The following is a 115,343-nucleotide window of genomic DNA, read 5'->3' as shown; positions in this document are numbered from 1 at the left end:
TGCGCTAAAAGCCGCCCGGCAGTATCGTCGGGCGAGTCTTTACCTGCACTGCGCAGACATCACTTCAGCGACGCACCGCCGCATATCACCAGTTCCTGCCCGGTGATGGCGGCCGCATCTGGTGATAAGACAAAATTCACCAGCGCGGCCACTTCCTGCGGCGTAATTAAGCGGCCAATCGGTGGCACATTCGGCGGCGAGCTTTCCCGCCCCGGCGAGCTGAGCATCGGCGTCTGTGTTGCTCCCGGTGCAACAACATTGGCGGTGATGCCGCGCGGTGCCAGTTCCGCCGCCCAGCTTCTGACCATCCCCACCAGCGCCGCTTTGGTGGCAACATACTGCGAGCGGCCCGCCGCGCCGCGCGAGGTGCGGCTGCCAATCACCACAATTCGGCCACCTTGCGACATCTGGGACACAAAATGGTTAACCAGCGTTTCTGCCGCCTGCACATGCAGCCGCCACAGACGCTCGCTGGTCATCGGATCGAGTTCACCAAGCGGTGCGGCGGCCATCATGCCTGCTGCATGAACCAGCGCCTGCGGCGTCGGCAGAGTGGCGATCACCTGGCGCAACGCCTCGCTGTTGCTGAGATCAACCTGCACACTGCGAAACGCCGGGTTAGCTCGCGTCACCGGCGAGCGGGATAAACCGGTAACCTGCCAGCCTTGTGCCAGCAGCTTATCGACAACGGCCTCACCAATACCCGAACTGGCACCGGTCACTACGGCATGTGCCATCTCAGACCTCCAGCCGCGCGCGCGGCACTTTGAATACCGCTTTGCGCACCGTCATGGGCGCATCGACAGCGCACAGCGCCTGGTGCGGTTCGCCGGGTAAAAAGACGGCGAAATCCCCGGCGCGCAACGTCACGCTAACCGGTAAGCGCGCGTGTGTGGTGATGTAGAGATCCGGTTTGCGCTGCTCATCCTCTTCCCGCGCGGCGTAGTGCGTTCCGGCGTTGATTTGCTCCTCACCTGCCAGCACCACCTGAATATCGGCCCACAGGGCGTGATATTCCGTGTGACGCTGCGCCTGTGGTTGTGTGTACGCCGGGCCTATGGTGCAAAACCAGTCGGCGTTTTCTGGCTGCCAGCGCCCGTCGTCCCGTTCCTGTAACGCCGCCAGCGAACAGTGCGGTAAGGCAAGGATCGCGCGAAGCGGAAAGGGTAACCCTGCCAGCGGCAGGGCGTTAAGGTTGCCCACAATCATCGGTTACTCCTTTACCCAGTCCGGTGCGATGCGCACATATTTAATCGCCTGGCGAAAATAGGTGTAGGCGATATGCAGGTTGCCGTCCGCGCCCTGTTTGATGCTCGGATAGGAGAACTCGCGGTTGAGTTTTTCCTGCGAGTTATTGGTCATGCAGTAGCCGTCGCCCTCATCCAGGTGGCGCTGCCACGGCCAGCTTTTACCGCCATCCGGCGAGATTGCCACCGTCATCGGTGCGCGCGGTGCGCCCCAGAACGCGCTGCGCCCGCTGGTCACCGTTGGCTCTTTACGCCCGTCACCGTCGTCAATTTCATCGTACAGCGAAGCGCGGCGTTCGCTGGCTCCGGCGGCGCTCATGTGATTGAACACCAGCGCCAGCGCGCCGTCGGCAAGCGTTGTTACCTGAATCGAGGAGTTGTTGTTTGGCAATGTCGTCGGTTCCGGTACCGACCAGCTTTCGCCACCGTCTGTCGACTGGCTGTAGTAAATGTTGTCCGCCCAGCGGCTGCGAAACAGTGCCACCAGTTGCCCGCCTGGCAGCGCGGTGATGTTCATATGCACGCAGCCGAGACTTTCCGGTACGTCAACATCGCGCCAGCTTTTGCCCTGATCGGATGAGATTTTGACCGCGCTAATGTCGTCATTGCCGACCCATTTTTCCCCCGGTTGGGTGCGGCAATAAAACACCGGTAACAGCCAGTTGCCGTTGTCCAGCACGGTGATTGGCTGGCGGATAAAGGTGCCAGGTTTGTCGAGCAAGGTTTTAATGTCACCCCAGCTCGCACCAAAATCATGCGACTGGCGATAGCGCACAATCGCCGTGTCCTGGTTGCCGGAGATCTGCGCGGTCCACAGCAGCCACAGCACGTTGTCCGGGGCGAGGAACAGCACCGGGTTTTGCTCGGAACGGGTCGGATCGTCCGAGAGTTTTACCGCCTCGCTCCAGACGGAGGCACCGGGTGCCAGCCGCGAACTCCATACCGAAATATCCGCCACGCCTTCCTGCGAACCGCCAAACCAGACGCACATCAGCGTGCCATCCGGCAGCGGCAGAATATTGGCCGCGTGGTTTTGCGGGCAGGGTGACGGCAGCATTGCCGTCACAACCTGAGCGTCTTGTGCTTGCGGGCGTAACACACCATCGCGATTTACCGTTACGGACATATCAAACTCCATTGTTGCGAACAGGGGTGGGCGCGTTATTTACCGCTTTTTGTACCGCTTTATTCGGGATTAAGCGGTCCAGCACCATCACCACGGCCGGTGTCACCAGCGCGATGTACATGTTGTTAATACCAAACGGGTCGCCGAGCAGATACCACACTGAGGTCACCACACAGGCGGCAATCAAGCCGGCATTGGCACCGCGCGCGCTTTTGAAGAACGGGGCATAGAAGGCGATCACCGCGACTACAGAGATAGAGAGGCGGATGGCACGGGTAAAGAAGGAGAGTTTCAGCACTTCCGGCACCAGCAGCACGAAAATCAGCGGCAGGAAACCAATCAGCAGCGACAACCAGCGAGTGGCTTTAAACTCTTGTTCCGGCGTGGGTTTACGGTACGGCACGTAGAAATCTTTCACCACCAGCGAGGCGATGGCCAGCGCAACGGTACTGACGCTGACAAAGATCGACGCAACGAGTGACGTTGTCACTAAACCGGCCACCCACGGGTTCATGTCCTGTAAGAAAATTGGCATCGCGTACAGGCTGTTGATCTCCGGGTGCAGGTATTTCGCCGCCACGCCAATCACCGCAATGGCCAGCGCAATCGGCAAACAGAAGAAGAAGGCGACCCAGGTGGAACGCTTCGCTGATTTCACATCTTTGGTCGAACAAATCGCCTGAATCACGAACTGAGTACAGAAGATGGAACCAATAGTGCCAATCAGCCAGGCAAAAATGGTGCTCGCACCGAAGTTGCCGTCCCAGGTCCAGTAGTATTTCGGCATATTTTCGATCATCGGTGTGAAACCGCCGGTTTTCGACAGGGCAAAACCCATGATCGCCAGAATGCCGAAATATTTTAGCGCGCTGTGCAGCAGCGTTACCCACGCCACGCCTTTCATGCCGCCAAAGGCGAAATAGAAGGTACTGACAACTGCGGTGATAAACGCCGCCACCGGCAGGTTCACTTTCAGTACCGTCGAGATGGCCGCCGCGCCGCTCACGTAGTTGCCAACGTTAACCAGCAGCAGGGCGTAAATCATGATAATTGAGATAATATTTTTGGTGCTGTTGCCATATTTTTCGGCGATCGCGCCAGAGATGGTGATTTTCCCGGTGTTATAGATGCGTTTGACCAGCAGCAGGCCAAATAGCGGGAAACCAATTGCCGCGCCGATAACCGACCACGACGCAGCAAAACCGTCTTCGAAAGCGGCCTGTGCGGTACCAATGGTGGATTTCGCGCCAATGTATTCGGACATCAACAAAATCCCGACGATAAAGGCGGGCATCGCGCGCGAGCCTTCCATAAAATCGCCGGTGTTCTTGCTTCGTAAGCGAAACGTCAGCCAGGTGGTGAACAGAATATACGCCACCACAATGCCAACGATTATCAGGGTATCTTGAGCAGTAAAGGTGTTCATCTTTGCCTCTCTTCAGGGCGAGTGAATCCTGAGCGCCGCAGGCGCCCGGTTTTCTTATGACGAATAATCCCGCTATCAGTGAAGGTACTGGGTCACTATCTGGCGGATCTGTTGATGTTGTTGTTCGCTAAACGTGACAGCGTAACGGCTATCACCAACGTCGTATCCCATGATGTGTAATGCTTTTTTCACCGCAGCCGGAGAGAACGCGACGCGGTAGAGATCGGTGCGCAGCCCGGTAACGTTCTCCTGTGCCGCACGGGAACCGTCGATATCCCCGGCCTGGAAGCGCGACCAGATAGCGTTGATCGCCTGCGGCGCGACGTTTGCCAGACCGGAAATACAGGCTGAGCAGCCGTCGACAAATCCCTGATGGATTAGCGAATCCGGGCCGTTCAGTACGTCAAAATTTTCGCAATCCTTCACCGCTTGCAAAAAACCGCTCAGGCTTTCATAGCTGCCTGCGCTGTCTTTGATGCCGATGATGTTCGGGTGTGCCGCCAGCGTGCGGGCGGTTTGCGGTTCAATGGTGTTACCAGTGCGCGCCGGGATGTTGTAGAGAAAGACCGGAACGCTTAACGCATCCGCCACGGCGGTGTAGTGGGCAATCAACTCATCTTGTTTCAGCGGCACAAAATAGGGCGTGATAACCGATACCGCATCAACACCCAGTTTTTCAATCTGCTTACCCAGACGAATGGTGTCGCGCGTGGAGATTTCGCCGATATGCGCCACCACGGGCATACGCCCGGCAACTTCATCGACGCAGGTCGCGGTGACGGCCACTTTTTCCTGCTCATTCAGCACGAAGAATTCGCCGTTGGTGCCACCGCAAAAAATGCCGTTTCCGGCTGCCAACTGGCGGTTGATCTGCTGTTTGAGCGTCTGCGGGTTAACGTCCCCGTCAACGTCAAAAGGCGTCACGATGGCGGTCAGCACGCCATTAATCTGCTTACTCATGACTCACTCCCTCGAATTGGGGTTAAAACAGCGTCTGATAAATGGCCTGCACGTCCTGGTGGCTGACGGTGCATGGGGCGTTGTTCATCAGGCGCTTCACATTTAGCGCGGCGTCGCTCAGTGCCGGGACATCCTCGCGCGGCACGCCGAGCGCCTCGAGGTTGTCGGGCAGATTCAGGCGTTTGACCAGCGCGGCAAACCACGCCACCAGCGCGTGCGATTTTGCTTCCGCACTGAGCGTGGTGTCGGCGTCAGGTACCAGATCCCACACCTGGGCAAATTTCTCTACCGCGTGCGGGCGTACCACTTTCATGCATGGCGCGAGCAGAATGGCGTTCGCCACACCGTGCGGCAGGTGGTATTTGCCACCGAGCGGATACGAAAGCGCATGCACCAGATGGGTTCCGGCATGGGTGATCGCCGCGCCGCCGTAATAAGAGGCCCACAGCATCTCAAGCCGGGCGGTCAGGTTGTGCGGTTCATTGACCGCCGTTTCGATATTGCGCAGCAATTTGCCTAAACCGATCAGCGCCACGTTGTCACTCACCGGGTTGGCGATGGTGGCGGTGAAGCACTCAATCAAATGGCACAGGGCATCAATGCCGGTAGAAGAAGCGATATGCGCGGGCATGCTGGTGGTCAGCTCCGGCAGCAACGCCACGTAATCCGGTAGCATCACTGGTGAAATAATGCCGATTTTGGTGTCCTGCTCTGGGATGGCGAGAATGGCGTTGGGTGTGGCTTCCGAGCCGGTACCGGCGGTGGCGGGGATCAGCAGCGAAGCAACGCGGTCAGTCGGTTTTTCTCCCGTCAGCAGCGCGTCCAGCCCCGGTGATGCCGGGTGGCATAACACCGACAGCAGTTTGGCGACATCCAGCACGCTGCCGCCGCCAATGCCCACCACCAGATCCACGGCGGTGTCGTGCAGGTTCTGCAGGATATTCGCCACATCATGCTGGCTGGGTTCGGGCGGAACATTATCAATGACTTGCACGCGGCGACCGTTTGTCTCCAGCAATGTACGGATCTGCTGGGTGGCAGCCAGTTTGATAATGTTGCCGTCGCTGACCAGTAACACTTTCTCTTTACCCGCAAGCAGTGGCGCAATCGCCGGGATCGCCCCCGCGCCGCTTATCAGGGTGCTGTTAATCGTTACCACAACCTTCTCCTGTCTCTGTTATGGTGATTGAACTCAATCATCTTTTATTCATCACCGTCACTACATGGCCTAAATTTATAATTTATTCGCAAACTGAATAAGTTGATCTTGCTCACATATAATCAATCATGATTGAATATAATCATATCCAGTGCATAATGACCCGGAGAAGGGATGAACGAACAACGCGTGGACAAACAGGTGGTGATGCTGGCCGATGATTTTACCGGCGCGAATGATGCGGGTGTCAGCCTGGCGCAAACCGGGATGCAGGTGGATGTCGCGTTAACGACACCATTTGTAAGTTCGGCGCAGGCGATCATTTTTAACAGCGACAGCCGGGCGCTGAGCGTGAGCGAGGCAATGGCGTGCGTCACGGCATTCACCAACGAAATAACCGCACGCTACAACCCCGACTGGCTGGTGAAAAAGATCGACTCCACGTTGCGCGGCAATGTCGGCGCGGAAGTCGAGGCGATGAGGCAAGCCTGCAACGCGGCGGCGGTAATCATTGCCCCGGCGTTTCCGGCAGCCGGGCGCATCACCCGTAATGGTCAGTGCTATGTCAATGGCGAACTGCTCACGCAAACCGAGTTTGCCAGCGATCCGAAAACGCCGGTGACCAGCGCCGATATTGGCGCACTACTGGCAGCCCACAGCAATGCAGCGTGTCGCTATGTGCAACCTGCACAACTGGCAAAAGCACTCGCACAGGCCACGCCAGATAAGCCGTTACTGCTGGTGGTCGATGCGCAGAGTGATGAAGATCTTGATGCGATCATCGCTCAGGCGGCAAACGCTGCCACAACGCCGCTGCTGGTCGGCTCTGCCGGATTATGCGACGCGCTGGCGCGCAGGCTGGCGGCCGAAAAGCCGCATGCGGTGCTGGCGGTGGTAGGCTCAATGAGTGAAATCGCTCAACAGCAGGTGGCGCGCGTCGCGCAGCAACCGAACGTGGAACATCTGCTGATTGATGTCGACACGGTGTTTAGCGCCGCACAACCTGCGTATCGCCAGACAATTGTTGCCGTGCTGGCACAGGGGAAACACTGCATTGTGCACACCTGCGTGGATGAGCAGGCGCGCCATCAGATAACCGCACTTTGTGCGCGGCTGGGCGTAAGCCGCAGCGAACTGGGAGAGCGTATCTGCACATTTCTGGCGCAACTCACCTGTGAGGTTTTGCGTGAGGTGACGCCCGCAGCGCTTTATCTCTCCGGCGGGGATGTGGCGGTGGCGGTCGCAAAGGCGTTAGGGGCGTCAAGTTTTCGTATCCAGGGACGCGCCGCAGGGTGCGTACCGTGGGGTTATTTTTCAGGTTGCGAATGGCAACGACCGGTGATGACCAAAGCGGGTGGCTTTGGTGACGAAACTACCTTGCTTAAGGTTCTGCATTTTATCGAGGAGAAATCGAGTGACTAATATCATTGCTGTAACGATGGGCGACCCGGCGGGTATTGGCCCGGAAATTATTATTAAATCGCTGGTCGAGGGAGAGTTATCCGGTGCGCCGGTAGTGGTGGTGGGCTGTGCGCAAACCTTGCAACGTATTCTGGCGCTCAATATCACGCCGCATGCCGAACTGAAAGTGGTTGAGCAGGTGGCGGACGCGCGTTTTGCCCCCGGCATCATTAACGTCATTGACGAACCACTGACCGATCCCGCCGGGTTGCAACCGGGCGTTGTGCAGGCGCAGGCGGGGGATCTGGCCTACCGCTGTGTGAAACGCGCGACCGAACTGGCGATGAAAGGCGAAGTGAAAGCCATCGCCACCGCGCCGTTGAATAAAGAGGCGCTGCATTTAGCCGGGCACCATTATCCGGGGCATACCGAACTGCTGGCGCACCTGACCGACAGCAAAGATTACGCCATGGTGCTGTATACCGATAAGCTGAAAGTCATCCATATCACCACTCATATCGCGCTGCGAAAATTTCTCGACACCCTTAATCAGGATCGGGTGAAAACGGTGATTCGCGTTGCGGATACGTTCCTGCGTCGCGTTGGCTATGACAACCCGCGTATTGCGGTGGCGGGGGTTAACCCGCACGCCGGGGAAAATGGTCTGTTTGGCGATGAAGAGATCAAGATTGTCGGCCCGGCGGTACAAGCGATGAAAGCTGAAGGGTTGAACGTTAGTGGGCCGTGCCCGCCTGATACGGTGTTTATGCAGTGCCATGAAGGGATGTATGACATAGTGGTGGCGATGTACCACGACCAGGGACATATTCCGTTAAAATTGCTGGGCTTTTACGATGGCGTTAATATCACCGCGGGTTTGCCGTTTATTCGCACCTCTGCGGATCACGGCACCGCATTTGATATTGCCTGGCGCGGAAAAGCGAAAGCGGAAAGCATGGCGGTATCCATTCAGTTAGCGATGCAAATTACACGGGAATAATATGAAGGGATATAACCGGTTAGAGCAGATTATGGACTACCTGAAAGGGCATAATCTGGTGACGGTAGATCAACTAGTGGCCGCCACGGACGCTTCTCCGGCGACCATTCGCCGCGACCTGATTAAGCTCGATCAGGAAGGGGTGATCAGCCGTACGCACGGCGGCGTCACGCTGAACCGGTTTATCCCCTCGCAGCCCACCACCAGCGAGAAAATGCAGCGCAACCTGGCGGAGAAACATGCCATCGCCTGTGCGGCGGCAGCGCTGGTGAAAGCGGGCGACGCCATTGTGCTTGATGCCGGCACGACAATGATTGAGCTGGCGCGCCAGCTGACGCACTTGCCGCTGCGGGTGATCACCAGCGATCTGCACATTGCGCTGTTTCTTTCGGAATTCAAACAGATAGAAGTGACGATCATCGGCGGGCGCATTGATGATTCCAGCCAGTCCTGCATTGGTGAGCACGGGCGTAAATTGCTGCAAAATATCTGGCCGGATCTGGCATTTGTCAGCTGTAACGGCTGGGATTTGCAGCGCGGCATCACCGCGCCGACCGAGGAGAAAGCGGCGCTGAAACACGATTTGATCGTCAATGCAAAACGCCGGGTGTTGCTGGCAGACAGCAGTAAATACGGTGCGTGGTCGCTGTTTAACGTGGCGAATCTCGATTCGCTGACCGATATCATCACCGATACGCAGCTTAGCCCCGAGATCCGCCAGCAGCTTGCCACTTTGCCAGGCCGGTTAACCTTTGCCGGTTAACGGTGTCAGTTAGGGCAAGCGGGCAATATTCGCTTTAATAACATCTGCGGAGTGGTTGAATTTTGCCACTTCGTCACCTTCCAGTTGCAGTTCAATAATCTGTTGAACGCCGTTTTGCGCCAGCACGGCCGGTACGCCAATCGCCACGTCGCTGACGCCATATTCGCCGTCCAGTATGCAGGAGATCGCCAGCGCGCGGTGGCTGCCGGTGAAGATATTGCGGCAGATCTCGGCGATGGTGCCGGCAATGCCGTACTCCGTACAACCTTTACGGGCGTAAATCTCAAAACCGTGGCGGCGCACTTTGTCAGCCAGCGCGTCGACATCCAGCCGCTGGCCGGTTTTGCGCCGGTAAACATCGGCAATTGGCGAACCGTAAACCGACGAGTGCGACCACACCGGAAACTGGGTGTCGCCATGCTCGCCAAGGATAAAGGCATCGATACTTTGCGCGCCAATATCCAGCGCCTGGGCCAGCGCGCGCCGTAAGCGGGTGGTATCCAGCCAGACGCCGGTGCCAATCACCTGGTTGCGCGGAAGCCCGGAAAGTTTCCACACCTGCCAGGTAATGATGTCGCACGGGTTGGTTGCCACCAGGAAAATGCCATTAAAGCCGTTTGCCATCATAGCCGGCACAATATTTTTAACGATCCGCGCGGTGTTGGTCAGCTCATCAAGACGTGTTTGTCCCGGTTTTAACGCGCCGCCGGAAACGGTGATCACCGCAATATCCACATCAGCGCACTCTTCAACCGGGCGGGTGGAAATGGTCATCATACCGGGCATATACGCGGCGGCATCCGCCAGATCCTGGGCGTGGCCTTCTACACGTTGCTGGTCTAAATCCACCAGAATTAACTCTTCACAAATGTTCTGGTTCAGCAGGGCATAAGCAGCAGATGCGCCGACATTGCCTGTGCCGATAATCATCACTTTCCGGGCTTTGGTGTTCATGAATATTCCATTTTCTGCATCGTATGTTGCGTAAGGTACAACCTCTGTTCTCAGGAGCGCAATCTCAGCAGGCGTAGCTATAGGTTATTCATATGACGGTGGTAGCAAATTCTTGTTTATTTTTAACAGGCTAATAACAAGGAGCCCGCCATGTACCGCATTGTTGATGCCACCGCCACGCACCCGGATCTGATTGCGCTGATTGCTGCCCTGGACGCCTACCAGAGCGCACTTTACCCGGCAGAGAGTAACCATCTGCTTGATCTCGCGGCATTACCCGCCGAAACGCTGATTTTGCGCAAAATTGTGTATCACGATGAGGCCGTCGGTTGCGGCGCGGTAGTGCTCAACCACGACGGCAGCGGCGAGATGAAGCGGGTGTTTATCGATCCCCGCCATCGCGGCCAGCGACTGGGGGAAAAATTGCTGGCGGCGCTGGAGCAAGCGGCCGCCGGGAAATCATGTCACATCCTACGGCTGGAAACCGGCATTGAACAGCATGCCGCAGTGAAACTGTATCAGCGCTGCGGGTATCAAATTTGTGAGGCTTTCGCACCGTACAGCGCCGATCCGCTGAGTATTTTTATGCACAAGGCGCTGGTTGAGGAGCCACATTCAGCAGGGCAATAAACGCCTCCAGATGGCGGGTTTTCGCGCCGCGCCGCCACACCAGCCAGGTGGTGAGCCAGCGCCAGTTCTCCGCCAGCGGCCAGGCTTCCACCTGGTGATGACCGGGCATGCTTTCCAGCATACTGCGCGGGATCAGCGCCAGACCCGCCCCGGCAATGACGCACGCCAGCATGCCGTGATAAGACTCCATTTCATGAATTTTACCGGGCGTGGCGCGATCGGCGTGAAACCAGCTTTCAAAATGGCGGCGGTAGGAGCAGTTGGCGCGGAACGCATAAATGCTGGCGCCGTTTACCTGAGCCGCATGGGTAATCACCTCATGACCGACAGGCGCGACGATCATCATCTCTTCGCGGTAAACCGGAATGCCTTCCAGGCCGGGATGCATAATCGGGCCGTCAACAAACGCCGCGCTGAGCCGCCCCTCAAGCACACCATCGATCATGGTGCCGGAAGGGCCGGTGGCGAGATCGAACTGAATGCGCGGATAGCGCTGGTTGTACTGCGCCAGCGTCGCCGGAATGCGCACCGCGGCGGTGCTTTCCAGCGCACCGAGCGAAAACAGTCCTTGTGGTTCGTCACCGGCGACCACCATCCGCGCTTCATCGACCAGCGCGAGGATCTGCTGGCTGTAGCGCAAAAAACTGTGCCCGGCGGGAGAGAGGCGCAGGCGCTGGTTTTCGCGGATAAATAGATCCACGCCGAGATCGGACTCCAGCTGGCGAATGCGCGTCGTCAGGTTTGACGGCACGCGGTGCACCTTCTGCGCCGCCTGGGTAATGCTGCCGGTCTGCGCAACGGCGTTAAACATCTCAAGCTGGGTTAAGTCCATGCCATTCTCTCTTCGTGAACACTGTGGTTAATATTATTCAGTTTTCAGGAATAGCAAATTGCGCCATCCTTACGCAAGTCCTGAACACATTTAGCGGAGTATTTATGTCCATTTCCTCAACTACGCATGCCCTTTCCATCAACCCAGCCACCAGTGAAACCCTGCGCGCAACGCCGTGGGCCAGCCGCGAAGAGGTTGATACGGCAATTGAACTGGCGGCCAGCGGTTATCGTCAGTGGCGGTTGTTGCCGGTCAGCGAACGCGCGCAAACCTTACGTCGCCTCGGCGACGCGCTGCGCAAACGCGGGGAAGAGATGGCGCAGATGATCCGTCAGGAGATGGGCAAACCAATTTTGCAGGCGCGCGCGGAAGTGAACAAATCTGCCGCGCTGTGTGACTGGTACGCGGATCATGGTCCGGCGATGCTTGGCAGCGAACCGACACAGGTCGAACAGCAGCGGGCAACCATTGAGTACCGCCCGCTGGGACCGATTCTGGCGGTGATGCCATGGAACTTCCCGCTCTGGCAGGTGCTGCGCGGTGCGGTGCCGATCCTGCTGGCGGGCAACAGCTACCTGCTCAAACATGCGCCAAATGTGCTGGGTTGCGCGGCGTTAATCGGCGAGATCTTCGCTGAGGCCGGCGTCCCGCAAGGCGTTTTTGGCTGGGTGAATGCCACCAATGACGGCGTGAGCCAGGCAATTAACGATCCGCGCATTGCCGCCATTACTGTCACCGGCAGCGTGCGTGCGGGAGCGGCTATTGGCGCGCAGGCCGGGGCGGCGCTGAAAAAATGCGTCCTTGAGCTGGGTGGTTCCGATCCCTTTATTGTGCTCAACGATGCGGATCTTGATCTGGCGGTAAAAGCCGCTGTCGCAGGGCGTTACCAGAATACCGGGCAGGTCTGTGCCGCCGCCAAGCGTTTTATTGTTGAAGAGGGCATTGCCCAGGCCTTTACCGAGAAATTTGTTGCCGCTGCCGCCGCGTTAAAACAGGGCTCACCGGACGTTGAAGAGAATTATCTCGGGCCAATGGCGCGCTTTGATCTGCGCGACGAGTTGCATGCGCAGGTCGAAGCCAGCATCAACGAGGGCGCAACGTTGCTGCTCGGCGGTGAGAAAACGGCGGGCGAGGGGAATTACTACCCGGCCACCGTGCTAAGCGATGTGACACCAGAGATGACCGCGTTTCGCCAGGAGCTGTTTGGCCCGGTCGCGGCTATCACTACCGCACGTGATGCACAGCATGCGCTGGCGTTGGCAAACAACAGTGATTTCGGCTTGTCTGCTACCGTCTTTACCGCCGATCCTGCGCAGGCGCAACGTTTTGCCGAACAGCTTGAGTGCGGCGGTGTATTTATCAACGGCTACAGCGCCAGCGATGCCCGGGTGGCCTTTGGCGGCGTGAAAAAGAGTGGTTTTGGCCGCGAGCTTTCGCACTTCGGCCTGCATGAGTTTTGCAATATCCAGACGGTGTGGAAAGATCGTCTGTAAGCGAAACGCGCCCCGGCGGGGCGCGTCACTGCTGGCTGTCATGGACCTGTCATGATCCTTTTGTAGACTCACGGCAACTTTGTGGTTATAGAAGAATATCATGAACTTAAAGCAAATTTTCCGCCGTATTTTGCGGCGTGTTTCTCCACGACAGTTTGGTTTGCTCGCCGGGATTTTCTGCATTATTGGCTTGTTTTCGGCCCTGCAAATCGCCTCCTCGTTTGTCCTTTCCGCGTCACTACGTAACGCCCAGCATAATGAACAACTCAACCAGCAAGCGCACCTGCAACAGGTACGGGTCGATGAAGCGCGCATTGCGCTCCTGACGGCAAGCGATCTGCTCAACCGGGCGGGCGTCTATTTTATGCAAGATAAAGAGACTGGCTCGGAAGGGAGCTGGCACAGCCTGATGGATGAAACCCATAAAGCGCTGGAAACCTCGCAAAAAGCCTGGCAAGCGTGGCTGGCGCTCAATCCGCCTAAAGATGAGGCGCTGATCAACAGCTATCAGCTTTTCTACGGTGCGCTAAAAGAGCAGGCCGATGGGTTAGTGAAAACCCAGTCGATTGACGCCTTCTTCGCCGTGCCGGCGCAGGCGTTCCAGGCAGATTTCAATGACAACTATGCCCGTTTCCAGCAGGCCAGCGAAGCGCACGCCGAACAGGGACGCCAGGCGTTGATGGCGAACCTTGCGCAATTGCAGCATGTGTATGTGCTGGTGCCTGCGCTGCTGGTGGTGATTGCGGTACTGGTCTGGTTTGCCATGTCGCGCTGGGTAATTACCCCGCTGCGCAGCCTGATAGCACATATTAATATTCTGGCGGCAGGCGATCTGGGTACGCCGCTTCCGCCGGTGAAACGTTTTAACCGTGAAGTTGACCAGCTCGGCCTCAGCATCGGCACCATGCAGCAGGGGTTGCAGCAACTGGTGATGCAAGTCAGCGACGCCACCTCGTCGATGGTCGATACCATTCGCCGCCTCGCTGAGGACAACCAGTCGCTGTATCAGCAGTCGGCGAAACAGGCGCAGGAACTGACGGATGTGACCGAGCATATCGCCACGCTGGAATCCCATGTTGAAGGCAATACCGGTTTTGCTGAGCAGGCGCGCAAACAGGCCGATGAGGCGCGGGAAGTGGCCGCCGGTGGCGATCGAATGATGGATACGGTGAATCAATCGATGCGCGAGATTGTCGAGCGTTCGGCGGAGATGCGCAACATTGTGGCGATGATTGATGGTGTCGCTTTCCAGACCAATATTCTGGCGCTGAACGCGGCAATTGAAGCGGCGCATGCGGGCAATCACGGTCGCGGTTTCGCGGTGGTGGCGAAAGAAGTGGGGCTACTGGCGCGCAAGAGCAGCCACTCCACGCAAACCATTCAGCAACTGATCAACCACTCCTTGCAGGGCATCAACGACGGTACCCAGGCGGTAAGTCGCCTTGAGGATAACCTGCAACAGGTCACCGGGTTGGTCGGGCATTTAAGCGGTGTCCTGAGTGAAATTTCTGCCGCCACGCTCAGCCAGGGCGACAGCATTCACAAAATGACGCGCCGCCTGCACTCGCTTAACAATGTTGCCCGTCGCACCGGGGAACTGGTCTCAACGGCCACCGAAGCGTCGGAAAAATTGCACAACGATTCTCATCAATTGATGCAAGCGGTTGCGCGTTTTCGACTTCCTGCCTGACGCAACACATTCGCCTCTGTTATACTCGCAGGCCATTTTTGGCCTGTGGGCAAGGAGTCAGAGTGGCAACGGTGATGGATAACGACGTACTGGAAGCGGTGCTCACTGAAGTACGCCCGCTGTTGGGGCGTGGCAAGGTTGCGGATTATATTCCGGCGCTGGCGTCGGTGAGCGGCAACAAGTTGGGTATCGCCATCAGCACCGTGCAGGGTGAACACTTCCAGGCGGGCGATGCCGACGAGCGTTTCTCCATTCAGTCAATTTCAAAAGTACTGAGTCTGGTGGTGGCGATGAACCACTACGCGGAAGAGGAGATCTGGCAGCGGGTGGGTAAAGATCCCTCCGGTCAGCCGTTTAACTCGCTGTTACAACTTGAAATTGAGCAGGGCAAGCCGCGTAATCCCTTTATTAACGCCGGGGCGCTGGTGGTGTGCGATATGCTGCAAAGCCGCCTTAGCGCACCGCGCCAGCGCATGCTGGAAATTGTGCGTAAACTCTGCGCCGCGCCGGATATCGCTTACGACAGCCTGGTCGCGCGTTCTGAATTCGAGCACTCCGCCCGCAATATGGCCATCGCCTGGCTGATGAAGTCCTTCGGTAATTTTCACAACGATGTCGCCACCGTATTACAGAACTACTTCCACTATTGCGCACTCAAAATGAGCTGTGCCGAATTGTCGCGCACCTTTTTATTTCTCGCCGATGGCGGACACAGCGTGCAGCAGGCCACGCCGGTGGTGACGCCGATGCAGGCGCGCCAGATTAACGCCCTGATGGCGACCAGTGGCATGTACCAGAACGCTGGAGAGTTTGCCTGGCGCGTCGGGTTACCGGCGAAATCCGGCGTCGGCGGTGGCATTGTGGCGATTGTGCCTCATGAGATGGCGATTGCGGTCTGGAGCCCGGAGCTGGATGAAGCGGGCAACTCACTGGCTGGTGTTGCAGTGCTGGAAGCGTTAACGCGAAAACTGGGGAGATCGGTCTATTGATGAATGATTTCGCGCCGTTGTTTGCCCGGCTGGGACAGTCAACATTTCGTTCGCGTTTTCGCCTTGGTGTGAAAGAGCGCCAGTACTGTCTGGATAAAGGTGCGGAGGTGATTGCTTCCCATGCGGCGGATTTTGTCGCAAAACGCCTTGCGCCAGCGCAACCACAAAATGATGGCAAACAGACGCCAATGCGCGGCCACCCGGTGTTTATCGCTCAGCATGCCACGGCTACCTGCTGCCGTGGATGCCTGGAAAAGTGGCACCACATCCCGCATGGTCAGGCGCTAACGGAATCGCAACAACAATACATTGTTGCGGTGATTTACCAGTGGCTGGTCATACAGATGAATACGCCGCGCTGAAAAGCGTCGGGTAATTCTGCTCCGCTGGTGCTGCGGGTCGATAGTCATGTTCGTGATATGGATTGAGAGTTGATGCGCGCATTTTTTTCATCCCCTTTCCGCCCTTTTCGGGAAGAGACGCCGTACACCAATGCGGTCATGGTGTTTGTCCTGACAACGCTGTTTTATCTGCTGGGTGCGATGATGCGCCTGGTTGAAGAGCTTTCCCTCTTCTGGCCGCTCAATGCGGTGATGGCCGCTGTTTTCGCGCGTTATGCTTGCTTGCAGCGCTGGCATTACTACCTGATTAGCTATGTTGCCATGCTGGCGTATGACGCCATCACCACCACCTGGGGCATGGCGTCGCTGATTATCAACTTCTCGAATATGGTGTTTATCATCACCATGGCGCAGCTTATCGGGCTTGAACGTAACCAGATGACCAAAGCGCCGGAGCCGGTTAATGCGCTGAAACTCTTTGGCTACTGTCTGCTTGCCGCGCTGCTGTGCGCGTTTTTTGGCGCGCTGGGTTCCGTGGGGATCAATGGTCAGGGGTTTGGCCTGCTGCTGGCCGACTGGTTTGGCGAGCAGTTCTCAACGGGTGTGCTGATCCTGCCTTGTATGCTGACCATGAGCTGGCCGCGTAAACCGCTGAACGTCGAGATGCGCGATTTTATGCCGGTGCTCGCCGTCGGCGTATCGATTGTCGCGTCGGTCGCGATTGGCGGTGCAGGCAGCCTGGCGTTTCCGCTTCCGGCGCTGATCTGGTGTGCGGTGCGTTACTCACTGCCGCTGACATGCCTGGTGACGCTACTGACCGGCGGGCTGGAGATAATTCTTGTCGCCAGCGGGCATATCAATATTTTCGTCAGTTCACCGCTGCAGATCCCGCATATGTTCTCCGCGCGCCTGGGGATTGCCACCATGGCCATTTGCCCGGTCATTGTCTCAGTCAGCGTTGAGGCGATAAACCGTCTGATGCGCCAGGTTTCCCTGCGCGCCGATTTCGATTTCCTGACCCGCGTTTACTCGCGCTCGGGTTTGTATGAGGCGTTAAACCGCGACGCAAAACGCTTTACCAACAAACACATCACCGTGATGTTGCTGGATATTGATTACTTCAAAAGTGTCAATGACAACTATGGTCACGAATGTGGCGACCGGGTGCTGACCGCCTTTGCGCGAAAAGTGCAGCGGGCGCTGGATACGCGCGGTGTGCTCGCCCGCATGGGTGGGGAAGAGTTCGCTGTCGTGGCGATAACACAAAATGCCAGCGACGGTAAACACCTGGCGGAAACGCTGCGCGAAACGGTGGCACTGTATCCGTTCAAATGGCAGCAGCAAACGCTGCATTTAACCGCCAGTATTGGTATCAGCCATGGTCAAGCCGATGCCGGGCAATTAACGGCAATGTTCAACGCGCTCCTGGCGGTGGCGGATGAAAATCTCTACCACTCGAAAAAACGCGGGCGTAACTGTACAACAGATGCTGAACATAACGTACCGGAAATAGTGGGAAGTGCCCTCGGCGGATAATTCCCCGTGCGTGTCGCAGCTGGTGATGACGATAGCGGCAATTAATATCGATAACTTATTAAATTGCTTGCTACTAATTTTTATCGTCAATACTATTATTGCGTATACGTAGCGGAATCATCGCGTTATGAGCGGATCGGATAATTTGAATAAACACGAGCGGATCCCAGGCAAGCGTTTTGCCAGGCGGATGTATCTGATGCGTATTCTGGGAACGCTACTCTGCTTTTTCCCCATTCTTTCCGTCCTTCTTGAACTGCATCGCCCCGCGTGGAGCGTAGTGTTGCTGTGCGCTAATGCCTTTATATGGCCTACCCTCGCGTTTTTGCGCGCGCGCAACGCGCAGATGCCGCTGCAAATTGAACATCAAAATCTGGTCCTTGACGCTGGCGCAGGCGGGTTCTGGATTGCGTTAATGGCGGTCAACCCGCTGCCGTCGGTGGTGATTGCCACCATTTTGCTCTCTGACCGCTTATCGGCGGGCGGGTTTGGGTTGATGCGTAAAGCGGCACTGGCCCTGCTTGCGGCGTTCTTACTTACCTGGCTGGCGCTCGGTTTACCCCTGGAGTTGCAGGTGACACAGCGAACGATGTTCGCCACGTTGCCGCTCATTGGCATTTATATCCTGGCGCTCAGCGCACTCACCGACAGCATTGCCGTCAGGTTGCGAATAAAAAGCCGCGAGCTTGAGCGTATCGCGATGATGGATCCGTTGCTTGATATCGCCAATCGCCGCCTGCTGGAAAAACGGATTCAGTATGAGCTGGAAAAACTGCACGTGACGCCGCGCCACTCCTCGTTGATGTTTATCGATATTGATAACTTTAAAGAGGTGAATGACCGCTTTGGTCATAAAATTGGCGATGCATTATTGGTCACCGTGTCGAAAATTTTGCATATCACCACCCGCACAACGGACACGCCCGCGCGCCTCGGTGGCGATGAGTTTGTGATTTTATTGCCCGATACGCCAGCAGAGGAGGCGTACGCGGTGGCAACCCGGATCATGGATGCGGCTGCGGTAATGACAGTGATGCAGGAGCATGCGTTCAAATGTACGTTGAGCATCGGTATTGCCAGCGCGCTACCGGAAATGCGCAGTGTTACCGACTGGTTAAAAGCCGCAGACGACGCGCTTTATCAGGCTAAACGACTGGGAAAAAACCAGATCTACTCACACTGACAAACGTGCTGAATAAGCTACGCTTTATGCTGTATGCCGTGAAATTAACGTCACTTTTTATCGTGTTGCGCATTAACAGCCTGAGAATGGAAACGGCCCCTTATGAAAATACCTGCTATTCCCGCAGATGAGGAACAACGACTGGCGTCGCTGCGCGACTCCGGGCTTCTGGAAACCGGCGTAACCGAGCGTCTTGACCGGCTTACCCGGCTGGCTAAGCGTATGTTCGATGTCCGTGCGGCGTTGATCACGCTGGTTGATGAAGAGATGCTTTTCTTCAAATCCACGTCGGGTGCCGTGCGTGAACCGCTGCCGCGTAAGATCACCTTTTGTGGTCATACCATCTTGCATACCGAACCGTTGATTATTCCGGATACCCACGGCGATGATCGTTTTGCCGACAATCCGCTGGTGACCGGGGAGATGAATATCCGTTTCTATGCCGGGTATCCATTACGTTTGCCGGACGGCGCGGTGGTGGGCGCATTCTGCCTGGTGGATAGCACCGCGCGGCAGTTCACGGACGCAGAACGGGACTACCTGAAAGATTTTGCCATGATCGTTGAAGATGAGTTCGCGGTGATGAGCGCGGCGACCACGGACGAACTGACCGGTTTATTTAACCGCCGCGGTTTTGAAAGCCTGGCGAAGTTCGCCATAGTGGGCGCGCGTCGGCGCGCGGAACCGTTAACGCTGGCGTGGATCGATCTCGACAATTTCAAAACGATTAACGACACCTGGGGCCATGGCGAAGGTGACGAAGCGCTGAAAGCGATGGCCACGGTTATGAGCGCCAGCCTGCGCGAAGCGGATCTGCGGGTGCGCTACGGCGGCGACGAATTCGCGATCCTCTTTTCCGATACCGATGAGCAGGGCGCATGGATTGCGATGCAGCATCTGGTAGAACAGGTTGAGGCGTGGAATCAGAGCTCCGGTAAGCCGTGGAAGCTGGCGTTTTCCTGGGGGATCAGTGAGTTTGATCACGATGGCTGCGGTGAACTGAAGCCGTGGATGAAGGCGGCAGATCAACAGATGTATGCCATGAAAGAGCGCAACCATCGCGGCCGCTGAATCATCACAAAAACCTATGTTTGCTGGGCTTGTGTTAATAAGTTGTAAAGCTGATAGTGGTTGTTTTTAAGGAACAAAAATGACCACTTATCATATCCATTCGCTGGCGGGCGAAGCGCTCGCGTCACAAATTCATTCCCTTTGCGAAGTGCTGGAAAACTGCGTTTCCGGCGGCGCTTCTGTCAGCTTCATGCATCCGCTTTCGCGTGAGAAATCCCTGCAATTCTGGTCTGGCGTCGCCGCAAGTGCCGCGCGAGGGGAACGCATTGTGCTGGTGGCGCAAGATGACGCCGGTAAGATTGTTGGCACCGTGCAGGTGGTGCTGGAACAACCTGAAAACCAGCCGCATCGCGCCGATGTGTCAAAATTACTGGTACATGAAAAAGCCCGCCGTCAGGGGCTGGCGCGTCGCCTGATGGATGCGCTGGAAAGTGAGGCGCTGGCGCACGGTAAAACCGTGCTGGTGCTCGATACCTCCACCGGCAGCGGAGCGGAACATTTCTACCAGCAATGCGGCTGGCAGCGGGTGGGTGAGATCCCGCGCTTTGCGCTGATGCCGGACGGAAATGTGACGGCGACGACAATTTTTTACAAGCTCTTATAATTCGCGCCAATAAGACATCCCATTTTGATCAAAACAGGGTTTCATGGTCTAAAAGTCTGGTAAGTTATTACACCAATCCCCCCAGGTTGTATGACTAATCAAAAAAGGAACCCACTGTGAACACATTAAACCGTCGCAACTTTCCCGGCGCTGAATATCCTGAACGTATTATTCAGTTCGGCGAAGGGAATTTTTTGCGCGCTTTTGTCGACTGGCAAATCGATCTGCTGAATGAGCACACCGACCTGAACGCCGGTGTGGTGGTTGTTCGCCCTATTCAAAGTGATTTCCCGCCGTCCCTGAGCACTCAGGATGGCCTGTATACCACCATTATTCGCGGTCTGAATGAGCAGGGCGAAGCGGTGAGCGACGCGCGCCTGATCCGCTCTGTAAACCGTGAAATCAGCGTCTATTCCCAGTACGACGAGTTCCTGAAACTTGCCCATAACCCGGATATCCGTTTTGTTTTTTCAAACACCACTGAAGCGGGCATCAGTTACCATGCGGGCGATAAATTTGACGATGCCCCGGCCGTTAGCTACCCGGCCAAACTGACGCGCCTGCTGTTCGAACGTTTCACGCACTTCGCTGGCGCGGCAGATAAAGGCTGGGTGATCATTCCTTGTGAACTGATTGATTACAACGGCGACGCGTTGCGCGAGCTGGTGCTGCGTTATGCGCAGGAGTGGGCGCTGGGCGCGGAGTTTACTCAGTGGCTGGATAACGCCAACGCCTTCTGCTCCACGTTGGTTGACCGGATCGTTACCGGTTACCCGCGTGATGAAGTGGCGAAACTGGAAGCGGAGCTGGGCTACCAGGATTCGTTCCTTGATACCGCTGAGCACTTCTACCTGTTTGTGATTCAGGGGCCGAAATCGCTGGCGGCTGAGCTGCGCCTGGATAAATTCCCGCTTAACGTACTGATTGTTGACGATATTAAACCGTATAAAGAGCGTAAAGTGGCGATCCTCAACGGTGCGCACACTGCACTGGTACCGGTGGCGTATCAGGCGGGTCTGGATACTGTAGGTGAAGCTATGAACGACAGCGAAATCTGTGCGTTTGTAGAAAAAGCGATTTACGAAGAGATTATTCCGGTGCTGGATCTGCCGCGCGATGAGCTGGAATCTTTCGCCAGTGCAGTGACCGGGCGTTTCCGTAACCCGTACATCAAACACCAGTTGCTGTCGATTGCCCTGAACGGCATGACAAAATTCCGTACCCGCATTCTGCCGCAATTGCTGGCAGGGCAAAAAGCCCACGGCAAACTGCCTGCGCGCCTGACTTTTGCGCTGGCGGCGTTGATTGCGTTCTATCGCGGTGAACGCGACGGGCAGGCGTATCCGGTGCAGGATGACGCGCACTGGATCGAGCGCTACCGGCAGCTTTGGAGCCAGCATGGCGATCGCCAGATCAGCACCAGCGAACTGGTAAAAGCGGTGCTCTCCGTAAGCGATCACTGGGAACAGGATCTGACTAAAGTGGCGGGTCTGGTAGAGCTGGTTTCGCTGGATCTGGACGCTATTCTGCTGCGTGGCATGCGTGATGCGGTTAAACCGCTGTGCTAATCGCACAATATTAAGTGAATATCCAACCCGGCTCCGGCCGGGTTTTTCTTTTTTTACCGCATTTACCGAATGGCTGGTGGGCAACCGCTGAGCGACAAGCGGAGTAACAACGCGGGAAACGGTGCTTATCCTTTATTAGTTACAACATACTATTAAATAGTTGTATAACAGGTTTCAGCAACTTCTGCGCCATCAATCGTCCAGTAGAGCGATTTTTTGTCACAATTTATTATCAAACTTGCAACTGTGATTGCGATCACGTTTAATAATGCCGCTCTCCCTAATGCACACAATTCAAGATGATCGTTCGACCTCAACAACACTGGCTTCCCCGTCTTTTTGTCTGGCACGGTTCCGTACTGCCAAAAATCACCTCGCGTTTACTGATGAATTTCCTGCTCTCCATCGCGGTGATCTGGATGCTGCCGTGGTACACCTCGCTGGGTATCAAGCTGACCGTCGCGCCGTTCAGCATTCTCGGTGTCGCTATCGCTATCTTTTTAGGTTTTCGTAACAACGCCTGTTTTGCCCGCTACAGCGAAGCAAGGGTGTTGTGGGGACAGTTGATGATCGCTTCGCGTTCGCTGCTGCGTGAAGTGAAAACCACGCTGCCAGATGATGAGGGATTACGGCACTTTATTCAGTTGCAAATCGCCTTCGCGCACTCTTTGCGCATGACGTTGCGCCGCAAGCCACAAGGCGACGTGCTGGCGAAATACCTGACGCCAGACGATCTGCATAACGTGCTGAACGCGCATTCACCAGCCAACCGCATTCTGTTATTAATGGGCGAATGGCTAGGTGAACGCCGAGCGCAGGGCGCGCTTTCGGATGTTTTATTCAGCAGTATCAACCAGCGGCTGCACGACATGTCCGCCGTGCTTTCTGGCTGCGAACGCATTTTTACCACGCCGTTGCCGTTTGCCTATTCGTTGATCCTGCATCGCACCGTGTACCTGTTTTGCATCATGCTGCCGTTCGCGCTGGTGGTGGATTTGCACTTTATGACCCCGTTTATCTCGGTACTGATTTCCTACACCTTTATTTCGCTGGATACGCTGGCAGAAGAGCTGGAAGACCCGTTTGGCGAAGAGGATAACGATCTGCCGCTGGACGCTATCAGCAACGCCATCGAGATTGATTTACTGCAAATGGTGGATACCGATGTGCTTCCGCACAAAATGACACCAGGCAAAAATTATCAATTAACCTAAACTTTGCTGTGGAGAGTCATCGATCTTTCGATTTTTTCAGTCTGATAGCGAAACCCACAACAGAGAGGGACGTGCGATGGAAAAGTCCGACAGAACTATCTCATTAGCGTTGACCCTGCTGGTCAGCTTCTCGCTTCTCGCCACGGCGTGGGATCTCTCCTTCGTCAGTAGCTTGCCTTAATATCATTGACCGCCAGCAGCGCCCGTGTTTCCTCAGCCGGGCGCTGCAATAGCGCCAGTGCTTCTTCCGCTGATCTCACATTGGTATAACCGATAATCACGCCGTAGCGTTTGGCGGAGGTGTTATACCAGCGCGAAAGCGGGCTAACCTGCAATTGAAACCGCTGCCAGATGTCCGCTAGCGCGGTATCCTGCGTGCTGGTGCGTAAAAACGCGGCGATATGCATGCCACCATCGCTCACTTCCACGGTAAAAAGCCCCGGATAAATGTGCTCCAGCGCGTCCAGCACATACTTTCTGCGCTGCGAATAGAGCGTACGCATCTTTTTTAAATGCTTATAAAAATGACCTTCGCCGAGAAACGCCGCGAGGATTTTCTGCGTCAGCACCGGCTGACCGCTTTCGGTAAGTTCGGCCGTTTCACGAAATGCGGCAAGTGTCGCGCGCGGCATGACAATATAGCTAATGCGCAGCGCAGGCATCACCGTCTTGCTGAAAGTGCCCATATAGATAACCCGATCATCAGTATCAAGGCTTTTCAGCGACGGAAGCACTTTGCGGGTGTAGTGGAATTCGCCGTCGTAATCATCTTCGATAATCCAGCTGTTATGCTGGCTTGCCCAGGTCAGCAATTGCTGCTTGCGCGGGAGCGAAAGGGTCACCGCCAGTGGGCTATGATGTGACGGTGTCACAAAAACCAGCTGCGCATCACGGTGATACTGCTGCAAATAGTCGACATTCAGGCCCTGGCTGTCCACCGGGACAAAGTGCAGATTATTGGCGGCACGTTTCAGCGCCTGGGTACCAAAATAGTAACCGGGATCTTCAAACAGCACTTTATCGCGTGTCGTGGTAAGCGCATTGAGGATCAACCGCAGGTTGTTGCTGTACCCACTAGTGATGAAAATCTGATCGGCCGTGCAGGATAAACCGCGCGACACATTCACATAATGGGCAATCGCTTCGCGCAGCGGCGTGTAACCCAGCAGCGGCGGGTTGGTCATCTCCATTGGCGACATCGAACGCACCGCTTTGCCGCACAACAGCAGCCACTTTTTGTAGGGGAAGGCGTCGAGAGACGGAATGCCGGGGCGCAAAAAACCGGGGCGATCGCGCAGCACGTCCGCAATGCCCGCTGGCGCGTCTGCTGCCTGCGGCGCAATGTCCGGGATGGATGGCTCGCTCAGCACCAGATCCGGGTTGACCCGCGTGCCGCGCGCGCCCTGGCTTACCAGATAGCCTTCACCGACCAGAATCGCCCAGGCCGTTTCCACGGTTTTGCGCGCGACACCCAATTCGCTGGCCAGCACACGCACCGAAGGCACTTTATCACCCGGTTTTAGCAACCCGCTGGCAATGCTGTGCCGATACTGTTCGTAAATGGCTTTATAACCCGGCTTCATGTCCTACCTCTATTTACTGTTTTTGCATCTTTTTACTATGGCATAAAAGCGTACTATAGCGGTTGTTGAATCCATAAACGAGGCTAAAGACGATGAGCAATCGCGTAAATCTGTTCCAGACCGTTCCGGCATTAATCAAAACCCTCGGCGATGCCAGCCAGGCGTCGCACGCCAGCAGTCTGGATATTGGTATTAAAAATCTGGTCGATATCCGCGCTTCGCAGCTCAACGGCTGCGCATTCTGCCTGGATATGCATGTGAAACAGGCGAAACTGCACGGTGAGCGCGAGCTGCGCATCTACCACGTCGCTATCTGGCGTGAATCGCCACTGTTTACCGCCAAAGAGAAAGCCGCGCTGGCGCTGTGTGAAGCGTTGACCAAACTCGACGCGCATGGCGTGCCTGATGAGCTGTACCGTGAGGCGCGGGAGCATTTCAGCGAAGTGGAGCTTTCCGAACTGGCGTTTTCCATTGCCATCATTAATAGCTGGAACCGCCTGATGGTACTGTCGCAAACCTTACCTGGCGCGCTGGATAAAGCCTACGGACTCGATCGCGCGCACCTCGAGTAATTAACGCGACTCCCGGATAAAGGCAATAAATGCCTGCAACCCCACAGGGATGTGGCGGTGTCCAGGATAGTACAAACACAGTCCTTTAAACGGCTGTGTCCACTCATCCAGCACGCTCACCAGCGTTCCGTTACGCAACTCTTCTTCAATGTAAAACCCCGGCAGAAAACCCACGCCCAGTCCTGCGCGCACGGCGGCAATCGAGGTAAACAGATCGGTGGTCGACAGCCGTGGCGGAACGGCAACCGACAATCGCTCACCGTCGCGCGACAGCTCCCAGCGGTAATTTCCGCCGCTGGACATACGCATGCAAATGCCCTGGTGCTGGCGTAAATCGTCTGGCGTCTGCGGCGTACCGTGCTCGGCAAACCACTTAGATGTTGCCACCACGCGCATGCGAATATCCGGCGTGAGCGGCACGGCAATCATATCCTGTGGGACAGACTCCGCCAGACGGATCCCGGCATCATAACCGTCGGCAACTATGTCGATCATCTTCGCTTCGCTGGCTACTTCCATGCGTATCTGCGGGTAGCGCGCCAGAAAACGCACCAGCAGATCATCTAAGAACAGTTGCCCGACGGCTTGCGGGACATTCAGGCGCAATGTGCCGGAAGGTTCTTCCGCCACGCTGTGGATCTCTTCATGCGCGTGCTGGATTTCGCGCAGCGCCGGGCCAATACGCGCAACAAATCGCTGCCCGGCTTCGGTCAGCGCCACGCTGCGGGTGGTGCGGTGAAACAGCCGAATCGCCAGGCGGCTCTCCAGCCCGGCAATAGCGTTACTCACCGCGGTTGGCGACATTCCCAGTTCCTGCGCGGCGGCGCGAAAACTGCCCCGGCGCATGACGGCCATCACCACTTCCAGCTCAATCAAACCTGAACGATGCATAGATTATCCCGAATTTCGCAATAACCTTTGCAGCATAGCGTGGATTATCAGCGCGATAAAGCCGTGCCACACTGGCTTTATTGTGAAGAGGAGGTGGTTATGCATGCGATTGAACAGATTTCAATAAATGGCGAATGGCTCACGCCGCAGGGTACAGAGCGTTTCGACCTGTTTAACCCGGCAACCGGCGAAGGCACCGGTCAGGTGCGGCTCGCTAATGAAGCCGATGCGCTTAACGCCATTGCGGCGGCAAAAGCGGCGTTTCCCGGCTGGTCGCAAACCAGCCGCGATGAACGCATTGCCGCTCTGATGCGTATGCGCGATGCGCTGGAAGCCTGCCAGCCCGCGTTGTTGCAGGCGATTGTCGAGGAATATGGCGCGCCGGCATCGCGCGCCAGCTGGATGGCGCATTATCCGGTTTCGGTTATCGAGGCGGCGATCAACGCGCTGAAAGCGTTTGAGTTCGAATCCGTGGTTGGTCAGGCGCGCGTGGTGATGACACCGCTCGGCGTCGCCGGATTGATCACGCCGTGGAACAGCGATGCCGGGTTTATCTGCGGCAAACTGGCGGCGGCACTTGCCGCAGGCTGCACGGCGGTGGTTAAACCGAGCGAGATGAGTGCGCTGCAAACCCACATTGTCACGCAGGCACTGCACCAGGCGCAGTTGCCGCCGGGTGTGTTCAATATTGTGACCGGGCGCGGCGAGGTGGTTGGTGAGACGCTCAGCCGTCATCCGGACGTGGCGAAAATCTCTTTTACCGGCTCGACGGCAACGGGAAAAGCCATTTTGCGTAACGCAGCAGAAACCTTTAAACGCGTCACGCTGGAACTGGGTGGCAAGTCGCCGACCATTATTCTGGAGGATGCTGATTTAGCCGACGCCGTGCCACTGGCGATTCAGGCCGGGTTTATGAACAGCGGCCAGGCCTGTGTCGCGGGAACGCGAATTCTGGTGCCTGCCTCACGCAAAGCCGAGTGCGAAGCGGCGCTGGCGCAGGCTGTCGCGGCGGTAAGATCGGGCGATCCGCACGATCCCACCACGGAAGTTGGCCCGATGGTCAGCGAAAAACAGTGGCAACGCGTGCAGTCCTATATTCGTCTTGGTCAGCAGGAAGGCGCGCGCCTGTTAGCGGGTGGAGAAGGGCGCGCAGCCGGATGCGAGCGCGGGTGGTCGGTACGGCCGACACTGTTTAGCGAGGTCAAAAACAGCATGCGTATTGCGCGCGAAGAGATTTTTGGCCCGGTGTTATCGGTGATCGCCTATCGGGATGAGGCCGAGGCGATCGCTATTGCTAACGACACCGATTATGGCTTAAGTGCGCTGGTGCTGGGCCGCGATCCCGCACGCGCACGTCGCGTTGCCGGGCAAATCACCGCCGGGCGGGTGTTGATCAATACGCTGGCGCACGAAGCTGCCGCGCCATTTGGCGGGTTTAAACATTCAGGGATCGGGCGTGAAATGGGGCGCTGGGGACTGGCGGCGTTTATGGAGCCGAAAAGCATCGTCATGTAGCAGGAAAACGCCGTGCCACCCAAAGCGAGTGGCACGGCTACGATCAACGCGCCAGTTGGAAGAAGCGCACGGAGTCGCGCAGTATCTCGCTCTGTTCGGTCATTGACTGGGCGGCAACCGCCGCTTGTTCCACCAGCGTGGCGTTCTGCTGGGTCACCTGGTCCATCTGATCAATCGCGACGCTAATCTCTTTGATCCCCTGATGTTGCTCGGTAGAGGCGGCGGAGATCTCAGCAACAATATCCGTCACTTTGTTTACGGAGGTCACAATCTCTTCCATCGCGCGGCTGGCGGTATCGGCGTAGCGGGAACCGTCAGTTATCTTCTCAACGGTGCCTTCAATCAGCTGTTTGATCTCTTTCGCCGCATCGGCACTTTTCTGCGCCAGGTTGCGCACTTCACCTGCCACTACGGCAAAACCTTTACCCTGTTCACCGGCACGTGCAGCCTCAACGGCAGCGTTCAGCGCCAGGATATTGGTCTGGAAGGCGATGCCTTCAATCACCGAAATGATGTCGACAATTTTCTGCGAGCTATCAGAGATTTCATGCATGCGTTTCAGCATGTCATGCACCTCTTTACCGCCTTTGACCGCCGTTTGTGACGTCTGGCGCGCCAGATCGCTCGCTTTGCGGGCGTTTTCGGCGTTACTCTTCACGTTTTCGGTAATTTGCTGCATGTTCGACGACGTTTGCACCAATGATGCTGCTTGTTCTTCGGTACGCTGTGACAAATCGTTGTTGCCTTCGGCAATTTCGCCTGCGGCGTGGGAAATCGATTCGCTGCCGTCAATAATACCGGTGATAATTTCCGCCAGTTTACTGTTCATTAAATGAATAGTCGCCAGCAGGCTTTCGCTGTCGCCATCGCGCAGCGCAACCTGGGTGCCCAGTTTGCCGTCAGCGACTGCCTTCATAATCGACATCGCATAGGCCGGTTCACCGCCAAGCTGGCGGGAGAGATTACGCGAAATAAACAGCGCAATCACGCCGGTGGCGATCAGCGCCAGCAGCAGTAAGCCGCTCAGCAAATAAAGCGCCTGGCGATAACCCGCCTGAGAATCTTCCCCGGCTTTATCACCAATCGCGACTTCCATATCCACCAGCGTCGCCAGATCTTTCATTAACTGGGTACGATATTTTGCGGATACCGCGCCGCTGATTTTGGCCGCTTCCGCAGCATCGCCGCGATTCATGGCGTCGATCACTTTGGCGTTAACGTCGACAAAGTTTTTAAAGTTATCCACCACGGTAGTGAACAGCGCGCGCATCTCTTGCGGCTCATTGGCCGAGATTTTTGCGTACTGCTGCTGAGCATTCAGAAAGGTTGCCTGGTTTTGCAGCAATTCGCCGCGGTGTTGATCCAGCGACGCAGGCGTGGTGGAGGCAATATACTGCACCTGTTGCAAACGCATTTCTGCTAAGACGCCTCGCATTTCAAGAGTATAGCGAACGCCTGGCATTCTGCTTTCGCGGAATTGGTCAATATTTTTATTGGTGCTGTTAAGTTGATAAATAGAAACAATGCCCAGCAGCAACATCATGACGATCAAGATGGAGAAGCCGATAAGCAGTTTGGTTAATACGGTGGCCTGCGCTATTTTTTTCATAATCCACAACTATGTAAAGAAAGGTAATATTAATAACGGCAATATTTTAGGAAAGATTGATCTATTTATCTGATCTCAATCACATATTGCTATGATTTTTGTGCAATAGCACACATCGGATTTTTAATTTAGATTAAGGCAGGAGAGGTTGTTAAAAAGGTGAGTGAATAATACTTCAGTAAAGTGAAATATTGTTTCAAACAGTATCTTTGTGCTGGGGTTTATTTTCTGCACACGGTGTTCAGTGCGCAGAAAAATTAATGGGAAATAGTAATCGGCAGTTCATCTGCCCATTTTGCTGCCTGGTTCATCAGCTCTGAAATCGCCGAGTTGGGTAAGCCAATTTCATGTGCCACATCGCTGGCTTCATCCCACATCCGCTGCTCGTACAGGCGCGCCAGCCGCACGTAGGGGTAGAGTTCACCGCTATTGGTCTCAAGCGCTTTGGCAACTTCCGACGAGACAGCGATTTGCGCCATCAATTCTTCCAGCGGTAGACCGAGGATCACATCCAGCAGCGAAAAGAGACCCGCCATAAAGGCGTCGTTAGAAATATTATTGGACGAAGTGCGCGCCGCTGCCAGTTCGCAGAACTTGGCGCGGATCAGGCTCAGGTAATAGATTTCGGTGTTGGTGACATCCTCGAAGGAGGTCAGACACGCCACCAGTACAAAACGGCGCATTTCGCTGATGCCAAGGTAGACCACGATGTCACGCAGTGATTGATTGCGAAAACCGCTAATGCCGCGCGTGTTATATAAAATGTTTTGCGCATAACGCATAATTTTAAAAGAGAGTGAAACATCGCGTTTCAGCAAATCTTCTATTTTGTTTAAATTGGGTGATTCAACGTTAACTTCCTGCATAAGCTTCAGGGCAAACGCACGATTTTGCGCCAGTTTATTTCGTTTAGTGACCACAGGTTTGCTGAAAAAATAGCCCTGAAAAAGATGAAAACCCAATTTTTTAAAAGTCTCAAACTCTTCGTAAGTTTCCACTTTCTCAGCCAGAAAAACCGCATGGCGTAATAATTCCCGATTGGCGAGGATATAGTCGCTAATTTTTTCGCGCGGGCTTCGCCTTATGTCAAATTTAATCACGTTGACATAGGGCATAAAGGCTTCCCACTGGTTTCCGGGTTCGAAATCATCCAGCGCAATGCGAAATCCCAGCGTGTGCATTCGTTTGACGGTTTCCAGCAGTTTGAGATCCGGTTCGGCGTTTTCCAGAATTTCAATCACCACGCGGTTTACTGGCAGCGTTTCCGCGAGGCCTTCCACCAGCAACTGGTAGGGAAAATTGACGTAAACCGTACTGTTGTCGCTCTTACGGCCCACCGGTGCACTGAGGAACTGCTCTTCGATTAACTGCGTGGTGGCCTGTTCCGCAGACATATCGGGGAAGCGGTTATCCATGCTGTTCCGAAAGAGGAGTTCGTAACCGACGGTGTTCAATTGCTTATCAAAAATCGCCTGTCTGGCCACAAAAGAATACATTCGCCACCTCGCACACCGTGTACTTTTGTATAATTTTTCCAAATATATAAGCAACATTAACACCCTGGCTACCGGAACCGTGTGACTGCGGCAAAATATTTGACTTTTATGGTGAAAGAATAGGATAGCAAAGCGGTAAGTGTACAGGCGCCGCGAGTTTTGGCGCGGTATTAAAGCCTGATTATCCGCTATATCAGGCTGGTTACGTTACGAGGGGTCAAAACAGAGCGGGCGTTCGCAGCAGGCATCACAACTCGGCGAGCGGCACACCACTTCGCCTTCGCTATGCAGACAACGCTGGCGGTAGAAAAATTTTTTCCAGCGCATATTGTTGCTGTTCATCTCAACAAGCGGGGCGAAGCAATCGCTCATCAGCTCCCGTAACTCTGCGCGAGAGCTGAGTCCCAGGTCCTGCCACAGGTGATTAAAAGCCAGTGAGACACTGGCAATAATGTGCTGCATCGGTGCGGCATCGGCCGACATATGGCACGCCAGCCACTGTGCCAGCTCTGCGTGCTCTGCGGTGCGCGTGGCGTTAAGTTCGCTCATCAGCTTTTGCCGCAGACGGCAGTCCGCCGGCATTTCTGGCGCAGGCGGGGCGAAACGCGCCTGCAAGTTTTCCCAGTCGCTCACGCTTAAGCCCATTCTTTCCGGGTAGCAACCTTCACCGTGCAGGTAAAGCCACAACAAACGTCGTAGCCAGTCATCAACGGGCATCATGCCACCCCCTTGTTTTGCCCCTTTGTCGGCACCGTTTGCCACCAGCGTAACAGCGATGAAGCGACTGGTTGCCAGGCATCATCGACGCAGGGCTGAATACCACGCGATTGCAATTTTTGCCACGGTTCGTAGCCGATACGGGCGCAGAAAACCGCTTTCACATCGGCCAGCAAGTCGAGCACGGCGTCCATTCGCGCGTCGCTTTCCTGCGGTTCACAACTCTCCGTACCCTGGCAATATTTCGGTGTGAACCGCTCGTTGACCAGCACCGCGCCCGCAGCAGATAAACTGTAAATACGAAAGCGAGCCGCATGGCCAAAATGGCAGTCGATCAGCTCGCCATGCGTCGACGCTACCGCCACCAGACAGGCTTCCTCGTCATCGGATTCGCCTTTGGTGACGAGACTGGCGTGAAGCTGCGCGCGGCGAAACAGCGTCGGCAACCACGGCTGCGGCGTGGGTTCTACAGAGGCCAGGGCAAATTGCTGGCTGCGATCTTCGCCGAGCATGCCAATCGCATCAGCACGGCACTGCTGGCAGTGCGTCATTTGCGGCATCACTTCGCCACAGCTTTCGCGCACACGTACGACCATCTCTGCATCGGGTTCCGCCTGGCCGTTAAGACCGAACACCGTGCCGTGCTCCGGGCGGGCTATCAGCGGCATAATGTTATGGATAAACGCGCCAGCCCCGCGCAGTACGCGGCTGACATCGGCCAGCGCGAAGTCGTTAATACCGGGGATCAACACCGAGTTGATTTTCACCAGCACGCCTTGCGCCGTCAGGCGACGAACGCCCTCCAGTTGGCGGGCTATCAATATTTCACCCGCTTCGCGTCCGCTGTACCGTTCACCCTCGAGCCACAGCCAGGCGTAGATCTGCGCGGCAATCTCCGGGTCAAGTGTATTGATGGTCACCGTCACGTGATCGACGCCGAGACTGACCAGCCGATCAACAGCGTCCGGTAGCATTAAGCCGTTGGTGGAGAGGCACAATTTCATATCCGGCAACTGTTCACGCACCATCTCAAGGGTGGTGAAGGTCCGTACGATATTCGCCAGTGGGTCGCCCGGCCCGGCAATGCCAACCACCGAAAGTTGCGGGATAGACGTCGCAACTTGTCGTACTTTCGCCACCGCCTGTTCGGGGGTTAAAAGCGAGGATGAGACACCTGGCCGGGATTCGTTACTGCAATCGAATTTGCGATTGCAGTAGTTACATTGCAGGTTACAGGCAGGCGCTACCGGTAAATGCATCCGTGCAAAGCGGTGATGACCGCTTTTTGAGTAGCACGGGTGCAGCGCCACTTTACCGGCGATGGCAGCAGAAAGCGGCTCAGACGGCGTTGACTGACACCGTGAACCGCTTGCGGTGGATGAACAGGACATCATGGAAAGTACCTCCGTTTACGGAATTATTCCTGGTTGTTGCAAATCCTGTTCCTGATTCAACTTTTTGAAAAATAGAGATATTTGTTTTGTGGGGTTGTCGGTTTTGTGGCATTTGGCTGACAATGTACCGAATGCCACAACCGCTGTTTATAGCCTTGGCAGGGTAATATCCATGGTTTGAATGCGATAGGCGACCTGGCGCGGCGTCATTCCTAACAAGCGCGCGGCTTTGGCTTGTACCCATCCCGCTTTTTCCAGCGCGGCAATCAGCCGCTGGCGCTCGTCGAGGGTGTTATCGAGCCAGTTATCGTCGTGCGTGACGCTGATAACCGGCGGTTTGGCTGGCTGGTCGCGATGATTAAATAAAATCACGTCCCGATCGATCAGACCGTTTTCCGACATCACCGCCGAGCGCTCAAGGCAGTTTTCCAGTTCGCGCACATTACCGGGCCAGTTGTAGCTCATCAGCAGGCGGATAGCGCCCTCGCTAATGCGCAGCGTACGGCTCTGGTTATGGGCGATTTTACGCACCAGAAAGTGTGCCAGTTCGGCAATGTCCTCCTGGCGTTCGCGCAGCGGGGGCAGGGCGATGGGCATCACATTCAGGCGGTAATAGAGATCTTCGCGAAAGTGCCCCAGCCGAACTTCATCTTCCAGATTACGGTTCGTCGCGGCGATAATGCGCACATTGATTTGCAATGTTTCGTCGCCGCCGACGCGTTCCATTTCGCCTTCCTGCAAAATGCGCAGCAGTTTAGCCTGAAACGAAGCGCTACTTTCCCCAATCTCGTCAAGAAACAGCGTACCGCCATCGGCCAGCTCAAAACGTCCTTTACGCTGGCGTACCGCGCCGGTAAAGGCGCCTTTTTCATGACCAAATAATTCGCTTTCCAGCAGGGTGTCCGGCAGCGCCGCACAGTTGAATTTCACAAATGGCGCACCGGCGCGCGGTGAATTGTGGTGGATGGCGTTGGCAATCAGCTCCTTGCCGGTGCCGCTCTCGCCGCGTACCAGAACGGTGGTGTCCCAGCGCGAAACCTGACGGATAATCTCCATGGTCTGGCGCATCGCTGGGCTGTTACCGACCATGTTTTCAAAGCCGAATGTGCGTGAGGTACCGCAGGATTTCGGGCTGGCGGCCTGCGCTATGGCGGCGCGCGGGGAAGGGCGCACTGCCGGTGGTGCCATCAAACGCACGGTTTGCGCCACCAGGTTGGCGACTGTTTCCAGAAAGCGGGTGCAGGCGGGGAGCCGCTCTTCGTAACGCGCCATCGGTTGCGCCGTCAGCACACCAAACGTCTGCGCATCCGGCCCTATCAGTGGCACGGCGATAAACGGCAAGTTGTAATCATACAACCCGAGCCGGTCAAGAAAGCGCTGATCGTCAGCAACGCGCGCCAGCACTAATGATTGCCCCTGCGAAAGCACCGTCCCGACCAGCCCTTCGCCCGGACGGTAGCGAATTTGCGAGCTGCCGGGGATTAACTGCTGATCGGCTTCCTGCAACGCTTCAATAGTCAAAATCGCCTGCTGGCTGTCGTACAGACAGATCATGCCGTGCTGCAAAAAGGCGTCATTGTGCAATACGCACAGCACTTGCTGGAGCGTCTGATCGACCTCGGTCGCCCGGCTGAGTACCACGCTTATCCGCTGCATCGCGGTGAACTGCTGGGACAAATCGAAGCGCCAAACGGTATTACCCGACTCGGTTCGCTGGGTCATTTTGAACCTCCGGTCAGTGAATGAAATAGCGGGAATCGTAGGGTCAGGCAGCTTCCCCCTTCGGGGCGTGAAGTGAGTTCTATCGCGCCGTTGTGATGCGCTACCAGCGTCTGGATCAGCCGCAGCTCCATACCTTTTCCCGGGGCGTTAAGCGCATCCGGCGAATGGGTATGGCGCAGCGGAATCAACGGCACATTGTCAGTGATATACAACGAGATCCAGCCCGCTTCTTCCCGGGCGTAAATCTGCGTTTGCGCGGTGAAATCACGCAGCCCGGCGGCAATATCCAGCGTGCGATCGAGCCACAGGCTCAGGCAGGCCAACAGTTGCGTACGCTGACCAAATCCCACCAGATGATGGGAATCCAGCGTGACCTGCAAATTTTTACCCTGCTCATAGCGGGTGTGATAAAGCGCACGCAGATCGTCAAAAAAGGGTTGCAGCGGCCAGACGGCGGCACTTTCCAGCTCCAGCGACGGGCGGCAACGTTTCAGCCGCGCCATCGCTTCTTCACCTTCGCGCCACGCGGCGTCCAGCGCTACGTTGCTGTTATCACTGCCGTTTAAACGCCGCGCCGCCGCCAGCATATTGATGGGGCAGTTAAGCTGGATCAGCGCGGCGTCAAGCGCTTCGCGGATCGCCGCCAGCAGTTTGCCGCTGGTCATCTGCTGTTTAAGGCGGTCAAGCCGTCCCTGTTCCTGCTGCAGGCGTTGTTGGGTGTCATCGGTGATCACCACCAGCGTGCGCGTCAGAGCGTTATCAATAAAGTAGCGACTGGCTTCTTCGCTGACGCCCGGCAGCGCCCAGCAGGTGACCGACAACCAGCGCACCTCACCGCGCAGCACCACCGGTAAGACCTGGCCGTTCGCCAGCTCCGCTTTACGGGCTGAAAAATTGAGTTCGCTCAGGAGCTCTTTTCCGCCGCAGTCGGCACAGAACGTTTTGTAGGCGAGATTATCCATAACCACATGATCGCGTTCATCCACTACAACCACCGCCGCCGGAATGTTATTCAGCACCGCTTCGGTCAGCGTCATGTGATTACGCAACCGCTGCTCCAGTGCATAGCTGGCGCTGATATCGCGCTGCATGGCCAGGTAGTGTTCCAGTTCGCCAAACGGGTTAATCACCGGGGTAATATCGATTTCGACCAGATACAGGCTGCCGTCACGGTGGCGGTTGATCAATTGCCCGCGCCACGGTCGGCGTTGTAACAAGGTGTGCCACATATCCTGGTAGATTTCCCTGGGGGTTTGGTGACTTGCAAGCAGGCGGGGATTTTGTTGCAACAACGCTTCTAGTTCATAGCCGGTCTGGCGGCAGAAAGCCGGGTTGGCATAGACAATGCGTGCGTCGGCATCGGTCAGCGAAATGGCGACGGGCGCTTCTTCAACGATGGTAAAAAACAGCCCAGGATGGTGTTGCGAAAGCGCACCGGCGATTGCCTCGGGCGCGCAGGCATCCATCATCATATTCAGGGTCATCGCACACTCCTGCGGTCAGTTAGTCGTGTCGTAGTTCTGACAATTTGTGCCACCTGGCGACTTTCGCCCGGACAACATGTCAGGCACGTATAACCATGCAAAGAGTGCGCCTTTTGGCCCATAACCCGACAAAACCTTGATCCAGATCGGTATTCAGCGCGATATCAGCGCCAAAGCCGCGCCCGGCGCGCATCAGCGAGGAGAGACCCGGCGAAAAAAAGCGCCAGGCTGGTGCATTAATAACCATTCTGGTGCAGGTTCTGCCCGCGACCAAAACTGGCACACTCTTCGCAATATCAGACACGTTCACCGCATTTCCCGGCGGGATCTCTTTTTCAACAGGAGCGTGTGTTATGGCAAATATTGGTATTTTTTTCGGCACCGACACCGGCAAGACCCGCAAAATCGCCAAACAGATCCACCAGAAACTGGGCGGGCTGGCAGATGCGCCGGTCAATATCAACCGAACCGATGTAGACACTTTTCTCTCGTATCCGGTGCTGGTATTAGGCACTCCGACACTCGGCGACGGGCAACTGCCGGGGCTGGCTGCCGGTTGCGAGGATGAGTCCTGGAGTGAATTTGTCACCCAACTGCAAGGCGAAAGCCTGCGTGGTAAAACGGTGGCGCTGTTTGGTCTGGGCGATCAGGTGGGTTATCCGGATAATTTCGCCAGCGGCCTGCGTCCGCTCTACGACACGCTGAAAAGCTGCGGAGCGAAGATGGTCGGCCACTGGCCCAATGAGGGATATACCTTTGGTTCATCGTCCGCGCTCGAGGCGGATAACTTTATCGGTCTGGTGCTGGATCAGGATAACCAGTACGACCAGACCGATGAACGCATCGAAGCGTGGCTGGAGACGCTCAAACCGTTGATCCTCTAATGTCTGAAGCCCGGTTGATAACCGGGCTTTTCAGCTCGCCTGTAATAACGCCGCCAGCCACTGGCGTTGCCACTGCTGTTGGGACTGACGGAACAAATACTCCCGCGCTTTCGCCAGCGCGTCTGCCTTCGCCATCAGTGCCGGTTGGCGGATCTGTTCGCACCATAACAAATGCCAGCCCAGCGCCGTTTCGACCGGCTGGCTGACCTCGTCCGTTTGCAGCGCAAACAGCGCGTTTTCCAGTTCCGCAAAGAGCAGGCCACGGCTTACCCAGCCCAGACGCCCACCTTCCAGCGCGCTGGGGCAGTGTGAATGGCGCGCCGCCAGCCGGGGAAAGGCCGCGCGGTTATCACGGATTTGCTGATAAAAACGGGTGATCTGGTTTCTTATTCCGGCGGTGTTTTGCTCTGTGGTCAGCAGCAGGTGCGAGGTTAAGCGTTGTTCCGGGCGCATAAATTGCGCCTGATGTTGCTGATACCAGCGCAGAACGCACGCGTCGTCCGGGACGGGGGCTTTGCTGGCAACCTCGGCAAACTGCGTTTCCAGACGGGCATGATGCGCAATCACCGCCTGGCGCTCGGCAGGGGAAAACGGGCTTTCATCAAGCTGTACGGCCAGCGATGTGGCTACGGCATGATGCAGATCGTCAGGAATGGTTGCGTCGCGCGTCATCGCCACGACCGCCAGTTCAAGCTGGCGCTGGCGCGCCCAGGCGCGGTCAAATGCCGGTTGTCGTGCTGCCGGGATGTTTTCCGGCTCGCAGTGCCAGCGGGTCAGTGCCAGCCGTCGGCGGGCGAAACGCTCCCACGCCATCATTGTGGCGTCTCCAGCAAGATCATGGCGCTGGCGGGAACCTGAAACCAACGCCCGGAAAAGGTGACAGTGTAACTCTCTGCGTTATCTCCCTGACCTGTGGCGGTGATTTGCCCTTGTTCTCCGGCGGTTACCACGATGTTATCGCCGATGGCCAGCGCGTGGCGGCAGGCGATCGTATCACCGTACTGGAACTGCCCGCCGTGCCACGGCGCGGAAATCGGCAGCAGTTCTTGCTCGCGGCAGCCGACAATCAAACCGCAGTCGGGAAAATGGATTTGATAAATCATTTTTTCCAGCAGAAAAGTGCCCCATTCGCGGACAAAACCCGTGCTGCCCCGGCGTACCAGCAGATCGCCGCGCCGGTAACCCGGCATGGTGCCATCGTTGCGGATAGTGCGGCTCACACGAACTTCCTCACCGAAGGCATACAGTGGTTTCATAATGTTTGCTCCGTTGTACAGTGTTCGTAACTTTCCGCCAGTAGTCTGCGCGCCAGTAACCAGGGTTCGCGGGGAGTGGTTTCGAGCAGATTACGCAGCGGCACATTATTGCGCAGGCGCTGGTGAAATTCGCGCAGTACCGGCAGACAGCAACGGCGCAGCGTCTGCGGTTCATAAGGCACGGAGAAAAAGGTAAAAAAGGACTCGGCGCTGTCGAGTTCAGCCACGCCGGGGATCTGATAAAACCACTCCATCTTTAGCTCCTCGCCAGATGCGGCGCGCTTGTGCCACACAGTGTGGTGTAAAGCGCAATCAGTTCATCGTCTTGCGGTATGCGTTTTCTGCTTTCCGCCACGCGGCGAATGGCGGGCAACAGCAGGTCGACTTGCAGGGCGTTAAGGTGGTAGCCCAGCCGGGTAAACACGCCTTCCACGGCCTGGCGTCCGGAGTGCTTACCGAGCACCAGCCGGTATTCGCGCCCGATCAGCGCCGGGTCGATGGCCTGGTAGCTTTCACGATCGCGCAGCAGGGCGGCGACATGCACGCCGGACTCGTGGGTAAATACCTGCGCGCCAACCAGCGGTTGCTGTGGGTCAATGGGCCGCAGGGCAGCATCGGCGACCTGCTGGCAGAGCATCGGTAATTGCGTGAAATCCACACCGCTGTCCAGATCCAGACAGCGGCTCAGCCCGAGTGCGACGGTTTCCAGCGCGGCGTTTCCGGCGCGTTCGCCAAGCCCCAGCACGGTCGTATTGACACTGGTTGCCCCGGCGCGTACCGCCGCCAGCGTATTGGCGGTCGCCATACCGAGATCGTTATGGGCGTGCATCTCAATTTCACCAGACCAGTTTTGACGCAGGGCGCTGATACGCTGAGCGGTGGTGAAAGGGTCGAGCAGGCCAAGGGTATCGGCAAAACGCAATCGCTGTGCGCCTGCGCTGCGGGCGACGTGGGCAATCTCCGCTAATGTCCAATCGCTGGCGCGCGATGCGTCCTCACAACCAATACAGACCTGTAACCCGTGCTGTCGCGCATGGGTAATCAGCGTAGCCAGCTTATCCAGCACGACCGGCAGCGGTTCGCGCAATTTGTACTGGCGCAGCTTGTCAGAAGCCGGCAGCGAGATATCCACCCAGTCCATACCGAGATCGGCGCTCTGGGTGATTTCGTCGGTGTTCATGCGACACCAGGCCATGAGCGTGGCGTCAGGCAGTTGCTGGCGCACGTGTTGCATTCGCTGGCGTTCTTCGCCGCCCATCGCCGGGGTGCCGACTTCCAGCGCGGTCACCCCGGCGGCAAACAGCGCTTCGGCAATAGCGATTTTCTCGCTGGCGCGAAAGGCAACACCGGGGCTCTGCTCGCCGTCGCGCAGCGTGGTGTCATTGATCACAACCCTGGACATGTCGCCACCTTAGCCGTAAACCGGCGTAAAGGTGGCGGGGGGCTGGCCGTCCTGCCAGTACGGTGAAAGCGCGCGGAGACGGGTAATAATGGCCGGCAGCGTCTCTATCACATAGTCGATCTCTTTTTCCCGCGTATAGCGCGAGAGTGAAAAACGAATACTGCCATGCGCCGCAGTGTAGGGAATGTTCATGGCCCGCATCACATGCGACGGTTCCAGCGAACCCGAGGTGCAGGCGCTACCGCTGGAGGCGGCGATCCCGGCCTGGTTGAGGAGCAGTAAAATGGCTTCCCCTTCGATAAATTCGAACGCCAGGTTCGCCGTGCCGGGGACGCGGGGTTGATCGCCGCCCATCACCATCACTGACGGCACCTGTTTCACCAGTTCGTCTTGCAGGCGATCGCGCAGGCTGGCGATGCCCGCGCTACCCGGCAGGTGGATCTGCGCCAGTTCGCACGCCGCGCCCATGCCGACAATCCCGGCGATATTCTCCGTACCGGCGCGGCGACCGCGCTCCTGATGCCCACCGCGCAACAGCGGTCGAAAGCGGGTGCCACGGCGCAAATAGAGGCAACCCACACCTTTCGGCCCGTGCAGTTTATGCGCCGAGCAGGAGAGCATATCGATCTGCGTACGGGCGATATCTAGCGGGATTTTGCCCACCACTTGTACCGCGTCGCAGTGAAACAGCGCGCCATATTCCTGCGCCATCGCCGCCATTTCGATCACCGGAAACAACACGCCGGTTTCATTATTCGCCCACATAACGCTGACCGCCGCCACACGCGTGCTCAGTACGCGGCGATACTGTTCCATATCCAGTGCGCCGCTGGCATTCACACCAATGCGATGGATAAGGTAGCCCTGGCGTTCCAGATGTTCACACACGGCGAGAGTGGCCGGATGTTCAACGGCGGTGGTAATAATCTCCCGGCGCTCTGGCATCAGCTCAACGCAGGCGTGCAGTGCGGTGCTGGAGGCCTCGGTCGCACAGGAGGTGAAGATGATTTCGCTACTGTGATCGGCCCCCAGTAGCGCGGCGACTTGCTGACGGGCGCGTTCAAGCGCGGCGCGGGAGGCGGTGCCAAAGTCGTGAATCGACGACGGATTACCGTAATGTTCGGTTAAGAATGGCATCATCGCTTCCAGCACCATCGGGTCGATACGGGTGGTGGCGTTATTGTCCAGATAGACCTGTTTCATAGTTTCTCCCCCATCGGTTGACATGTGGTGGCTCAGGCGGCCACAACGTCCATATAACAGCCGGTACGCTCCATCAGTTTTTGCTGGAGCCAGGCGAGCGTCATGTCGGTCATCATGCAGCCGCTGCAACTGCCGGAAAGGCTTACGGTCACGGTGTGATTGTTGACGCTAAGCAGCGACATATCGCCACCATCGGCCTGGATATGCGGGCGTAATTCGGTGATCGCGTCGACGACCTCCTGCCAGTGCGGATCGTTCTTTGCAGCGACAGTAATGGCGGCCTGCGGGTGTTGGGCGAGAATATCGGCCAGCGCCAGTTCAATTTTTTCATGGCACGCGGTGCAGCCGCCGCCCGCTTTGGTGTAGTTGATCACCTCTTCAAGGGTGGTCAGGCCGTTGCTCAGCACTGCCCGGCGAATTTGTCCCTCATCGACGCCGAAACATTTGCAAATCAACGCGCCTTCTTCGTGCTCATCTTCCAGCGTTTCGCCACGGTAGTGGGCAATCGCCGCTCGCAGCGCCTCCTGACCCATCACCGAACAGTGCATTTTTTGCGGCGGCAGGCCATCGAGGTAATCCGCAATCTGCTGGTTGGTTACCTGCTCGGCCTGCGCCAGCGTGCGGCCAATAATCAGCTCGGTGAGCGCGGAAGAGGAGGCAATCGCGCTACCGCAGCCAAACGTCTGAAATCCGGCTTCGAGGATGGTTTCACTTTGCGGATCCACGCGGAGCATCAGCCGCAGCGCATCGCCACAGCTTAACGATCCCACATCGCCCACCGCGTTGGCGTTATCCACGACCCGCGCGTTACGGGGATTAAAAAAATGATCTTTCACTTTCTCGGAGTAATTCCACATGTGCCTGGCTCCCAGGAGAGATGACGGAAAGCGCCGTGGCGCATTTCACCGCCTCAATCAACGGCGGGTGATGACAACCAAGCAAAAGCAGTACCAGATGGGAAAAGCGTTATATTTCAATGTGGTAAATTTAAAGGCCAACATAAAGCCCGGCACTGTGTCGCGATTTTATGTTGGCTTTGTCACACAACCGACATGGCGTGTGGCTAACGCTCATCCTCGTCCTGCCACGTCTGCTCCTGGAGCATCCGGGCGAAGCGTTGCGGGTTGCGGGCGGTTTTGCGCTGCTCTTTGTCATACCAGTAGTGCTGGATTTCCTGCAACAACCCGGCAATGGTGGTCGCTTGCGGTACGCGAACCGCACGTACACCGATTTGCAAAAGCTGGCGAAAAACCGCTTCGCCAATCGCCACGCAGTAGAGCGTGACGCAATCTTCCAGCGCGTGAATGCGACAATCGAGTTTCTCTTGCTGGTGCCCGGCGAGCACAGAGAAATCCACCACCCGCAACAGCGTGACGTCGTGCTCTTTCACGCCATAGATCACCAATTTTGGCGTGGCGCCAAAGTGTTGATCCACATGGTGATAATCCGAACTGGCAAAGGCGACTTTCATTGACCATTCGCCCTGGCAAATGGTGCTGAACTGACGATTAACATGCGGCATACCGATCTCCTGGCGTAACGTTGTCGCCGAAGCGCTGACGCAGCGGCGAGCGGTAGGTTGCAAGCGGGCGATGGCGTTCGCGCATCACATTCGCCAGCTCAAACAGCGTGTCACGAATGCCGCTATACCCCTGGCGCAGCCGACGAAACTCCCCCAGCCGGTCATACACCGGAAATCCGGCGCGGATAAGTGACAAATCAAATTGCGTGGCGAGATCGGCGGCATGAGAATTCGCTACCAGTAACGCGGCGGGTGTCACGCAAAGCCGATCCTGCATATCTTCCAGATCGCCGATGACCACGGTTTCAACCGGCAGATTTTGCAACCCAGGCTGGCTGATCGGTGCGACAACCGGTCCGGGGATCATGCCCTGACTGCGGGCGAAATCGCACCATGCCGCCAGGTGATCGCCTTCTGCTGCCATGGCGATAGCCGCACCCTGCAACCACATATGGCTATCGATCATCGCATCCTGCACTTGCCCGCGCTGGCGCTCAATCCATGCGGGGACGTCGCGCCCGGAGAGGGTTTTCAAGCGATGGATAAACGTGTCGCACGCCTCAAGCGTCATCAGATGAGGCAGGGTGATCACCTCGCCCCGGCTGCGCTGCGCCAGTAACGCTGCCGCACGGCCCAGCGAGTTGCCAATCACAAAGGTGGCCAGGTTTTGTCCCATTTGTTCAATCATGCGCAACGATGTTCCCCCCTGAGTGACAGGCGAAAAATCACCGTCTGCCAGATGCCCGTCCAGAGACTGCGACAGATCCGGCACAATCACCGGTTGCAGACCGAATGCTTCAACATAACTGCGCAACAGTTCGATATCGCCCGGCGTCACTAAATGGCTGACCAGCAGGTTCACCCGGCGGTTGCGCAGGCTGGCGGCGGGCTGTGCGGGTACCCACTGTTCAATCATGCTTTCCAGCACGGCGCTGTAGCCGTTTTCCAGCGAGCCGTAGAAATCCGGGGTGTTGACGGTGAGCAGCGCCACGTTTTTATGGCGCGGAAAATCATCACGAAACTGGCGCACCACTCGCGAAATATCGCTGCCCTGGGCTTCTGACAGCCCGGTGCTGAGCAGCACAATGGCTTTCGCGGCGTTGCGCTGGCAGAGAACATTGAGCGCGGTAAAAATGTTTTCATCGGCGCCCATAATAGTGGAAGTCGGATCCATCGCCGTCGATTGCAGCGGGATCGGGTCGTGAAAATGTTGAATAAAAAACACCTTCGCGAACGCACTACATCCCTGTGCGCCGTGTACCAGCGGTATGCACTGTTCGACACCCAGGCTTGCGAGGATCGCCCCCAGCGGCTGGCCGCTTTTAATCGGGCTGACCGCCAGCGGTTTTTTACTACGAAGAATTTCGGCCATTTAACGCTCCTTATTGCCACGGCGCGCGGGCATGCGTTTGCGGCCAGACCGGGCTTTCCAGGGTCTGACAAAGTTGTTCGGCAAGCATGATGATGCCGCGATAACCGGCAAAGGCGTGCTCACGCTCCTGGTTGATATCAAGAAAGGGCAGACGCGCTTTATAGGCGGTGTACATGTTGCGACCGCCTGCGATCATCATGTCGGCTTTGCAGCGATAAACCACATCCAGCAAGGCGCGGGCGTTGCCTTCATCCAGCATGATGGCGTCATCGCCCATCAGTTCACGGATGCGCTGTTTATCCTCTTCGGTGGATTTGCGGGTTCCGGTAGCGACGACCGTCATGCCGAGATCCTGCAGTGCCGAAACCACCGACCAGGATTTAACGCCGCCGGTATAGAGCAGTACTTTCCTGCCGCGTAAACGTTCGCGCAGCGGTGCCAGTGCCTGTTCTGCTGCGTGTTCCTCACGCGTGATTAGCTGTTCGGTGCGCGCCATTAAATCGCTATCGCCGGTGAGTATTGCCAGCTGGCGCAGGGCATCAGAAGTGGCGCGAACGCCATAAAAACTACCTTCAAACCACGGCGTACCGTAACGTTGCTCCAGCGATCTGGCGACATTAATCAGTGCTCTGGAGCAAACCAGCATATTGACCTGCGCACGGTGCAGCGTCTGGATCTCGGCAAAGCGCCCATCGCCGGAAAGGGTCCCCAGGACGCGAATACCCAGCTCATCAAGCAGTGGCTGGATATGCCAGAATTCGCCGGCGATGTTAAATTCGCCTATCAGGCCAATATCATGGCGGTGCGCCGGGGCAAAAGGGGTGTTTCCCGGCCACGGCGCGGGTTCGCGTCCGCCGATGACTTTTTTCACCATCACCTCGCCCGCCAGGCGGTTTCCGAGGTTTTTGCTACCGTAAAAACCGGCCACATCAACGGCAATCACGGGCACACCGGTGGCGGTCGCTGCGGCCTGGCAGACGGCTTCAATGTCATCGCCTTCCATTGCCGGAACGCAGGTGTTGTAAATAAATACCGCCGCCGGATGATAGCGGTCGACAATATGGCGCACCGCGTGAAACAGCCGCCGCTCGCCGCGTCCCATGATGACATCCTGCTCGTTCAAATCGGTGGTGAATCCAAGCCGGTTAATCCGCGGGCCGGAACTCAGGCTGCCGCGGTTATCCCATGAGCTACCGGCGCAGCCGATCGGGCCATGTACCAGATGCGCCACATCGGAAAGTGGCAGCAGGGTAATCTGTGCGCCGTCGAAGGCGCAGCCTCCGGCAGTCGCACCGGGTTTGGGCGCGCTACAGCCGGATTTCTGTTTATGGTTATGCTCGCAGGCAGGTTCATCGAGCAGGGCCAGGATGTCGTTCCCCTTCATCATCACCTCATTTTCTGGTTGGGTTAGCGTTAACGGTGCAAATCGCAAGCCAGAAAAGAGTGATTGATTTTTAAGGGGAAAGTGTTGTGTGCTTTGTGACAAAACAGACAATTGGCGCAATGCCCACGCCAAAAAACGCCCCCATCAGGGGGCGGTTTAAAACACCCGCGCTTCCAGCGGATTAGCGCGTTCCAGCCGTTTCGCCAGCCACGGCGGTAACGGCCCGGCCAGCAGGTTCTGGATGGCGGTGCACTGGGACAAAATGGTATTGCCTGGGCACACTTTCATCGGGTGAATATTATGACGAATCAGCCGTGCGGCTGCCGGGCCGCCGATCGCTTCACAAAACAGCAAATGGCAGTCGTGGAGTAACTGCGCGCGGATGTCATTCGGTTCCTGATTTTGCGGGTGAGAAGGGTAGCGGCGCAGGTCATGTAACCAGCCGCCCTGATCATCAAACCCGTAAATAAAGAAAAGCCGCCCCTGGCCGAAATGACCATTGATGGTTAGCCCATCCTGTGAGCAGAAGGCGACAACCAATTGCGGACGGCGGCTTTTGGCTTCCTGCACCTGCAAATGCGCAGGCAGTTCGCCGCGCAGGCAGGCTTTAACCCGCGCCCAGCGACCGTTGGACATCAGGGCTTCCGCATACGGAAAATGGGCTTCAAGTTGCGGTAATTCGAGTGCTGCCAGCCCATTGGGTGTCAGCACTTCATCACTGCTGTGGGTGAGCCAGGCCATGATTTGCGCGGGTTGCAGCTCCGGCAGGCACTGAAACAGCGCCAGCATCCGCCAGAACAGCGTATCGTTGTCGGACATTGCTCACCTCCTTATACCTGTGCGTCGCGGGTGGCACGCAGACTGAGCGGAAAAGCAGGGCGGCCGGGTTGCAGATTGACGTAATAACGGCGTCCACCTTCAAGTTCAAGCGCGCCGCCCCAGTGTTCCGGCGTGTCGTGTTCAACCTGTAACACGCGGGCTTCGAGATCCTGTTTCGCGATATAACAATAGAGATCCGCGCCGCGCTGGCGAAGAATAATGACCGGCATAGAGCCTCCCTGGCCCCGCGTGGCGCGGGGCATGTGATGGTTAACGGATAAGATCGAAGCTGTAGTCGGTTTTTCCGAGCTTGATGGTCTCTTTGTCCACTTTCTCCAGTACCGCATTCACCAGCGTAGTGAGAATGCTCATCGCGCCCTCGTAGCCCCAGGTGGTCTGGCGGTGCAGATGGTGGCGGTCAAACAGCGGAAAACCGAGGCGGATCAGCGGAACTTCAAACTGTTCGCCTTTGGCTAAGGTGTCGCGCTGAATAAACTTGCCGTACGAGTTGCCAATCATAAAATCCGGCTGGCGGGTAAACATCAGCGAGCGGAAATGCCACAAATCGCAGTTGATAAACACTTCGCTCTCCTGGCCGTACGGTGAGGCGTCGAGCATTTTCTTCATCGCTTTCTGCCAGCGTTTGTTACCGTTATGACAGAGGATAACGGTCGGTTCGCAGCCCAGCTCCAGCAGGAAACGGGTCAATCCCATGACAAAATCCGGGTCGCCAAACAGACCGAATTTTTTACCGTGCAGCCAGGTGTGGGAGTCGAGCATCATATCGACCAACCGCCCACGTTCCAGCGCCAGTGAATCGGGAATGGCCTTGCCGGTTAACTGGCTAATCGCCATCAATAATTCATCCGTTCCTGCCAGCCCAACGGGAACAGAAACCTCGGTGGCGGGCTGATTCCACATCTCCTGCACCACTTTTTTGCTTTTCACCAGTTGCCAGGGTTGCAACAACAGCGTGTCGATAGCGTCCGGCGCCTCGCGCATCTCTTGCTGCGTCGTCCCGCCCGCGTACATCTGATAATGCCCGTTGGCAGGGGTATCCAGCACTTCCGATGGATCGGAGAGCACACTCGCCGGCACCTCCATTTGCGCCATCATGCGTTTCAGCACGCGGAAATTGCCGAGATAGGTTTCAAACCCGGTCACCAGGTTGAGGCGTGAAAGTTTACCGGGCTGTGCCTGATGGTCTGCCGTAAAGGTACGGGCAAAACCTTCAAACATGTTGTCCCAGCCGGTGATATGGCTGCCGATAAAACTGGGGGTGTGCGCGTAGGGCACGGGGATGGCGGCATCGAGAAAACCATCTTTTTTAGCGTTGGCGATAAAAGCCTGCAAGTCATCACCGATCACTTCCGCCATACAGGTAGTAGAAACGGCGATAATCTCCGGTTTATACAGCGCGCTGGCGTTTTGTAGCCCGGTATTGAGGTTGTTATTCCCGCCGAACACGGCCGCGTCTTCCGTCATCGAATCCGACACGCAGGCCACCGGTTCTTTGAAGTGGCGGTTAAAGTACGTACGGAAATAGGCCACGCAACCCTGTGAACCGTGCACATACGGCAGGGTGTTGGCAAACCCCAGCGAACAGAGCACTGCGCCCAGCGGCTGGCAGGCTTTTGCCGGGTCGATAGTCAGCGCTTCGCGTTTAAAGTTCAGCGCTTCGTATTCCGGGGTGGTGGTCCATTGAAACACTTCCTGCACCCGCTCCGGCGAGTGCGCCTCTTCGAGTGCGCGTTTACCGGCAAACAGCGTCTGGTAGGCATCCTGTTCAAACAGGGGATGGCAATTCTGTATTTTCTCAGCAGTCTGGCTCATGGTGTTCTCCTCCCGCGCCACAAATCGGTGAACAAACGGGATAACAGGATAAAAATCAGGCGGATTTCAGCCACGGCGCGGTCAACTGGCCCCACGCGGGGTTGTTGAGCGTCATATCCATATCGCGGGCGAAGATGGCGAAGCCGTCATAGCCGTGGTACGGGCCGGAGTAATCCCAGGAGTGCATCTGGCGAAACGGCACGCCCATTTTCTGAAAGATGTATTTCTCTTTGATGCCGGAACCGATGAGATCTGGTTTCAGCGCGTTGACGAACGCCTCCAGCTCATAGCTGCTGGCATCATCAAATAGCAGCGTGCCCTCTTTCAGATCCGGCAGGGTGCGGTCGTAATCATCGTTATGACCAAACTCATAACCGGCGGCGATGATCTCCATTCCCAGATCTTCATAGGCGCCAATCACATGGCGCGGACGTAGCCCACCCATATAGAGCAACACTTTGCGACCCTCCAGACGTGGGCGATATTTGGCGATAATAGCGTCGTTCTGCGCCTGGTATCTGGCGATCACCGCTTCGGCGTTGGCGCGAATGGTGTCGTCGAACAGGTCGGCGATTTTGCGCAGCGATTCCGCGATTTTCGTCGGGCCAAAGAAGTTGTATTCCATCCACGGAATACCGTGCTTCTCCTCCATATGGCGCGAGATGTAGTTCATCGAGCGGTAGCAGTGCACCAGATTCAGTTTGACGAACGGCGTGTTTTCCATCTCCACCAGCGTACCGTCGCCGGACCACTGTGCCACCACCCGTAAGCCCATCTCTTCGAGCAAAATGCGCGAGGCCCAGGCATCGCCACCGATGTTGTAATCGCCGATGATCGCCACATCGTAAGGTGTGGATTCGAACGGTTTGCCTTCGCGGTTATCCAGCACCCAGTCGCGGATCACATCGTTGGCAATATGGTGACCGAGGGATTGCGACACGCCGCGAAAGCCTTCGCAACGCACCGGAATAACCGGTTTGTTGATGGCTTTGCGACTGGCGTTAGCGACGGCTTCTATGTCATCGCCAATCAGGCCGACCGGGCATTCCGACTGAATCGAAATGCCTTTGGTCAGCGGAAACAGTTCTTCCAGCTCTTCAATCAGTTTGGCGAGCTTTTTGTCGCCGCCAAACACGATGTCGCGCTCCTGGAAGTCGGAGGTGAAGTTGAGCGTGCCGAAGCTGTCCACGCCGCTGACGCCGGTGTAGTAGTTACGCCGCCCGGCGCGGGAGTACTGGCCGCAGCCGATTGGGCCATGCGAGATATGCGCCATATCCTTGATTGGCCCAAATACCACCCCTTTCGATCCGGCATACGAGCAGCCGCGCACGGTCATCACGCCCGGCTGCGATTTGCGGTTAGAGATGATGCACTTACCGACGCTTTCCTGCTCCGGGTCCGTCACCATCATGTGTTTTCTGCGTTCTTTGCGCGTCTTCTCCGGGAAAACTTCGAGCACCTGCTCGATGATCTCCAGGTTACGTTCGCCTGTTGCATTGCTCATGGATGTGCTCCTGTGGTCAGACGGCGTTTTCTTCGGCGGCGGTTTTACCAATGATGCTGGCGTCTTCCACATCCATAATGCCGAACTCCATCAGCAGTTCTTCCAGTTCATCCATGGTGCAGGGGGTTGGCACCACCATTTTGGTGTTGTTGACGATTTTGCTGGCAAGGCTGCGATATTCGTTGGCCTGATTGCAGGTCGGGTCATATTCGATAACCGTCATACGGCGGATTTCCGCACGCTGCACAATGTTGTCGCGGGGAACAAAGTGGATCATCTGCGTGCCGAGTTTTTCCGCCAGCGCAATGATGAGTTCATCTTCGCGGTCGGTCTGGCGCGAGTTACAGATCAGCCCGCCGAGGCGCACTTTACCGGATTTGGCATATTTCACGATGCCTTTGGAGATGTTATTGGCGGCGTACATCGCCATCATTTCGCCGGAGCAAACGATGTAGATCTCCTGCGCTTTGTTTTCACGAATCGGCATGGCGAAACCACCGCATACCACGTCGCCCAGCACGTCGTAGAAAACAAAATCCAGATCCGGAACGTAAGCGCCTTCTTCTTCGAGGAAGTTAATCGCGGTGATCACGCCACGACCGGCACAGCCCACACCTGGCTCCGGCCCACCGGATTCCGCGCAGCGCACGCCGCCGTAACCGATTTGCAGTACGTCTTCTAATTCCAGGTCTTCGACGGAGCCGACTTCGGCGGCCATCTCCATAATGGTGTTCTGCGCTTTCGCATGCAGGATCAAACGCGTGGAGTCGGCTTTCGGGTCGCAGCCGACAATCATGACTTTCTTACCCATCTCCGCCAGCGCGGCGACCAGGTTCTGTGTGGTGGTCGATTTGCCGATCCCACCTTTGCCGTAAATGGCGCATTGACGCATGGTCATGGTGTTTCTCCTGTTGGTTATGTGTTTGCCACATCACCTTGTGCAGGGAACATACCAGCCATGCCATATTGATTAATCTTTTGATTCTTATGGGTTTACGGTTTTGTCGCGGCGAAGGGAAGGAACAAAGAGTTCACAATCAGCTGACCAATTGTACGAAACAGCACAATTCTGTTTGCGGCTAACGCCTGTACTGCAAGGCGTGACACTTTGTCGGCAGTTCAACAAGCTGTCGCGTCCGCTGTCTTATTCCCCGCAATCCCTTTCCGGCTCCGGTCACTAATTGCCTGTATTCAATAAAAAAACTGAGATGGCACAGGCTGTGCAATAGCGAGGGCATCACCACCTCTTAGAACCGAGGAACGAGCAATGTCCGGAAAGATGAAAACGATGGATGGCAACGCAGCGGCAGCCTGGATCTCCTATGCCTTTACCGATGTCGCGGCGATTTACCCGATTACGCCCTCCACGCCGATGGCGGAAAACGTCGATGAGTGGGCGGCGGCGGGTAAAAGAAACCTGTTTGGTCAGCCGGTGCGTTTAATGGAGATGCAGTCGGAAGCGGGGGCGGCAGGCGCGGTACATGGCGCGCTACAGGCCGGGGCGCTCACCACCACCTACACCGCGTCGCAGGGATTGTTATTGATGATCCCTAATCTGTACAAAATCGCCGGTGAACTGCTGCCCGGCGTGTTTCACGTGAGCGCGAGGGCGCTGGCGACAAATTCGCTGAACATTTTTGGCGACCATCAGGATGTGATGGCGGTGCGCCAGTGCGGCTGCGCGATGCTGGCCGAGAGCAACGTTCAGCAGGTGATGGATCTCTCAGCGGTGGCGCATCTGTCGGCAATCAAAGGTCGTGTGCCGTTTATCAACTTTTTCGACGGGTTTCGTACCTCGCACGAGATCCAGAAAATCGAAGTACTGGAGTATGACGAACTCGCTCCGCTGCTGGATAGCGATGCGCTGAACCGTTTTCGCCGCAATGCGCTGAACCCGGAACATCCGGTGATCCGCGGGACGGCGCAAAACCCGGATATCTACTTTCAGGCGCGCGAAGCGGCTAACCGCTATTACGATGCCTTGCCGGAAATTGTCGAAAACTATATGGCGGAGATCTTTGCCCTTACCGGGCGGGAATACCATTTATTTGATTACTACGGCGCGGAAGATGCCGAACAAATCATTGTGGCGATGGGCTCGGTGTGCGACACCATTTCGGATGTCGTGGACGCGCTTTGCGACAGCGGCGAAAAAGTCGGTCTGCTGACGGTACATTTGTTTCGCCCGTTCTCGATGGCGCATTTCTTCGCCAGGATCCCGCCCAGCGTGAAACGCATCGCGGTGCTCGATCGCACCAAAGAGCCCGGTGCGCAGGCCGAGCCACTATGTCTGGATGTGAAAAATGCGTTTTATCACCATGATAACGCGCCGTTAATTGTCGGCGGTCGCTACGGACTGGGCGGTAAAGATGTGTTGCCGGGAGATATTGTCTCGGTGTTTGAAAACCTGAAAAAACCGCTGCCAAAAGATGGCTTTACGCTGGGTATTTATGACGACATCACCCACACCTCGCTGCCGCTGCCTGCCTGGGACGTAGAGGTTTCACGCGAGGGGATCACTGCCTGTAAATTCTGGGGGCTGGGGTCGGATGGCACCGTCAGCGCCAATAAGAGCGCGATTAAGATAATCGGTGACAACACGCCGATGTATGCGCAAGCCTATTTTGCGTATGACTCGAAAAAATCGGGCGGCATTACCGTGTCGCATCTGCGTTTTGGCGAACGGCCCATCACCTCGCCGTATCTGATCAATAAAGCCGATTTTATTGCCTGCTCGCAGCAATCGTATGTCGATAAATATGATCTGCTGGAAGGATTAAACCCCGGCGGGACATTTCTGCTCAACTGTACCTGGTTTGGCGAAGAGCTGGAGGCGAGACTGCCCAACGCGATGAAACGTTACATTGCGCGCCAGGGGATCCGTTTTTATACCCTTAACGCGGTGGATATCGCCCGCAGGCTGGGGTTGGGTGGGCGTTTTAATATGCTGATGCAGGCGGCGTTTTTTAAACTGGCGGGCATTATCGAACCCCAAACGGCGTCGCGTTATCTGAAGCAAGCCGTGGAGAAATCTTACGGGCGCAAAGGCCAGAAAGTGGTGGATATGAACAATGCCGCTATTGATCTTGGCATGGAGGCACTGCAGGAAGTGATGGTGCCGGAGCGCTGGGCGTGGCTGGAAGATAATGTCAGCGAAGATACGCGCCCGATGCCGGATTTTATTCGCGATATTCTTGAACCAATGAATCGCCAGTGCGGCGACAAACTGCCGGTCAGCGCCTTTATTGGCCGGGAAGATGGCACGTTCCCACCCGGCACCGCCGCCTGGGAGAAACGCGGTATTGCTATGCAGGTGCCGGTCTGGAACCCTGAAGGTTGCACCCAGTGCAATCAATGTGCGTTTATTTGCCCGCATGCGGCGGTGCGACCGGCGCTGCTGGATGAGGCCGAGCGGCAAGCTGCACCGACTACGCTGTTGAGCAAACCTGCGCAGGGAGCAAAAGGGTATGAATACCATCTGGCGATTTCACCGCTGGACTGCTCCGGGTGCGGTAACTGCGCGGATATCTGTCCGGCAAAAGGCAAGGCGCTGACCATGCAACCGCTGGAGAGCCAGCAGGCGATGGTTCCCGTTTGGGATCATGCGTTAGGTCTATCGCCCAAAGCCAATCCTTTCAGCAAAACCACCGTCAAAGGCAGCCAGTTTGAAACACCGCTGCTGGAGTTTTCCGGCGCGTGCGCCGGGTGCGGAGAGACACCGTATGCACGGCTTGTCACGCAACTGTTTGGCGACCGCATGATGATCGCCAATGCCACTGGCTGCTCGTCAATCTGGGGCGCCAGCGCGCCGTCCATTCCGTGGACGACAAACCATAAAGGTCAGGGACCGGCGTGGGCGAACTCGTTGTTTGAAGATAACGCCGAGTATGGCCTTGGCATGATGCTGGGTGGTCGCGCAATACGCGAACAGATCGCCAGCGATGCGCGAAACGCGCTGGAGTTACCACTCGGCGCCGATCTTGAGCAGGCGCTGCGCCAGTGGCTGGAGCATAAAGATCTCGGCGATGGGACGCAGGCGCGCGCCGGGCAGCTTAGCGCGTTACTTGAACAGCAGAAGGGCGATGACCCGCTGCTCAATCGGCTGTATCAAAACCGCGACTATTTCGCCAAGCGATCGCAGTGGATTTTTGGCGGCGACGGCTGGGCGTATGACATTGGCTTCGGCGGGCTGGATCACGTGCTGGCCTCCGGTGAGGATGTCAATATTCTGGTGTTTGATACCGAGGTTTACTCCAATACCGGCGGGCAGTCGTCAAAATCCACCCCCGCGGCCGCCATCGCCAGATTTGCCGCTGAAGGCAAGCGTACGCGCAAAAAAGATCTCGGCATGATGGCAGTTAACTACGGCAATGTGTATGTCGCGCAGGTGGCGATGGGCGCGGATAAAGCCCAGACGTTGCGGGCGATTGCCGAGGCAGAAGCCTGGCCCGGACCGTCGCTGGTGATTGCCTATGCCACGTGTATCAACCACGGTCTAAAAACCGGTATGGGATGCAGTATGCGCGAGGCGAAACGGGCGGTTGACGCGGGCTACTGGCATTTATGGCGCCATAACCCGCAACTGCTGGCAAAAGGGAAAAATCCGTTTATTCTCGACTCCGACGAGCCGGAAGAGGATTTTCGCGAGTTTCTGCTCGGCGAAGTCCGCTATGCCTCGCTCGAACGCATCTCACCTTCCCTGGCCGAACAGCTATTTGCCCAAACAGAACAGGATGCGAAGCAGCGTTTTGCCCACTATCAGCGGCTGGCAGGAGAGTAAGACGCTGAAGCCCGGCGGTGCAGCGACCGGGCTGATATACATCCGCAGAAGATATTGCGAATAAGCTTTTTCTGCCAGCGGCGTTATGAACGGCGACCCGATCATTCTCGCTACGCTGGCAGAACAGATTGACAGGCAGAAGGGGCGTTTCAATACTGAACAGGAACCCTTTACCGGAACTGTTTATGAACGACAACACCCCGCCTGCGTTTGTGATCCGCAATTTTAACCACATCGACATGGAAAACTTCGTGCGCCCGCCGCTGTATGAATCGCTCGGCGGCTCGCTGACCAAAGGCACTCTCGCCAGTAAACTCGGCGCGTCGGTCGATATTGTGCCGCCCGGCAAACGCGCCTGTCCGTTTCATCTCCATCACGCGCAGGAAGAGATGTTTATTGTGCTGAACGGTAACGGTACGTTGCGCATCGGCGATGAAGAGCGGCCCATCCAGGAAGGGGATGTAATCTGCATTCCGCCAGGCAAAGCGTGGCCGCACCAGATTATTAATACCTCCGATCAACCGCTGCGTTATCTCTCGATTAGCACTATGGAAAGCCCGGAAATCTGCGAATACCCGGATGCGGATAAATTTCTGGCAAAAGCGCGCAGCAACGGGCGCGAGGAGTTTCGCAAGCTCGATTTTCGCGGCAAAAACGTGGATTACTGGGAAGGCGAGCCGTGAACATCAGCGCCGGTTTTACTTGCGCGTGACGAAAAAAACCGGTGCGCTGGCGATGCCCGCTACAGGCTGACAAAATGGCTAACCCGGCTATCACCGCGCAGTTCATGAATGAGAAGCGCAGGCGGATCGCTTGCCGCCGGGATGTGCTGAGTATTGAGCATCAGCGGGTTCGCCGGGCAGATGGAGCCGCAAAGATACGCAGGGATACCGGCAAAGGTGGCGGACATCGCGCGGTGGACATGGCCGGCGCACAGCGCCAGCGGCGGGTGCGGTAAGTGCGCCAGCAGTTGCGCCAGCGCTTCGCCGCCCTCGCACATGGCGTTATCCAGCGGGGCAATGCCGCTCGGGAAAAGATGCTGGTGCAAAAAGATCATTGCCGGTTGCGGCTGTGCCTGCAGCGCCGCTTCCAGCCAGTGCAGATGGGGGCGGATATCGCCCCGGTTTTCACCGCTTACGGTCACATCCACACCAATCACCGGCACGTTATTCACGTACTCATGGAAATGCAGCGCGTCATGCGCAGAGCGGTGCGCAAAAGCGGCCAGATTTTCACACATCACGGCTTTATCATCGGCATTGCCGGGCAGGATCAGCGAGCGGCACGCCAGGCGCTGTAAGACTCTGTCAATGGCGCGATAGCCCGCACCCCAGCCGTCATCGATTAAATCGCCGCTCACCACCAGCAGATCGGGATTGAGCGCAAGCAACCAGTCGATGGCGCGATGCAGGCGCTGAAGGTTGTCGTTATCCGGCGCAGCATGAATATCGCTCAGTTGGGCAATCAGCATTCTCTCTCCGGTTTATCCGTTTTCACCGTCAAAGCGTAGCCTAACCAGGCGCACTGTAGAAACGGCATAAGTGATTGCATCAGACGGTGTGGTATATGGCTCGGGCGACTGGGACCCGCCGGACGGCGGGCGCGATTTCCGCCTGGATCTGCGCACTGGGCAGTTACTTGACGACTGATTACAACACCGCTTCGTTGGCCTCGCGAATGGCGGCGATAAATGCGTTCAACGTCGCCGGTATTTGCCGGTGACCGGAATAATAGAGACACAAGCCGGCAATCGGCGGGCTGAATGGCGACAGCACCTGTTGCGCCAGCCCGTTGTCGATGGCGTCGCGGGCATAGGGTTCAGGGACATAAGCAATGCCTAAGCCTTTTATCACCGCCTCGACCATCAGCGCGCTGTTATCAAGACATAAATTGCCGGGCACGTTGAGCGTCAGCGGCTTGCCCTGTTGCACAAACTCCCAGCGATAGCGTTTTCCGCTCGGCAAACGCTGGGCGATACAGCGATGCTGTAAAAGATCCGCCGGGCTTTGCGGTACACCTGCGTTGTTGAGATAGTGCGGCGAGGCGATGGTGATAAAGCGGATTGGCCCGCCGAAGGGCACCGCAATCATATCGAGCGGTACTGCTTCCGCCAGCCGTACGCCCGCATCAAACCCGTCGGCGACGATATCCACCAGCCGGCCTTCGGTCACGATATCCAGCACCACCTGCGGGTGCGCCTGTAAAAAGCCGTCGACCACGTGCGCCAGCAGCCAGCGCGCGCCACCTTCATTCGCGTTAATGCGCAGCGTACCGTGCAGTTCCTGCGGGCGAAAGCGGGTGGCATCCAGCGCCGTATCTAACTGGTTAAGCAGGGGATCAATGCGTTGCAGCAATGCCGCGCCTTCTTCCGTCAACGAGACGCTGCGGGTGGTGCGATGTAACAAGCGCACACCTAGCTGGCTTTCCAGCCCGCGCATGGCGTGGCTGAGCGAGGAACGGGATACACCCAGTTCATTGGCGGCTTGTTGAAAACTGCGGTGCCGGGCGACCAGCAGGAACGCTTTTAAATCTGCGAGACTGACATTTTTCATTGTTGAATATTTTTCACCGCTGCATGTCGATTGGTGCGTCTTATCATAGCAGCGCCGGTTGCTTACGCTATCCACTCACCGGAAAACATGTGGAGGTATTTATGATGACATGGCTGATCACCGGCGCTTCGTCCGGGCTGGGATTGTTGATGACGCAAACACTGCTGGCACGCGGTGACCGCGTGGTGGCCTGCGTGCGGCGCGTGGATGCGCTGAGTACATTACAGGCGCACTATCCGTCGCGGCTGCATGTCAGCTGCTTTGATATGAACGACAGCGCGGCACTGCGTCGCGAAGTGGACGCCGCGTTTACCACCTGCGGTGTGATTGAACGGGTGGTCAGCAACGCCGGATACGGCTTGTTTGGCGCGGCGGAAGAGGTGAGCGATGCGCAAATTGACCGGCAGGTAGCTACCAATCTTACCGGCTCCATCCAGTTAGTCCGTGCCGTGTTGCCGTGGCTGCGCGAGCAGCAAGGCGGGCGGATTGTGCAGGTCTCTTCGGAAGGCGGCCAGGTAGCCTATCCCAATTTCAGCCTTTACCATGCCAGTAAGTGGGGGATTGAAGGCTTTCTGGAATCGGTGGCGCAGGAGGTGAAACCGTTTGGTATCGACATTGTGATTGCCGAGCCTGGCCCAACGCAAACCGGTTTCGGTGCCGGGCTCGATCACGCCACACCGCTCGCCGTCTATGACAATACGCCTGCGGGCGAGGTGCGCCGGGGAATCGCTAGTGGCAGTTTTGACATAAAAGGCGATGCTCAGCGCACGGTGGATGCGATTATCGCGGCGGCAGACGCCCCCGCGCCGCCGTTCCGGGTGCCACTGGGCAGCCTTGCCTGGGAGCACCTGGTGGCCTCGCTCCGTACCCGATTAGCAGAAATTGAGCGCCAGCGCGACGTGGCGTATTCAGCCGACAGGGATTAAAACGCCAGCAGCGGTTTGGCTATCCGGCCTGGCGTCTGGTACAGCGTGATAGCCTGCCGCCACTGCTGAAAATCAATCAATGTCACCTCGCTCACGGGCGTTGCGCGCAGGCGCTCCCAGAGTGTGCAAAACGCCTGCTGCCAGCCATATGCCGTCATTGCGTCAAGATAGTTACGCACATGGAACCAGTGGACTGCGGGTAAGCGCTGGCGAATGCTGAATGGCTGCCCGGAGAGCAAACCATAGCTGATAAATTGCCCCGTTTTCGGCATCGATTGCAGCAACATTTCTGCCAGTGTGCCGCCGGTGGCGTCATAGATAACGCTGGCTTTACCCGCCGCCTGTTTGATGGCAGCGCTGTCCGTATCGGCCAGCGCTTTTACGCCGCAGGCCGCCAGGCGGCTGGCATGAATGGCGGAACGATAAATGCCGGTCACGCTTTTCGCCCCCTGAAGCCTGGCCCACTGCGCCAGGTAAGTGGCGCAGTCAGAACCCGCCGCGGTGACCAGCACATGTTGGCCGTGAGCTGGGTAATGTTCCAGCATCATCTGCGCGGCCAGTGGATTGATGTAGGCGCGGGCGGCAAGCGTATCGTCAATATCATCCGGCACTGGCACAGCCAGTTGCGCCGGGCAATCCACATACTGCTGCCAGGTGCCCTGACCGCGCAGCGGCAATACGCGTTTGCCCATTAAATCCGCGTTTGCATCGTGCGTTTGCATCACTACGCCCACGCCTTCATAACCCGCGATAGCGGGCAGGGTGATGCGGTGACTGTAGGCGCCGGTGACCGGGATCAAATCCGAGGCGTTCACCGGCGCAAGGCGCATCCTGACGCGAACATCTCCTGCCTGAAGCGGTGCCAGGACGCTGGTTTCAGCGTGCAGAACAGTCTGCGGTTCGCCGAAACTTCTGTACACTAACGCGGTGTTACCCATGATACCCACTTGTGATGTTGATCTGTTTGAACAAGGATTATACCTATGTTTTTCCCAGTGAAATCAATCTGTTCTTTACTGTTGTTGAGCGCGTTTGCCGCCAGCGCCGCCAATATTGATAACGCCACGCTGACGGCGGTGGCTCGCCTGCAGGAAGAGCACTTAGGCGCGCGCATCGGCATTGCGGTGATCGATACCGCCAGCGGTGAGACGGTGAGCTACCGGGGCGATGAGCGTTTTCCGCTTAACAGCACTCACAAAGCGCTGCTGTGCGGCGCGTTGCTGAGCAAGGTCGACAAAGGTGAACTGGCGTTAAATGAGACCACCCAGTTTTCCCAAAGTGAACTGGTTGCCTATTCGCCGGTAACCAGCAAGTTTGTTGCGCCTTCATCGATGAGCTGGCAGCAGCTCTGCAGCGCGGCAATCACTGAAAGTGACAACACGGCGGCAAATCTGCTGGCGAAAAAGCTGGGCGGACCGGCAGCGGTGACGCGTTTCTTTGTCGATTCAGGTGACAGTGTCACGCGACTTGATCGCGCAGAGCCGGAACTGAACAGCGCCGTACCGGGCGATTTACGTGATACCACCACGCCGCTGGCTGTCAGCCACACGCTGCAAAAGCTGACGCTCGGCGAGGTATTAACGCCGCGTTCGCGTGCGCAACTGGTGCAATGGATGAAAGAGGATAAAGTCGCTGATGCGCTGCTGCGTTCCACATTGCCAAAAGGCTGGGTTATTGGCGATAAAACCGGGGCGGGCGGATATGGTTCGCGTTCCATTATCAGTATTGTCTGGCCGAAAAAAGGCGCGCCTCGTATTGTATCTATTTATATAACGGATACAAAAGCGACAATCGCGCAAAGTAATGACGCCATTGCCCGCATCGGTAAAGCCATATTCAGCGCGACGAAGTAATAAAAAGGGCAGAGAGAAAAATCTCTGCCACTAATTTTAGTTAAATAAGTATCTGCCCCAAATTACCCGCAAAAATAACCATAAATGGATAATGGTTAAGTGTTGAGAATATCCTTATAATCTCCGTCCCTTTTCATGTCTTAAGTTTAAGCTGGAGGACAAATGGAGCTCAACCGGAGGCAGTTCTTTCGGATCTGCGCGGGCGGTCTGGCAGGAAGCACTGTCGCATCTCTCGGATTTTTATCTTCTTTTTCCGTTCATGCGGAAACCCGTCAATATAAACTCTTAAAAGCAAAAGAGACGCGAAATAACTGCACCTATTGTTCAGTCGGCTGCGGCATGCTGATGTACAGCCTCGGTGATAATGCGAAAAATGTCAGTGAAAGTATTTATCACATTGAAGGCGACGCCGATCATCCGGTGAGCCGGGGTTCATTGTGCCCAAAAGGCGCTGGCGTTCTGGACTATATTCACAGCGAAAATCGTTTATTACATCCGCAATATCGCGCGCCGGGTTCCGATAAATGGCAGCGAATTAGCTGGGATGAAGCCATTGATAAAATCGCGAGGTTAATGAAAAAAGATCGCGATGAAAACTTTATTGAAAAAAATGCGCAGGGCGTAACGGTCAATCGCTGGACCACCACCGGCATGCTCTGTTCTTCAGCCGCCAGTAATGAGACCGGTATTCTTGACGGCAAATTTACCCGCGCGCTGGGCATGGTGGCGATCGACTGCCAGGCGCGTTTGTGCCACGGCCCGACCGTTTCCGCGCTGGCGCCGACTTTTGGTCGCGGCGCGATGACCAACAACTGGGTGGACATCAAAAACGCCAACGTGGTGCTGATCATGGGGGGTAACGCCGCTGAAGCGCACCCGGTCGGCTTTAAGTGGGTGGTGGAAGCGCAAACCAAAAACGACGCCACCGTAATGGTCGTCGATCCACGTTTTAACCGCAGTGCGGCGGTGGCCGATTTCTATGCGCCGATCCGCGCCGGTTCCGATACTGCGTTCCTGCTGGGTGCTATCCGCTATCTGATTGAACATGACCAGATCCAACATGAATATGTGCGTCACTACACCAATGCCAGCCTGATTATTCGCGAGGATTACGCCTTTAACGACGGCCTGTTCAGCGGCTACGACGCGCAAAAACGCCAGTACGACAAATCCAGCTGGTTCTACCAACTCGACGCCCAGGGCAATGCGCTGCGCGACGAGACGCTAAGCCATCCGCGCTGCGTGTGGAACTTGCTCAAAGCCCACGTTGCGCGCTACACGCCGGAAATGGTCAGCCGCCTGTGCGGCACCACGGTAAAAGATTTCATCCATGTTTGCTCGGTGCTCGGTAGCACCAGCGTGCCAAATCGTACCGCTACCATTCTTTATGCGCTGGGCTGGACGCACCACTCGGCCGGGGCGCAAATCATTCGCGCGGCGGGGATGCTGCAACTGCTGCTCGGTAATATCGGTATGGCGGGCGGCGGTGTGAACGCGCTGCGCGGTCACTCGAATATTCAGGGTTATACCGACTTAGGTTTGCTGTCGACCAACCTGCCGGGTTATATGCCACTGCCCTCGGAAAAACAGCCGGATTACCAGACCTATATTTCACAGATCACGCCGCCGTCGCTGGGGGTGAATGAAGTGAACTACTGGCAGAACACACCGAAGTTTTTCATCAGCATGATGAAGAGCTTCTGGGGCGATCGTGCCACAGCGGAGAACAACTGGGGTTACGACTGGCTGCCGAAATGGGATCGTCTCTACGATGTGATGACCCAGGCGGAATTGATGATCGAGGGTAAAATCAACGGATATATCGTGCAGGGGTTCAACCCGCTGGCGGCCTTCCCGGATAAGAACAAGTCATCACGCGCGCTGGCGAAACTGAAATACATGGTGGTTATCGATCCGCTGGCGACCGAATCCTCCACCTTCTGGCAGAACCACGGTGAAATGAACGACGTCAATCCGGCGGAAATTCAGACCGAAGTATTCCGTCTGCCATCCTCCTGCTTTGCTGAAGAGGACGGTTCCATAGCCAACTCCGGTCGCTGGTTGCAGTGGCACTGGGCCGCCGCCGAGCCGCCGGGAGAGGCATTGCATGACGCCAAAATCCTTGGCCGCCTGTTTATGCGTCTGCGTGAGCTGTATCAGGCCGAAGGCGGGGCCAACCCGGAACCGCTGCTGAACATGTCCTGGGATTATAAAGATCCGTACGATCCGCATCCCGAAGAAGTCGCCCGCGAAGCCAACGGCAAAGCGCTGCGCGATCTGTATGACGATAAAGGCACGTTAATTGCCAGAAAAGGTGAGCAGCTAAGCAGCTTTGCGCAACTGCGTGATGACGGCTCCACCAGTAGCTTCTGCTGGGTGTATTGCGGTAGCTGGACGGAGCGCGGTAACCAGATGGCGAACCGTGATAACAGCGATCCGTACGGGCTGGGCTGCACGCCGGGCTGGGCGTGGTCGTGGCCGGCGAACCGCCGCATTCTTTACAACCGCGCCTCTGCCGATCCGGCGGGAAAACCGTGGGATGCGAAGCGCGCGCTGTTGCACTGGGATGGTCAGCGCTGGACTGGCATGGACGTTGCCGATTACAGCCAGGCGGCACCAGGCAGCAATGTCGGGCCGTTTATCATGAACCCGGAAGGCGTGGCGCGCCTGTTCTCCATCGACAAGATGAACGACGGCCCGTTCCCGGAACACTACGAGCCGATTGAATCGCCGATTGGCACCAACCCGCTGCACCCGGAAGTAGTCTCAAGCCCGGTAGCGCGTATTTTTGCGGCCGACAAAGCCAATATGGGCAAAGCGGATGCCTTCCCGTATGTCGCCACCACCTACTCAATAACCGAGCTGTTCCGCCACTGGACGAAACATGCCCGCCTTAACGCTATCGCGCAGCCGGATCAGTTTGTGGAGATTGGCGAAGCGCTGGCAAAAGAGAAGGGCATTCTCGCCGGAGACGAAGTGAAAGTGATGTCGAAACGCGGCTTTATCAAAGCCAAAGCGGTGGTGACCAAACGCTTGCAGACGCTAACTATCGACGGGCGCAGCATCGATACCGTCGGTATTCCGTGCCACTGGGGTTTTGAAGGGGCCACGCGCAAAGGCTTCCTTGCTAACACGCTGACGCCGTCTGTCGGCGACGCTAACTCGCAGACGCCGGAATACAAGGCGTTTTTGGTCAATATTGAGAAGGCGTAAGGAAGCGAAACCATGTCCATGCAATCACAAGACATTATTAAACGTTCAGCGACCAACGGTTTTACGCCGCCGCCGCAGGCACGGGATTTCCGTGCCGAAGTGGCTAAGCTGATTGATGTGTCCACCTGTATTGGCTGTAAAGGCTGCCAGGTGGCCTGTTCCGAGTGGAACGATATCCGCGATGAAGTGGGGTATTGCGCCGGGGTGTATGACAACCCGCTCGATTTAAGCGCCAAATCCTGGACGGTAATGCGCTTTAGCGAGACCACGCAAAACAACAAACTGGAGTGGCTGATCCGCAAAGATGGTTGTATGCACTGCGCGGAGCCGGGCTGCCTGAAAGCCTGCCCGTCGGCGGGCGCGATCATTCAGTACGCCAACGGCATTGTCGATTTCCAGTCGGAGCACTGCATTGGCTGCGGCTACTGCATTGCCGGTTGCCCGTTCAACGTGCCGCGTCTCAACCCGGACGATAACCGGGTCTACAAATGCACACTCTGCGTCGATCGCGTCAGCGTCGGCCAGGAGCCCGCGTGTGTGAAAACCTGCCCGACCGGGGCGATCCATTTTGGTACTAAAGCCGAGATGCTTGAGCTTGGCGAGCAGCGCGTGGCCCAGTTGCAAAAACGCGGTTACGTCAATGCAGGCGTGTACAACCCGCAGGGAGTCGGCGGTACGCATGTGATGTATGTGCTGCATCATGCCGACCAGCCTGGGCTGTATCACAACCTGCCAGCGGAACCGAAAATCGATGTGCCGGTAAATTTGTGGAAGGGCATTCTCAAGCCGCTCTCCGCCGCCGGGTTTATCGCTACCTTTGCCGGTCTGCTGTTCCACTATATCGGTGTAGGCCCGAACAAAGAGACGGATGACGATGAAGAGGAGCACGACCATGAATAAAAGCAAAATGATCCTGCGCACCAAATTTATCGACCGGGCGTGCCACTGGACGGTAGTTATCTGCTTCTTTCTGGTGGCGTTATCCGGTATCGCGCTCTTTTTCCCGACGCTGCACTGGCTGACGCAAACCTTCGGCACGCCGCAGATGGGGCGAATTTTGCACCCGTTCTTTGGCGTGCTGATCTTTCTGATCCTGATGTTTATGTTCGGGCGTTTTGTGCATCACAACATCCCGGACAAGAAAGATCTGCCATGGCTGAAAAACATTGTCGAAGTGCTGAAAGGCAATGAGCACAAGGTGGCGGATGTCGGCAAATATAACGCCGGACAGAAAATGATGTTCTGGACCATCATGAGCATGATTTCGCTGCTGCTGGCGACGGGCGTGGTGATCTGGCGTCCGTACTTTGCCCACTTTTTCCCTATCTGGCTGATTCGCTGGTGTTTGCTGGCGCATGCCACTTCCGCCATTATCCTGATGCTCGCCATTCTGGTTCACATGTATATGGCGTTCTGGGTGAAAGGGTCGATCAAAGGCATGATTGAAGGCAAAGTGAGCCGTCGTTGGGCGAAGAAGCACCATCCGCGCTGGTATCGCGAAGTCGAAGCCGCAGAAGAAAAACAACAGCACTAATGCAACTCACCGCCCGGTATGCGCGTGCATCACCGGGCGGCCCGCCAATGGCTTTGCAGTTTATCGACTATGATTGTTCTTCGTGACATCGTGGAGAGGTAATTGCATGGCGTCGAAATCGTTTTGTAAAAGCTGGGGAGCCGAATACCTCGCGAATGGTCGCGTGCGTTTTCGCTTATGGGCCACCGGGCAGCAGCAGGTTTCACTGCGTTTACCGGCTGGCGAACTGCCAATGCAACGCCTTGATGACGGCTGGTTTGAACTGACCGTCGATAATATCGCTGCGGGTACGGCGTACCAGTTTGTCCTGAATAATGGTATGGCGGTTCCCGATCCTGCCTCGCGCGCGCAGGCCGCCGACGTTAACGGCCCTTCACTGGTCATTGACCCGGATCATTACGTCTGGCAACACCCGCAGTGGCAAGGCCGCCCGTGGCAAGAGTCAGTCGTTTATGAACTGCATATCGGGACATTCACCCCGCAGGGTACTTTTCGCGCGGCGATGGAAAAACTGCCGTACCTCGCGCAACTCGGCATCACCATGATAGAAGTAATGCCCGTCTCCCAGTTTGGCGGCAACCGCGGCTGGGGCTATGACGGCGTGCTGCTCTATGCGCCGCACTCGGCGTATGGCACGCCGGATGATTTTAAAGCCTTTATCGACGCCGCTCATGGCTACGGCCTTTCGGTAGTGCTGGATATTGTGCTCAACCACTTTGGCCCGGAAGGTAACTACTTACCCGCGCTATCACCGAATTTTTTCCACGCCGAACGCCAGACACCGTGGGGGCCGGGCATCGCGTATGACGTTGACGCGGTGCGGCGTTACATCGTTGAAGCACCGCTCTACTGGCTCAACGAATACAACCTGGACGGGCTGCGATTTGATGCCATCGATCAGATTGAAGACAGTTCGAAGCCGCATGTGCTGGTAGAGATTGCCGAGCGTATTCGCGCGGAGATCACCGACCGGCCGGTGCATCTGACCACCGAAGATTGCCGCAACATTATCGCGCTGCATCCGCGCGAGCCGGACGGTCGTGCGCCGCTGTTTACCGCCGAGTGGAACGATGATCTGCACAATGCCGCGCATGTGTTTGCCACCGGTGAAACCCATGCCTATTACCAGGATTTTGCGGATAAGCCCGAAGTGTGGCTGGCGCGGGCGTTAACTGAAGGGTTCGCATTTCAGGGGGAGGTTGCGCCGTCAACCGGTGAACCGCGCGGAGTGGACAGCCGCAACCAGCCGCCGGTGGCGTTTGTCGATTTTATCCAGAACCACGATCAGACCGGCAACCGCGCGCAGGGCGAGCGGCTCGTCACGCTGGCGGGCGAGGAGAAAACGCGCGTGCTGCTCGGCGCGCTGCTGTTTTCCCCGCATATTCCACTGCTGTTTATGGGCGAAGAGTATGGCGAAACCAATCCTTTCCTGTTCTTTACCGATTTTCACGGCGATCTGGCGCGCGCGGTGCGTGAAGGGCGCGCGCGGGAATTCCAGGGCCATGCGGGACATGAGGGGGAAGCGGTTCCCGATCCGAACGCGCCTGACACCTTTACCCGTTCGCAACTGGACTGGGCGAAAACGCAGCGGGAGAGCGGTCAGCGCTGGCTGACGCAAACCCGCGACTGGCTGACGCTGCGCCAGAAATATGTGGTGCCGCTGCTGACAAATGCGCAGCGGCAAAATGGGGAGGTGATCGCCACCGCGCCGGGGTTTGTCGCGGTCCGCTGGCGCTTCCCGCAAGGGACATTATCGCTGGCGCTCAATATTGGCGAGGCATCGCAACCGTTGCCGGATCTTCCCGGTAAAACGCTGGTGGCCTGGCCGCGCGGACAGGATGATTTGCCGCCGAATGCGTTCATTGTTCGTCTGGCTTTAGGAGAGGGAATGTGAATACGCCAACCGCCACTTACCGCTTGCAGTTTCGTAACGGAATGAGGTTTGATCGCGCCGCGGCGCTGGTTCCGTATCTTAAACATCTGGGCATCAGCCACCTTTACGCTTCGCCCATTTTCACCGCCGCCAGCGGTTCCACCCACGGTTATGACGTAACCAACGCCAATGAAATAGACCCGACGCTTGGCGGGCGCGACGGATTTGACCGGCTGGTGAGGGCGTTAAAAAACGCCGGGCTGGGGCTGATTCTCGATATTGTGCCAAACCATATGGCCGCCTCGCTGGAAAACGCCTGGTGGCGCGATGTAATAGGCAAAGGCGAAAAAAGCCCGTATGCCCACCATTTCGACATTGACTGGTCGCGGCGGCTGACGCTGCCGTTTCTCGGCGATGATTTTGACACTGTGCTGGCGAACGGCGAGCTGGCGATCAAAGCCGATCCGCTGACCGGTGAACCGGCGCTGGCCTATTACGACAACTTTTATCCGCTGGTGGCAGAAAGCTGGCAAGGGCGGGAGCAGGCACTTATCGGCGAGACCGATCACGCGCTAATCGCTGACATACATGCGCAGCAGCCCTGGCGTTTAATGAGCTGGCGCGATGCGGCGAGTGACCTCTCATACCGGCGCTTTTTTGAAATCACCGGCCTGGTTGGTGTGCGCGTGGAAGATGAGGCGGTATTTGATGATGCGCACCGGCTGATCCTTGAACTGGTGCACAGCGGCGCGGTGGAGGGGTTGCGAATCGATCACGTCGACGGGCTGGCCGATCCCAAGGGTTATCTGATGCGCTTACGCCAGAAGGTGGGGCCTGAGTGTTACCTCACGGTGGAGAAGATCCTTGGCAAAGGCGAGCATCTTCCGCCGGACTGGCCGGTTTCCGGCACCACCGGGTATGAATTTATCGCTGCGCTGTCGGATGTGCTGGTCGATGACGCAAAGCTCAGTAATCTGCGTAAAGCCTATGACAGCGTTGCCGGGCGGCGTGTGAATATGCGCGAGGAGCTGCGCGACGCCAAGCTGCTGATGGTCGATCGTAACTTTAACGGCGAATTCAACGTGCTGGTGTCGCTGGCGCTCACTATTGGTCACGCGGAAATCCCGGTGCCGCAGGAGGACGCGGTGCGCCAGGCGCTGCGCGAACTGCTGATCGCTTTCCCGGTGTATCGCACTTATGGCACGGAACAGGGGCTACCGGAGGCTGACGCCTCGCTGTTAAACAAGGTGGTGGAGAGCGTTCAGCGCAGCCCGTATGCGCCGGATGCTGCCGCGCTCGATTTTGTGCGCCGCATTTTAGTGGGCGATGTGGCGAAAAGCGCGCTCGGCGCGGCGGCACGTTTTCGCACGCGTTTTCAGCAGCTCACCGGGCCGCTGATGGCGAAATCCGTCGAAGATACGCTCTTTTTCCGCCAGCATGTCGATCTGGCGCTTAATGAGGTCGGCGCGGAACCACTACCGCGCACCTTTTCTCTCGATCGTTTCCACGCAGAGATGCAAACCCGGCTTGAGCGCCAGCCGGATGCGCTTTCCGGCACCTCAACCCATGACACCAAACGCGGAGAAGACGCCCGGGCGCGGCTCTATACGCTGACGGAATCGCCTGAGCGCTGGGCAGATTGCGTGGCGCGCTGGCGACAGATGAACCATAGCAAAGTGCAACTGCTGGATGATGGACACGCGCCGCGACCGATGGTGGCGTGGATGATTTACCAGGCGCTGGCGGGTGTCTGGCCGGTCAACTTACAGGCCGATGATGTGGACGGTTTGCGTGCGCTGGAAGCGCGGTTTGTGGCGTTTGTCGAAAAAGCGCTGCGCGAAGCAAAACAGCGCACCGACTGGATCGAGACTAACGACGCCTATGAACAGGCGGTGCTTGATTACGTGCGTCATTTGTTGTCGCCGGAGAATCGCGAGTTTTTAACCGATTTTACCGCCTCGCTACAGCCCTTTATTCGTGCCGGGCTGGTCAATAGCCTGACGCAAACGGTGATCAAGCTGACGGCTCCCGGCGTGCCGGATATTTATCAGGGCAGCGAAGCGCTCAATTTCAGCCTGGTCGACCCGGATAACCGGCTGGAGCCGGATTACGCCGAGCTTGAGCGCCTGCTGGTAGACGAAGAGCAGGCCGATCCGCACTCGCAGGAGAGCTGGTCGAGCGGGCAGTTAAAGCAGTTTTTCATCTACCGGCTGCTGCATTTACGCCAGCAGATGCCGTCGCTGTTCCGCCGGGGGGCTTATCTGCCGTTGACTGTTGCGGGTGAAGAGGCGGAGCACCTGATCGCCTTTGCGCGCGTGGAAAACCAGGATGCGTTAATTGTGCTCGCCCCGCGTCTGCTGTTCGATGCCATCGACGGCAGCCTGGCGGGTGCCAATATTGCTTTACCGCCGGAACTGGCGAATCGGCGTTACCGGGACATACTCAGCTCAGAGGAGGTTTTTCTCGCCGACAAAGTGAACCTGCGATCGATAGGCGGTTTCACCTTTGCGGTACTGGTCAGTGCGTGATCGAAGAAAAGGGTGCGGTTCATCAATCGTTATGTCTGGTGAGACTTTACAGGCGATCAAGGGGAAGCAATGTCTGACGGAAAACGGTTTTACATTACGGCGGGGCACGGCCAGCAACTCGGTGCGAATTACGACGGTGAGGGCGTTAACTTTGCCCTTTTTTCAGCGCATGCGCATCGTGTGGAGCTCTGTTTATACGCCCCCGATGGCAAGCAGGAGATCGCCCGGTTTGATCTGCCGGAAAATACCCACGAAATCTGGCACGGGTATGTGCCAGGCCTGCAACCCGGCGCGCTGTATGGCTACCGGGTGCATGGCCCGTTTGAGCCGGAAAACGGCCACCGGTTTAACCCGAATAAATTATTGATTGACCCTTATGCCCGCGAACTGGTCGGGGATATTGAGTGGAACGCGGCCCATTATGCTTACGATTTAGGCCATGAAGATAAAGACCTGACCTTTGATACCCAGGATAGCGCGCCGTTTACGCCCAAATGCCGGGTTATCGATCCACACGCGTTCGACTGGCAGGACGGCGCACGACCGAATATTCCCTGGCCACGCACGGTTTTCTACGAAACCCATGTCAAAGGCTTCACGCAGCTTAATCCGGCGCTGCCGCCGGAGTTGCGTGGCACGTTTGAAGGGATGGGCCATAAAGCGTCGGTGGAGTATATCAAAAGCCTCGGCATTACCTCTGTCGAACTGCTGCCGGTACACTGGTTCCCGGACGACCAGCATTTGCTCGATAAAGGGCTGCGCAACTTCTGGGGCTATAACACGCTTGGTTTCTTCGCCCCGGCGTCGCGTTATTACGGGCCACGCGGTATTCAGGGCTTTCGCGATATGGTGCGGGCGTTTCACGATGCCGGTATCGAAGTGATCCTCGATGTGGTTTATAACCACACGGCAGAAGGCAACGAACTGGGGCCAACGCTATCGTTTAAAGGCATCGACAACTTCTCTTATTACCGCACATTACCGGATCAGCACCGCTACTACATCAATGACACCGGCACCGGCAATACGGTGAACACGTCGCACCCGCGCGTATTGCAGATGGTGATGGATTCGCTGCGTTACTGGGCAGAATCGATGCATATCGACGGTTTTCGCTTCGATCTGGGCACCATTCTTGGGCGCGAGCCGGAAGGGTTTGACCAGCGCGGCGGCTTTTTCGATGCCATGACGCAGGATCCGCTGTTATCCCGGCTGAAACTGGTTGGCGAACCGTGGGACATCGGCCCTGGCGGTTATCAGGTGGGCGGATTCCCGCCGGGTTGGGCGGAGTGGAACGACAAATACCGCGACACGCTGCGTGAATACTGGAAGGGCGATAACGTCTCGACGGACTTTGCCGCCCGCTTGCTGGGCTCCGGCGATCTGTACGATCAGCGCGGGCGTCGCCCGTGGGCAAGCGTGAATTTTATAACTGCCCACGACGGTTTTACGCTGAACGACCTGGTGTCGTACAACGAAAAACATAATGAAGCCAACGGCGAAGACAATAACGATGGTCACAATGACAACCGCTCCTACAACTACGGTGCGGAAGGGGTGACCGACGATGAAGGCATCAACACCGTGCGCGAACGGCAAAAACGCAACTTCCTTGCGACGCTGTTCTTCTCCCACGGCACGCCAATGTTGTTGGCCGGGGACGAGTTTGGCCGTACCCAGCAGGGCAACAATAATGGCTACTGCCAGGACAGCGAAATCTCATGGATCGACTGGGACGCGCCGCACAGCGGCAACGGTGAAGCGCTGCGGGAATTTACCCGTCATGTCATTGCGCTCCGGGCTTCGCAGCCGATCCTGCGGCGCGAAAACTGGCGCGATGGTATGGAGATCCGCTGGTACAACGCCGGCGGCGGCGAGCAGTTACCGGAACAGTGGGATGAAGGTACGACGCTTGGCGTTTATATCGGACGCCCGGATTTGCAGGAAGAAGAGGGGATCTGGCATGACGTGCTGATGCTGTTTAACCCGTTTGAAGGCACGGTACCGTTTCGTATTCCGCAGTTCGGCGAAGGCGGCTGGGTGCTGGAGCTGACCACCGCCGATAGCGCGAAACGCGGGGTTGTTATCACCAAAGAGAAGGATTTCGAACTCGAAGGGCGCAGTATCGTGCTGTTCCGTCGCCCGTAATCAGCAATGCGCCAGGGGAAATGCCTGGCGCATTCTGCTTTATGCGCGGATCAATAACTTACCCCGCAGTAACAGCGCGAAGGTTTTCACCATCAACAGCGCGATCACCAGGTTAGCCGCGATAAACAGCGGGAATGACATCCAGTACAGTGCACCGCCCGGCGTACCGTGTCCCAGACGAATCGAGGTGGTCGCCAGCGACGCCACGCCAAATGAAAAGCTCCAGAACGACGGATTAAACGGCTGCGAACTGTACCAGGGGATCAGCCTTATCATGAACAGCATCTGCAACAGGCCATAACCGAATAACAGTTTGGCGAACACATCGGCCTGCCCGCCGTTGACGCTCAGCCAGGCGCTACAGGCCACGAATGCAGGCGCCATCTGAATGCCAAGCGATGTGCGCACGGCGGGCGACATTTCATCAAGATTGCGCATCCGGCTGAGAATAGCAGGCTCAAGACTCAGCCAGGAGAAGAGCCCGGCGCCGAGAAACAACATCCCGACATCGTTAAAACCAAACGCGCCACAGGCCATCGCGCTGATAAAATTATTGGCAACCGTGGGCAGATAAAGCCCTGGCGTCGTCGCTTCTTTCGGGTGTTGACCGCGCCATAAGCCGGCGGTTTGCCAGGCGGAGTAGGTGAGCTGAATAACGACAGCAACAAGAAACAGCCCCAGCGCCAGCGTGTGCAGCCACGGCGCGAGGCCAATGGCGACCAGCATTGAGGTTGCTGGTGCCAGGCTGACAAAACTGCTTTTCAGCGGATGGGTGATCTCTTCCAGCACGCTCGCGCCGTGGCGAAACATTCGGCTAATAAATGCCAGCATCAACAACGCCCAGATGACCATCGCCAGAATGATTAAGCCATCTGCAGGTAGCAGCGTGACCGGCCAGATAGTGGCGGCGAAACGCCAGGAAAAGCCCAGCCCGATAATACCAAGCACGATGCCAAAGTAGCCCGCTGGCAGGTTGAGGTGTGAATCTTTCATCACCAAACTCCTGAAATGTGTAAACCCTGAAGTAAGACGCGCGCCATTATATATGACATTTCATATGCATGTTTCAATTTTTATTCAGCTTAATATGTTGATTAAATAACCGATTAATTAATGATATTGAATTATTTTTGGCTTGGTCTACCGTTAAAGAGTAAATGATCGACTGTGCTTTTCTGTTATTTACAGCCATCTCAAATCAATCCGGAGTATGCCTGATGAACAAAAAAAGTTTAGTGATTATTAGCGCGTTAACATTATTGGCGAGTAATGCCTGGGCCGCCAAATTAATGGAAAAAGCAGAATTTGATAAAGTTTCTTCGCAATATGAAAAGGTTGGCGAAATTGCCACTTCCGACGAAATGTCGCCCATGGATGCGCGCCATGCGCTGAGCAAGCTGGCAGATGAAAAGGGCGGTGATGTCTATGTTGTGACATCCGATCAGACTCGGAAGAAAATTCATGCAACCGCTGATGTCTACAAGAAAAAATAGCAGAATAAAACCTCCTCATGCTGGAGGTTTTTTATTTGCGAAAACACCTGGTCTGAATATATCGAATATCATAATGATTAGGTTTTAAATTAAATTTACTTTTTAACTAAATATAGTGGTGCGCAGCGTAAATATATCTGCGCATCGTTTTTCGTTTTTCTACCGCAGTAATAGAGGAGTTTATATGGGCGTCATCTCACGAATGACGATGCGCGTCTTTGCCATCGTTTTATTTATCTTTGCCAGCGCTGGCGTGTTTGCAGGTCAGTTAATCCTTAAAAATACTTCATCATCACCGATAACCTGTACGGTTGACGGCTGGACCCGCGCGTCTGGCGGCAGCTTTGACTGGTTTATTAAGGTTGAACCGGGGCAGAGTTTTTATGTCGGGCAAAATACCAGCCGGCCAAATCCGCCGATCATTAACTGGGCGAACTGTAATAACCTGCAAACCCGCGCCATGACGCTGACGCCGAAAGGGCCGAACCAGACGCTGGTGCTCAATGGTCAGCAAACGCGGGTGCTTAATGTCTCGCTCTATTCGTACCTGCCGACATTGCCGACGGATAATTTTGAAAGCCTGGTCGCTTATGTGGTGAAAAGCTGGCAGGCACAGCACCCCGACGTGTTGCTCAATGCTGTGCTTAGCCAGGAGGTCAAGATTTATGACTTTACGAAGCTGCGTACCATTCTGGGAAACGACGGTTTTGATGTTGTCGAACTGGATGTGCTGTATCTGGGCTTCCTGGCAGATAACCAGCTTATCAACCCCGCGCAAATCAGCGGAGATGCGCCGTGGCCGGTGGCACTTGCCGGATCGACCTATAAAGGCCAGTTGTGGGGTATTCCCAGCTGGCTGTGCATGAATTTTATCTATGCGTTTGACAAGGCGATTACCCGGCAAAAGACGCTGGATAATTTACTGAGCTATATGAACTCGCTGCCCTCTGCGGTTCCGGCGCTGGCAGGGAGTTTTAATGGTCACTGGGCGGTGCCCTCCAACTACATCAATGCGTATGTGCAGCGCTATGGCCTGAATGCAATGCCGGAGGCTATGCAAATGCCGCCGGATAATGCAGTGATTTCGCAACTGGTGGCCTTATCAGACACCTGCCAGAAAAACGGTATCAATCAATGCACCAATGGCTATTTTTACAACGGGACCGGCGTTACGCCTGAGCAGGCGTTTGCCACCGGGCAGTCCAGCACCGAGATGGGATTTTCTGAACAATCGTTCTACGTGAACCTCTATAACCCGTCGCAAAGCGCCCCGTTGTATGTCATTCCGGTACCGTGGGGGCAAAACGCCCAACCGCTGCTGTTCCAGGATAGTTTCGTTTCCAGCGCGGCCACCTGTAAGCCGGGTAGCCAGTGCAGCCGCGACGCACAGGCATTCACCACCATGATGACCGGCGTGGCTATGAAAAATTATATTGTGCAGTCGCAGGATCTTCCTGCTGGCACGCCATGGCGCACGTTGCTGGTGGCCACCCAGCCTTTCTGGCAGCAGTCGCAGATTGTCAATAACGCCTATTACCAGCAACTGCGTCCGATATTTGATACGGCAGCACCGTTCCCGAACAATTTCACCGAATCCGTTCAAACGACAATGGATACCCAGATTTGCGCCGCGCTGAAAGCACAGCGCCCGCAATTTGACTGTGGCGACAGCGCGAAAACTTTGCTCGCGACCGGCCACGCGAAGACGCAGCCGCGTCCAACTTCAGGCGAAAGCAGGAGCAAACTATGAGTGTCGGCCCGGTTTCAGGAAATGGCATCGCGATAACGTTGCCACCAGGAAAAACGGTCTTCTGGACGGCAAATGTGCAGGCATCCTGGGCGCAATACGTTCAGGTAAGGGATTTTGCGAATAACCCGGTCTTTCAGGCCAATGGCGCGTCGACAGGCGGTCATTCACCGACGCAGATCGGCCAGGGAACGTTTGTGGCGTCCGGAACGGGTGCGTATACCGTCTACCTTGGCTACAACAATGGGCAATCCTGGTCGCAAGTGATGTGGGAGGAGATGACGCTCAATATCGGTAGCCAGATCTATTCCAGCAGCTTCAATTTTATTTCCGAAGATGGTGCCGACCAGGACTTTAACGACACCTGCCTGACATTAACCTGGTTTAACAGCATTGGCTGAGGAGAAGAACATGTCGCCAGGACCTGTTAGTGGCAATGGCATTGCTATCGTTATTCCGCCGGGTAAAGTCGTGTTTTGGTCGGTGCTGGTACAAAGCTCGGCAAACCAGTTTATTCAGCTGAAAGACAGCCTTTCCAACGTGATATTTACCGTGCAGGGCGCCAGCACCAGCGGCGGTACGCCAACGCAAATTGGCAGCGGTTTTTTTCAGGCGGATAATGTGGGGAATTATACTGTCTGGATCGGCACCAACAGCGGTCAGCGTTATTCAAACGTTCTCTGGACGCAGGATATTATTTCCCGCGGCGCGTCGGTCTTTTTCGGCAAATATATCTTTGCCAGCGAGGATTCAACCGACAAAGATTACAATGACTCCTTTTTCCAGTTGCAATGGTTTGAAAACGTAGGCTGAGGCGTTTTCCTTTCTGCAGGAGTGCTTCGGCGCTCCTGTTTCTCACCGAAACGGCTCATTTCCCTGATATGCCTTGATTTCCCTTGTTGGTTTGGCAAAATCATTTATCCATTTGGTGAATGCTTTCTCTCGCAATCTGTCTGTTTTGCGGGGGGTAGCGTGCCTGCGCAAATATATTTAAAGGGAAATAGCGATGTTATTCGTAGACAGGGGGCGTGTCGCCATTCCATCCGTGTTACTGCCTGGTGGTGCGGCAGAGGCGGAAAAAGAGAAAGCGGCGGTGTTTTATAAGCAGGCGCATCATTTGCAGAGTCGCTTTGAATTTAAGGTTTTCAGAAGCAAAGAGGTTAAAAGTGCGCTGTATGATCTCTTTCAGGGTAAGTGTGCGTGGTGTGAATCACGGATAAATTCAACGGCGTCCGGGGATATTTGCCATTACAGACCTAAGGGCGCTGTCGCAGAAAGCCGTAAACACCCAGGATACTGGTGGCTGGCAAGCCAGTGGGAAAATTTGCTGTTAAGTTGCCCCGCATGTAATCGGCCGCATCAATATAACGGTGTCATAGCGGGAAAGTCGAGCCGCTTTCCTCTTGAAGATGAAGCACAGCGCGCCTTTGAGCCTGGATGGGAAGAACGCGAAAAGCCGTTATTGTTGGATCCGACTTCTGATGATCCTGCCCGGCATTTTGTCTATGACTGGGAAGGAAACATCCTCAGTGAGACGCCAGAGGGGCAGATGACGATCACCATTATCGGGCTTAATCGCCCGGCATTGGTCGAGGCGCGAAGAAGTGCGCTGGCTATGGTTCGTAGTGTCCTGAATTTGCTTGCTACTGCCTCCAGCGTCGGCTCAGAAGAGCAGCGGATGTTTATACTTCGTCATCTGCAAGAGTTGACCGCTGATAATGCTGAGTATGCAGCGATAAAACGCCAGTTCATTTCGGCAGAGCTTAAAAAGATCGTACGCGATACTGGATACGATGCTTTCCATTGGTTGAAATCAACCCTGCCAGTTACAAAGAAAAGCGTGAGCGGTATATGGGAAAAACTCAGGGATTTTGAGTTAAAACAATCTGATTTCTCCTTACTTAACAGTCGGGGGATTGCTATTTCGCGGTCGCAAAGCCGAAAAATACAAAAAGTGACGATCACTAATTTTAAAGGCATTGATGAGTTAACGTTTAATGTCGCCAGTAACTGGCAAATGCTGTTGGGCGAAAATGGCGCGGGTAAAAGTTCGGTTTTGCAAGCCATCGCGCTCTGTTTGGGGGGCGCGGACAACTTCGCCAAAGTGGTGAACGAAAACGGTATCGATCCTAAAACCTGGATCAGGTCTAGACGGCAAAAAGCCACTATTGAAATCCAGGTGAGCGGTTTTGTTAAACCTCATTTTTTGCATATTTATCGTGACCGGGCTGTGTTTTTACGTGCTGCAAATAAATCAGCATTGGTCGACTATGCAAAAGGCAGCGCCACGGCGACCGGTGCAAAAGAGGCCAAAGATGTCCAGTTTGTTCTTCTTGGCTACGGCGCAACGCGTTTATTAAAACCTGCGCCGAAATTGTCGGAATTGCGTTTTCGTGAAGCAGGGCCAGTGCGCTATGCGCGCTTCGATAATTTGTTTGATCCGCTTTCGTTACTGATTTCCGCAGAGGAGTGGCTGTTAAAGCAGAAACGAGAGATCTTTGATCTCAGCGCGCGCGCGTTAAAAGATTTGTTAGGCCTGGATAACAACGACATTTTGGTCAAGCGAAATAACACCATTATGGTCGTTATGGATGACAAAAAACCTTTACCGCTGGCCGCGCTTAGCGATGGTTACAAGACGGTGATTGCCTTGTGTGTGGATATCCTCGCGATAGCAACGGAGTTTTGGGGCGATCCTGGCAGCGCCGAAGGCATCGTGCTGGTGGATGAACTGGATTGTCACCTGCATCCAACGTGGAAAATGCGCATTGTAAGCGCGTTAAAACGGGCATTCCCAGAAATGCAATTTATTTGCACCACCCATGATCCGCTCTGTTTACGTGGCCTGGGCGCTGGAGAGGTGTGTGTGATGCAGCGTGATGGTGAAAGTATCAACTTGCTGAGCGATTTGCCAAACCCGGCGGATTTCCGTGTGGAACAGTTATTAACCTCTGCATTTTTTGGCCTGAATAGTACGCAGGATCCGGAAAATGAGGCGATCTTCGATGAATATTATGCGTTGCTCGCTTTACCTGAAAAGGATCGAGAACAATTTCAGCGGCTTGAGCAATTAAAGACTGAGTTGAAGGAGCGACGCTATATTGGCGAGACGCCGCGCGAACAGCTGATGTTTGAAGCAGTCGATCATATTATTGCCGACAATAAACAGAAAGGCTTTTTGCAAATCCATGACATGAAGCAGGAAGCTATTAATACAGTCAGCAACCTCTGGCGAAACGCTTTAAATAAAAGGTTGCTAAAGAAATGATTAAAATAAATCGTAGCCAGGCAACGCCAAATATTCCGGTTTACGTGAGAGCGATGACTCGTGGTAGAAGCATTGGGCTTACTCAAGCGGTGCGGGAATATAATGAATCGATTGATTTTCACACTAATGCATCTCACTACCTCAATGAAGAGAAAATAACTGACAGTAAATTTAAGTTTAATGTTTATAAAGACAAAGAACTGGTTGCTGAACTGGGGAAAATATTTGGTAATAAGTGCGCCTATTGTGAAAGCTGCTTTGGTGCCGTCACACCAAAAGATATCGAACACTTCAGGCCGAAAAGTGAAATAAAAACTTATGGCGAAGCAATACTTCGTCCAGGCTATTACTGGCTGGCGACTGAGTGGCTCAATTTACTGGTGTCGTGCCCGGATTGTAACCGCCGACGAGAACATGAGGTTCCCGGTCAACCAGCAATGGTAAACCTTGGGAAGGATATACAGTTTCCGATAGCTGATGAAAATGCGCGTTTGCGTGTCCATACTTGCAGTGCCGTTCAAATTGCTAACGAAGAAGCGCAACGCCTGCTGATCAATCCCTGCATCGAAGACCCGGAAGATTACTTCACATACGACGACGAAGGGCTGATTCACCCCAGAAACGCCAGTGACATGAAAGCTATCTGTTCAATACATGTCTATGCCTTGCAGCGTAAGGCACTGGTCGAAGCAAGAAAAGCAACGCTGGTACGGTTACAGCGTCTCTTTTTTCATCTTCGCTTACCGATTCAGGAGTTAACGCAAATATCTGCCAGACATGTCAACAAACGGGCAATCAAACAAAACCAAATTACCGAGTTAATGAACGATGTTTTGGATATGTTTGAGCCGGAAAAACCTTACCTGGGGTTGCTTCGGGATTATATCCGTCGACATGCCGTGTCAGGTACTTATCTGAGCTATCGAACGGCTGGTATTCGCGTTGAGGATCTTCTGCGCTTACCCGTATCTCGCCCGCTTCCGGCGCCGCGTCTTAACCTGAATAATTTCAGAAGCATGAGCTCAAGAATCCCCATTGGGTTGCGGTTGAGATAAATTAAGTATTTAATTTCAATTGGTTAGTTTTTATTTATGCCCTGATGGCATTTATTTGCATTTTCCTGGCAATATTTTTACCGCTCATCCGTCTACTTCATCACAAGCAATTATTCACTAACCTGATGGAGTAGAAAAAAGATGAGAGATTTTGATATGCATGAGCACAGACACGGACACCGTCACGGCTTTGGTCGGCATCGCATGGTGAAGCCGTTGATCATAGGTGTGGTGGTATTCGTCGCGTTGGGTCTGCTGGTGATGTCGTTGTGGAACGCGCTGTTACCGGCCATTCTTGGCGTAAAAAGCATTGGGTTCTGGCAGGCGCTGGGGCTGTTAGTGCTGAGCCGCATTCTGTTTGGCGGGCTGGGATTCCACGGGGGAATGTTTGGTATGGCGCGTCGGCGTATGCACGAACGCTGGATGCAAATGACGCCGGAGCAGCGTGAAGCTTTTATCCAGCAGCGCCGCGAAGGGTTTGGTCGCCGCGATCGCTGCGGCTGGCGTGGTCGTTGGGATGAAAGGGCGGATGATCGTCATCAGCCTGATGAGAGCAGCGCAAAAAAACCGGACGCTGAGTGAGCACGGTGGAAACCATGGACGGCGAGTCTTTGCTGGTTAACGCGCTGAATGCCTGCCGCTCACGCCTGAAAGCCTTTATTCGTGGGCGCACAGCAGTGCGTGATGACGCCGACGACATTTTGCAGGAAGTGACTTATCAGCTGATGAATGTGGAACAACCGGTGGAGAATGTTGCCGCCTGGTTGTTCCGCGCCGCGCGTAATGAAATGACGGATCGCGCGCGTAAAAAACGTGAACTGCCGTTGTCCGGTTTTTTCAACGGTGGTGACGATGAAAGCGATTTTGCGGAAGATGAGTTGGCCGAAACGCTGTTTGGCGTGCCGCAAACGCCGGAAGAGGCGTATCTGCGCGAGCTGTTATGGCAAGAACTGGAAAGCGCGCTGGCGGAACTTCCGTCCGCCCAGCGCGAGGTGTTCGAAAAAACCGAGCTTGAAGGCTTGAGTTACAAGGTGCTGGTGGAGGAGACTGGCGTCAGCATACAGGCGCTGTTATCCCGTAAGCACAAGGCGGTGCTCTATCTGCGCAGTGTTTATGACGCGCTGACTGACGATACTTGAGGTTCTGACGGACGGAAATCACCCGCTTTTACTCTCTTTTTTCCGAAATACTAAACAGCTTATTCAATGGTGTGGTGGCAAAATGGCGATAAAGAATGTCTAACTCATCTTTAATGCGCGGATGGCGTTCTATCCGATCTATTATATTCATGAGTGCTAATGATGTCATTTGGATAGTTAATATAAGAAATATAGTGCGTAATTTCATACATAAGCCCAAGACTTTCGGTAAGGGTGTTAATAAACGAATTGAGTGTTTCTTCTTGATTGCTTGCCAGAGACCAGCGGCTTAATAGATCCATGCTTGTGTTTATATTGGCTATTTCCGCATATAGCGCAGTGATTTCCTCAAGAGAGTTTTCTGCGCTATCAATTACTTTTTGATAATGCACCCGATGGGGATCGTCAGTTTGTGTGGAAACATCAAACCTACGTACATCTAAAAGAACTTTTAATGAAAGGGAATTGTATTTTTTATACGCATTATCAATATCATCCATCAGAATAGATGCACGATTGAATCCTTCCGCATGGGTTTTATCGTTAAAGAAACTCTTTGCATTTTTAGCAACAAAAATCGTAACAAAAGCAATGAACAGATTTGTTATCCAGCTTAACCAATCCGGCCATGAGCCAAAGTCCGGGCTTGAATAGTTATAAACCAAAGCAAGCAGTTTAAAGCCTAGAATGATAATAATCAGTAGCGGTGCAGCACAAAGCGTATAAAAAACAATATTGTCAAGATGCGCTAATTTTGATTTCACAGCTCCATTCCTTTTTTATTCATTATCAATGGCAGGACATGCGCCATGACGCATGCCCTGGCTGATTCCTGCTTAACCACCCCAGCGGCTCTTCAAATAATTCACCGCTTGCTGAGTTTGCGGCTGTTCCAGATAACTTTCGCGGAACAAAATCGTGCCGTTAATTTGCGGCAGCGATTCGTTTAAATCGAGCTGTTTTTTCAGTTCGGGCACACCACCGTTGACGGTCCAGTCGGGCTCATTCTTCGAATATTCCCCCACCTTATACAGCGCTACGCCGATGTAGAGACGTGTTTTTGTCGGTTTCACGACATCCGCCCACCATTTTACCAGCACATCGTAACGCGCCGCATCGCGCGCGAATGGCCAGTAGATTTGCGGGGCAATGTAATCCAGTAACCCTTGTTGTACCCAGCGGCGCGTGTCGGCAAACGACTCGTCATACGCTGCCGCGCCACGCGTGTCCGAACCGGCGGCATCAAATGAGCGGTTACGCCAGACTCCCGCCGGGCTCACGCCGAATTCGACATTGGGATTGAGTTGGCGAATGGTGCGTGAAACCTGCTCAATCAACTGCTGCGTATTGTTGCGCCGCCAGTCCGCTTTTGAACTGAACGCCTGGCCATATTGCCGGTAAGTCTGGCTGTCATTCAGCGCAGAACCAGGCGTTTCAGAGTAGAAGTAGTCGTCAAACTGCACGCCATCGACCGGATAGCGAGCCACCACCTCTGCAACGATGCTGGTTATCCAGTCGCGCACTTCCGGAATACCGGGATCGAGCACAAAACGGTCACCCGCCGTGCGGATCCAGTCACGATGCAGCACAAAAATGCTGGCCGGATGCAGGGATAAGGTGCGGTTAAGCTCCGCTGTGGTCGACGGTTTGGTATTAACTGAAACGCGGTAGGGGTTAAACCACGCGTGCACTTTCATGCCGCGCTTGTGGGCTTCATCGAGAATAAACTGCAGCGGATCGTAACCCGGATCCTGCCCAATGGTGCCGGTCAGCATATCTGACCAGGGTAAAATCTTTGACGGCCATAGCGCGGTGCCGTCGGGTTTGACCTGGAAAAAGACGGTATTGATGCCGAGGCTTTTTAGCTTATCCAGCTTGTTTCTCAGCGCCTCTTGCTGCTGGCTAACGCGTAACGAGGCACTCATGTTCACCGAATTTACTGGTGGCCAGTCGAGACGCGACACGGTTGCCAGCCAGATACCGCGCACGGGTTGTGTATTTTTTGCAGGCGTCGTTGCGAGTGGGTGTTTCGCCACCGGCGGCAACGGCGTGACGAGAGATTTCGGCGCTTTAGAGGCGCAACTGGCGAGTAAAAGCGCAGTGGCAATAAGCACGCCTGACGTTTTTAATGACATCTGAAAATTAGCTCTTAGGCGTTCGACCACTTGTCCACGGGTTAAACGCAGGTTCGTCTGATTTGGCCGGGGCGCACTCTTCCAGTGATTCGAGATACAGCGCCTCAACTTCCGCGCGCGCCCAGGGCGTGCGTCGCAAAAATTTCAAACTGGATTTAACGCTTGGATCGTTTTTAAAGCAATTGATATTGATGCGTTTGCCGAGTTCTTGCCAACCGTAGCGGGAGACCAGCGCGTTAACCTGCATTTCAAGCGTCACGCCATGCAAAGGATCTTTTGAAATATGAGCGGCCATGTGAAGTCCGGTTTTCGGGAAAAGTTTTGCGGAAGGTTACAAGAAAGCCCGCTGAGCGTCACGGGCTTTGCGCCGCTGAACGTTAGCGTCCAGACAGGCAAGGGCGACTTTCTGCGGATCACGGTTGTTCCGGTCCTCCAGTAAGGCGGAATTTCAGCGCGGCGGTATTACGGGAAAAGGGAGGAAGTCATGGTTAATGTGCTGGCAGAAACGCTGCCAGCACTCACCGGGGGGTAACCGCCGTTATTCTAACAGGTTACGGTGTAACGTCTTGACTGCGCTGTCAGCGCATTCAGCAGGGAGCAGGAAGCAAAGATTATGGCTGGAGGCACCGTGGCAAATCATCCGCACGGAATGGTTTTCCAGTTCGGCGAACACCTCTTTGCACACCGCCGGTGCCTGCGAGAGCGTATTACCAATAAGCGAAACTAGCGCCAGCCCGGTTTCGATTTCGACATGGCAGTGCGACGACAGTTCGGTAAGTAGCGCGGTAGTCAGCGTGTCCGCTTCACCTGACGTCGAGCCGGTGGAGTTGAGGATAAGTGCAATGCTGGCTTCCGAGGTGGTCACCAGGTCCATCGCTACATCATGACGCGACAAAATGTTGAACATCTCGGCTAAAAAGCGGTGAGCGGGTTGCGCATTGACGCTGGATAATTTCAACAGCGTTTGCTGGCGACGAATGGCCAGCGCACGGTAACGCGGCGGTTCGTGCGTGTCGCGGCACACCAGCGTTCCGCCTGCGCGCGGCTGAGTGCTTGAACCGACAAAGACCGGAATATTTTTACGCATCGCCGGTAGCAGGGTGGCCGGATGCAAAACTTTCGCGCCAAAGGTCGCCATTTCACTGGCTTCAGAGAATGAGAGCGTATCAATGCGTTTCGCCTGGGGGACGATTCGGGGATCGGTAGTATAAATCCCGGCGACATCGGTCCAGATATCCACTCGCGCTGCCTGCAACGCTTCCGCCAGCAATGAAGCGGTGTAATCACTGCCGCCTCGGCCCAGCGTGGTGGTTTGCCCCGCCGCGTCGCTGCCAATAAAGCCTTGCGTGATCACCAGCGACTGCGTAATGCGCGGGCGTAAATGCTTTTCCACCCGTTCTGCAATCTCGCTTATAACGGGTACCGCGCAGCCGAACGTGTCGTTCGTGCGGATCACTTTGCGTGCGTCAAACCACTGCGTTTCCACGTCGCGTTCGCGCAGAACCTCCACAAACAGCAGGGAGGACATCAGCTCCCCGTGGCTCACCAGTTCATCGCACAGCGCGTCTGACCGGGAATCAACGGCCATGGCCGCAAGGTGGCTGATATTGTCGAGCAGGCGGTCGATCTCCTGGCCGATGGCTTCTGGCTGTTTCAGGCGTGAAATAATGTTGTATTGCAGGGTGCGCAGGGTGTCGATCTTATCTTGTCGAACGCTGCTTTCCAGCCCGCCAGAGAGTTCAACTAACAGGTTGGTGACGCCTGCGGAGGCAGACAAAACAACCAGACGAACATCTTTATCAGCAAGGACAATGGTGGCGCTGCGGCTCATCGCGTCAAAATCGGCGACACTGGTTCCGCCAAATTTGGCAACGATGGTGTGTGGATAAATGCGAGTCATAACAATCTCATATCAGGGCGCCATAATTTTATGGCATGAAAATTTTCATTCTCGGCATAAGGGAAGAACGCTTCGCCTTACGAAATGTCCGCCCGCGAACATTTCTTTTTACAACCCAGGATTCTGCTCCCGTTGTCGATAACCTGTATTGCCTCTCACGAGTTACCGGGTGTGATGCGCATTAATGGTTAAATAGATGCTTCCTTTTTTCGGTTTAGGGATTTTTATCGCGGGCATAGTAAGTGATTTAACTCGCTGAATCGATATTTTCCTCAGTATTTGCCATAAACCAATGGAAAATATCATGATTTATTCAGTGGTTGCTGGCGAAGTTTGGCTTAAATAACGTTCTAATAACATAAAAAGAGCATAAATATTAAAAATCGAGTCTTATCATCGCGTTGTTCGCAATACCGCCTGGAATATTCTTGTAACAGAATTGGTTACAATTCATGCTGAGCAATCCCCGCGCATAAATAATTTTTGTCATTGATTTTTAAAGAAAATGACATAAACAGCCAGGCAAAATAAAAGATTGAGTCCGCTGCTGAAAACACATATATTAGCCGCGTTTTTTACAAGCCCCCTTAAACCCTTATTCAACCCGGTGTTAAATCAACCCAGGTTGTAGGAGAGATATGATGACGGATAAAGTCCGTATTGATTCTTTGAGTGCTAATTCATTCCCGCAAAGCAATGAGACCTTTTTAGCAAGACAGGCCGAATTTGAATCCAATGTCAGAAGCTATCCGCGCAAATTGCCGTTAGCGATTGCCAAAGCGCAGGGCGTCTGGATCACCGATGTTGAGAATAATCAATACCTTGACTGCCTTGCAGGCGCCGGTACTCTGGCGCTGGGCCATAATCATCCTGATGTGATTCAAAGCATCCAAAGTGTCATTACCAGTGGCTTACCGTTACATACGCTCGACCTGACCACGCCGTTAAAAGATGAGTTTTCAGAATATCTGCTCTCTTTGCTGCCGGGTCAGGGCAAAGAATATTGCCTGCAATTCACCGGGCCTTCCGGCGCGGATGCCGTGGAAGCGGCGCTGAAGCTGGCGAAAAAAGTGACCGGTCGTTCCGGGATTATCAGCTTCTCTGGCGGTTATCACGGTATGACGCACGGCGCGCTTTCCGTGACGGGCAACCTGTCGCCGAAAGAAGCGGTAAACGGCATGATGCCGGAAGTGCAGTTTATGCCTTACCCGCACCAGTATCGTTGCCCGCTGGGCATCGGTGGCGAAGCCGGTGTCAAAGCGCTGACTTACTACTTCGAAAACCTGATCAACGACGTTGAAAGCGGCGTACGTAAACCGGCTGCCGTGATTCTGGAAGCGGTGCAGGGCGAAGGCGGCGTGAACCCGGCGCCAATCGAGTGGCTGCAGCGCATCCGTAAAGTGACCCAGGAACACGGCATTATGCTGATCCTGGACGAAGTGCAGGCTGGTTTCGCCCGTACTGGCAAACTGTTCGCCTTCGAACATGCCGGTATCGAGCCGGATATCATTGTGATGTCCAAAGCGGTCGGTGGCGGTTTGCCGCTGGCGGTACTGGGCATCAAAAAACAGTTCGACGCCTGGGCGCCGGGCCACCATACCGGTACCTTCCGTGGTAACCAACTGGCGATGGCAACAGGCCTCACTACGCTGAAGATCCTCAAAGAAGATCGCATCGCCGATAAAGTGGCAGAGCAGGGTGAATGGCTGAAAGGCAAGCTGGCTGAAATGCAAAAACGTTTCCCGGTTATCGGCCATATTCGCGGCCTGGGCCTGATGATCGGTATTGAGATCGTTAAGCCGTACGAAGCTCAGGATCACATGGGTTGCTACCCGGCAGACGGCGAGCTTTCTGCACTGTTGCAGAAAAAATGCTTCGAATCGGGTCTGATCCTGGAGCGCGGCGGCCGTGGGGGTTGCGTACTGCGTCTGCTGCCTTCGCTGCTTATCAGCAATGCAGAGCTGGAAATTTTCCTCGATAAATTTGAAAACGCGCTGCTGAGTGCTGGCGTGAAGCCTGTTTAATCGGAGTAAGTGAGCGAATGTCTGATTTAAATCCGATTCTTTCGGGTTCCGCGCAGAGTATTGCTGCCTATCAGGAAGCGATTGAGCAGAGCACGCAAGCGGTTGTGCAGTGGCTCAAGCAACCTGAAATGTATCAGGGCAAAACCGTCGCGGAATTACGTGAGCGCATCAATTTAGAGTTCACCTCTCAGGGCCTGGGTAACCAGGCCGCTATTGAGCGCGCTGTTGAGTATTTCCTTAAAGACAGCTTGTCCGTGCATCACCCGCAGTGCGTGGCGCATCTGCACTGCCCGAGCCTGGTGATTAGCCAGGCGGCGGAAGTGCTGATTAACGCCACGAACCAGAGCATGGATTCGTGGGATCAGAGCCCGTCGGCGACCATCATCGAGATGAAACTCATCGAATGGCTGCGCGCACAGGTGGGTTATCCGGCCGGTGACGCAGGTGTGTTTACCAGCGGCGGCACGCAGAGCAATCTGATGGGCTTGATGCTGGCGCGCGATGCCTTTTTTGCACGCCAGGGCCACTCCGTTCAGCAGCACGGCTTAACCGGTAATCTCAGCAAAATTAAAGTGTTATGTTCTGAAAATGCACACTTTTCGGTGCAGAAGAACATGGCGCTGATGGGGCTGGGTTACCAGTCCGTGACGCTGGTGAAAACGGATGCGTTCTCGCGCATGGATCTGAACGATCTGACGCAGAAACTTGGCGAAGCGAAAGCCAACGGTGAGCAGGTAATGGCGATTGTTGCTACCGCCGGCACCACCGATGCGGGCGCGATTGATCCGTTAGCGGAAATCGCCGCGCTGGCCGCTGAACAGCAGATTTGGGTTCACGTTGATGCGGCCTGGGGCGGCGCGTTGCTGCTCTCTGAGAAGTATCGCCATTTCCTCAATGGGCTTGAGCTGGCTGATTCCGTGACCCTGGATTTCCATAAGCAATTCTTCCAGACCATCAGCTGTGGCGCGTTCCTGCTGAAAGATGCGCACCATTATCAGTTGATGCGTTACCAGGCGGCTTACCTGAACTCTGACTTTGACGAAGAGCAGGGCGTACCAAACCTGGTGTCGAAATCCTTGCAGACAACGCGCCGTTTCGATGCGCTGAAGTTGTGGATGGGTCTTGAAGCGCTGGGTAAAAAGCAGTACGCCGAAATTATTGACAACGGCGTCACGCTGGCGCAACAGGTGGCGCAATTTGTTGGCGAGCAGCCGCAGCTGGAACTGGTGATGCAGCCGCAACTGGCCAGCGTATTGTTCCGTTTCCGCCCGGAAAAGGGTGATACGGCAAGTGTTGCGTTGCTGAACCAGCGTATCGGTGATGCGCTGTTGGCCTCCGGGAGCGCGAACGTTGGTGTAACGGAAGCGGACGGGGTGACCTGCCTGAAACTGACGTTGCTGAACCCGACCGTTTGCCTGGAGGACGTCAAAGTTCTGCTGGCAAGTGTGGTTGCCTGTGGTCAGCAGTTACAGAACGCCTGATTTGCGTCGTAAATAAAAAAAAGCCGACAGCAGCGATGTTGTCGGCTTTTTTATTGTCTGTATTCGCGTCTCGGATGTTACCGACCAGCGTGCCGATGTTGAGCTTGCGGTTGATGCGCAAACACAGGTGAATATTACCGGTACGGTTTATGACTGCGTGTCGGGCAAGAACAGCCTATGAACGGAGAAGGTTATGGATCGGAAGTACGATGCAGAAGAGGCTGTGCGCTGGATAGATAGCTCAGCCCGGCTGGGTTGGTCATGGGTCATTAGTTCATACTTCATTTAACATAATATACATTATGCGAACTAACATGACATTGGATAGAATCCAGCGGATTGCCATCATGATTGCCCCCGGTCATTTATCGATGATTTTCTTGCCTTCGTGCTTATACACCATTCATTCCGCCATGGGCGTTCCCTGATGAAAATGCATCTGCCATCGGCTTGGTGTTGTTTTACACGCCACCCACAACGATGTCCGCAATGTTTGCTTCGTATTCTGTCCTTGTCCGTTAAGGATAAAACTTCGATACGTCAACAACGCATAACCATTGTTGTGCATCGACAATGCAAAATCATCTGACGCGATCGGTTCAGCGGCCTCATTTGCCAGCGCAGCGATCACTTGTTCTCTGCTGTATCGTCTGCCTGATCGACCAATCTCAAAAAAATCATGATGTAAAAGTCTCTCAACAACTTCGGGCTGGCACCGAATTTCAGGGTCATGAAGCTGCTGTTCATATCTCACTAGCATCGCCAGTAACTCATCTTCTTTGTTCATCATCTTCCTTCCGGCCTGTTTACATCACACATTTTTGAATGTATCGCTACGTACAAATTTTATTCAGATTATTCTTAATTGATTACAAAGTTGTGCCCTTTACTCTTAAATTCTCAACGACATAAGAACATTCGCACATGGAGAGATTGAATGACATTCCCTGGACAGCTTTCAAACGACCTCCCCGATTTTTTTTGCATTTATCGGCAGTGCGATTTCAGGCACCATTCGAAACCCGCAGAATATAACGCAATCCGGTAAATATATTTTTGGTTTAATTCAGTCATTCTCATTTACAGGAAGTCATTGACCCGGCAATGATGAAATATATAAGAAAAAGCCTTGCGTTAAGTAATATTATCGCAAAGAAAATAGCGACTAACGATCCACAACAACTTGAGTTGCTAAAGGATCGGCTAAAAACTCGGTTTGGCGTGCCTGTCGGTATGCATATGACTGGTATTCCTTTAGGTATCAGTATGATACTTGCTGTTTTCTGCTACGCCATGCCGCAAGTATCTCTGTGGATGATTATTTTTAACTGGTTATCCATACCTGAATATAAAGTGCTGGTCGGCGTTTTCTTTGCGGCTGCTGTTTATTGTGTACTGATTATGACCACAATGTTGCTTACCGCTCGAGGTTCTCTGTCGGGGCTGAAATCGCACCTGTTTTTCATTATGCTGACGGGTGCAATAGCTATTTTTTATTTTATCTCCGCCTTTTTCTCACTTTTATTCGGCTCGGTGGATAATTATACCCCGCAGATAACATCACTCCTCGGGTTAATCTTCTTTTTGCTGAATGTTAAATGGATAAATTCCTCTCTGTTTTATCGGTCAATCGCGCTGTCGTTACATAATCGGGTCTGGCGAAAACAGTTAAAAATAGAGGCTCGACAAGCGCAAATGCTCAAACGTTAATAACATCCGCCGGGGGAAATGTTTACTTCCCCTTCTCATCCGGTATTAAACGCCGACACACTCCCAGCATAAACTGGCGCAACCAGCGATGCGCGGGATCGACTTCTGAACGCGGATGCCACAATTGAGATACGGTAATGGCACGCGTTTTTACCGGCAGCTCAAACATTGCCACTCCCTGCCTGGCCGCAGGGTTGAGAAGAAATGAGGCCGGGATAAGTGCGATAAGATCGGACGCACGCGCCACGGCTAACGCCGCAGGGAAACCCGGTACCACGGCGGCGATTTTCCTGCGCACGCCCTGCTCTGCCAGCCCTTCATCAACCGGGCCGCTTGTTAACCCACGACGTGATGCCACGACATGGCCCCAGGCGACATACTCGTTGATCGTCACCTCATTACGTTGCGCCAGCGGATGCGTATCTCTGACGACGCCCACAAAGCGATCCCGGAACAGTGCCTGTACGCGAATTTCTGGCCCCATTTCGCTCAGTACGCCAATTTCCAGATCGACCCGTCCTTCCCGCAAAGCACTGGAGCCTTTCTCCGGCTTTGGCGTAAACCGCAACATTACGCCTGGCGCAACAGCCGCCATTTCTGCAATCAGCATTGGGCCGAATGCTTCAACAAAACCATCGTTGGCACGCAGGGTAAATATCTGCTCCAGCGAGGCAATATTGAGCTCGGGCTGCGCGGGTCGCAGCAACGCCCGCGCCTCGAAAACAGCGTTCTGCGTACGCGCCCGAAGCGTTTCTGCATAAGGCGTCAGCACCATATTGCGCCCGGCGCGCACTAATAACGGGTCGCCAGTGGTTTCCCGCAGACGGCTAAGTGTTCGGCTCATCGCCGAGGCACTCAAACCAAGCCGCCGCGCTGCTGCCGCCACACTGCGCTCGGCAATCAGCACATCCAGTGCAACTAACAAATTCAGATCGGGTTCATTCATCGGTTTGCATCCGTAACAGAAGGATCAGATATGGCGTTTACTGCAATGTATTAATGCAAATGCTGCGCCTTCCGCCATATATCCCGCGAAATTATAGTTACCGCAAGCACAAAATCAGCAGAGGTTATTTATGACACTATTTTTGGATAAACCCGGCGATGAAGGATTGCCTGGGCGCGAGCGGTTGCTGGCCATGATTGCGGTGATGACCAGTACCACAATGGCGGTGTTTGATGGCTCGATGGTGAATATCGCCTTGCCACAAATTGCGCGGGCATTAGATGTCACCGCCGCAGAAGCTGTTTGGGTGGCGAATGGCTATCTGCTCTCCGCCGCTATGACACTGGCGATCTTCGCCGCATTAGCTGCGCATATTGGCTTTCGCCGATTATTCGCTGCCGGGTTGAGCCTCTTCACGCTGGCGTCGCTGGGCTGCGCGCTGTCGCAATCGCTGGAAACACTGGTCGCAATGCGTATTCTGCAAGGGATTGGCGGGGCGGCAACACTCAGCATTGCACCGGCGATTTTACGCTCGGTCTTTCCCAATCGGTTGCTGGGGCGAATCCTCGGAATGAACGCGCTGCTAATCGCTTCGAGTACCGCTATCGCGCCGGTGCTGGGCGGCACCCTGCTGGCAACGTTAAGCTGGCAATGGCTTTTCGCCATTAACCTCCCGCTTGGCATCCTTGCCCTGCGCTTCACATTACGGGTGATACCGGCTGCAACATCTGCGCTGCGCGGGGCATTTGATACGCCAGGTGCGCTGCTTTCGGCTCTTATGCTGGGCTCGGTAGTAATGGCATCGAGCGCCAGATCAGGGCTAACTGCCTTGAGTTACGGGCTTGTTGGGGGGGCTGCAGGGGCATTGTTTGTTTTGCGTCAGCGCCAGGCATTGCAGCCGCTGATGCCGCTGACGCTTTTTGCCTCGCCGCGTTTTTCGCTGGCGGCACTGACATCGCTGGCCTCTTTTGTCAGCCAGGGGATGACGTTTGTCGCCCTGCCGTTCTTGTTTCAGAGCGTATATGGTTACAGCGCATTGACCTCGGCGCTGCTATTCACCGCCTGGCCTGTGGGTATCATGCTGGTTGCGCCCCATGCCGGGCGGTTTGCTGACCGCTATGCACCTTCCTTAATTGCCACCGTCGGTCTGTGTCTTTTTGCGGTGGGATTAATGTTGCTGGCGCGATTACCGCATGATCCGCCGGTGTGGGACATCAGCCTGCGCAGCCTGATCTGCGGTATTGGCTTCGGTTGTTTCCAGAGCCCGAACAATAAAGAGATGATGGCGAACGCCTCAAGGGAGCATAGCGGTTATGCGTCCGGCGTACTGGCGATTATGCGCACGTTCGGCCAGTGTCTTGGCGCGGCGCTGCTTGGCGGGATACTTGCGCTCTATGCACCTTCCGGCAATGTGGAACAGGAGGCTTTTGCTGTCCGGCTTGGCTTAGGGCTGGCCGCTGGCGCGACGCTTCTTGCGATCCTCTTTAGCCTGAGCCGCATCCGGCAGATATCTGCACCGCCGCTTTAGCGAGCGCGCTGTGCCAGCCAGACAGTATGCCCGGCGCAGTGCGGATCTTCCTGAATCATGTCGATAACCCCGAAACCGTGATTTGCTAATAACGCACGATACTCGTCGGGAGCGAGGCTGGCATGAAACAACGGTTCGCCGGCAAACTGCCCCATTGCGATCCCGTGGTCGGTTCCGCTGGTGAACATTAACGCGCTGCCCACATGGCTGTGTTCGGCAAAGCGATCGAACATGCTGCGTTGATCTTCATGGGTCAGATGAAAAAAGCTGTCCCAGGCCAGAAGCCCATCGAAGGTTTCGCCGAGCGACAGCTTGCGCATATCCTGCTGGATCCAGCGTTGAGCGGGAAACTGCTGACGCGCACGCTCCAGCATTGCGCTTGCGCCATCAACGCCGGTGAGTTGAAAGCCCTGGTGGATAAACCAGCCCGCAATCGGCTGCCCGTTACCGCACCCGACATCGACAATGCTGCCAGCATCAGGAAGCAGGCTGGTGAATTTTTCCAGCCAGCGTTGTTCAAACAACGACTGCGAGCGCTGCTCAGCAAAGGTTTGAGCGTGGCGTTGATAGATCGAAAGAATATGTTGTGCGGCACTGTTGCTCATGTTTGTCTCGCTTAGATCCAGGAATGGACACGAACCGCTCTGGCGTGAAGCAAAATAACTGCGCTATTCCAGCATGCCTTTGAGCTTTGCCAGTAAATACGCGGTGACTGACGTGGCATCGCTGATCTCTCCTTCACAAATCAACGACTCAAATTCTTTCAGGGTAATTTTGCGCGTCGTCAGACCAAACTCTTCAGGATCCAGTTCCTGCTGCTGATGTTCCAACGCTTCAGCGAGGAAAATATGGTAACCCTGGCTGGAGTAGCCCTGTGCCAGTTTCTGATACCCAACATGGCGTATCTTTCCCGCCACCAGCCCGGTTTCCTCGCGCAGTTCACCGGCTGCCACACGCAGAGGATCCGCCTGCGGCGCGCATTCCCATGCGCCTTGCGGCAGCTCAACGGTGTGCTTGCCCAGTGGATAGCGGAACTGCTCAACCACATACAGGCTGTCACCTTCGCGGGCGATAATCACGACAAAATCGGCTTTCTCAACAACGGAGTAAATACCTTCGTTACCATCTGCCCGCAGGATTTTGTCTTCGCGCAGACGCATCCATTTGTTGCGGTACACTTCGGTTGTGGCAAGCGTTTTAATCGCCGACATCACGGCTCTCCCTGTTGGATTTCAGACGTGAAGAGTAGCATGCGAAGAGATTAAACGCGTGGATCTATTGGGCGGGGAAATGGGTTTCAGAGGAATCGGCGGTGAAGAAATAAAGGGGATATTAAAATTAATATCCCCTTTGCGATATCAGCTTATGGCACGCCATCGCAATTACAGGCTGCGCCGCCCTCGCCCGCCTGGCACAGGATCTGGCACATGCAATTCCAGTCCATTTCGCCATTCACCTCACATTCAGTTTGGCTGGCGGCGAAGACATTCATTGATAAACCAAATAATAAAATGGAAAGTAATGCGCGGATTTTCATAAAAAGTCCCTTTCTGTGTTGAAGAATAAAATAAAGCCACGCGATAGCGCAGCGTTAATATTATAGGAGGATGTTTTATGATTAAGTGTTAAGTAACTTGTTTATTTTAATAGGAATTTTCTTTTCATTAATCCATTCAGTGAATAAGCGCTCTTTATTTATCAACGGCGAAATTATATTCCATTTCAATACAGCGCAAATCCGCGCGCGCCAGCGCAGAGGGGTAAAGACTTTCCCGTAATATGACAAACCCCAGCTTTTGGTAAAACGTACAGGCATTAGGTGTTGATGCCAACGTGAGGCGTACCAAACCTCGCTTTGTGGCTTCCTGCTTAATCGCCTCTATTATCTGCGTCGCCAGTCCCTTTCCTTCCCACTCCGGCAACGTGAAAATGGCCTCCACGCTGGCATGAGTTACATCGAGAAAACCCGTGGCAACCGGCTGATCATTTGCCGTGGTTGCAACATAAAACGGGTTGTTGGTAATCATCGTACGCTGGCTATCCGGCATTTTATCCGGTGTCCAGGCGGCGATAACCTTGTCCTCATAAACGCCTTTGCAACCGTGGCGAATAGCCTGATTACGAATCTGCCAAATCACTTCAGCTTCGTCAGGGCGTGCCCGTCTGATCGTCATTTTGCCTCCCATTAATGCCAACATTCTGCCTAAGATTATTCTTATTTTTGCTCTCTGGCGCCGTCAACGAACCGCCTTTGTGAAGGGTTAACGGTGCGATATATAAATTAACAAGCGGTTAAAATACATGCAACATTCAGTGATTTATCACAAATTTCATTCGAAAGTTATGCGTCAGTAGTTACCCGTTTTACCGGGCGTATCTTCTCCAGACGCCAGCATAAAAAGCCTACTGGATATAAGGAAAAGATCAGTCATTTCATCCAGTTAATTTTTATGTTATCAGTATCTGCCTGCATAGCTTACGGCCTGCTTTCTGGCACGTGCCCCTACCGAGGCTGAAAGATAATGGAACCTCTCGTATATGTTGTCGATGATGATGATGCCGTCAGACGATCAATTGTCCGGCTACTGGCAGCAGAAGGTTACCGCGCCATTGATTTCGCCTCTGCGGAATCATTTCTTACTCACCCGCTGGTTTCCGTACCCTCTTGTTTGATTCTCGATTTGAATATGCCGGTTGCGGACGGCTTCGATGTCGCCAGCGCATTAAAAGATCGCGGACGCGAACTGCCGATAATCTTTCTGACCGGCTACGGCACCATTCCGCTGACCGTACGGGCAATGAAAGCCGGGGCGCGCGAATTCTTAACGAAGCCGGTAGAGTCCGAACGTCTGCTGTCGGCGGTCGCTGATGCGCTGACGGTTGCGGCGCAAGATTTCGAGCAACAACAGGAAAATTTTGCGCTCAAGCAACGTCATTTATCCCTGACGCCGCGTGAGCAGGAAGTGTTTGAGTTAGCCATCAGTGGGTTGCTTAACAAGCAGATTGCGGCAGAACTGGGCGTCAGCGAAATCACCGTAAAAGTCCATCGCCGCCGGGTGATGGAAAAAATGCAGGCCCGCTCGCTGGCGGATCTGGTGCATGCCGCAAGCCACCTGCATATCGCCAAATCCCGCAGCCGCTAATCCGCTGCCACCGGCAAGGTAAAAGCAAATACGCTGCCAAACGGCAGCCTGGATTTCGCCGTTAGCTTGCCTTTATGCCGCTCGATAATCGCATAACTGATGGTCAATCCCATGCCCATGCCCTGCGATTTGGTGGTATAGAACGACTCAAACAGCCGCCCCTGTACCTCGGCACTCATTCCGCTACCGGTATCGGCAATCTGGCAAATCACCTCGTGTGGATTTTGGGTCAGCGTTGAGAGCGTTAACACTCGCGGGCGCGAGTCGATATCCGCCATCGCTTCAACGGCATTCATCACCAGGTTAAGCAGCACCTGCTGGATCTGCACGCTATCGCCATAAATAAAGCTGTTATGCGCCTCCAGCGCGTACTCAACAGCTATCTGCCGCCGCGCCAGCTCGCTGCGCGAAAGCGTCATGATATGACGCAGCAAGAAATGCAGATCGATGCGCTCGAACACCGGCTCCTGCCTGCGTGTCAGAGATTGCAGGCTACGGATCACCTCTCCGGCGCGTTGCCCTTCGCTGATAATCTCCTCCAGCCCGACACGCACATTATCGACCGGGATCGGCGAGCGATTAAGCCAGCGCAGGCTGGCACCGGCATTGGAGACAATCGACATCAGCGGCTGGTTAATTTCATGGGCAATCGACGAGGTTAACTGCCCGACAGTCGTGGCGCGCGACACCCGCGCCAGCTCGGCTTGGGCGACGCGCGCCGCATCTTCGTTCTGCCGCTGGGCGGTAATATCGGTAATGGTGCCAAAATATTCGTGCACCTCATCACCGGAAGAGACCGGATCGCCGATGCCGAGGATATAACGGCACTCGCCATCGGTGCGGATAATACGAAACTCCGCCTGCATGGTGAGCCCCTGCGCGACACTGCGAGTGACCAGCGCGCTGATATGCGGATGATCGTCCGGGTGAACAAAGGTTAAAAACTCGGCCATCGAGATCAGTTTGCGCTTCTCGTCCAGTCCGAGGATGCGCGCATACTCATCCGACATATGCATCAAATCCTGTTCCAGCTCCCAGCGCCAGGTTCCAGTGTGGCTGATTTGTTCACCCAGCATCAGCGAGGTCTGGCTGGCGCGCAGCTCTTTTTCGACGCGCCGACGCTGCATGTTCTCTTCCACCAGTTTGGCATATAGCCGCGCGGTCTCCAGCGACACCGCAGCATGTGCGCCAAGCAGGTTCACGACGCGAGACTGGCCGGCGGTAAACATCTCTGGCATCAGACGGTTTTCCAGATACAACACCCCCACCAGCCGCGCCTGTTTGAACATTGGCACACACATTACCGCCGCCCCGGAAGAGACAAGATACGGATCCTGGCTAAACGGGCTGTACTCTTCCGGCCGTCCGGTGCGGATCTCCTGCCCGGTGCGGATCACGGCCGCCAGCACCGATAACGGCATATCAGTCGCCAGCGGCATCTCTTTCATCACCCGCACCAGCACGCCCTCTTTACTGGTGTGCGCGCTGGCTTCGATTTCCGCAATGTTGTCATCAAGTACGCGAATAAGTAAGCCGCGCTGCGCACCGGCACGCTCCAGCAGCATGGTCATCAGGATCTGAATCAGCCTTTCAAGATTGATCTCCTCTGATAATGCGCGGGAGGCTTTGATAATGCTTTGCAGATCGCGGATTTCATCGTTCTGCGCGAAAGAGATGGTGTCATAGGGGGTGCTTTCCACCGGCGTGAAAAGATGGGGGTGCTCCTGCTGCAAATGACGGACTTTGGCCTGCGCCCCCGCGCGGCCCCAGGCGGCCATCGCACCGCGAAAATACGCGTCGGCTGCGGTCTGGTATCCGCAGGAGAGCGCAAAACGCCCGGCCAGTTCGTGCGCCAGCGCATTACTGGGGTTAAAACCGGCTTCGCGCGAAAGCGTAATTGCCTTCTCATACTGTTCGAGCGCGATGCTATTCATTCCGTCGAGGCGCACGATTTCCGCATACATCAGTGCTTCTTTATCGCTGAAGGTTCCCGGATTAACACGCGCCCAACGGGCGATTTTGTTGTAGTGCTGGTTCAACCGCAGACGGTGCCCGGCAGAAAAAGTCTCTGGCGTAAGCTGCATCGATAATGCGAGCGCGCTGTAGAGATGGTAATCCAGCAGACTGATATGTCCGGGTGCGGACCATGCATGTTTTCCCGCCTCTTCCAGGCAGGATTCCGCGCGGGAATAAGCCCCGGTGAAAAAGTGCGCCATCCCGCGATAGAGCCAGAACCAGAACAGCATGGTCGCGGGCGGTGTCGGCGGCAGCAGCGATCGGGGCAGGATCGCTTTGCCGCTTAACATGCCATCCGGCTGTCGCAGATACTCGACAAAGTGACGTTGTAACAGAAGCAGATGATCCATATCCGAATACTGGGTTTCACGAATAAAAGCCAGACCGCGATCGATATGACTTAATACCGTGTCGAGGTGATCGCCGCGACTCATGGCGTTGATCACCTGACGAAAGGCAGCAAAACAGGCAATGGTCAGATCGCCATGCGCAACGGCTGCGGTAAAACAGGCATTAGCGCACTCTACGCTGCGCGATAGCGGTTGTGTCCAGACACAGCTACGTCCCAGCGGCACCAGTGCTTTCGCGGCAAACTCATGTAAACCGTGGCGCGTCACCAGCTCCTGCGCCAGGACGCTGTAACGGTAGCCTAGTTCATACTCTTCATAGCGTTCACCAATCAGCACACCAAACCACGCCAGTGCGGAGGTGGATGCCCCGGTCAGCCCGCGTTCGAGCGTCAGTTGCAGCATCTGGCACAGCAACAGGAAATGCAGGCGCGGGCAATTAAAACTGGCATACAAACTGGCGCTCGCCAGCAGGTTCATCAGCGCGTCGGTTTCCTGATGGTTCATACGCGGCAGCGAGTTGAACAGCTGCGCAGGATTGTCGCCAACACGCGCGTGCATCTCCTGCCACGCATGATCACAGGCCGCATCGTCAGGATAACGGCACAGATGAATACCAAACACGGTCAACCAGCTGAGCGTTGTCTCCAGCGCAAGCTGATAACCGGACTGGCGAATATGCACTTCTGCCAGCAATGTCGCAGCCTGCGCCTTTTCCGTCAGCCCGCCGGGCGAGGCCAGTAACCGTTCGCACAGCCCGCGCGCAGTTGAGAGATTACCGAGCAAAAACTCACAGGCGGTCTCCTCCAGCGACAGCGTAAAATCATGCCCTGTCTCAGTACGAAGCCGCTGTGCAAGATGTAAATAGCTCAAGGCCGAGCTGTAGTCGCCGGTGTGTTTTGCCCGCCTGGCTGCAAGCAGGCTCAGTTCGCTGAAGCGCTGGCGTTGCGGCGGCAAAATGTCGTCGGCAGCGGCATTGATGTGATGAATCGCGCGAAACAGCAGCTCATTACCCGGGGCTTCGGCCGCCGTTTGCGCCAGCTGCGTGGCTGTGGCCAGATGCAACTGGCGGCAATATGCAGGTTCCAGCAGTGCGCAGGCAGCCTCGTGGATCCGTTCATGGGTAAATGTGTATTCGGCGGCGTTAAGCGTGACCAGTTGTACCGTGAGCGCAGGATGCAGGCGGTAATGCACCTCGCCAGCAGAAAGATTCAGCACACGGCTTATTAATGTGATATCGCCCGCGCTGCCAAGACAGGCCATGCTCCCGAGCAGGATGCGGGTCTCAGGCGGCATTTGCGCCAGCTGCTGGAGCAGCAAGTCGGGGACGTTTTCGCGGTGGTAGCGGGTGCTAATCGCCGTCAGATCATACTGCCATTTTCCCTGGTAGCTGTTATGGCTCACCAGCCCATCTTCGGTAATACGCTTAAAGAACTCATGGACGAACAGCGGGTTGCCACCGGTTTTTTCATGGATCAGTTTCGCCAGTTCAAGGGTCGATGCCGGGCGCGTCTGAAAAACGGTCGCCAGCCAGCGGGATATGGCTTTTGCCGAGCGCGGCTGCGGCACACACTCAATTACGCGACTGGCGGCGCTACGCAAGCGGGTCAGCGCGGTGGCAAACACCGGATCGTCTAACGAGGCTAAGTCGCGGTGTGAAACCACCATCAACAGCGGCAATGCATGGCTGTGCTGTAACAGGTATTCCAGTAAATGCAGGCTGGCGTCATCGATCCAGTGCAAGTTATCGATAAGGATAATCAGTGGGCAACCCGGTGTGGCGAAGACATTTACCAGGCGCAGCACCATGTGGTTGAACCGCGCGCGTGAATCGAGTGACAAGGTGTCGACAAACAGCACGGGTTTACTGTTAATCAGCAGCCCCAGCTCCGGCGCGAGGCTCACCGCCAGCGCTTCATAACCTGTGAGCGCGCTGCTGAGCCGCGCCTTCCAGCGCGCCACTTCTTCTGCGGGCAAACCCAGTAAATGCAGCGCCAGCGAGCGGAACGCTGCCGTCAGCACACCCAGCGGCAGAATCGCAGAGTTTTGTTCCACCTTACCTAGCGCAATAAGCGACGGGCGACTCTGAAAGGCCTTCAACGATGAGGCCATCAGCGAAGATTTTCCCATGCCGATGGGGCCGCTGATGGTAACCAGCGTTTGCGTACCGCTTTGCACAACCGCATCCAGCGCGTCTGCCAGTGATTTGGCCTGCGGATGGGCGCGATACAACGTGTTAGCAAAATGCAGTGATGGCGAGCGATCCTGCAGACCTGGCGTAAAGTGGGCTATCTCGCCATCGGCCGTTAACGTCGCCTGGCAGCGGCGTAGATCTGCCATCAGGCCATCGACCGTCTGGTAACGTTTTTCCGGCGACTTTGCCAGCAGCTTCAACACAATGGTTGACAGCATCTCTGGCGCCCCGTCGCGCAGGCTATGCGGCGGCGAAGGTTCAGACGCAATGTGGTGCAACACCCATTCCGCCTGCCCGCCTTCGCTGAGATCGAACGGCAACGTGCCGGTCAACAGCTCATAAAAGACAATGCCCAGACTGTAGAGATCGCTGCGGTTGTCCACGGCATGGTGGGTGCGCGTGGTGTGTTCAGGTGACATGTAAGCCAGCGTACCGCCGGAGAACGGTTGCCAGTGCTGCGCCGGTTCCAGGACGGTACTGGTCGTCAGGCCAAAGCCGCCTAACCGGCAGCCTTCATCGGTGAGAAAAATATTGCCGGGTTTAATATCGCCATGGATCAGGTTGCTCTGGTGCATCTGGCGCAGCGGCGTGCAGATGCGCAGGGTCAATTCAAGCCAGCTGGCGATACACGCCATCGGCTGGCCGGTTAGACGGGTGAGCGGTTGAAAGGTGAAAGTGGGGTAAACCAGCGCGATGCGGCCGTGATACTGCGTGCTGGCAACGGGTTTTACCGCCCAGCGGCTATCAAGCTGCGGGCAGAGTGCCAATTCGTTATTCAGCAACTGGCTGGCACGCGGCTCGGCGTCGTCGCTTACCGCGGTGGCGAGAATAAAGGCATCGCTCGCCCACGGGTAGTGCGCATTCATCCAGACAATGCAACCCTCCTGCGCCAGCGGCGTGTAGATAGCATCATCCTGCAGCGTAAACGGTTGGTTTTCGGCCACCCTCTGCGGCCACGGCGGTGATTTTGCGTTTCCGGTCATGGCGTCTCTTCACCTCCTGCCAGCGTGCGCGAAATATGATCAAGCAACATGTCGATATCGATCGGTTTATGCAAAAAAGCAACGGCACCGGGTTGCCCCGCGAACCGTTGCCAGGTTTCATCGTCATGACCGGAAATGAATATCAGCGGCGGCGGGCACGGGCTGCGTTGCAGTTTCTCGTACAGCGCCGCCCCGCTCATGCCTTTCAGTTTAATGTCCGCAATCACCAGTGCGGTTTGCCGCTGTGCGGAACCATCGTTCAGGAAGGCCTCGGCGGACGCGAAGGTCAGCGTGGCGTATCCCGCCGATTGCAGCAAATTGCTTAACCCGCTACGCACGGACGGTTCATCATCAACAATGGCAATACGCAGGGTGTGCGTCATGGTAATCCTCGGGGCATTAATCCCGGCGCGGCGGTGCGTCCGGCGGTTCAGGTTGCGGCGTACCGCTAATCTTTGGCACACACTCATGGCGAAACCATGCCATGGTTAACGGTTGCCGGGCAAGTAACCGACGGGTAATCGGAACAAGTTGCTCTCCCACCAGCATGCCGAATAATCCCAGCAAGGCCATCACCGGCGGCGCGGGGGAACGCGTCCCCAGTAAAGCATAAATCCCCCTGCCAGCAGACCGACCAGGAGGGAAAGGATCCAGGATTTCATAGGCTCACCCCGCGAAAGCTTGTGTGAGAAGTGTGCTGACGAGCTGTTCGCCCATCAACATGCCAAGTAGCCCCACCAGCGCAATCGCCGGTGGCGCAGGTGATCGCACCTTCAGCAAGGCGTACATCACGCCAATCAACGCGCCTGCGGCGAAAGAGATAAGTCCGATACTCATGGCATTCTCCTGCCGTGAAAGAGACAAGCTGACCGGCGTTAACCGGCCAGCAAAAGGCTTATTTCGCCGGAACCGGTGCCAGCGTGCGATGACCCGCTTTCGCGCGTGAAGGCGCTTTGTGCACCATGGTGTAGGCATAATCAACGCCCATGCCGTATGCACCGGAATGCTCTTTGACAATATTCATCACCGCGTCATACGTTTCGCGATGCGCCCAGTCACGCTGCCACTCCAGCATCACCTGCTGCCAGGTCACCGGGATCACGCCCGCCTGGATCATGCGCTGCATGGCGTAATCATGCGCCTCTTTCGAGGTGCCGCCGGAGGCGTCTGCCACCATATAGATTTCGTAGTCACCTTCCAGCATGGCGCACAGCGCGAAGGTGTTGTTGCACACCTCGGTCCACAAGCCGGACACCACGACTTTACGTTTGCCGTTGTCCGCCAGCGCATCACGCACTTTCTGGTCATCCCAGGAGTTCATCGAGGTACGTTCCAGGATATCTTTCTCCGGGAACACATCCAGCAGCTCAGGATAGGTGTTGCCGGAGAAACTTTCGGTCTCGACGGTAGTGAAGATGGTCGGAATATTGAACACCTTGGCGGCTTTCGCCAGCGCGACGGTGTTGTTTTTCAGCACCTGGCGGTCAATAGACTGCACGCCAAACGCCATCTGCGGCTGGTGATCGATAAAGATTAACTGACAGTTTGCCGGGGTCAGAACTTCAAGTTTCGCGGTAGTCATACAAGCATCCTTAGAGTTTAAAGTGAGGAGTGTTACGTTCAGACAGCAACTCACGCGCCATCGCTATCGTGGGCTGTATGTTAGGTATCCCTCCCCGGCATAACTATTATCTGAAGGTATAACTATCCTTTCGTATACCTATACGTTCGTATAACTGTTCATTCTTTCCCGACGCTTTGCATAATCCGCCGAGATGCTCATGCGGCACATTAAGCCGCCAGACAGGAGGAAGTATGGATTCGCTCGTACATGCAGAACTGATATTGCTTAATGGTCAGTTTCATACGGTTGATCGGGAAAACCCGCTCGCCGATGCGGTGGCTATCCGCGACGGAAAATTTGTCCAGGTGGGGACCGAAGCCGAGGTGATGGCGTACCGTGGTGAACGCACAAAGGTGGTCGTTCTGAAAGGCCATACGGCGATCCCGGGCCTGAATGACTCGCACCTGCACCTGATCCGTGGGGGCCTTAATTACAACCTGGAACTGCGCTGGGAAGGGGTGCCGTCGCTGGCGGATGCCCTGCGAATGCTGAAAGAACAGGCGCTGCGCACGCCGTCTCCGCAGTGGGTTCGCGTGGTGGGCGGCTGGACTGAATTCCAGTTCGCCGAACGCCGTATGCCGACGCTGGACGAAATTAACGAGGCCGCGCCGGACACGCCGGTGTTTATCCTGCATCTGTACGATCGCGCCCTGCTCAACCGCGCGGCGCTGAAAGTGGTCGGCTACACCAAAGAGACGCCTAACCCGCCGGGCGGCGAAATTCAGCGCGACAGCAACGGCAACCCGACGGGGATGCTGATTGCGCGGCCAAACGCGATGATCCTCTACGCGACGCTGGCGAAAGGGCCAAAACTACTGCTGGAGCAGCAGGTCAACTCCACGCGCCAGTTTATGCGCGAACTCAACCGCCTGGGCCTGACCAGCGCCATTGACGCGGGCGGCGGTTTCCAGAACTACCCGGAAGATTACGAAGTGATCGCCGAACTGCACAGCAAACAGCAGATGACCATTCGCATCGCCTATAACCTGTTCACCCAGCGTCCGGGTCATGAGCTGGAAGATTTCGAAAAATGGACCGATATGTTAACGCCGGGCCAGGGCAGCGACTTTTTCCGCCACAACGGTGCCGGTGAAATGCTGGTCTTTTCCGCCGCCGACTTCGAAGATTTCCTTGAGCCGCGCCCGGATCTGGCGCCCGGTATGGAAGATGAGCTGGAGCGCGTGGTGCGCCATCTGGTTGAGCACCGCTGGCCGTTCCGCCTGCACGCCACCTATAACGAATCGATCAGCCGCATGCTGGATGTGTTCGAAAAAGTGAACCGCGACATTCCGTTTAACGGTCTGCACTGGTTCTTTGATCATGCGGAAACCATTACCGAAACCAATATCGAGCGCGTAAAAGCGCTGGGTGGCGGGATTGCGGTTCAGCACCGCATGGCTTTCCAGGGCGAATATTTCGCCGAACGCTACGGCCAGCAGGCCACCAAACAGACACCGCCGGTGGCGAAAATGCTGGAAGCCGGTTTGCCGGTTGGTCTGGGCACCGACGCCACGCGCGTTGCCAGTTACAACCCGTGGACAGCCCTTTACTGGCTGGTTTCCGGGCGAACGGTTGGCGGCATGCAAATGTATGACCACAGCGCGCGCCTCGATCGCGATACCGCCCTGCTGCTCTGGACGCAAGGTAGCGCCTGGTTCTCCAGCGAGCAGGGGAAAAAAGGCCAGATCAAAGTGGGTCAACTGGCCGATCTCGCCATCCTCAGCAAGGACTACTTCCGCGTGCCGGAAGAGGAGATCAAAGGGATTGAGTCGGTACTGACGGTGGTCGGAGGTGAGATTGTTTATGCCGCTGGCGCGTTTGGTCCGCTGGCACCGCCGGCGATCCCGGTACTGCCTGACTGGTCGCCGGTGGTGAAAGTTCCTGGTCATTATCGCAGTGCGCCGCCGCAGGCCGCTCGCGTAGGCCAGGCATCGGGCGTACATCACTGCTCTGGTCCGTGTGGCGTACATATCCATCAACACGATGTTGCACGCGGTTCCGCCATGCCGGTTTCCGATGAGAATGCCTTCTGGGGCGCGCTCGGTTGCAGCTGCTTTGCGTTCTGACATCATGAAAACATCCACTTTCTCAACTGTTGCGCCCGCGTTGATGCGGGGCTGTTCTTCCTGCGCCTGACCGGCAGCCTGCTGTTGCTGTATGTGCATGGCCTACCGAAGGTGCTGCATTTCAGTAACGAACTGGCGCATATCGAAGATCCGTTTGGCCTCGGGCCGTGGATGAGCCTGCTACCGGCGATTTTCGCCGAAGTGGTTTACCCGCTGCTGATCATCGCCGGTGTCGCCATACGGCTGGCCTGTATCCCGATCATCGTGGTGCTGCTGGTCGCGATGCTGGTGGTACATGCGGACTGGTCGCTTGCCGAGGGGCAATTTGGCTGGCTGTTGCTGATTATCTTTACCACCCTGCTGCTAACCGGGCCAGGAAGCTGGCGGCTGCGCGTGGCGGCGAAAGGAGCACTGGCATGACGCAACAAAACGAACTGCACGCAGCGGTGACAGTGTCACCTGATATTGATGCTGCTCCAGCCGCTTCTGCCTGGCAGCCGCTGCGCCAGCGCGTTTTCCGCATGCTATGGATAGCGACGGTGGTATCGAATGTCGGCTCATGGATGAGCGACATCGGCGTGAACTGGACCATGCTCTCGCTGAGCGCCGATCCGCTGGCGGTCGCGCTGGTGCAGGCGGCGAGCAGCCTGCCGATGTTCCTCTTTGTACTGCCTGCGGGGGTGCTGGCGGATATCGTTGAACGGCGCAAAATCCTGCTCTTTTCGCAAGCCTGGACGTTCTGCGCGGCAGCCGGTCTGGCGCTGTTATCGTTTACCGGGAATGTCACACCGGAAGTGCTGCTGGCGGCGACGTTTTTACTCAGTACCGGCGCGGCACTGAGTTCCCCTGCTTTCCAGGCGGTGGTGCCGGATCTGGTTGCAAAACGCGAACTGAGCCCGGCGATTGCCCTCAATTCGCTGGGCATCAATATCAGCCGCGCGATTGGTCCGGCGCTGGGCGGGCTGCTGCTCTCTTTTGCCGGGCCGTGGATGGTGTTCTTCCTGAATGCCCTGTCGGTGCTGGGCGTGGCGTTTGTGCTCTATCGCTGGCAGCCGCAGGTGACTATTCAGCGTTTGCCGCCGGAACACTTCTTTACCGCCATTCGCGGTGGTCTGCGCTATGTTCACGCCGCGCCGGTACTGCGCAACGTACTGGCGCGTACGGTGGCGTTTTTCCTGTTCGGTAGCGCCGGATGGGCGATGTTGCCGCTGGTGGCGCGCCGCGAACTGGGCCTTGGGCCTGGCGGTTACGGCATCATGCTGGCCTGTATCGGGTTCGGTGCGATTTGTGGCGCGATGCTGCTGCCAAAATTACGCAAGCGGCTGAATGCCGACCAGATGATGGTCGCCGCCAGCTTGCTGTTTGCCGTCACCATGGTGGCGCTGGCGTTTATTCGCCATGTCTGGCTGCTCAACGCGTTTGAGTTTTTTACCGGCTTCGCGTGGATTGCCGTGCTCTCGACGCTGAACGTCGGCGCACAACGCAGCGCGGCTCGCTGGGTAAAAGCGCGTGCGCTGGCGGTCTACCTGACGGTGTTCTTCGGCTCAATGACGGTTGGCAGCGCCATCTGGGGCAAGCTGGCGTCGGAATTTGGCGTGACGTGGGCACTTTGTGCCGCCACGCTGGGGATGGTGCTGGGAACTGCTACAGTTTTACGTTGGCGGCTGGAAAAAGACGCCGCGCTGGATCTCGACATGATTGACCCGGCGGGTTTCGCTACCGAAATCGACATTCCCCATGAGCGCGGGCCGGTAATGGTGAGCTGCGAATATCGGGTTTCACCGCAAGATGCACATGATTTTGTCTGTGCAATGCAGGAGATGCGTCGCGTGCGCAGACGTACCGGCGCGTTGGGCTGGGCGGTGTATGAGGACACACATCATCCGGGCGTGTTTGTGGAAACCTGGGTGATGGGATCGTGGATCGAACATTTGCGCCAGCATGAACGTCACACGGTCAATGACAAATTAATTCGGGAGCGCGTGCTGGCCTTTCATCAGGGTGATGAACCGCCGGTCGTCCGGCATCTGGTCGCGCCCGCGCAACGGTAAGCGTTATGCAGTTAAAAAACACAACACAACAATGAGGTAAGACTGATGAGCACAATCAAGACACAGGACGGTACGCAGATCTATTACAAAGACTGGGGTGCGGGTAAGCCAGTTCTCTTCAGCCATGGCTGGCCGTTAGATGGCGATATGTGGGACAGTCAACTGAATTTTCTTGCTGAGCGCGGCTACCGTGTGATTGCGTTCGACCGTCGAGGTTTTGGTCGCTCCGATCAGCCGTGGAATGGCTACAACTACGATACCTTTGCGTCCGATATTAACGATCTCATCACCGCGCTGGATCTGCACGATGTGACGCTGGTTGGCTTCTCGATGGGCGGCGGTGATGTTACCCGTTATATCGGTCGCTACGGCAGTGCGCGCGTCGCCGGTCTGGTACTGCTCGGCGCGGTGACGCCGATTTTTGGCAAAACCGACGATCACCCGCAGGGCGTTGATAAAAGCGTATTCGACGGGATTAAAGCGGGTCTGCTAAAAGATCGCGCCCAGTTTATCAGCGATTTCGCCACGCCGTTTTACGGCCTGAACGCCGGGCAGAAAGTCTCTGATGGCGTGCTGACGCAAACGCTGAACATCGCCCTGCTGGCATCGCTGAAAGGCACGCTTGACTGCGTTACCGCGTTCGCGGAAACAGACTTCCGCCCGGATGTGGCGAAAGTAGATGTCCCGACGCTGGTGATTCACGGCAGTAACGACCAGGTCGTGCCATTTGAAGCAACCGGTAAATTATCGGCTGAACTGATTAAAGGCGCGGAGCTGAAAGTGTACGAAAACGGCCCGCATGGTTTTGCGGTTACCCATCAGGACCAGTTGAACGCCGATCTGCTGGCGTTCCTGAACAAACTGTAATCCGCCCTGCTTTGCAAAAGCCCGGTACGCCATGCGCACCGGGCTTTTTTATCACTTCTTATGAAACAACTGACTGGCGGTATCGCTCAGCACCTGAACCGCGCCGCGATCCCCCTTCACCATTGACGCCATAAACGCTTTCGCCTGTTTAAACGTAATATGCGGCGGCAGCGGAGCGACTTCCGGGTCGGTTTTCACCTCCAGAACCACCGGGCGATCGGCCTGCAGTGCTTGCTGCCATGCACCAGACAGCGCCTCTGGCGTATCGACAAAAATGCCCTCCAGCCCCAGCGTGCGGGCAAATTCCGCATAATGCACATCCGGCAACTGTTGCGTCGCTTCAAAGCGGGGATCGCCCTCCATTACCCGCTGCTCCCAGGTGACCTGATTTAAATCCTGGTTATTGAATACGCAAATGATTAAGCGGGGATCCTGCCACTGTTGCCAGTACTTCTGAATGGTGATGAGTTCGGCCATATTGTTCATTTGCATGGCGCCATCGCCCACCAGCGCCACCACCGGTTTTTCCGGTGCGGCAAATTTCGCGGCAATGGCGTACGGCACCGCCGCGCCCATACAGGCCAGCCCGCCGGAAAGCGAGGCGCGCTGACCCTGCTTAACGCGGTAGTCGCGGGCGAACCAGTTGGCGCAGGAACCGGAATCAGAGGTGACAATCGCATTATCCGGCAGTAGCGGAGACATCTCCCACACCACGCGTTGCGGGTTGACCGGTTTGGCAGGCGCCATGGCGCGCTGCTCCATCAGTTGCCACCAGTCGCGCACCTGGCGGGCAATCTCCTCCTGCCAGCTACGATCGCTTTTGTGCGTCAGTAACGGGAGCAATGCGCGCAGGGTTTCGGCTGCATCACCGTGCAAATTGACGTCGCAGGGGTAGCGTAGACCAAGCATTGCCGGGTCAATATCGATTTGTACCGCGCGCGCTTTACCCTCCGGCGGCAGGAATTCCGTCCACGGAAAACCGCTCCCGATCATCAATAACGTGTCGCACTCCTGCATCAGTTTCCACGATGGTTCCGTGCCCAGCAGGCCAATGGAGCCGGTGACGAATGGCGCATCATCGGGCAGCACATCTTTGCCGAGCAGGGCTTTCGCCACACCTGCGCCGAGTAGATTTGCCGTTTGCACCACTTCCACCGCTGCATTGCGGGCACCCGCGCCAATCAATATCGCTACTTTTTCCCCGGCGTTGAGCACCTCTGCCGCCCTTTGCAGGTCGGTTTCATGTGGGATCACGCGCGGTCGCTGGTAACCCGAACCTGAATGGGTAAAACCGTGCGCGTGCTGGGGCGGTTGCCAGGCTTCATCCTGTACATCTTTGGGGATGATCACTACGCCAACGCCGTTTTGCGCCATGGCCACACGAACACCGCGATCGACCAGATGACGGACTTGCGCGGGCGATGCTGCTTCCTGCACGAAGTTGGCGACATCGGCGAAAACGCGATCCAGGTTCATCTCCTGCTGATAGCTGGCACCACGCGCGGTGGTTTCTGCTTGCCCGGTAATTGCCAGCACCGGCGCGTGATCCATTTTGGCGTCATACAAGCCGGTGAGGAGATGCGTGGCGCCCGGACCACCTGTCGATAAGCAGACCCCCAGTTCACCGGTGAACTTCGCGTGACCGACCGCCATAAACGCGGCCATCTCTTCATGGCGAACCTGGATAAATTCAATCCCGTCGCCTGCTTTATTAGCACGCTGGATAGCGCCCAGCACACCGTTGATGCCATCGCCTGGATAACCGTAAATGCGAGTCACGCCCCATTCTTTAAGACGCTGAACAAAGAAATCACTGGTTTTCATGCTCACTGTACTTTCTCCTTGCGAATTGGTAACAGTCTTTAAGGGTAGACGACGCTCGCCGCTGACCGACCTGTTATCATTCTGATAAATACAAAGAGGAGAAAAGAGAAATGGCGCTGATAGTTAAACATGAAGTGACCGAGCAGGATCAGCAGGAGCTTTTTACCGGTTTGCGCCGCTACAATCAGCAGTTTGTTAATCTCAGCGAATGGGCGCATCTGGGCGTCTATTTTCGCGATGAGCATGGCGTCATGCAGGGCGGTTTGATTGCCCGCCAGGAAGGCGGATGGCTGAATATCCACTATCTATGGGTTCACGAGGATCGGCGTGGCAGCGGGCTTGGCAAAGAACTGATGCAGCGCGCCGCTCAGGAAGCGTTAACGCTGGGTTGCCACCATGCGCTGGTGGATACCTTCAGTTTCCAGGCGCTGCCTTTTTATCAAAAGCTCGGTTATGCATTACAAATGTCACTGCCGGATTATCCGCACACCGGTATGCAGCGCCACTATTTAACGAAGCCCCTTTGCTGATATTCAATCGGGTTGCCGTAACAACGCCTCTGTTGCGGCAACTGCGCGGTCGCGCCCTTCTATTTTTGCCCGGTAAAGCGCTTTGTCTGCGCCCTCTTTCAGCCGGATGGCATCGTCAAAATTCGCATCGGCAATCAGGCTGTAGCAGCCTGCGCTGATGGTGACCACATTTTCCTGCCCACTGGTTTTGGTGTGGGGAATTTTGGCGCTGCGCACCAACGCAACAGCCTGGCGCGCGACAAACAGCGCGCCTTCCGGGCCAGTATCGGGCAGGATAATGGCAAACTCTTCGCCGCCATAACGGGCAATCAAATCGTGACTGTGCACTTTCAGTTTGGCAATAATTTCACCCACCATTCGCAGGCAGTTATCCCCGGCAACGTGGCCGTAAAAATCGTTATAACGCTTGAAATAGTCGATATCGAGCATGATAAGCGAGACGGGCTTTTGCGTTACTGCTGAGGCTTTCAGGCTTTTTGCCAGAAACAGATCGAACTGGCGACGGTTGGCAAGCCCGGTCAACCCGTCAGCCAGTGCCATCAGTTGCAAGGTGTGGTTGATGCTGGTGAGTTCATCCCGCAGCACGGCAAGTTCCGTCTGGTTGCGCACATTTAGCCTGACCTGGCGGAAGATAATCGCCCCCATCAGCAACGTACCCAGCAGCAGCAAGCCATTAAGCACCAGATCCGGCAGGCTATCTTTTAGCCAGCTTTTCCACAGCGCGGGTTTGTCATACCCCGCCGCTACCACCAGCGGATAGCGCTCCAGCCGGGCGAACCCATAAATGCGCTCAATGTGATCCAGTGCGGAAATCCAGGTGCCATTCCCGCGGTCCTTTTTCGCCAGCTCGCGCGTAAATAGCGGGCTGGCAGAGAGATTGCGGTTGATGATTTCGTCACCATAGGGGCGCACATACACGGCGGTGCCGTCGGTATTGACCAGCGCCAGTTGGTCGCGGCTTTGCAACTCAAAATAGCCATAAAAATGGCGGAAATAGTCGATTTTTACCGTTGCCAGCAGAACACCAGCAAAACCGCCGGAGCTGTCGCTGATGCGCAGCGACACCGGGATCACCAGATCGCCGGTTGAGCGGCTGCGAATAACATGGCCGATGTGAATACTGCCGTGGCCGTTACGGCGGTGGTAGACAAAATACTCGCGGTCGCTGTTGTTCGACATCACCGGAATTTTGCCAAACGAGGTGGCTTTCATATTGCCCTGGGTGTCATAAACCATCAGCCCGTGCAACTGCGGTAACCGCTCTGCCAGCTCAGCGAGATAAACGCCGAACTGACTGACATCAATGCCTTCAATGCTGTCTGTTGGCAGGTTGCGGCGAATGTCCCGTAGCACCAGTTCCGTTTGCAAAAAGGTATCTTCCGCCTGACGCGCCTGGGAAACGGAAAGGTTAATCGCATCGCGTTCACTGTCTTCGACGACGCGTTCCCATGCCCGCGATAACGTCCATGCGCTGGTCGCGCTGCCAGCCAGTAACAGACCAACCATAAAAAAAGTGATACTGCGCCCGAGGGAGGAATGGAGCGCCAGCGCCCGCGCAACACGTCTTTTGAATTTCATCACTCCCCCGCAACCACATCCACTGTTATTCAGTTAAGCATAGGAGAACGATGATTTATAAGCCAAATAACGCAGGGGTTTGCGCTATTTCCCGCGGAATACGCACGGCGCAGATATGAAAAAGGAGAATACCGTGTGGATCCTCCTTATCAGTGAGATTTGCCGGAAACGATTAGATTTTGTGAAGGATGCGCTGTGGCCAGTTAATTGCCGAGACACCGTTAAGCACCGGGCGGGCGAACAAGAACCCCTGGAAACGCTGAATGCCAACGGCCTCCAGCCAGCACCACTCTTCCACTTTTTCCACCCCTTCGGCGACGACGGTAATTTGCAGCTCGGCGCAACAATCGATAATGGCTTTCACAATCGCTTGTTTCGGGCCATGCAGATGAATATCGGTGACAATGGTGCGGTCAATTTTTAGCTTGTCTGGCTGGAATTTCGCCAGCAATGACAGCCCGGCAAAGCCGGAACCAAAATCGTCAATCGCCAGACCAATACCGGCGGCGCGCAGCTGGCGAATGGCCCAGGTAAACTCTTCGTAACCCGAAATCACTTCATCTTCCGTCACTTCGACGATGATTTGCCCCGGATTAAGCTGATTGCGGGTAATGTGATTAAGCAGTATGTCCACTGCGCCGGGGATTTTGACCAGCGACATTGGCAGCAAATTGATAGCGACTTTGTGGTTACCAATGCCGAGGCGACGCGCCATGGCCAGCGCCCAGCCTTTCGATGCGAGATCGGCTTCGTGCAGCTTGTTTGGCGCAATCGTTGAGAAATAGTCCTGCGGGCTGCCGCCGTTCGGCCCACGGATCAGGGCTTCCAGCGACGAAATATTGCCGCGCAACGGTTCGATAATGGGCTGGAACGCAAACTGGCACGGCTGCTCGTGAAATAACGGGGCATCGCTGGCGAAAGGCGATGTTTTTATGGCGAAACGCCACTGTTCGGGCGAGGTGTTACGCACCCCGCCGTTGGTGCTGGGCGAGGCGATAAAAGTACGGATAAATTTGTAGACCCGATCATTGCTGGCCAGCTTATATTTCAGCGTGCCAAAGCGGAGGATCGCGCGTAGCACGACATGGGGTTTCATCACCCGCAAGTCGAACAGCACCATTCCCCGGTCAACAAAGCGGCGGCGCGGCGCGAAATCACGCAGCAGTTCAACCACGTTACCGTGGCGGGGATCGTCGCCGATCCGCTCATACACCGCGTTAACCGATGCCTGCGGTCCCTCAAGGACCTGTAAAAAATGATCGCCGTCGAACAGTAAGATTCCCGTTACATGCAATTGCGCGTTGCGCAGGCTTGCTCGCTCGACAAGGCCTGCCAGTTGTGAGGGATCTAATGTTCGATTCAGTCGGCTACGGTAAATCAAAGTCGCTAACACGAAATGCTACCCTCAGAATGCCCACAGAAAGCCCGATTAAAAATACGCCATTCCGGAGTCTATCAGTGGTCGAGGATTCCCGTCCGTCAAATAAGGGGCAATCTGTTAGCGTTCTCGTTGGCTTAAAATTGTCAAACGTGCGCGATAGCCATGGCGAATATGCTCACAAGCGATCTCCTGAGCCGCGGCGCTGTCACGTCGCGCCAGCGCGTCAACAATGGCCTGGTGTTCGCGTTTCGACTCTTCGGTACGCTCTTTCAGTTCGTAGGTGGTGCTGCGCAATAACGACAAATGGATGCGTAAATTATCCAGCATTTCATTGAGATAGGGATTATGTGTGGCGCGATAGATTTGGCGGTGGAACATGCGGTTGTGGTCGTGAAGGGCTTTGCTATCGGTGAGTGAGGCTTCAGCGTGAACCATCTCCTGTAGCAGTGCGATCTCCGCGTCAGAAGCGGCATTGACTGCCAGCGCCATCGCCAGTCGCTCAAGCCCCTCGCGCACATCGAACAACTGACGCAGACGCTCGTAACTGATATGGGCGATGATAAGGCCGCGTTGCGGCCCCGGTTCGGCAAGCCCGAGCGTTTCCAGGCGGTGAAGCGCTTCACGTATCGGCGTTCGGCTCAGGCCAAACTGCTCTGCCAGCCGCGTCTCCTGCAAACGCTCTCCCGGCTGCAACTCTCCCGCTTCAATGGCGGAAATAAGAATTTCAAACGGCGTTAAGCCCGCATCGCGACCCGTCGATTTCACGTTTTAGCTCCTTTCGTATGTACTGATGATGGCTTTGCAAAGTCTGCACCCTGCCGTCGTTCATCTTGCCACACTAACGGGGAGGCTTTTGCATTTTTTATTCTTTGCTTATTTAAAAAACATCTTTTGACGTTTACGAAATCGCTGCTATGTTTATTTTAAATTCATTGTATACAAATGAATTCAAGAATACACAAAACCAATATTTGCTTTTTATTTTGTAAGCCAACACCGTATTTGCACGTCAACACCAGGGAAACTGTGTTTTACCATGACAACGAAAGCAGAAACTGCATTAACCCGTGGAGAACAGCTAAGCCATTTCATCAGCCATGCTAATCAACTCGTTGTGCCGCCTGCCGTGCGGCACGAAGCAAAACGCGCATTAATTGATTTTCTCGGCGTGGCGATCGGTGCCGTTAATGACGATGCCGTTCACGCGGTTCGCCAGGTGGCGAAAAAATGGAACGCCATTGGTGATGCGCAAATTTTCCTTTCTACTACTACCACTCCTGCACTTGCCGCATTAGTCAACGCCACCATGGCGCACGCGGCTGATTACGACGATACCCATCCTGCTGGCGCGGGTCATCCCGGCGGGCCTTGCTGGTCAACGGCGCTGGCGATGGCGCAGGCGCATCCGGTTGACGAGGAACACATCCTGCTGGCCTTCATCACTGGTTTTGAAGTGATGGCGAAACTGGGCGGCGGTTGGGTGCCGGGCGTTGGACGTAACCTGCAACGTCGTGGTTTTCACCCTACTTCTGTTGTCGGCCGCGCCGGCGCGGCAGCCGTTGCAGCGGCAATTTTGCAGCTTTCCGAAGAACAGGTTCGCAACGCGTTAGGCGCGGCGGCAACCATGATGGGCGGTTTGCAGAAATCTTCCGGCACCCACGGAAAACCGTTTCACGCCGGGAAAGCTGCAATGGACGGTATTCTGGCGGCTGAACTGGCAGCGGAAAATTTTGTCGGTGCCCACCATTTTTATGAAGCTGACGGCTGGGTAAAAATCTTTATCCAGGACGGCAGCGCGGAAATTCCCCCGCTTGATTTCGGCGAGAGCTGGGAATTGCTCACCAACGGCTACAAGCTGTATGCCAGTTGCCGCGGTACGCACGCTTCCATTGAAACCGCACGTAAACTTTATCCACAATTGCAGGGGCGCACTATCACCCGAATTTCGGCAAAAGTGCATCCGATGGGCATGGTGAACGCCGGAATTATGGATCCGCGTACGCCGCTGGAGAGTAAATTCAGCATTCCTCACTGTATCACCCTTGCATTAAGCGGCTACGCGCTGACAGATACCGATTTCACGCAAGCGACGGTTGACGATCCGCACCCACGCGCGCTGCTGCCGCTGCTGGATGTGGAGGCGGTGGACGGGCAGTCCGCCAGTTCTGCTTTTATTGATGTCTGGCTGGATGATGGCAGCGTGTTGCATGCGCATACGGATGTCTATCGCGGCCACGCGCAAAATCCACTGAGCGATGACGAGTTACGCGCCAAATTTGACGCCCTCACCGTTCCCGTCCTCGGCGCGGCGCGAAGCGCACAATTATATGACGCCGCCCTGCACTTTGAGCGCCCGGGTTCACTGGCGCGCATTACCGGATTACTTGCCGGCGACCACTAATTCTTTTTTGCACAGGAAATCTGTTCATGACCATTGCCCGACAACTTGCCGGTAATTTACTGGCGTTCTCCCGGCAGGCTTTCCCGCAGGCCGCGTACGCCCAGGCGCGTACCGCGATAATTGATACATTAGGTGTGACACTTGCCGGCGGTGTGCAGGATGGCGCGCGCAAACTGCGTGCGGTGATTGTTCCTTCTGCCGCGACCGGCAACAGCCGCGTATTCGGCACCGACCTGAAGCTGAACGCGCTGGATGCCGCCCTGTTAAATGGCGTCTCTTCGCACCTGCTTGATTTTGATGATTCCAACTCCTGGCTGCACGGCCATATTTCTGTCGCTGTGTTGCCCGCGCTGCTGGCGCTGGCAGATGAGCTGGACATCAATGGCGAAGCGGTGCTGCGCGCTTACATTACCGGCTATGAAACCGCAGTGCGCATGGGTAAAGCAGTAAGCCCGTTCCAATATCGTCATGGCTGGCATCCGACCACCACGGTTGGTGTTTTCGCCGGTGTCGCGGCCTGCGCGGTGGCACTCGATCTTAATGAAGAACAAACCGCCACGGCGCTGGCGATGACCGCTTCACTCGCCAGCGGCATTAAGTCGAATTTCGGTACGGAAACCAAAGCCCTGGCGGTCGGTCAGGCGGCGCGCAGCGCTGTGATGGCCTGCAAACTGGCAAAAGAGGATTTCAGCGCAGGCGCTAATGCGTTCGAGCATCATCAGGGGTATTTCCACGTTTATAACGGCCAGGCGAATGTCGACCCGCTACCGTTAACTGAAAACTGGGATGCAACGCCGTTTATTCTCGATACCGTGAAGAGTAACAATTACAAATACTTCCCATGCTGTTACGCTATTTTGTCGCCGCTGGATGGTGTACTGGCGCTGCGTGAGGAAACCGGGTTTCAGCCGCATGAGATTGAACATATCGAGGTGAAAGTTCACCCGATCCGCTTCCCGCATATCAACATTCCGCAGCCGGAAAATCCGCTGGCGGGTAAATTCAGCCTGCATTATTGCGTGGCGCGTGCGTTTGTCACCGGCACCCTGACGCTGGATGATTTTATCGACGACGCGCGTTTTCAGGATCCGGCGACACAGACGTTAATGCGGAAAGTGACGCTGGAGCGTCATGACGAAGAGATTACACACAGCGC

101 protein-coding genes and 1 pseudogene (2 of these 102 cut by a window edge) are annotated in these 115,343 nt (G+C 55.7%); 48 read left to right on the top strand and 54 right to left on the bottom strand.

Annotated features, from left to right (window positions below; all coding sequences use genetic code 11):
• On the top strand, positions 1-8 hold the end of the coding sequence (locus C813_RS35195) for a PhzF family phenazine biosynthesis protein (RefSeq protein ID WP_017456702.1). 784 nt of this gene lie to the left of the window's left edge; the window shows 8 of its 792 coding nt (coding positions 785-792); its start codon lies beyond the left edge, outside the window; its stop codon occupies positions 6-8.
• A gap of 51 nt (positions 9-59) precedes the next feature.
• Here the strand turns inward: C813_RS35195 and C813_RS35190 are convergent, their stop codons facing one another.
• From C813_RS35190 to C813_RS35165, 6 genes are all read right to left on the bottom strand, one after another.
• Entirely contained in the window at positions 60-737 is a 678-nt protein-coding gene (locus C813_RS35190; protein ID WP_017456703.1) for an SDR family NAD(P)-dependent oxidoreductase, read from the bottom strand.
• Between the two features lies 1 nt (position 738).
• Positions 739-1,209, bottom strand: a complete 471-nt coding sequence (locus C813_RS35185) for a YhcH/YjgK/YiaL family protein (protein WP_017456704.1) — start codon at positions 1,207-1,209, stop codon at positions 739-741.
• A gap of 3 nt (positions 1,210-1,212) precedes the next feature.
• The gene (locus C813_RS35180) at positions 1,213-2,373 is read right to left on the bottom strand and encodes a sialidase family protein (RefSeq protein WP_017456705.1); all 1,161 of its coding nucleotides are present in this window, start codon (positions 2,371-2,373) and stop codon (positions 1,213-1,215) included.
• A gap of 1 nt (position 2,374) precedes the next feature.
• Positions 2,375-3,799, bottom strand: a complete 1,425-nt coding sequence (locus C813_RS35175; protein ID WP_017456706.1) for a sodium:solute symporter family protein — start codon at positions 3,797-3,799, stop codon at positions 2,375-2,377.
• A 75-nt stretch (positions 3,800-3,874) separates the two neighbouring features.
• Positions 3,875-4,759: a dihydrodipicolinate synthase family protein gene (locus C813_RS35170; RefSeq protein ID WP_017456707.1), complete on the bottom strand. Its 885-nt coding sequence runs from the start codon at positions 4,757-4,759 to the stop codon at positions 3,875-3,877.
• A 22-nt stretch (positions 4,760-4,781) separates the two neighbouring features.
• A complete protein-coding gene (locus tag C813_RS35165) occupies positions 4,782-5,918 on the bottom strand; it encodes an iron-containing alcohol dehydrogenase (protein ID WP_017456708.1) in 1,137 nt (378 codons plus the stop codon).
• Positions 5,919-6,092: 174 nt separating this feature from the next.
• Here C813_RS35165 and dtnK point away from each other — a divergent pair, with 174 nt between their 5' ends.
• From dtnK to C813_RS35150, 3 genes are read left to right on the top strand one after another with little or no spacing between them, the layout of a single operon-like run.
• The gene (dtnK, locus tag C813_RS35160) at positions 6,093-7,340 is read left to right on the top strand and encodes a D-threonate kinase (protein ID WP_017456709.1); all 1,248 of its coding nucleotides are present in this window, start codon (positions 6,093-6,095) and stop codon (positions 7,338-7,340) included.
• Positions 7,333-8,319, top strand: a complete 987-nt coding sequence (locus tag C813_RS35155; RefSeq protein ID WP_017456710.1) for a D-threonate 4-phosphate dehydrogenase — start codon at positions 7,333-7,335, stop codon at positions 8,317-8,319. The genes dtnK and C813_RS35155 overlap by 8 nt, the downstream gene beginning before the upstream one ends.
• Position 8,320: 1 nt before the next feature.
• A complete protein-coding gene (locus C813_RS35150; protein WP_017456711.1) occupies positions 8,321-9,082 on the top strand; it encodes a DeoR/GlpR family DNA-binding transcription regulator in 762 nt (253 codons plus the stop codon).
• A gap of 9 nt (positions 9,083-9,091) precedes the next feature.
• Here C813_RS35150 and C813_RS35145 read toward each other — a convergent pair whose 3' ends face one another.
• The gene (locus tag C813_RS35145) at positions 9,092-10,036 is read right to left on the bottom strand and encodes an L-lactate dehydrogenase (protein ID WP_017456712.1); all 945 of its coding nucleotides are present in this window, start codon (positions 10,034-10,036) and stop codon (positions 9,092-9,094) included.
• 150 nt (positions 10,037-10,186) lie between these two features.
• Here C813_RS35145 and C813_RS35140 point away from each other — a divergent pair, with 150 nt between their 5' ends.
• Complete coding sequence (locus C813_RS35140; RefSeq protein WP_017456713.1) at positions 10,187-10,666, top strand: GNAT family N-acetyltransferase; 480 nt, start codon at positions 10,187-10,189, stop codon at positions 10,664-10,666.
• On the opposite strand, the gene ptrR is transcribed toward C813_RS35140, so the two are convergent.
• Positions 10,620-11,498 (bottom strand): putrescine utilization regulator PtrR, encoded by an 879-nt coding sequence (gene ptrR / locus C813_RS35135; RefSeq protein WP_017456714.1) that lies wholly within the window; start codon positions 11,496-11,498, stop codon positions 10,620-10,622. The genes C813_RS35140 and ptrR overlap by 47 nt on opposite strands.
• Before the next feature lie 104 nt (positions 11,499-11,602).
• Here ptrR and sad point away from each other — a divergent pair, with 104 nt between their 5' ends.
• The 10 genes from sad to C813_RS35085 all read left to right on the top strand — a co-directional run bounded on the left by sad (position 11,603) and on the right by C813_RS35085 (position 23,187).
• Entirely contained in the window at positions 11,603-12,991 is a 1,389-nt protein-coding gene (gene sad / locus C813_RS35130; RefSeq protein WP_017456715.1) for a succinate-semialdehyde dehydrogenase, read from the top strand.
• A gap of 100 nt (positions 12,992-13,091) precedes the next feature.
• Positions 13,092-14,681: a methyl-accepting chemotaxis protein gene (locus tag C813_RS35125; RefSeq protein WP_017456716.1), complete on the top strand. Its 1,590-nt coding sequence runs from the start codon at positions 13,092-13,094 to the stop codon at positions 14,679-14,681.
• A 62-nt stretch (positions 14,682-14,743) separates the two neighbouring features.
• On the top strand, positions 14,744-15,670 hold the full coding sequence (glsB, locus tag C813_RS35120) for a glutaminase B (protein WP_017456717.1): 927 nt from the start codon (positions 14,744-14,746) through the stop codon (positions 15,668-15,670).
• The gene (locus C813_RS35115) at positions 15,670-16,032 is read left to right on the top strand and encodes a DUF4186 domain-containing protein (RefSeq protein WP_017456718.1); all 363 of its coding nucleotides are present in this window, start codon (positions 15,670-15,672) and stop codon (positions 16,030-16,032) included. The genes glsB and C813_RS35115 overlap by 1 nt, the downstream gene beginning before the upstream one ends.
• 72 nt (positions 16,033-16,104) lie before the next feature.
• A complete protein-coding gene (locus C813_RS35110; protein ID WP_017456719.1) occupies positions 16,105-17,547 on the top strand; it encodes a GGDEF domain-containing protein in 1,443 nt (480 codons plus the stop codon).
• Between the two features lie 190 nt (positions 17,548-17,737).
• Positions 17,738-18,730 (top strand): sensor domain-containing diguanylate cyclase, encoded by a 993-nt coding sequence (locus C813_RS35105; protein ID WP_017456720.1) that lies wholly within the window; start codon positions 17,738-17,740, stop codon positions 18,728-18,730.
• Between the two features lie 102 nt (positions 18,731-18,832).
• On the top strand, positions 18,833-19,801 hold the full coding sequence (locus tag C813_RS35100) for a sensor domain-containing diguanylate cyclase (protein ID WP_017456721.1): 969 nt from the start codon (positions 18,833-18,835) through the stop codon (positions 19,799-19,801).
• A gap of 79 nt (positions 19,802-19,880) precedes the next feature.
• A complete protein-coding gene (locus tag C813_RS35095; RefSeq protein WP_017456722.1) occupies positions 19,881-20,405 on the top strand; it encodes a GNAT family N-acetyltransferase in 525 nt (174 codons plus the stop codon).
• Between the two features lie 116 nt (positions 20,406-20,521).
• Positions 20,522-21,973 (top strand): tagaturonate reductase, encoded by a 1,452-nt coding sequence (locus C813_RS35090; protein WP_017456723.1) that lies wholly within the window; start codon positions 20,522-20,524, stop codon positions 21,971-21,973.
• A gap of 299 nt (positions 21,974-22,272) precedes the next feature.
• On the top strand, positions 22,273-23,187 hold the full coding sequence (locus tag C813_RS35085; RefSeq protein ID WP_017456724.1) for a bestrophin family protein: 915 nt from the start codon (positions 22,273-22,275) through the stop codon (positions 23,185-23,187).
• A gap of 164 nt (positions 23,188-23,351) precedes the next feature.
• Here the strand turns inward: C813_RS35085 and pdxR are convergent, their stop codons facing one another.
• Positions 23,352-24,770 carry a MocR-like pyridoxine biosynthesis transcription factor PdxR gene (gene pdxR / locus C813_RS35080; RefSeq protein ID WP_017456726.1) on the bottom strand — a complete coding sequence of 473 codons (1,419 nt, stop codon included), beginning with the start codon at positions 24,768-24,770 and terminating at the stop codon, positions 23,352-23,354.
• A gap of 92 nt (positions 24,771-24,862) precedes the next feature.
• On the opposite strand from pdxR, the gene C813_RS35075 reads away from it, so the two are divergent.
• Entirely contained in the window at positions 24,863-25,342 is a 480-nt protein-coding gene (locus tag C813_RS35075) for a carboxymuconolactone decarboxylase family protein (RefSeq protein ID WP_017456727.1), read from the top strand.
• On the opposite strand, the gene C813_RS35070 is transcribed toward C813_RS35075, so the two are convergent.
• Positions 25,343-26,233 carry a LysR family transcriptional regulator gene (locus C813_RS35070; RefSeq protein ID WP_017456728.1) on the bottom strand — a complete coding sequence of 297 codons (891 nt, stop codon included), beginning with the start codon at positions 26,231-26,233 and terminating at the stop codon, positions 25,343-25,345.
• Positions 26,234-26,332: 99 nt separating this feature from the next.
• Here C813_RS35070 and C813_RS35065 point away from each other — a divergent pair, with 99 nt between their 5' ends.
• Positions 26,333-27,748 (top strand): aldehyde dehydrogenase family protein, encoded by a 1,416-nt coding sequence (locus tag C813_RS35065; RefSeq protein WP_017456729.1) that lies wholly within the window; start codon positions 26,333-26,335, stop codon positions 27,746-27,748.
• Positions 27,749-27,791: 43 nt separating this feature from the next.
• On the opposite strand, the gene C813_RS35060 is transcribed toward C813_RS35065, so the two are convergent.
• The 7 genes from C813_RS35060 to C813_RS47310 form a co-directional block, all read right to left on the bottom strand.
• On the bottom strand, positions 27,792-29,357 hold the full coding sequence (locus tag C813_RS35060) for a methyl-accepting chemotaxis protein (RefSeq protein ID WP_017456730.1): 1,566 nt from the start codon (positions 29,355-29,357) through the stop codon (positions 27,792-27,794).
• Between the two features lie 257 nt (positions 29,358-29,614).
• Positions 29,615-30,853 (bottom strand): EAL and HDOD domain-containing protein, encoded by a 1,239-nt coding sequence (locus C813_RS35055; RefSeq protein ID WP_017456731.1) that lies wholly within the window; start codon positions 30,851-30,853, stop codon positions 29,615-29,617.
• A 207-nt stretch (positions 30,854-31,060) separates the two neighbouring features.
• Positions 31,061-31,573 carry a nitrogen fixation protein NifQ gene (locus C813_RS35050; protein WP_017456732.1) on the bottom strand — a complete coding sequence of 171 codons (513 nt, stop codon included), beginning with the start codon at positions 31,571-31,573 and terminating at the stop codon, positions 31,061-31,063.
• Positions 31,570-32,964, bottom strand: a complete 1,395-nt coding sequence (gene nifB, locus C813_RS35045) for a nitrogenase cofactor biosynthesis protein NifB (RefSeq protein WP_017456733.1) — start codon at positions 32,962-32,964, stop codon at positions 31,570-31,572. The genes C813_RS35050 and nifB overlap by 4 nt, the downstream gene beginning before the upstream one ends.
• A 147-nt stretch (positions 32,965-33,111) precedes the next feature.
• Positions 33,112-34,686: a nif-specific transcriptional activator NifA gene (gene nifA / locus C813_RS35040; RefSeq protein WP_017456734.1), complete on the bottom strand. Its 1,575-nt coding sequence runs from the start codon at positions 34,684-34,686 to the stop codon at positions 33,112-33,114.
• Positions 34,683-36,170 (bottom strand): nitrogen fixation negative regulator NifL, encoded by a 1,488-nt coding sequence (gene nifL, locus C813_RS35035; protein WP_017456735.1) that lies wholly within the window; start codon positions 36,168-36,170, stop codon positions 34,683-34,685. The genes nifA and nifL overlap by 4 nt, the downstream gene beginning before the upstream one ends.
• Positions 36,171-36,249: 79 nt before the next feature.
• Positions 36,250-36,417 carry a hypothetical protein gene (locus tag C813_RS47310; RefSeq protein ID WP_156773073.1) on the bottom strand — a complete coding sequence of 56 codons (168 nt, stop codon included), beginning with the start codon at positions 36,415-36,417 and terminating at the stop codon, positions 36,250-36,252.
• A 106-nt stretch (positions 36,418-36,523) separates the two neighbouring features.
• Here C813_RS47310 and C813_RS35025 point away from each other — a divergent pair, with 106 nt between their 5' ends.
• Positions 36,524-37,054, top strand: a complete 531-nt coding sequence (locus C813_RS35025; RefSeq protein WP_017456737.1) for a flavodoxin — start codon at positions 36,524-36,526, stop codon at positions 37,052-37,054.
• Positions 37,055-37,084: 30 nt separating this feature from the next.
• Here C813_RS35025 and nifM read toward each other — a convergent pair whose 3' ends face one another.
• From nifM to nifH, 14 genes are all read right to left on the bottom strand, one after another.
• Positions 37,085-37,870: a nitrogen fixation protein NifM gene (gene nifM / locus C813_RS35020; protein WP_017456738.1), complete on the bottom strand. Its 786-nt coding sequence runs from the start codon at positions 37,868-37,870 to the stop codon at positions 37,085-37,087.
• Positions 37,867-38,310, bottom strand: coding sequence for a nitrogen fixation protein NifZ (locus tag C813_RS35015; RefSeq protein WP_017456739.1), 444 nt, complete (start codon positions 38,308-38,310; stop codon positions 37,867-37,869). Before C813_RS35015 ends, nifM begins: the two co-directional genes overlap by 4 nt.
• Positions 38,307-38,564 (bottom strand): nitrogenase-stabilizing/protective protein NifW, encoded by a 258-nt coding sequence (locus tag C813_RS35010; RefSeq protein WP_017456740.1) that lies wholly within the window; start codon positions 38,562-38,564, stop codon positions 38,307-38,309. Before C813_RS35010 ends, C813_RS35015 begins: the two co-directional genes overlap by 4 nt.
• 2 nt (positions 38,565-38,566) lie before the next feature.
• Entirely contained in the window at positions 38,567-39,712 is a 1,146-nt protein-coding gene (gene nifV / locus C813_RS35005; RefSeq protein ID WP_017456741.1) for a homocitrate synthase, read from the bottom strand.
• A 9-nt stretch (positions 39,713-39,721) separates the two neighbouring features.
• Entirely contained in the window at positions 39,722-40,915 is a 1,194-nt protein-coding gene (gene nifS / locus C813_RS35000; protein WP_017456742.1) for a cysteine desulfurase NifS, read from the bottom strand.
• A gap of 32 nt (positions 40,916-40,947) precedes the next feature.
• Positions 40,948-41,772: a Fe-S cluster assembly protein NifU gene (gene nifU, locus C813_RS34995; protein ID WP_017456743.1), complete on the bottom strand. Its 825-nt coding sequence runs from the start codon at positions 41,770-41,772 to the stop codon at positions 40,948-40,950.
• 206 nt (positions 41,773-41,978) lie between these two features.
• Positions 41,979-42,437, bottom strand: a complete 459-nt coding sequence (locus C813_RS34990) for a NifB/NifX family molybdenum-iron cluster-binding protein (protein ID WP_017456744.1) — start codon at positions 42,435-42,437, stop codon at positions 41,979-41,981.
• Positions 42,424-43,809, bottom strand: a complete 1,386-nt coding sequence (gene nifN, locus C813_RS34985; protein ID WP_017456745.1) for a nitrogenase iron-molybdenum cofactor biosynthesis protein NifN — start codon at positions 43,807-43,809, stop codon at positions 42,424-42,426. Before nifN ends, C813_RS34990 begins: the two co-directional genes overlap by 14 nt.
• 10 nt (positions 43,810-43,819) lie before the next feature.
• Positions 43,820-45,193, bottom strand: coding sequence for a nitrogenase iron-molybdenum cofactor biosynthesis protein NifE (gene nifE / locus C813_RS34980; RefSeq protein ID WP_017456746.1), 1,374 nt, complete (start codon positions 45,191-45,193; stop codon positions 43,820-43,822).
• A 156-nt stretch (positions 45,194-45,349) separates the two neighbouring features.
• The gene (locus C813_RS34975; protein ID WP_017456747.1) at positions 45,350-46,012 is read right to left on the bottom strand and encodes a NifB/NifX family molybdenum-iron cluster-binding protein; all 663 of its coding nucleotides are present in this window, start codon (positions 46,010-46,012) and stop codon (positions 45,350-45,352) included.
• An 11-nt stretch (positions 46,013-46,023) separates the two neighbouring features.
• Positions 46,024-46,242 carry a putative nitrogen fixation protein NifT gene (nifT, locus tag C813_RS34970; RefSeq protein WP_017456748.1) on the bottom strand — a complete coding sequence of 73 codons (219 nt, stop codon included), beginning with the start codon at positions 46,240-46,242 and terminating at the stop codon, positions 46,024-46,026.
• 40 nt (positions 46,243-46,282) lie between these two features.
• A complete protein-coding gene (nifK, locus tag C813_RS34965; protein ID WP_017456749.1) occupies positions 46,283-47,845 on the bottom strand; it encodes a nitrogenase molybdenum-iron protein subunit beta in 1,563 nt (520 codons plus the stop codon).
• Between the two features lie 55 nt (positions 47,846-47,900).
• The gene (gene nifD, locus C813_RS34960) at positions 47,901-49,349 is read right to left on the bottom strand and encodes a nitrogenase molybdenum-iron protein alpha chain (RefSeq protein WP_017456750.1); all 1,449 of its coding nucleotides are present in this window, start codon (positions 49,347-49,349) and stop codon (positions 47,901-47,903) included.
• Positions 49,350-49,365: 16 nt separating this feature from the next.
• A complete protein-coding gene (gene nifH, locus C813_RS34955; RefSeq protein ID WP_017456751.1) occupies positions 49,366-50,247 on the bottom strand; it encodes a nitrogenase iron protein in 882 nt (293 codons plus the stop codon).
• A gap of 369 nt (positions 50,248-50,616) precedes the next feature.
• Between nifH and nifJ the strand changes: the two genes are divergently transcribed.
• Both nifJ and C813_RS34945 read left to right on the top strand, forming a co-directional pair.
• Positions 50,617-54,129 (top strand): pyruvate:ferredoxin (flavodoxin) oxidoreductase, encoded by a 3,513-nt coding sequence (nifJ, locus tag C813_RS34950; RefSeq protein ID WP_017456752.1) that lies wholly within the window; start codon positions 50,617-50,619, stop codon positions 54,127-54,129.
• Between the two features lie 185 nt (positions 54,130-54,314).
• The gene (locus C813_RS34945) at positions 54,315-54,812 is read left to right on the top strand and encodes a cupin domain-containing protein (RefSeq protein WP_017456753.1); all 498 of its coding nucleotides are present in this window, start codon (positions 54,315-54,317) and stop codon (positions 54,810-54,812) included.
• A 59-nt stretch (positions 54,813-54,871) separates the two neighbouring features.
• Here the strand turns inward: C813_RS34945 and C813_RS34940 are convergent, their stop codons facing one another.
• Positions 54,872-55,600, bottom strand: a complete 729-nt coding sequence (locus C813_RS34940; RefSeq protein WP_017456754.1) for a metallophosphoesterase — start codon at positions 55,598-55,600, stop codon at positions 54,872-54,874.
• 178 nt (positions 55,601-55,778) lie between these two features.
• A complete protein-coding gene (locus C813_RS34935; protein WP_017456756.1) occupies positions 55,779-56,681 on the bottom strand; it encodes a LysR family transcriptional regulator in 903 nt (300 codons plus the stop codon).
• A 101-nt stretch (positions 56,682-56,782) separates the two neighbouring features.
• On the opposite strand from C813_RS34935, the gene C813_RS34930 reads away from it, so the two are divergent.
• Entirely contained in the window at positions 56,783-57,607 is an 825-nt protein-coding gene (locus C813_RS34930) for an SDR family oxidoreductase (RefSeq protein WP_040016534.1), read from the top strand.
• Here the strand turns inward: C813_RS34930 and C813_RS34925 are convergent.
• The gene (locus C813_RS34925; protein WP_017456758.1) at positions 57,604-58,545 is read right to left on the bottom strand and encodes a zinc-dependent alcohol dehydrogenase family protein; all 942 of its coding nucleotides are present in this window, start codon (positions 58,543-58,545) and stop codon (positions 57,604-57,606) included. The two genes, C813_RS34930 and C813_RS34925, sit on opposite strands and share 4 nt — an antisense overlap.
• Positions 58,546-58,590: 45 nt before the next feature.
• Between C813_RS34925 and bla the strand changes: the two genes are divergently transcribed.
• The 7 genes from bla (at position 58,591) to glgX (ending at position 70,756) form a co-directional block, all read left to right on the top strand.
• Positions 58,591-59,460: a class A beta-lactamase gene (gene bla, locus C813_RS34920; protein WP_017456759.1), complete on the top strand. Its 870-nt coding sequence runs from the start codon at positions 58,591-58,593 to the stop codon at positions 59,458-59,460.
• A gap of 162 nt (positions 59,461-59,622) precedes the next feature.
• Complete coding sequence (gene fdnG / locus C813_RS34915) at positions 59,623-62,673, top strand: formate dehydrogenase-N subunit alpha (protein ID WP_071957272.1); 3,051 nt, start codon at positions 59,623-59,625, stop codon at positions 62,671-62,673.
• A 12-nt stretch (positions 62,674-62,685) separates the two neighbouring features.
• Positions 62,686-63,573, top strand: a complete 888-nt coding sequence (gene fdxH / locus C813_RS34910) for a formate dehydrogenase subunit beta (protein ID WP_017456760.1) — start codon at positions 62,686-62,688, stop codon at positions 63,571-63,573.
• A complete protein-coding gene (fdnI, locus tag C813_RS34905; RefSeq protein WP_017456761.1) occupies positions 63,566-64,207 on the top strand; it encodes a formate dehydrogenase-N subunit gamma in 642 nt (213 codons plus the stop codon). Before fdxH ends, fdnI begins: the two co-directional genes overlap by 8 nt.
• Positions 64,208-64,313: 106 nt before the next feature.
• The gene (treZ, locus tag C813_RS34900; protein WP_017456762.1) at positions 64,314-66,101 is read left to right on the top strand and encodes a malto-oligosyltrehalose trehalohydrolase; all 1,788 of its coding nucleotides are present in this window, start codon (positions 64,314-64,316) and stop codon (positions 66,099-66,101) included.
• A gap of 41 nt (positions 66,102-66,142) precedes the next feature.
• The gene (gene treY, locus C813_RS34895) at positions 66,143-68,608 is read left to right on the top strand and encodes a malto-oligosyltrehalose synthase (protein WP_238593058.1); all 2,466 of its coding nucleotides are present in this window, start codon (positions 66,143-66,145) and stop codon (positions 68,606-68,608) included.
• 69 nt (positions 68,609-68,677) lie between these two features.
• Positions 68,678-70,756: a glycogen debranching protein GlgX gene (gene glgX / locus C813_RS34890; RefSeq protein WP_017456764.1), complete on the top strand. Its 2,079-nt coding sequence runs from the start codon at positions 68,678-68,680 to the stop codon at positions 70,754-70,756.
• A 39-nt stretch (positions 70,757-70,795) separates the two neighbouring features.
• Here the strand turns inward: glgX and tehA are convergent, their stop codons facing one another.
• Positions 70,796-71,749, bottom strand: coding sequence for a dicarboxylate transporter/tellurite-resistance protein TehA (tehA, locus tag C813_RS34885; RefSeq protein ID WP_017456765.1), 954 nt, complete (start codon positions 71,747-71,749; stop codon positions 70,796-70,798).
• A 224-nt stretch (positions 71,750-71,973) separates the two neighbouring features.
• Between tehA and yahO the strand changes: the two genes are divergently transcribed.
• From yahO to C813_RS34845, 8 genes are all read left to right on the top strand, one after another.
• A complete protein-coding gene (gene yahO, locus C813_RS34880) occupies positions 71,974-72,249 on the top strand; it encodes a DUF1471 family periplasmic protein YahO (protein WP_017456766.1) in 276 nt (91 codons plus the stop codon).
• A 184-nt stretch (positions 72,250-72,433) separates the two neighbouring features.
• Positions 72,434-73,999 carry a type 2 periplasmic-binding domain-containing protein gene (locus tag C813_RS34875; RefSeq protein WP_017456767.1) on the top strand — a complete coding sequence of 522 codons (1,566 nt, stop codon included), beginning with the start codon at positions 72,434-72,436 and terminating at the stop codon, positions 73,997-73,999.
• Positions 73,996-74,397 (top strand): fucose-binding lectin II, encoded by a 402-nt coding sequence (locus C813_RS34870; protein ID WP_017456768.1) that lies wholly within the window; start codon positions 73,996-73,998, stop codon positions 74,395-74,397. Before C813_RS34875 ends, C813_RS34870 begins: the two co-directional genes overlap by 4 nt.
• Before the next feature lie 10 nt (positions 74,398-74,407).
• Positions 74,408-74,809: a fucose-binding lectin II gene (locus C813_RS34865; protein ID WP_017456769.1), complete on the top strand. Its 402-nt coding sequence runs from the start codon at positions 74,408-74,410 to the stop codon at positions 74,807-74,809.
• 193 nt (positions 74,810-75,002) lie between these two features.
• Positions 75,003-77,264, top strand: coding sequence for an AAA family ATPase (locus tag C813_RS34860; protein ID WP_017456770.1), 2,262 nt, complete (start codon positions 75,003-75,005; stop codon positions 77,262-77,264).
• A complete protein-coding gene (locus tag C813_RS34855; RefSeq protein ID WP_017456771.1) occupies positions 77,261-78,319 on the top strand; it encodes an HNH endonuclease family protein in 1,059 nt (352 codons plus the stop codon). The genes C813_RS34860 and C813_RS34855 overlap by 4 nt, the downstream gene beginning before the upstream one ends.
• A 141-nt stretch (positions 78,320-78,460) precedes the next feature.
• Positions 78,461-78,901 (top strand): hypothetical protein, encoded by a 441-nt coding sequence (locus C813_RS34850; RefSeq protein WP_017456772.1) that lies wholly within the window; start codon positions 78,461-78,463, stop codon positions 78,899-78,901.
• Between the two features lie 14 nt (positions 78,902-78,915).
• A complete protein-coding gene (locus C813_RS34845) occupies positions 78,916-79,458 on the top strand; it encodes an RNA polymerase sigma factor (protein WP_040016532.1) in 543 nt (180 codons plus the stop codon).
• A gap of 110 nt (positions 79,459-79,568) precedes the next feature.
• Here C813_RS34845 and C813_RS34840 read toward each other — a convergent pair whose 3' ends face one another.
• The 4 genes from C813_RS34840 to lysC all read right to left on the bottom strand — a co-directional run bounded on the left by C813_RS34840 (position 79,569) and on the right by lysC (position 83,493).
• On the bottom strand, positions 79,569-80,222 hold the full coding sequence (locus tag C813_RS34840) for a hypothetical protein (protein WP_017456774.1): 654 nt from the start codon (positions 80,220-80,222) through the stop codon (positions 79,569-79,571).
• 72 nt (positions 80,223-80,294) lie between these two features.
• On the bottom strand, positions 80,295-81,593 hold the full coding sequence (locus C813_RS34835; protein ID WP_017456775.1) for a glycoside hydrolase family 10 protein: 1,299 nt from the start codon (positions 81,591-81,593) through the stop codon (positions 80,295-80,297).
• A 7-nt stretch (positions 81,594-81,600) separates the two neighbouring features.
• Positions 81,601-81,888 carry a VF530 family protein gene (locus C813_RS34830; protein ID WP_017456776.1) on the bottom strand — a complete coding sequence of 96 codons (288 nt, stop codon included), beginning with the start codon at positions 81,886-81,888 and terminating at the stop codon, positions 81,601-81,603.
• 243 nt (positions 81,889-82,131) lie between these two features.
• Positions 82,132-83,493 (bottom strand): lysine-sensitive aspartokinase 3, encoded by a 1,362-nt coding sequence (lysC, locus tag C813_RS34825; RefSeq protein ID WP_017456777.1) that lies wholly within the window; start codon positions 83,491-83,493, stop codon positions 82,132-82,134.
• Positions 83,494-84,131: 638 nt separating this feature from the next.
• Between lysC and C813_RS34820 the strand changes: the two genes are divergently transcribed.
• Both C813_RS34820 and C813_RS34815 read left to right on the top strand, forming a co-directional pair.
• A complete protein-coding gene (locus tag C813_RS34820; protein ID WP_017456778.1) occupies positions 84,132-85,517 on the top strand; it encodes a diaminobutyrate--2-oxoglutarate transaminase in 1,386 nt (461 codons plus the stop codon).
• 17 nt (positions 85,518-85,534) lie between these two features.
• Entirely contained in the window at positions 85,535-86,998 is a 1,464-nt protein-coding gene (locus C813_RS34815; protein WP_017456779.1) for a pyridoxal phosphate-dependent decarboxylase family protein, read from the top strand.
• Between the two features lie 403 nt (positions 86,999-87,401).
• Here the strand turns inward: C813_RS34815 and C813_RS34810 are convergent, their stop codons facing one another.
• Positions 87,402-87,788, bottom strand: a complete 387-nt coding sequence (locus C813_RS34810) for a nuclear transport factor 2 family protein (protein ID WP_017456780.1) — start codon at positions 87,786-87,788, stop codon at positions 87,402-87,404.
• 314 nt (positions 87,789-88,102) lie between these two features.
• Between C813_RS34810 and C813_RS34805 the strand changes: the two genes are divergently transcribed.
• Positions 88,103-88,708: a hypothetical protein gene (locus C813_RS34805; RefSeq protein ID WP_017456781.1), complete on the top strand. Its 606-nt coding sequence runs from the start codon at positions 88,103-88,105 to the stop codon at positions 88,706-88,708.
• A gap of 22 nt (positions 88,709-88,730) precedes the next feature.
• Here C813_RS34805 and C813_RS34800 read toward each other — a convergent pair whose 3' ends face one another.
• A complete protein-coding gene (locus tag C813_RS34800) occupies positions 88,731-89,654 on the bottom strand; it encodes a LysR family transcriptional regulator (protein ID WP_017456782.1) in 924 nt (307 codons plus the stop codon).
• A gap of 130 nt (positions 89,655-89,784) precedes the next feature.
• Here C813_RS34800 and C813_RS34795 point away from each other — a divergent pair, with 130 nt between their 5' ends.
• A complete protein-coding gene (locus tag C813_RS34795; RefSeq protein ID WP_017456783.1) occupies positions 89,785-91,182 on the top strand; it encodes an MFS transporter in 1,398 nt (465 codons plus the stop codon).
• On the opposite strand, the gene C813_RS34790 is transcribed toward C813_RS34795, so the two are convergent.
• The 4 genes from C813_RS34790 to C813_RS34780 all read right to left on the bottom strand — a co-directional run bounded on the left by C813_RS34790 (position 91,179) and on the right by C813_RS34780 (position 93,356).
• Positions 91,179-91,787, bottom strand: coding sequence for a class I SAM-dependent DNA methyltransferase (locus C813_RS34790; protein WP_017456784.1), 609 nt, complete (start codon positions 91,785-91,787; stop codon positions 91,179-91,181). The two genes, C813_RS34795 and C813_RS34790, sit on opposite strands and share 4 nt — an antisense overlap.
• Positions 91,788-91,850: 63 nt before the next feature.
• Positions 91,851-92,393 carry an NUDIX domain-containing protein gene (locus tag C813_RS34785; protein WP_017456785.1) on the bottom strand — a complete coding sequence of 181 codons (543 nt, stop codon included), beginning with the start codon at positions 92,391-92,393 and terminating at the stop codon, positions 91,851-91,853.
• A gap of 152 nt (positions 92,394-92,545) precedes the next feature.
• Positions 92,546-92,719 carry a hypothetical protein gene (locus C813_RS47380; RefSeq protein WP_017456786.1) on the bottom strand — a complete coding sequence of 58 codons (174 nt, stop codon included), beginning with the start codon at positions 92,717-92,719 and terminating at the stop codon, positions 92,546-92,548.
• Between the two features lie 154 nt (positions 92,720-92,873).
• Positions 92,874-93,356, bottom strand: a complete 483-nt coding sequence (locus tag C813_RS34780; protein ID WP_017456787.1) for a GNAT family N-acetyltransferase — start codon at positions 93,354-93,356, stop codon at positions 92,874-92,876.
• A 348-nt stretch (positions 93,357-93,704) separates the two neighbouring features.
• Here C813_RS34780 and C813_RS34775 point away from each other — a divergent pair, with 348 nt between their 5' ends.
• Positions 93,705-94,325, top strand: a complete 621-nt coding sequence (locus C813_RS34775; RefSeq protein ID WP_017456788.1) for a response regulator transcription factor — start codon at positions 93,705-93,707, stop codon at positions 94,323-94,325.
• On the opposite strand, the gene C813_RS34770 is transcribed toward C813_RS34775, so the two are convergent.
• The 5 genes and pseudogenes from C813_RS34770 to C813_RS34760 form a co-directional block, all read right to left on the bottom strand.
• On the bottom strand, positions 94,322-99,865 hold the full coding sequence (locus C813_RS34770; protein WP_017456789.1) for an AAA family ATPase: 5,544 nt from the start codon (positions 99,863-99,865) through the stop codon (positions 94,322-94,324). The genes C813_RS34775 and C813_RS34770 overlap by 4 nt on opposite strands.
• On the bottom strand, positions 99,862-100,248 hold the full coding sequence (locus C813_RS34765) for a response regulator transcription factor (RefSeq protein ID WP_017456790.1): 387 nt from the start codon (positions 100,246-100,248) through the stop codon (positions 99,862-99,864). Before C813_RS34765 ends, C813_RS34770 begins: the two co-directional genes overlap by 4 nt.
• Before the next feature lie 16 nt (positions 100,249-100,264).
• Positions 100,265-100,527, bottom strand: a pseudogene (locus C813_RS46400) (DUF1427 family protein).
• A gap of 4 nt (positions 100,528-100,531) precedes the next feature.
• Complete coding sequence (locus tag C813_RS46395; protein WP_017456792.1) at positions 100,532-100,702, bottom strand: DUF1427 family protein; 171 nt, start codon at positions 100,700-100,702, stop codon at positions 100,532-100,534.
• A gap of 58 nt (positions 100,703-100,760) precedes the next feature.
• Positions 100,761-101,447, bottom strand: coding sequence for a hydrolase (locus C813_RS34760; protein WP_017456793.1), 687 nt, complete (start codon positions 101,445-101,447; stop codon positions 100,761-100,763).
• A gap of 233 nt (positions 101,448-101,680) precedes the next feature.
• Between C813_RS34760 and C813_RS34755 the strand changes: the two genes are divergently transcribed.
• Genes C813_RS34755 through C813_RS34740 form a run of 4 tightly spaced genes read left to right on the top strand, consistent with a single transcriptional unit; the run spans position 101,681 to position 106,473 of the window.
• Positions 101,681-103,555, top strand: a complete 1,875-nt coding sequence (locus C813_RS34755; RefSeq protein ID WP_017456794.1) for an amidohydrolase — start codon at positions 101,681-101,683, stop codon at positions 103,553-103,555.
• A 12-nt stretch (positions 103,556-103,567) separates the two neighbouring features.
• Complete coding sequence (locus C813_RS34750; protein WP_096325407.1) at positions 103,568-103,975, top strand: DoxX family membrane protein; 408 nt, start codon at positions 103,568-103,570, stop codon at positions 103,973-103,975.
• The gene (locus C813_RS34745) at positions 103,972-105,606 is read left to right on the top strand and encodes an MFS transporter (protein WP_017456796.1); all 1,635 of its coding nucleotides are present in this window, start codon (positions 103,972-103,974) and stop codon (positions 105,604-105,606) included. Before C813_RS34750 ends, C813_RS34745 begins: the two co-directional genes overlap by 4 nt.
• A 45-nt stretch (positions 105,607-105,651) precedes the next feature.
• On the top strand, positions 105,652-106,473 hold the full coding sequence (locus C813_RS34740) for an alpha/beta fold hydrolase (protein ID WP_017456797.1): 822 nt from the start codon (positions 105,652-105,654) through the stop codon (positions 106,471-106,473).
• A 51-nt stretch (positions 106,474-106,524) separates the two neighbouring features.
• Here the strand turns inward: C813_RS34740 and C813_RS34735 are convergent, their stop codons facing one another.
• Positions 106,525-108,303 (bottom strand): thiamine pyrophosphate-requiring protein, encoded by a 1,779-nt coding sequence (locus C813_RS34735; RefSeq protein WP_025263622.1) that lies wholly within the window; start codon positions 108,301-108,303, stop codon positions 106,525-106,527.
• 104 nt (positions 108,304-108,407) lie between these two features.
• Between C813_RS34735 and C813_RS34730 the strand changes: the two genes are divergently transcribed.
• Positions 108,408-108,827, top strand: coding sequence for a GNAT family N-acetyltransferase (locus tag C813_RS34730; RefSeq protein ID WP_017456799.1), 420 nt, complete (start codon positions 108,408-108,410; stop codon positions 108,825-108,827).
• 3 nt (positions 108,828-108,830) lie between these two features.
• Here C813_RS34730 and C813_RS34725 read toward each other — a convergent pair whose 3' ends face one another.
• The 3 genes from C813_RS34725 to C813_RS34715 form a co-directional block, all read right to left on the bottom strand.
• Positions 108,831-110,405 carry a sensor domain-containing diguanylate cyclase gene (locus tag C813_RS34725; RefSeq protein ID WP_017456800.1) on the bottom strand — a complete coding sequence of 525 codons (1,575 nt, stop codon included), beginning with the start codon at positions 110,403-110,405 and terminating at the stop codon, positions 108,831-108,833.
• Between the two features lie 172 nt (positions 110,406-110,577).
• Positions 110,578-111,798, bottom strand: coding sequence for a diguanylate phosphodiesterase (locus C813_RS34720; RefSeq protein WP_017456801.1), 1,221 nt, complete (start codon positions 111,796-111,798; stop codon positions 110,578-110,580).
• A gap of 105 nt (positions 111,799-111,903) precedes the next feature.
• Positions 111,904-112,551 (bottom strand): GntR family transcriptional regulator, encoded by a 648-nt coding sequence (locus C813_RS34715; protein WP_017456802.1) that lies wholly within the window; start codon positions 112,549-112,551, stop codon positions 111,904-111,906.
• 271 nt (positions 112,552-112,822) lie between these two features.
• On the opposite strand from C813_RS34715, the gene C813_RS34710 reads away from it, so the two are divergent.
• Together C813_RS34710 and C813_RS34705 are read left to right on the top strand one after the other, a co-directional pair.
• Positions 112,823-114,187, top strand: a complete 1,365-nt coding sequence (locus C813_RS34710; protein ID WP_017456803.1) for an MmgE/PrpD family protein — start codon at positions 112,823-112,825, stop codon at positions 114,185-114,187.
• Positions 114,188-114,213: 26 nt separating this feature from the next.
• Positions 114,214-115,343, top strand: the 5' portion of a protein-coding gene (locus C813_RS34705) for an MmgE/PrpD family protein (protein ID WP_017456804.1). 193 nt of this gene lie beyond the right edge of the window; the window shows 1,130 of its 1,323 coding nt (coding positions 1-1,130); its start codon is at positions 114,214-114,216; its stop codon lies beyond the right edge, outside the window.

The sequence above is a fragment of the Kosakonia sacchari SP1 genome, assembly GCF_000300455.3.
Taxonomy (GTDB): Bacteria; Pseudomonadota; Gammaproteobacteria; order Enterobacterales; family Enterobacteriaceae; genus Kosakonia; species Kosakonia sacchari.
Note: the sequence above shows the minus strand (reverse complement) of the source record. Positions and strands in the feature narration are given on the sequence as shown.

Excerpts from the sequence above, each read along its gene's own strand:
- C813_RS35190 (WP_017456703.1), bottom strand. The coding sequence starts at position 737 with ATGGCACATGCCGTAGTGACCGGTGCCAGTTCGGGTATTGGTGAGGCC.
- C813_RS35185 (WP_017456704.1), bottom strand. The coding sequence starts at position 1,209 with ATGATTGTGGGCAACCTTAACGCCCTGCCGCTGGCAGGGTTACCCTTT.
- C813_RS35180 (WP_017456705.1), bottom strand. The coding sequence starts at position 2,373 with ATGTCCGTAACGGTAAATCGCGATGGTGTGTTACGCCCGCAAGCACAA.
- C813_RS35175 (WP_017456706.1), bottom strand. The coding sequence starts at position 3,799 with ATGAACACCTTTACTGCTCAAGATACCCTGATAATCGTTGGCATTGTG.
- C813_RS35170 (WP_017456707.1), bottom strand. The coding sequence starts at position 4,759 with ATGAGTAAGCAGATTAATGGCGTGCTGACCGCCATCGTGACGCCTTTT.
- dtnK (WP_017456709.1), top strand. The coding sequence starts at position 6,093 with ATGAACGAACAACGCGTGGACAAACAGGTGGTGATGCTGGCCGATGAT.
- C813_RS35150 (WP_017456711.1), top strand. The coding sequence starts at position 8,321 with ATGAAGGGATATAACCGGTTAGAGCAGATTATGGACTACCTGAAAGGG.
- C813_RS35145 (WP_017456712.1), bottom strand. The coding sequence starts at position 10,036 with ATGAACACCAAAGCCCGGAAAGTGATGATTATCGGCACAGGCAATGTC.
- C813_RS35140 (WP_017456713.1), top strand. The coding sequence starts at position 10,187 with ATGTACCGCATTGTTGATGCCACCGCCACGCACCCGGATCTGATTGCG.
- ptrR (WP_017456714.1), bottom strand. The coding sequence starts at position 11,498 with ATGGACTTAACCCAGCTTGAGATGTTTAACGCCGTTGCGCAGACCGGC.
- sad (WP_017456715.1), top strand. The coding sequence starts at position 11,603 with ATGTCCATTTCCTCAACTACGCATGCCCTTTCCATCAACCCAGCCACC.
- C813_RS35125 (WP_017456716.1), top strand. The coding sequence starts at position 13,092 with ATGAACTTAAAGCAAATTTTCCGCCGTATTTTGCGGCGTGTTTCTCCA.
- C813_RS35115 (WP_017456718.1), top strand. The coding sequence starts at position 15,670 with ATGAATGATTTCGCGCCGTTGTTTGCCCGGCTGGGACAGTCAACATTT.
- C813_RS35110 (WP_017456719.1), top strand. The coding sequence starts at position 16,105 with ATGCGCGCATTTTTTTCATCCCCTTTCCGCCCTTTTCGGGAAGAGACG.
- C813_RS35105 (WP_017456720.1), top strand. The coding sequence starts at position 17,738 with ATGTATCTGATGCGTATTCTGGGAACGCTACTCTGCTTTTTCCCCATT.
- C813_RS35100 (WP_017456721.1), top strand. The coding sequence starts at position 18,833 with ATGAAAATACCTGCTATTCCCGCAGATGAGGAACAACGACTGGCGTCG.
- C813_RS35095 (WP_017456722.1), top strand. The coding sequence starts at position 19,881 with ATGACCACTTATCATATCCATTCGCTGGCGGGCGAAGCGCTCGCGTCA.
- C813_RS35085 (WP_017456724.1), top strand. The coding sequence starts at position 22,273 with ATGATCGTTCGACCTCAACAACACTGGCTTCCCCGTCTTTTTGTCTGG.
- pdxR (WP_017456726.1), bottom strand. The coding sequence starts at position 24,770 with ATGAAGCCGGGTTATAAAGCCATTTACGAACAGTATCGGCACAGCATT.
- C813_RS35075 (WP_017456727.1), top strand. The coding sequence starts at position 24,863 with ATGAGCAATCGCGTAAATCTGTTCCAGACCGTTCCGGCATTAATCAAA.
- C813_RS35070 (WP_017456728.1), bottom strand. The coding sequence starts at position 26,233 with ATGCATCGTTCAGGTTTGATTGAGCTGGAAGTGGTGATGGCCGTCATG.
- C813_RS35065 (WP_017456729.1), top strand. The coding sequence starts at position 26,333 with ATGCATGCGATTGAACAGATTTCAATAAATGGCGAATGGCTCACGCCG.
- C813_RS35060 (WP_017456730.1), bottom strand. The coding sequence starts at position 29,357 with ATGAAAAAAATAGCGCAGGCCACCGTATTAACCAAACTGCTTATCGGC.
- C813_RS35055 (WP_017456731.1), bottom strand. The coding sequence starts at position 30,853 with ATGTATTCTTTTGTGGCCAGACAGGCGATTTTTGATAAGCAATTGAAC.
- C813_RS35050 (WP_017456732.1), bottom strand. The coding sequence starts at position 31,573 with ATGATGCCCGTTGATGACTGGCTACGACGTTTGTTGTGGCTTTACCTG.
- nifB (WP_017456733.1), bottom strand. The coding sequence starts at position 32,964 with ATGATGTCCTGTTCATCCACCGCAAGCGGTTCACGGTGTCAGTCAACG.
- nifA (WP_017456734.1), bottom strand. The coding sequence starts at position 34,686 with ATGACCCAGCGAACCGAGTCGGGTAATACCGTTTGGCGCTTCGATTTG.
- nifL (WP_017456735.1), bottom strand. The coding sequence starts at position 36,170 with ATGACCCTGAATATGATGATGGATGCCTGCGCGCCCGAGGCAATCGCC.
- C813_RS47310 (WP_156773073.1), bottom strand. The coding sequence starts at position 36,417 with ATGGTTATTAATGCACCAGCCTGGCGCTTTTTTTCGCCGGGTCTCTCC.
- C813_RS35025 (WP_017456737.1), top strand. The coding sequence starts at position 36,524 with ATGGCAAATATTGGTATTTTTTTCGGCACCGACACCGGCAAGACCCGC.
- nifM (WP_017456738.1), bottom strand. The coding sequence starts at position 37,870 with ATGATGGCGTGGGAGCGTTTCGCCCGCCGACGGCTGGCACTGACCCGC.
- C813_RS35015 (WP_017456739.1), bottom strand. The coding sequence starts at position 38,310 with ATGAAACCACTGTATGCCTTCGGTGAGGAAGTTCGTGTGAGCCGCACT.
- C813_RS35010 (WP_017456740.1), bottom strand. The coding sequence starts at position 38,564 with ATGGAGTGGTTTTATCAGATCCCCGGCGTGGCTGAACTCGACAGCGCC.
- nifV (WP_017456741.1), bottom strand. The coding sequence starts at position 39,712 with ATGTCCAGGGTTGTGATCAATGACACCACGCTGCGCGACGGCGAGCAG.
- nifS (WP_017456742.1), bottom strand. The coding sequence starts at position 40,915 with ATGAAACAGGTCTATCTGGACAATAACGCCACCACCCGTATCGACCCG.
- nifU (WP_017456743.1), bottom strand. The coding sequence starts at position 41,772 with ATGTGGAATTACTCCGAGAAAGTGAAAGATCATTTTTTTAATCCCCGT.
- C813_RS34990 (WP_017456744.1), bottom strand. The coding sequence starts at position 42,437 with ATGCCGCATGTTAATCGTCAGTTCAGCACCATTTGCCAGGGCGAATGG.
- nifN (WP_017456745.1), bottom strand. The coding sequence starts at position 43,809 with ATGGCCGAAATTCTTCGTAGTAAAAAACCGCTGGCGGTCAGCCCGATT.
- nifE (WP_017456746.1), bottom strand. The coding sequence starts at position 45,193 with ATGAAGGGGAACGACATCCTGGCCCTGCTCGATGAACCTGCCTGCGAG.
- C813_RS34975 (WP_017456747.1), bottom strand. The coding sequence starts at position 46,012 with ATGTCCGACAACGATACGCTGTTCTGGCGGATGCTGGCGCTGTTTCAG.
- nifT (WP_017456748.1), bottom strand. The coding sequence starts at position 46,242 with ATGCCGGTCATTATTCTTCGCCAGCGCGGCGCGGATCTCTATTGTTAT.
- nifK (WP_017456749.1), bottom strand. The coding sequence starts at position 47,845 with ATGAGCCAGACTGCTGAGAAAATACAGAATTGCCATCCCCTGTTTGAA.
- nifD (WP_017456750.1), bottom strand. The coding sequence starts at position 49,349 with ATGAGCAATGCAACAGGCGAACGTAACCTGGAGATCATCGAGCAGGTG.
- nifH (WP_017456751.1), bottom strand. The coding sequence starts at position 50,247 with ATGACCATGCGTCAATGCGCCATTTACGGCAAAGGTGGGATCGGCAAA.
- nifJ (WP_017456752.1), top strand. The coding sequence starts at position 50,617 with ATGTCCGGAAAGATGAAAACGATGGATGGCAACGCAGCGGCAGCCTGG.
- C813_RS34945 (WP_017456753.1), top strand. The coding sequence starts at position 54,315 with ATGAACGACAACACCCCGCCTGCGTTTGTGATCCGCAATTTTAACCAC.
- C813_RS34940 (WP_017456754.1), bottom strand. The coding sequence starts at position 55,600 with ATGCTGATTGCCCAACTGAGCGATATTCATGCTGCGCCGGATAACGAC.
- C813_RS34935 (WP_017456756.1), bottom strand. The coding sequence starts at position 56,681 with ATGAAAAATGTCAGTCTCGCAGATTTAAAAGCGTTCCTGCTGGTCGCC.
- C813_RS34930 (WP_040016534.1), top strand. The coding sequence starts at position 56,783 with ATGATGACATGGCTGATCACCGGCGCTTCGTCCGGGCTGGGATTGTTG.
- C813_RS34925 (WP_017456758.1), bottom strand. The coding sequence starts at position 58,545 with ATGGGTAACACCGCGTTAGTGTACAGAAGTTTCGGCGAACCGCAGACT.
- bla (WP_017456759.1), top strand. The coding sequence starts at position 58,591 with ATGTTTTTCCCAGTGAAATCAATCTGTTCTTTACTGTTGTTGAGCGCG.
- fdnG (WP_071957272.1), top strand. The coding sequence starts at position 59,623 with ATGGAGCTCAACCGGAGGCAGTTCTTTCGGATCTGCGCGGGCGGTCTG.
- fdxH (WP_017456760.1), top strand. The coding sequence starts at position 62,686 with ATGTCCATGCAATCACAAGACATTATTAAACGTTCAGCGACCAACGGT.
- fdnI (WP_017456761.1), top strand. The coding sequence starts at position 63,566 with ATGAATAAAAGCAAAATGATCCTGCGCACCAAATTTATCGACCGGGCG.
- treZ (WP_017456762.1), top strand. The coding sequence starts at position 64,314 with ATGGCGTCGAAATCGTTTTGTAAAAGCTGGGGAGCCGAATACCTCGCG.
- treY (WP_238593058.1), top strand. The coding sequence starts at position 66,143 with ATGAGGTTTGATCGCGCCGCGGCGCTGGTTCCGTATCTTAAACATCTG.
- glgX (WP_017456764.1), top strand. The coding sequence starts at position 68,678 with ATGTCTGACGGAAAACGGTTTTACATTACGGCGGGGCACGGCCAGCAA.
- tehA (WP_017456765.1), bottom strand. The coding sequence starts at position 71,749 with ATGAAAGATTCACACCTCAACCTGCCAGCGGGCTACTTTGGCATCGTG.
- yahO (WP_017456766.1), top strand. The coding sequence starts at position 71,974 with ATGAACAAAAAAAGTTTAGTGATTATTAGCGCGTTAACATTATTGGCG.
- C813_RS34875 (WP_017456767.1), top strand. The coding sequence starts at position 72,434 with ATGGGCGTCATCTCACGAATGACGATGCGCGTCTTTGCCATCGTTTTA.
- C813_RS34870 (WP_017456768.1), top strand. The coding sequence starts at position 73,996 with ATGAGTGTCGGCCCGGTTTCAGGAAATGGCATCGCGATAACGTTGCCA.
- C813_RS34865 (WP_017456769.1), top strand. The coding sequence starts at position 74,408 with ATGTCGCCAGGACCTGTTAGTGGCAATGGCATTGCTATCGTTATTCCG.
- C813_RS34860 (WP_017456770.1), top strand. The coding sequence starts at position 75,003 with ATGTTATTCGTAGACAGGGGGCGTGTCGCCATTCCATCCGTGTTACTG.
- C813_RS34855 (WP_017456771.1), top strand. The coding sequence starts at position 77,261 with ATGATTAAAATAAATCGTAGCCAGGCAACGCCAAATATTCCGGTTTAC.
- C813_RS34850 (WP_017456772.1), top strand. The coding sequence starts at position 78,461 with ATGAGAGATTTTGATATGCATGAGCACAGACACGGACACCGTCACGGC.
- C813_RS34845 (WP_040016532.1), top strand. The coding sequence starts at position 78,916 with ATGGACGGCGAGTCTTTGCTGGTTAACGCGCTGAATGCCTGCCGCTCA.
- C813_RS34835 (WP_017456775.1), bottom strand. The coding sequence starts at position 81,593 with ATGTCATTAAAAACGTCAGGCGTGCTTATTGCCACTGCGCTTTTACTC.
- C813_RS34830 (WP_017456776.1), bottom strand. The coding sequence starts at position 81,888 with ATGGCCGCTCATATTTCAAAAGATCCTTTGCATGGCGTGACGCTTGAA.
- lysC (WP_017456777.1), bottom strand. The coding sequence starts at position 83,493 with ATGACTCGCATTTATCCACACACCATCGTTGCCAAATTTGGCGGAACC.
- C813_RS34820 (WP_017456778.1), top strand. The coding sequence starts at position 84,132 with ATGATGACGGATAAAGTCCGTATTGATTCTTTGAGTGCTAATTCATTC.
- C813_RS34815 (WP_017456779.1), top strand. The coding sequence starts at position 85,535 with ATGTCTGATTTAAATCCGATTCTTTCGGGTTCCGCGCAGAGTATTGCT.
- C813_RS34810 (WP_017456780.1), bottom strand. The coding sequence starts at position 87,788 with ATGATGAACAAAGAAGATGAGTTACTGGCGATGCTAGTGAGATATGAA.
- C813_RS34805 (WP_017456781.1), top strand. The coding sequence starts at position 88,103 with ATGATGAAATATATAAGAAAAAGCCTTGCGTTAAGTAATATTATCGCA.
- C813_RS34800 (WP_017456782.1), bottom strand. The coding sequence starts at position 89,654 with ATGAATGAACCCGATCTGAATTTGTTAGTTGCACTGGATGTGCTGATT.
- C813_RS34795 (WP_017456783.1), top strand. The coding sequence starts at position 89,785 with ATGACACTATTTTTGGATAAACCCGGCGATGAAGGATTGCCTGGGCGC.
- C813_RS34790 (WP_017456784.1), bottom strand. The coding sequence starts at position 91,787 with ATGAGCAACAGTGCCGCACAACATATTCTTTCGATCTATCAACGCCAC.
- C813_RS34785 (WP_017456785.1), bottom strand. The coding sequence starts at position 92,393 with ATGTCGGCGATTAAAACGCTTGCCACAACCGAAGTGTACCGCAACAAA.
- C813_RS47380 (WP_017456786.1), bottom strand. The coding sequence starts at position 92,719 with ATGAAAATCCGCGCATTACTTTCCATTTTATTATTTGGTTTATCAATG.
- C813_RS34780 (WP_017456787.1), bottom strand. The coding sequence starts at position 93,356 with ATGACGATCAGACGGGCACGCCCTGACGAAGCTGAAGTGATTTGGCAG.
- C813_RS34775 (WP_017456788.1), top strand. The coding sequence starts at position 93,705 with ATGGAACCTCTCGTATATGTTGTCGATGATGATGATGCCGTCAGACGA.
- C813_RS34770 (WP_017456789.1), bottom strand. The coding sequence starts at position 99,865 with ATGACCGGAAACGCAAAATCACCGCCGTGGCCGCAGAGGGTGGCCGAA.
- C813_RS34765 (WP_017456790.1), bottom strand. The coding sequence starts at position 100,248 with ATGACGCACACCCTGCGTATTGCCATTGTTGATGATGAACCGTCCGTG.
- C813_RS46395 (WP_017456792.1), bottom strand. The coding sequence starts at position 100,702 with ATGAGTATCGGACTTATCTCTTTCGCCGCAGGCGCGTTGATTGGCGTG.
- C813_RS34760 (WP_017456793.1), bottom strand. The coding sequence starts at position 101,447 with ATGACTACCGCGAAACTTGAAGTTCTGACCCCGGCAAACTGTCAGTTA.
- C813_RS34755 (WP_017456794.1), top strand. The coding sequence starts at position 101,681 with ATGGATTCGCTCGTACATGCAGAACTGATATTGCTTAATGGTCAGTTT.
- C813_RS34745 (WP_017456796.1), top strand. The coding sequence starts at position 103,972 with ATGACGCAACAAAACGAACTGCACGCAGCGGTGACAGTGTCACCTGAT.
- C813_RS34740 (WP_017456797.1), top strand. The coding sequence starts at position 105,652 with ATGAGCACAATCAAGACACAGGACGGTACGCAGATCTATTACAAAGAC.
- C813_RS34730 (WP_017456799.1), top strand. The coding sequence starts at position 108,408 with ATGGCGCTGATAGTTAAACATGAAGTGACCGAGCAGGATCAGCAGGAG.
- C813_RS34725 (WP_017456800.1), bottom strand. The coding sequence starts at position 110,405 with ATGAAATTCAAAAGACGTGTTGCGCGGGCGCTGGCGCTCCATTCCTCC.
- C813_RS34710 (WP_017456803.1), top strand. The coding sequence starts at position 112,823 with ATGACAACGAAAGCAGAAACTGCATTAACCCGTGGAGAACAGCTAAGC.